Genomic DNA, 113146 nt, shown 5'->3' on the forward strand with positions numbered 1-113146 from the left:
GTTGGAGGCGCTCGACCTGCACCGGATGGCGCGGGACGCGGTGGAGCGGATGCCGAACGCCGAACTGGTCGAGATGGCCGGCGTCGGGCACATGGCCAGCATGGAGAACCCGCGGGAAGTCAACGAGTTGATCCGCCGCCACCTGGACGGATAGGAGTTCGCGGAGAGAATCCGTCGGGCGCGTCGATTTCCCGGGGAGCCCGTTCGATGCGTCGGTGGGCGGCCGACCGCTCACCGACGACGGGGTGATTCCTGGAAGCCGGCGTCCACCACCTGGTGTGCAGTTTCAATTGAAACTGCGGTACCGGGGCCGGTGTGGCGTTGGTCGCGGTGTTGGGTCGCGTCCGGCTACCGGTGGGTACGCTCGCCGTCCACGACAGCGGCGATCCGGGAGGACTCATGGCTCAGGCGACGGCTGATCTCGCGGACCGGGAAGGCCCGGAGGTGCGCAGCTGCGACGTGCAGTTCCGCAACCTCGGCGGGCGCGAGGCGTTCGAAGGCCGGATCCGCACGGTCACGTGCTTCCAGGACAACGCCCTGCTCAAGAAGGTCCTCTCCGAGCCAGGCGACGGCCAGGTGCTGGTCATCGACGGCCGCGGCTCGCTGCACACCGCGCTGATCGGCGACCTGATCGCCGAGATCGGCCGCTCGAACGGCTGGAGCGGGGTCATCATCAACGGCGCGGTGCGCGACTCGGCGGTGCTCGCCGGGATGGACTTCGGCGTCAAGGCGCTGGGCACCAATCCGCGAAAGAGCACCAAGACCGGCGAGGGAACCGTCGACGATGTCGTCGAGCTCGGCGGCATCCGGTTCGTGCCCGGCGAGCACGTGGTGTCCGACCAGGACGGCATCGTGGTGATCACCGAGCCGTAGTTTCGCCGGCCCGACGGCCGAGCGCACGCGCAGGCCGTCCCGATCGCGTTCCGGCGGTTGGCGGCGGTGCGCGAACGCCCGGCCGGGTCGGGCACTTCGCCGAACTCGCCTGATCGGGGCACCGGGCCGGAGCCCGGTCAGGCGCTCACGGCCGCTCAGCCCAGGCCCAGCACCACCAGCAGGAACCACGGCACCAGGGATCCGGAGACGAGCATGGCGCCGGCGTAGCTCAGCAGCTGGCGGAAGTAGACCTGCTTGTCGCGGTTGCGGACGTTGGCCATCAGCATCGCGCCGCTCGGGGAGGTGGGGCTGACGTCGACCACGCTGGCCGCCACGCCGAAACCGGCCACCGCGCCGGGGATGTGCGCGAAGTTCGCCGCCTGCAGCGGAGGGATCAGGATCGGGAAGGTCGCGCCCAGCGTCGCGGTGGTGGAGGCGAACGCCGACACGACACCACCGATCACAGACGCCAGCAGGGTGGTGATCAGCGGGTTGCCCAGGCTGCCGATGGCGTTGGAGGCGTAGGCGATCGCGCCGACCTCCTCGGCGACGCCGACGAAGACGAACAATCCCGAGGTCAGCAGGATGACGCTCCACGAGATGCCCTTGACCGCGCCGTCGGCGCGCTTCGGGAAGAACAGCGTGAGCAGCGCGCCGAGCCCGAACGCGGTGATGCCCACGTCCAGCCCGAAGCCCAGCGCCAGCACCATCAGCGCCGCGATGGCCAGCAGCGTGACCTTCTGCTCGCCGGCGATCTTCGCCCGCTCCACGGTGGTGTCGACGCCGTCGACCGCGGGCTCCTTGCCGTGGCCGTGCCGGATCAGGTGCATCCCGCCGAAGGCGAAGTACACCACCGCCATCAGCAGCACGTACATCGCCAGGAACAGCGTGAACACGCTCCAGATCGACACGTCGGCCAGACCGGACTTCTCCAGCACGCTCTTGGTCACCGCGCCGTAGGAGTTCATCGGCGACATGGCGGTGGCGTTGACGCCGTGCAGGATGATCAGGCCCATCAGCAGCGGGCTGACCCGGTACTGCGCGGCGAAGGTCATCGCCAGCGGCGCCAGCAGCGCCAGCGCCGCGGAGGGGAAGACGCCGAAGGAGACCAGGACCGCGGCGATCATGCCGAACACCACCGGGATCAGCGCCACCTTGCCGGCGACCAGCCGGACGCCGGTCCGGACCATCAGCTCGACGGTGCCGTTCTCGCGGGCGATCGCGAACAGGTACGTGACCCCGGCGATCAGCACGAAGATGTCGGCGGGGAAGGACTCCAGCACCTGGTCCACGGACAGCCCGCCGATGCCGGCGACCACCAGCGCGCCGACGAAGCCGAGCACGCCGATGTTGACGTCGAAGGCGATCGCCAGGGCGAACATCAGGACCAGGCAACCCACGCTGGCCGCGATCGCAGCGGACATCGTTGTTCCTCTCTGCGGGGTTGGGGCGACGAAAGAATTCAGTTGAATGCCACAGTGCGCAACTGTATGCAGCAGAATACGGACACGCGACGTGAGGTCAAGAGCTTCTTTGTCGTCGACTCGACTCCGTTGGGGCGCAAGGGTTCGGGCTTGACACGCCGCGCCAGAGCGTGAGTATGCTTCTGTATACAACGGCGTACCGGGGTTCGCGGGGCCTGTGGAGGCACCTGCCCCCGGCGCGATGACGTCGACCGACCATGGAGTGCGTCTCATGACCAACCCCAGTGACCGGATGCTCATCGGCGGGCAGCGGGTGCGGGCGTCCACCGGGCAGGAGCTGCCCGCGATCAACCCCTTCACCGCGGCGGAGTTCGCCACCATTCCGGACGCGAGCCCGCAAGACGTCGACGCCGCCGTCTCCGCGGCCCGCGCCGCCTTCGACGGCGGCTGGTCGACGACGCCTGGCGTGCGCCGCGCCGAGCTGATGAACCGGCTGGCCGCGCTGGTGGACGAGCACGCCGAGGAACTGGGACGGCTGGAGTCCACCGACAACGGCAAGCTGGTCCGCGAGACCACCGGCCAGGCCCGCTTCGCCGCCCGCAACTACCGGTTCTTCGCCGGTTACGCCGACAAGCTCTACGGGCGCACCATCCCGCTGGACAACCCGGACACCCTGGACTACACGCTCGCCGAGCCGATCGGCGTCGCCGCGCTGATCACCGCGTGGAACTCGCCGATGCAGCTGCTGGCCAACAAGCTCGCCCCGGCGCTGGCGGCGGGGTGCACCGCGGTCGTCAAGCCCTCCGAGCACGCTTCGGCGACGACGCTGCGGATGGCGGATCTGGTGGCGGAGGCCGGTTTTCCGCCGGGCGTGATCAACATCGTCACGGGCGGGCCGCAGGCCGGGATCGCGCTGACCGAGCACCCGGGCCTGGACCGGATCAGCTTCACCGGCAGCGTGCCCACCGGCCGGGCCATCGCGGCGGCCGCGGCGAAGAACCTGATCCCGGTCACGCTGGAGCTGGGCGGCAAGTCCCCGAACATCGTCTTCGCCGACGCCGACCTGGACCGCGCGGTCACCGGCGCGGTCGCCGGGATCTTCGCCGCGGGCGGCCAGACCTGCATCGCCGGAAGCCGGCTGCTGGTGCAGGAATCGGTCTACGAGCAGGTGGTGCAGGCGGTCGCGGCGCGAGCCGCGGAGATCCGGCTTGGCGACCCGATGGATTCGCGGACGCAGATGGGTCCGGTGGCCAACGAGCCGCAGCGCGACCGCATCCAGCGCGCCATCGACTCCGGTGTCGAAGCCGGCGCCCGCGCGGTGGCCGGCGCCGAGCCGGTCGATGACCCGGCGCTGGGCGAGGGGCTGTTCGTGCGGCCCACGGTGTTCGCCGACGTCGCCAACGACTCGAAGCTGGCCCGCGAGGAGATCTTCGGCCCGGTGCTGAGCGCGATCCCGTTCGCCGACGACGACGAAGCCGTCAAGATCGCCAACGACAGCGATTTCGGCCTGGCGTCCGGGATCTGGACCAACGACCTGACCCGCGCCCACCTGGTCGCCAAGCGGCTGCGAGCGGGCACGGTGTGGGTCAACACCTACCGGGCCGGCGCCGCGCAGGCGCCCTTCGGCGGCACCCGGAAGTCCGGCTACGGCCGCGAACGCGGCGAAGAAGCCCTCCGCGAATACCTCAACACCAAGAACGTGATGGTCGACCTCACCGGCCAGACCCCCGACCCCTTCTCGATCCGCCTCTGAGAAACCGCGAACGCCGATTTGGCCGCAACTGATTAGGAGAACGCCGGTGAGTGACACCGTTTCGTTGTGCGGGCTGGGGAACATGGGTGGTGCGGTCGCCGGTCGCCTCGCCGCGCACGGCCCGCTGCGGGTGTTCGACCTCGACGCCGAGCGCGTTGCCGAGGTCGCGAAGGCCCCTCAGGTGGACGCGGTTGCCGAGGTGGCCGAGCTGGCCAGGTCCGGCGTCGTGGTGCTTTCCCTGCCCGCGCCGAAGGTTTCGCTGCAGGTGATCGCCGAGCTGGCGCCGCGGATGCAGGCCGGCAGCGTGATCGTGGAGACCAGCACGGTCAATCCCGCGGACATGGCCGAGGAGCTGAAGATCTGCGCTGCGCACGGCATCGGCGTCGTGGACGCCGCGATCCTGTCCGGGGTGTCGCAGATGGCCGGGGGCACCGCGACGCTGCTGGTCGGCGGCGAGGAGTCCGATGTGGACAAGGTGTCCGACGTGCTGGCGGCGATCAGTGCGACCATCACCAGGTTCGGGCCGGTGGGCAGCGGGATGGCCGCGAAGGTGATCAACAACGCGGTGGCGCACGCGGTGATGGTGGTGCTCGCCGAGGCCGGTGCGCTGGGCGCGGCCACCGGCGTGTCCGGCTCGGCGCTGGCCGCGCTGCTGTCCGGCCCCGAGGCCGGGCTGACCCGCCCGCTCACGCACCGCTTCGTGGAGCGGATCCTGCGGGGCGAGTACGACGGCGGAATGCCCACCGAGGCCGCCCGCAAGGACTCCACCCTGGCGTTGGCCATGGCCCAGGACACCGGAGTGCCGCTGTTCGGCATCCAGGGCGCGCACACCGTCTACGAGCTCGGCGTCTCGGAAGGGCTCGGCCGGCTCGACTACGCCTCGATCGCCACGCTCTGGGAGCGCTGGACCGGGCGCCCCATGGCCGAAACCTCGAACGACAAGGGAGACGAAGAATGAGCAAGCCGGAGACCGACCGGTTCGACGTCGTGGTGGTCGGTGGCGGCAACGCCGGGTTCTCCGCCGCGCACTCGGCCGTGGAGCAGGGCGCGAAGGTGCTGCTGCTGGAGAAGGCGCAGGAAGACGCCGCCGGCGGCAACTCCTTCTACACCGCCGGCGCGTTCCGGTTCGCCTTCGACGGCCTCGACGACGTCGCCGACCTGCTCGAACCCGACGAGCGGCACGCCGATTCCGTGGTGCCCGCCTACCCGGAGAGCGCCTTCACCGACGACATGCGCCGGGTCACCGACGGCAAGTGCGACCCGGTGCTGACCAAGATCCTGGTCTCCCGCTCCGCCGATGCCGTGCGCTGGCTGGCGGGCAAGGGCATCCGGTGGCGGCTGATGTACGAGCGCCAGGCCTACCTGTCCGACGGCAAGTGGGTGTTCTCCGGCGGCCTGTTCGTCGGCACCGTCGACGGGGGCAAGGGGCTCATCGCCCAGCACACCCGGGCCGCGCTGGAAGAGGGCGTGGAGATCCGCTACGGCGCCGAGGTCACGGCGCTGCACCTCGCCGACGCGGCCGGTCGAGGCGTCACCTATCGCGATTCCAACGGCGTCGGGCACCGGATCAGGGCCGGTGCGGTGGTGTTGTCGGCCGGTGGCTTCGAATCCGACCCCGAGCGCCGCGCCGAGCACCTCGGCGAGGGCTGGGATCGCGCGCTGGTGCGCGGCACGCCGACCAACACCGGTGACGTGCTCGACCTCGCGCTGGCCGCCGGCGCCGCCCCGCACGGCGACTGGGGTTCCTGCCACAGCGTGGCGTGGGACGCCGACGGCAGCCCGACCGGCGGCAACCGGGAGCTGACCAACCAGCTGACCCGGCAGAGCTATCCGATCGGCATCGTGGTCAACGTCGAGGGCGAGCGGTTCGTCGACGAGGGCGCGGACTTCCGCAACTACACCTACGCCAAGTACGGGCGGGAGATCCTGCGCCAGCCGCAGGGCCGGGCGTTCCAGCTGTTCGACGCCAAGACCCGCCCGCTGCTGCGCAAGGAGGAGTACGACTCGCGGCCCATCGCCGGTGCGCGGGCCGACACCCTGGCCGAGCTCGCCGACGAGCTCGGCATCGACGCTGCGGGCCTGGAGCGCACCGTCACCGCGTTCAACGAGTCCATCGTGGACGAACCGTTCGACCCGGCGGTCAAGGACGGGCGCGCCGCGCAGGTCCGGCCGCCGAAGTCCAACTGGGCGCAGGCCCTGGACACCGCCCCGTACTACGGCTACGCCGTGGGCTGCGGGATCACCTTCACCTTCGGCGGGGTGCACGTCGACGAATCCGCCCAGGTGCTCGACACCGACGGGCAGCCGATCGACGGGCTCTACGCCGCGGGCGAGATGGTCGGCGGTTTGTTCTCCGGCAACTACCCGGGCGGCAGCGGCCTGACCTCGGGTGCGGTGTTCGGCCGGTTGGCCGGGGCCAGCGCCGGGAAGGCGGGGCGCCATGGCTGAGGAATTCCAGGTCTACGCGATCCGGTTCGCCCACCGCGAAGCATCGGTGCGCGGCGAGCACTTCTACGGCCACGACCCGTGCGCCCTGGACGCCTGGCCGATCTCCTACTACGTGTGGCTGGCGGCCTCCGACTCGCACACCGTGCTCGTCGACGCCGGGTTCACCCCGGAAACGGCGGCGCGGCGCGGGAATCGCGACTACCTGCAAACCCCGATGGACACCATCCGCGCGCTCGGCGTGGACCCGGACCGCATCGAGCACCTGGTGATCAGCCACCTGCACTACGACCACTCCGGGCACGTGGCGGACTTCCCGCAGGCCGAGATCGTGCTGCAGGAAGCCGAGATGGCGTTCTGGACCTCCCGGCACGCCGGACGCGGGCGGCTGGCGCACTTCGTGGAGCCGTCCGACGTCGCGTACCTGGTGGAGCAGAACTTCACCGGCCGGGTGCGCCTGGTCGGCGGGGTGCACGAGGTGGTGCCGGGCATCACCGCGCACCGCGTCGGCGGGCACACCCCGGGCCTGCAGGTGGTGCGGGTCCGCACTGCTGCCGGGAACGTCGTGCTGGCGGCCGATGCGTCGCACTTCTACGAGAACGTCGAGCATGAGAAGCCGTACGGGATCGTGACCCACCTGCCGTCGATGTACGACGCGTTCGACACCTTGCACGCGTTGGCATCCGGCCAGGAGCTGATCGTGCCCGGTCACGATCCGCAGGTGCTGCAACGGTTCCCGGCGGTGCCCGGCCTGGAAGGACTCGCCGTCCGCATCGCCTAGGGGCGCAATGCATACCGAGGTATACTTTGCGTTCGGTGCTCGGGCGTGGCGCCTTCGACCGGGTCGCCCGGCGCGAAGGCGCCACGCACCGGACCGAACGTAGGCGTGAGTGGTCGTGCCGGTAAGAGCCGGGGCCGGCGCTCACGAGGTGATTTCGCGGCAGAAGGAGTGACGACGCTGTCCGAGGTGTACGACCGGCTGCGCGGCGAGATCGTCGACGGCACCTTCGAGACCGGTGCCCAGCTGGTGGAGCTGGCCCTGGCGGAGCGGTACGGCACCAGCCGCACGCCGGTGCGCGAGGCGCTGCGCCGCCTGGAACAGGACGGACTGGTCGAGCGGGGCGACCGCGGCATGCGGGTCCGCACCCGAAGCCCGGAGGAGATCCTCGAGATCTACGAGGTCCGGATCTCCCTGGAGGCCACCGCGGCATCAGCGGCCGCCCAGCGGCACAGCGAGTTCGACCTGATCCGCATCCGCCGCGCCCAGGCGGCGATGGACGGCACCTCGACCGACGACCCGGCGGCGATGGCGGCGGCCAACCGGGCGGTGCACGAAGCGATCTGGGTGGCCAGTCACAACGGCACCATCGTCGATCTGCTGACCCGCCTGAACAACCACCTGACCCGCTACCCGGCGACCACCCTCAAGGTCCAGGGCCGCTGGGCGGAAGCCCTCGACGAACACCGGGCCCTGATCGACGCGATCGAACAACGCGATGCGGCTCGGGCCCACGACCTGGCCCGGGACCACATGACCAAGGCGCGCGATCTCCGCCTCCAGATCTACCGCGACGACCCCACCGCCTGACCCGGTGCCCGCCGCGGTTCCGGCGGGGATGGCGGCTCAGCGGTCCGAGTAGTGCTCCTCGACGACGCGGGCCATGGCTTCGGCGGCGTTGGTGGTCAGCGACTTCGCGCTGAAGTAGATGTCGCCCTTGACGCCGCGGTAGCCGCTGTTGAGCGCCAGGTGGGCGGAGAGCTCGCCGGGGTCGGTCCAGCCCTCCTTGCCGACCCGGTAGGCTGCCTGGCCGATGTAGAGGTCCACGCCGGTGCCCGAGACCGTCTTGGACCACCACGGGATCAGGGCGGCGTAGTCGGCGGCCGGGTGGCCGATCTGCCAGTAGACCTGCGGGGCGATGTAGTCGACCCAGCCCTCCCGCACCCACTTGCGGGTGTCGGCGTAGATCGCCGAGTACGACTCCAGGCCCTTGGTGTCCGAGCCGGCCGGGTCGCTGGACGCGTTGCGCCAGATGCCGAACGGGCTGACGCCGAACTTCGCGTCCGGCTTGGCCCGGTGCACCCGGGCGTCGAGGTCCGCCACCAGCTGGTCGACGTTGTGCCGGCGCCAGTCCTCGATGTTGTCGAAGTCCTTGCCGTGCTCGGCGAAGGTCTTCTCGTCCGGGATCTTCTGGCCCTCGACGGGGTAGGGGTAGAAGTAGTCGTCCAGGTGCACGCCGTCGACGTCGTAGTTCTCGACCGCGTGCATGATCGCGCGGGTCACGAACTCGCGGGCCGCAGGCACGCCCGGGTCGTAGTAGAGCTTGCCGCCGTAGGCGAAGGTCCACTCCGGGTGCTTGCGGGCCGGGTGCTCCGGGACGAGCGCCTGCGGGTCGTCGGTCATGCTGATCCGGTACGGGTTGAACCAGGCGTGGAACTGCAGGCCGCGCTGGTGCGCCTCGTCGACCATGAACCGCAGCGGGTCGTAGCCGGGATCGCGGCCCTGCTGCCCGGTCAACCAGTGCGACCACGGTTCGTGCGGCGACGGCCAGAACGCGTCGGCGGTCGGCCGCACCTGGACGAACACGGCGTTCAGCTTGTTCGCGACGGCCTGGTCGAGCAGCTTCCGGTACTCGTCCTGCTGCTGCGCGGCGGAAAGCCCCGGCCGGCTCGGCCAGTCGATGTTCTGCACCCCGGCGATCCACATCCCGCGCATCGCGGTGGTCGGCTCCTTCGCCGCCGCCCCGGTGGTCCCGAAGAGCCCGAGCAGGATCGCCACCAACCCCAGCGCCAGCCCCATCACGTCCGCCCGGATCCGACGCAACCCCTGCGTGCGGGTCATCTCAGCTCACCTCGCCGCTGATCGACAACTGCGCGCCACAGCGTACGACCAGAACCCGGCCCCGCGCGCCAATGGCGAGGAATTACCACGTCACCTGATCCGGGCGGTCCAGACAGGACGAAGTCCGAATCCCGCCGGAACCGACGGCTCCGCAGCGGTTACATCGACCTAACGCAACGGATCTTCGCCCAGCCGATGCAGCTCAGCCGGCGAAGTCAGGACTGGAGGAGAAGGTGGCAGCACACGCGTCGGACGCGCAGACCGCGTCGTCGGCGTCCGAAGTGCTTGCGGGGGAGGAGCATTCGGGGCGGGCGCTGTTCTTGCTCGGCTCGGTGTTGGCGCTCGGCGGGGTCCTGGCACTGCTGAGCACGACGCTGGTTTCGGTGGGCATCGGCCGACTGGCCGAGACGTTCGAGGTCCCGCTGTCCACCGTCCAGTGGGTGAGCACGGCGTACCTGCTGGCGATCGCGGTCGTCATTCCGGTCGCCGGCTGGGCGATGGACCGCTTCGGGGAGAAAGCGCTGTGGCAGGCATCGCTGGCGGTTTTCCTGGCCGGTTGCGTGCTGACCGCTGTTGCCCCGTCGGTGGGCGTGCTGATCGGTGCGCGGGTCCTGCAAGGCCTCGGTGGCGGCTTGTTCGAGCCGATCATGCTGACCGTGCTGGCTCGGGCGGCGGGTCCGCGGCGGGCCACGATCGTGATGAGCCTGGTCCAGATCCCGATCACCCTGGCCCCGGTCTTCGGGCCGATGGCAGGTGGGGTGCTCATCGACCGGCTTGGCTGGGAGTGGCTGTTCTGGATCAACGTGCCGTTCGTCCTGCTGTGCGCGGTGCTGGCGCAACTGATCCTGCCTGCCGACCCGTCTCGGCACGACCGCGCCGCCTCCCGGCTGGACCTGACCGGCACGGTGCTGCTGCCGACCTCGCTCGCGGGACTGCTGCTGGGGCTGTCCCAGATGACCAGCGACGGCGGGATCGCCTCGCCGGTCGTGCTGGTTTCGTTCGGCGTCGGCACGGTGCTGCTGCTCGCGTACGTGGTTCATGCGCTGCGGATGCCCGGTGTGCCGCTGGTCGACGTGCGGCTGTTCGCCAGCGGTCGGTTCGCCGCATCCGCCGTCACCGCGTTCCTGTTCGGGGCCTCGGTGTACGGCGTCATGTTCGTGCTGCCGCTGTTCTTCCAGCAGGCCGGCGGGTTCGACGCCTGGACATCCGGCCTGCTGCTGGCGCCGCAGGGCGTGGGCACGGTGCTGATCCTGCCGGTGGTCTCCCGGCTCGTCGCCCGATTCGGCCCGCGCGCGGTGGTTCTGGCCGGGATGGTCCTCGCGGCCGTGGGCACCATCGCCTTCACCCAGCTCGACCCGCGTGAGGGCACCGCGCTGCTCGTCTGCTCGCTCCTGGTGCGCGGGATTGGCCTGGGTACCACGCTCGCGCCCGCCCTGTCTTCCGGATTCGCAAGCATCGCCCCGGAAGACACCGGCCGGGCGAGCAGCGCGCTGATCGCTTCCATCCAGTTGGGCGGATCGGTCTCGACAGCGGTGCTGGCCGTCGTGGTGCAGCAGCGGCTCGCGGGTCACGCCGCGATCCCCCAGGCCTATGGCGGGGCCTTCTGGTGGTCTTTGGGGATTTGCGCGCTCGGCGCCGCAGTAGCCGTTCGCCTGCCGGGCAGGGAGACCCAGGCGGGCTGATTCGTCTTCCCGCTTCGCGCGGGTGATTTCAACAACGATCGGAGAGAAGTGGACAACTCCTTCAAGGGCAAGACGGCCGTCGTTTCGGGCGCCAGCCGGGGCATCGGCCTCGCCATCGTTCGTGAACTGGCCGACCGGGGCGCCAACGTCGTGGGCGGTGCCCGCACCACCAGCCCGGAACTGGCCGAGGCCACCCCGCACGTCTGCACCGTGGACCTCGGCGACCCCGCCGGGCCGGAGCGGCTGGTAGACCACGCGCTGGACCTGTTCGGCCGCGTGGACATCCTGGTGAACAACGTCTCCAGCACTGCCGCCCAAGCGGGCGGTTTCCTGTCGGTCGACGACCAGGCCTGGGACGACGTGCTCGGGATCGCCTTCCTCAGCGCCGTGCGGGCGACCCGGGCCGCGATGCCCAGCCTGCTGGAACACCGCGGGGCAGTGATCAACATCGGCTCCGTCAACGCCCGCCTCGCGCTGCCCCACCTGGTGGCCTACTCGGCGGCGAAAGCCGCGCTGACCAACCTCGGGAAGGCCCTGGCCGAGGAATTCGGTCCGCAGGGCGTGCGCGTCAACACGATTTCCCCCGGGCCGGTCCTCACCGGCGTCTGGACCGATCCGGGCAGCACCGGAGAAGCGCTGGCCCAGCAGGCGGGCGTGCCGTTGGCGGACTTCCTCGAACAGATTCCCGCGAACCTCGGCGTCTCCACGGGCAGCTTCACCGCGCCGGAAGAGGTGGCTGCCCTGGTGGCGTTCCTGGCATCCGGGGAGGTGCCGAACATCAGCGGCTCGGACCTCGTCATCGACGGCGGAATGCTCAAGACCGCCTAACCCGCCGCGGCCAGGGCGGTGGGTCTTGTGGGCTGCCGTGGCGACCCGGAAGACCCACGGCCCGGCTCGGGCGGCTCGCACTCGCTATCGACCTCGTGCACGGCGCATAACGCGGAAGATTACCCAGCGCCCACAGCGGATTGTTCCCGCTCACGCGGATTGAAGCGGTGCGTTCAGGGCTGGCAGCGCAGCCGGCCGCCGGTGAAGTCGGCGAATGCCCGGTCGATCTGTTCGAGGGGCTGCCGGAGCGGGCGGACTCCGAACCACAGGCCGCGGACGCCGAACGTCTTCGTGCGCAGTGCGCGCTGGACGTCGGGATGGTCCAACCCCACAACGCCCGGCGTCGCGGCTGCGCCGGGCGCGAGTTCCAGCGCGAGCAGCGGTTGGCCGAGCCGTCGTTTGAGGTGGATCCCGGCGATCGCGGGCCAGGGGAGGAAGACGGCCGGTGCCGCCTCGTTGCTGCAGTGCAGTCCCGCGGCCGAGAACCGCATCGCCACCGCGGGAATCCCGGCTCGCTGCCACGTCTCCCGCAGTCGTCGCACCGCGGTGAACTGGCGTCCGGCGTCGAGCGCGAGGAACAGGCCGGGCAACGCGATCAGCAGCATCATCGGCCAGTTGCCGGGAAGCACCAGCGCGCTGCCACCGCCGAGCCCGATGATGAGCCCGGCGGCGATCGACGAAATCCAAGCGGAGGTGCGCCGCGACCGCAGGATGAACCTGCGTCCCTGGGCGACCATCCGGGCATCGATCTCGACGACGAACTCTCGTTCCTGGTGCACCGGCCCAGTCTGAACCAGCGGGACCGCCCGCGGAACCGGAACGATCAACGTCCCGCCACCAGATGTGCGACCTGCGGAACGAGTGACGGGCACCTCCGAGCAACTCGTGCTCGGAGGTGCCCGTCGCCTCGGGTGATCAGCCTCCGGTGGGGACGGCCGATGCCGCGGCCGGGTCCAGCAGCCACAGGGTCCGGTCCCGGCCGCGGGCTCCCGCCGCCGGGATATCGACCGGCTTCGCCCCGCCCAGCGCCGCCGCCACCGGCTCGGCCTTCGCCTCGCCCGTGGTCATCAGCCAGACTTCCGAAGCCGCCCGGATCGCCGGGAGCGTCAGGGAGATCCGGGTCGGCGGCGGCTTCGGGCAGTCGTGCACGCCCACCACCGTCCGCTCGGCCTCCCGCACGTACGGGGTGTCCGGGAACAGCGACGCCGTGTGCCCCTCCTCGCCGACACCCAGCAGCAGGACGTCGAAGTGCGGCACCGCGATGTCGGTCGCCCGCGACGCCGTGGTCGCGAGCACCTCCGCGTAGTGCGCCGCCGCCGCATCGGCGTCCGGGCCGAACTTGCCGTCCGACGGCGCCATCGCGTGCACCCGCTCCGGGGCGACCGGGACGTGGTCGAGCAGGGCGTGGCGGGCCTGGGTTTCGTTGCGGTCCGGGTCGCCGTCCGGCAGGAACCGCTCGTCGCCCCAGTACACGTCCACGTTCGCCCAGTCCACCGCGTCCCGGGCGGGGGAGCGGTTGACCTGTTCGAGCACGCCGATGCCCGTCCGGCCACCGGTGAGCACCACCGACGCCACGCCGTGCGCGGCCTGCGCGTCGACGATCCTGGTGATCAGCCGGGCCGCCGCCGCGGCGGCCAGCAGTTCGCCGGTTGCGTGCACGACCACTTCCGGTCGGCTCATGAACCGGCCTCTGCCGACTCGGCGACCTCCGCTGCCGGTTCGTCCCCGCCGCGCACGATCTTGTCCAGGCCCTGCAGGGTGGCCTCGTAGATCTCGTCCGGGTCGAGGCGGCGCAGCTCCTCGGTGAGGCAGTCGCGCACCTCGCGGCGGTGCAGCGACACCCGCCGGTCCGGCTGGCCGGGCTGGGTCAGCGTCCCGACCTTGCCGTCCGGGCGGACGATCTCCACGTTGCCCGACGGGCGCTCCAGCACCGCCGAGACGATGCCCGGCCCGCGCGGGTGCTCCACCCGGCGGACCGGGATGCCCAGGTAACTGGCCAGCCACGCGGCCAGCAGGTCGGTCGACGGCGAGTCCGCCGCGCCGGTGACCGTGGCGGCCGTGACCGCGTCGTGCGGCGGCAGGTCCAGCGCCGCCGCCAGCACCGCGCGCCACGAGGTCAGCCGGGTCCAGGCCAGATCCGTGTCACCGTCCGCGTAGGACTCGACGCGCTTCTGCAGCGAGGCGATCGGGTCGCCGTCGGCCGCCGCGTCGGTGATCCGCCGGTGCGACAGCGCGCCGATCGGGTCCTTCGCGGGGCTTTCCGGCGCGTCCGTGGGCCACCAGGCGACCACCGGGGCGTCCGGCAGCAGCAGCGGCACCACCGAGCCCGCGCCCTCGTCGGCCAGCGGCCCGTACAGCCGCAGCACGATGACCTCCGACGCGCCCGCGTCGCCGCCGACGCGGATCTGGGCGTCCAGCCGCGGCGCGGCCTGCCGCGCCCCGCTGGCCACCACGATCACCCGGCACGGGTGCTCCCGGCTGGCGTCGTTGGCGGCCTGGATGGCCTTCTCCACCTCGGTGCCGTCGCCGGTGACGATCACCAGCGTCAGCACCCGGCCCAGCGCGACCGCACCACCGGACTCGCGCAGTTCGACCAGCTTCTTGTTGACCTGCGAAGTGGTGGTGGACGGCAGATCGATGATCACGGTCGCCTCCAGACGCGTCCGGTTCGGGCCAGCATCGCGTCCGCCGACGGCGGACCCCACGTCCCGGCCTTGTACGGCTGGGGCTTGCCGCGGGCGGCCCAGTGCTCCAGCACCGGGTCCAGGATCTGCCAGGACAGTTCGACTTCCTCGTTCACCGGGAACAGCGACGGCTCGCCGAGCAGCACGTCCAGGATCAGCCGCTCGTAGGCCTCCGGCGAGGACTCGGTGAACGCGTGCCCGTAACCGAAGTCCATGGTCACGTCGCGCACCTCCATCGAGGTGCCCGGCACCTTCGCACCGAAGCGCATCGTGATGCCCTCGTCCGGCTGCACCCGGATCACCAGGGCGTTCTGCCCGAGCTCCTCGGTCATCGTGCTGTCGAACGGCAGGTGCGGGGCGCGCTTGAAGACCACCGCGATCTCGGTGACCCGGCGGCCCAGCCGCTTGCCGGTGCGCAGGTAGAACGGCACCCCGGCCCACCGCCGGCTCTCCACCTCCAGGGTGATCGCCGCGTAGGTCTCGGTGATCGAGTCGGACGCGAAACCGCCCTCCTCGTGCAGGCCCGGCACCAGCGAACCGCCCTGCCAGCCGCCGGTGTACTGGCCGCGGGCGGTGGTCTCGTCGAACGGCCCGACCGGCTTGGTCGCCGACAGCACCTTGACCTTCTCCGCGCGCAGGTCCTGCGGCGAGAAGGAGACCGGCTCCTCCATCGCGGTGAACGCCAGCAGCTGCAGCAGGTGGTTCTGGATCACGTCGCGCGCCGCGCCGATGCCGTCGTAGTAGCCCGCGCGCCCGCCCAGGCCGATGTCCTCGGCCATGGTGATCTGCACGTGGTCCACGTAGTGCGCGTTCCAGATCGGCTCGAACAGCTGGTTCGCGAAGCGCAGCGCCAGGATGTTCTGCACCGTCTCCTTGCCGAGGTAGTGGTCGATGCGGAACACCGACTCCTCGGGGAACACCTCGTTGACGATGCCGTTGAGGTGCCGCGCGCTCTCCAGGTCGTGGCCGAACGGCTTCTCGATGACCACCCGCCGCCAGCTCTCGTCGGTCGGCTCGGTCAGCCCGGACCGCGACAGCTGCTTGAGCACCGTCGGGAACGCCGACGGCGGCACCGACAGGTAGAACGCGTGGTTGCCGCCGGTGCCCCGGTCGGCGTCGAGTTCCTTGACCGTGGCGGCGAGCCGGTCGAACGCGGCGTCGTCGTCGAACGAGCCGGGCACGAACCGGATGCCCTCCGCCAGCCGGTCCCAGACGTTCTGGTGGAACGGGGTCCGCGCGTGCTCCTTGACCGCGTCGTAGACGACCTGGCCGAAGTCCTGGTCGGCCCAGTCGCGGCGGGCGAAGCCGGTCAGCGCGAAGCCCGGCGGCAGCAGGCCGCGGTTGGCGAGGTCGTAGATCGCCGGCATCAGCTTCTTGCGGGAGAGGTCACCGGTCACGCCGAAGATCGTCAGCCCGCACGGGCCGGCGATCCTGGGCAGCCGCTTGTCCCGCGGGTCGCGCAGCGGGTTGTGCCACTGTTCGCTTTGAGTCACGCCCGGTCCTCCAAGGAGCGCAGGTCCTGCACGGCCTTGACCAGCTCGACGAGCCCGGCCGCCCGGTCGGTGAGGTGCAGGCGCAGCACCGGCCGGCCCCGGTCGGCGAGCACCTGCCCGTCGCCGAGCGCCTGGGCGCGCTGCAGCCCGGCCAGGGTGTACGGCCGGTCCGGCACCTCCAGGTCCTCTTCGGCGGAACCGGTGATCTGCAGGAACACGCCGTTCTGGTGGCCGCCCTTGTGGTACTGGCCGGTGGAGTGCAGGAACCGCGGGCCCCAGCCGAACGTCGTCTGCATCCCGGTGCGGCGCGCCAGCTCCGGCCGCAGCACCGCGGTCGAGGCGTCGTCGAGCCGGTCCAGGTACGCCTGCACCGAAAGGTAGCCGCGCTCCGGCGCGGTGGCCAGGAACGCCCGCAGCGCCTCGGCCACGGTGCCGACGCCCGCGGTCAGCCAGTCGCCGGAGGCGTGCACCTCGACCGAGCCGTCGACCAGCGCCGGGGTCGCGGCCGGGCCACCGGCCGGGCCGTCCAGCAGCGCCCGCGCGGCCTTCTTCGCGGCCTCCACGTCCGGCTGGTCGAACGGGTCGATGCCCAGCAGCCGGCCGGCCACCGCGGTCGCGAACTCCCACAGCAGGAACATGCCGCCCAGCGGGCCGGTGGTGCTGATCCGGGCGCCGTCGACGGCCGGCCCGACGGCCACGGTCGTCGCGTCCGGACCGGCGTCGGCGAAGCCGGGGGCCTCGGTGTTCTCCACGACCACGGGCAGCAGCCCGGTGCCGTTCTTGCCGGTCGACTCGGCGATCAGCTGCTCGACCCAGTCGCCGAAGCCCTTGATGCCCGAGCCGGTGTCGGCGAACACGACCTTCTCGGCGCCCTTGGCGTGCGCGGCGCTCAGCGCCGCGGCCAGCTGCAACGCCGGGTTGCCGGTGTCATCGGCGCTCAGCCGCCCGAACGCGGCGGCCGCGTCGTCCAGCAGCGCGGCGACGTCGGCACCGGCCAGTCCGGCGGGCACCAGGCCGAAGGCGGTCAGCGCCGAGTAGCGGCCGCCCACGTGCGGGTCGGCGGTGAAGACCTTGCGGTAGCCCGCCTCGCGCGCCGCCGACTCCATCGGCGAACCGGGGTCGGTGACCACGATGATGCGGGTCACAGGATCGATTCCGTTTTGCGTGAAAGCCCGCTCGAAGATCCGGCGGTGGCTGTCGGTCTCGACGGTCGTGCCCGACTTCGAGGAGACCACCAGCACGGTCCGGTCGAGATCACCGGACAGCGCGTCGGCGACCTGCCCGGGGTCGGTGGTGTCCAGCACGACCAGCGGCACGCCGGCGGTCGCGGTGATCACCTCCGGAGCCAGCGACGAGCCACCCATCCCGGCCAGCACGATGCGGTCCAGGCCCTCGGCGTGCAGTTCGGCGCGCAACGCGTCGATCTCGGCGAGCAGCGGACGCGAGCTCTCGTGCAGCGTCGTCCAGGACAGCCGGATGGATGCCTCGCTCTCCGCGTCCGGGCCCCACAGCGTGGCGTCCTGGGCGGCGAGCTTGCCGGCAACCGCATCGGCGGCCAACTGCTCGACCAGCGGTCGGGCCTCGGCCGCTAGCGCCACATCGCGAATGTCGACGGAGGTTTCGGTTGCCATGTAGTTCCTTCAGCGCTCGATTTAGTTGGACTCGAACCCCAGTTCGACCTGCGTTCTCCGGAGTTCGATCTTGGAAGCCAACTTCGTGCGACCACAGTGTCGCCGATCCGGGCCGGTGCGGCAGATGCGCACCGGCCCGGAATTCCCGGAGACTTCGGCTGTTCGTTACTCGGACTGGGCCAGCTGCTGGCTGACGGTCTCCAGCAGTTCGGTCCAGGACTTCTCGAACTTCTCGACGCCCTCGCTCTCCAGCACCGCGAAGACGTCGTCGAGGTCGATGCCGATCTTCGCGAGGTCGTCGAAGACCTGCTGCGAGGCGGCGGCCGTGCCGGTGACCAGGTCGCCGCGCACGTCGGCGTGGTCGGCGGTGGCCTTCAGGGTCGCCTCCGGCATGGTGTTCACCGTGTTCGGCGCGACCAGCTCGTCCACGTAGCGCGTGTCGGAGTAGGACGGGTCCTTCACACCGGTGGACGCCCACAGCGGACGCTGCGCCTTGGCGCCGTCGGCCTCCAGCGCCTTCCAGCGCTCGGAGGAGAAGACCTCCAGGTAGGCCGCGTAGGCCAGCCGGGCGTTGGCGATCGCCGCCTTGCCGCGCAGCTCCTCGCCGCCCTCGATCTTCGCCAGCCGCTTGTCGATCTCGGTGTCCACCCGGGACACGAAGAACGACGCGACGGAGGAGATCTGGCCGAGTTCGTGGCCGTTGGCCTTGGCCTGCTCCAGACCGGCCAGGAAGGCGTCCATCACGTCGCGGTAGCGCTGCACCGAGAAGATCAGCGTGACGTTGACGCTGATGCCCTCGGCGAGCACGCGGGTGATCGCGGGCAGGCCCGCCAGGGTGGCCGGGATCTTGACCATCAGGTTCGGCCGGTCCACGGCCTTCCACAGGTCGATGGCCTCGGCCACGGTGCGGTCGGTGTCGTGCGCCAGCCGCGGGTCGACCTCCAGGGAGACCCGGCCGTCGACGCGGCCGGTCGACTCGTAGACGTTGCGGAAGATGTCCGCCGCGTCCCGGACGTCGGCGGTGGTCAGCTCGCGCACCGCGTCGTCGACGCTCGCGCCGCGGGCCGCCAGCTCGCGCACCTTCTCGTTGTAGTCGGCGGCGTTGGACAGCGCGTTGGCGAAGATCGTCGGGTTGCTCGTGACGCCGACGACCGCCTGGTCGGTGATGAGCTCCGCCAGGTTGCCCGAGGAGATCCGCTGGCGCGACAGGTCGTCCAGCCAGATCGAGACCCCGGCCTCGCTGAGCGCCTTGAGGTTCGGGTTGGTGGTCACAGGAATTCCTCCGCTCACGCCTGCTCGGCGTTGCTCAGGCTGCGCCGGGCCGCCGCGACAACGGCGTCGACGGTGATGCCGAACTCGTTGTAAAGGGTCTTGTAGTCGGCCGAGGCGCCGAAGTGCTCGATGGACACCGACTCGCCGGCGTCCTTGACGAACCGGTACCACGGCAGCGCGATGCCGGCCTCGACCGAGACGCGGGCCTTGACCGCCTTCGGCAGGACCTGCTCGCGGTAGGCCTCGTCCTGCGCGTCGAACCACTCGATGCACGGCATGGACACCACGCGGGTGGCAACGCCCTCGGCCTCCAGGATCTTCCTGGCCTCGACGGCCAGCTGGACCTCGGAGCCGGTGCCGATCAGGACCAGCTCGGGCTTGCCGTTGCCGGCCTCGGCCAGCACGTAGCCGCCCTTGGCGACGCCGTCGGCGTCCACGCCCTCCAGCGTCGGCACGCCCTGGCGGGTCAGCGCCAGCCCGGCCGGGCCGCTCGGGTCCTCCAGGATCGCCTTCCACGAGGCCGCGGTCTCGTTGGCGTCCGCCGGGCGGACCAGCGAGAAGCCGGGGATCGCGCGCAGCGAGGCGACGTGCTCGATCGGCTGGTGCGTCGGGCCGTCCTCGCCGAGGCCGATCGAGTCGTGCGTCCACACGAAGATGACCGGGGTCTTCATCAGCGCGGCCAGCCGGACCGCCGGGCGCATGTAGTCGCTGAACACCAGGAAGGTGCCGCCGTAGGGGCGGGTGCCGCCGTGCAGCGCGATGCCGTTGAGGATCGCGCCCATCGCGTGCTCGCGGATGCCGAAGTGCAGCGTCCGGCCGTACGGGTTGGCGTTCCAGGTGCTGGTGGAGATCGACTCCGGGCCGAACGAGGCGGCGCCCTTCATCGTGGTGTTGTTGCTCTCCGCCAGGTCGGCCGAGCCGCCCCACAGCTCCGGCAGCACGTCGGCCAGCGCGTTGAGGACCTCACCGGAGGCCTTGCGGGTGGCGACGCCCTTGCCGTCGGCCTCCCAGGTCGGCAGCTTCTCCTGCCAGCCGGCGGGCAGCTCGCGGGTGCTCAGCCGGTCCAGCAGCGCCTTGCGCTCCGGGTTGGCCGAGGCCCACTTGTCGAAGGCGACCTGCCACTCGGCGCGGGCGGCCTTGCCGCGGGCCACGACCTCGCGGGCGTGGGTCAGCACCTCGGCGTCGACCTGGAACGACTGCTCCGGGTCGAAGCCCAGCGCCTGCTTGACCCCGGCGACCTCGTCGGCACCCAGCGCGGCGCCGTGCGCCTTGCCGGTGTTCATCTTGGTCGGGGCCGGGTAGCCGATCACCGTGCGCAGCACGATCAGCGTCGGGCGGGAGGTCTCGGCCTTGGCCGACTCGATGGCCTCCAGCAGGCCCTTGACGTCCTCGCCGCCGTGCACCACCAGGACCTGCCAGCCGTAGGACTCGTACCGCTTGGCGGTGTCCTCGGACAGCGCGATGCGGGTGTCGTCCTCGATGGAGATCTCGTTGGCGTCGTAGATCACCGTGAGGTTGCCCAGCTGCTGGGTACCGGCCAGCGACGACGCCTCGGAGGTGATGCCCTCCTCGATGTCGCCGTCGGAGGCGATCACGTAGACGTGGTGGTCGAACGGGCTCTCACCCGCGGCGGCCTCCGGGTCGTACAGGCCGCGCTCGCGGCGGGCGGCCATCGCCATGCCGACCGCGGTGGCCAGGCCCTGGCCCAGCGGACCGGTGGTGGTCTCGACGCCGTCGGTGTGCCCGTACTCGGGGTGGCCCGGGGTCTTCGAACCCCACTTGCGCAGCGCCTTCAGGTCGTCCAGCTCCAGGCCGTAGCCGGCCAGGAACAGCTGCACGTACAGCGTCAGGCTCGAGTGTCCGGCCGACAGCACGAACCGGTCGCGGCCGATCCAGTTCGGGTCGGTGGGGTCGTGGCGCATGACGCGCTGGAACAGCGCGTAGGCGGCGGGCGCCAGGCTCATCGCGGTGCCGGGGTGGCCGCTGCCGCAGTTCTCCACCGCGTCGGCGGCCAGCACGCGGGCGGTGTCCACCGCGCGCTGGTCCAGCTCGGTCCAGTCTTCGGGCAGGTGCTTGGTGGTCAAGCGGGCAAGGTCGTCGGTGACGGACACGGACGCAGCTCCAAGTTTCCTTCGGCGGTTTTCGTATGTGACGGCGAATGCGGTGCTGGACCGATTCGAACCGCGGTTATCCCTCGTCCGACGGGCAGCCTAGTCGTGTCCGATCAGCCACGTGCCGACCCGTCTGGATTGATGCCCACTGCTCGCGGGGAGCGGCGGCGGTCGGCGCCCGGCACTGCGCCTGGGAGACCACGGTTGCGCCATCCGGGTGATGTCGGAGACTCGGCTGCCGCCTGCCCGTGCCCTGCTGTTCTGCGCTGAGGGGCGACCCGTTCCCGATCGCGGCGGGAACACGGCCAGGATACCGGGGAAGGGGCGTGACCAGGGCCACCGGTTCGTTCGCGGCCCCTCGGGCGCGACCCGCGCGAGGGCGGCTTCAGTAGCGCGCCTACTATTCGTGGTGGTCCATTTCCGGGGTGTCCGGGTTGGTCCAGGTCGTCCGAATCGCCTTAGGAGTGCCATGTCGTCGGTGAGCGCAGCGTCGTGACCACCGTCGTCGACGCCCCCCGGACGCAGCGCGCTCGGCGGCCCGCTGAGCTGCTGAAAGCCTATGCCGGGCTGATCAAGCCGCGGGTCATCGAGCTGCTGCTGGTGACCACCATCCCGGCGATGCTGCTGGCCGCGCGGGGCATCCCGTCGCCCTGGCTGGTGATCGCCACGCTGATCGGCGGCACCATGGCGGCGGGCAGCGCGAACGCGCTGAACTGCGTCGCCGACGCCGATATCGACCAGGTGATGAAGCGCACGCGGGCGCGCCCGCTGGTGCGGCACACGGTGTCCAACCGGCACGCGCTGATCTTCGGGATCGTGCTCGGCGTCGCGTCCTTCGGCTGGCTGTGGGCGACGACGAACCTGCTGGCCGCGTCGATGGCCGTCGGCACCATCCTGTTCTACGTCTTCGTCTACACGCTGGTGCTCAAGCGGCGCACCGCGCAGAACATCGTCTGGGGCGGCGCCGCGGGCTGCATGCCGGTGGTGATCGGCTGGGCCGGGGTGACCGGCCGGGTGGACTGGCCGGCGCTGGTGATGTTCGGCGTGATCTTCTTCTGGACGCCGCCGCACACCTGGTCGCTGGCGATGAAGTACAAGGACGACTACGAGCGCGCAGGCGTCCCGATGCTGCCGGTGGTGGCCGAGCCGACGTACGTGTCGCGGCAGATCGTGATCTACACCTGGCTGATGGTGGCCTGGACGCTGCTGCTGGTCCCGGCGACCGGCTGGCTCTACGCGGCGTTCGCGGCCCTGGCGGGCGCGTGGTTCATCCTCCTGGCGCACCGGCTGCACGCCGCGACCAAGCGCGGCGAGAAGACCAAGCCGATGAAGCTGTTCCACATGTCGAACACGTACCTGATGATCGTGTGCGTGGCCCTCGCGGTGGACTCGGCGCTGAGCCTCCCGGTCCTCGGCTGGCCCTTCTGATCCCCTCCCCGCACTCACCCCGACGTCCGGTCGTCCGGTCGTCCGCAATTTCAATGGAAATCGGACCTTCGATTTCCATTGAAATTGCGTGAGTTGTCCACAGCCTCCGGCATGTCGGGATGCGACACGCCGGAGGCGGGCCGGCGGTCAGGGCAGGAGGAGGAGCTTTCCGGTGGTTCGGCGGCCTTCCAGGTCTTCGTGCGCCCGGCGGGCGTCCGGCAGCGGGTAGGTGCCGCCGATGCGGATCTTCAGGGTGCCTGCGGCGATCCAGGCGAACAGCTCCTCGGCCCGCCAGTCCAGCTCCTCGCGGGTCAGGATGTGGTGCGCCAGGCTCGGGCGGGTCAGGAACACCGAGCCCGCCGCGTTCAGCCGCTGCGGGTCCACCGGCGGCACCGGACCGCTGGACGCGCCGAACAGCGCCAGCATGCCGCGCGGCCGCAGGCTGGCCAGGCTCGCGTCGAAGGTGGTCTTGCCGACGCCGTCGTAGACCACGTCCACGCCGCGCCCGTCGGTGAGGTCCGCGACCTCCTCGGCCACGTCCGCCTCGGTGTAGCGGATGATCTCGTCGGCGCCCGCTTCCCGCGCCAGCTCCTCCTTCTCCGCCGTGGACACGGTGCCGATCACGTTGGCGCCGCGCGACTTGATCAGCTGCGTCAGCAGCAGGCCCATGCCGCCGGCCGCGGCGTGCACCAGGGCGGTCTCGCCGGTGCCCACCGGGTAGGTGGAGGTGATCAGGTAGTGCGCGGTCAACCCCTGCAGGAGGGCCGCGGCCGCGGTCCGGTCGTCCACCCCGTCCGGCACCCGCACCGCCTTGTCGGCGGGCACCAGCGCCCGCTCGGCGTAGCTGCCCGGCGCCATCGCCCAGGCGACCCGGTCGCCGACGCCGAAGCCGGTCACGTCGGGGCCCACCGCGACGACTTTGCCCGCGCCCTCCGAGCCGGGCGTGAACGGCAGCTGCATCGAGTAGATCCCGCTGCGCTGGTAGGTGTCGATGAAGTTGACCCCGGCCGCCGCCACCTCGACCAGCAGCTGGCCGGACTGCGGGTCGGACAGCTCGGCTTCGCCGTACTCCAGGACCTCCGGTCCGCCGTTGGCCGCCACCCGAATCGCACGCATGCTCGCTCCTTCGCCTGTTGTCGTTCGACGGGTGCAACTCCGCACGCCGACTCGATCTTCCCCGGAGGAAGGTTTCCAACCTCATCTTGCACGGCGGTGCTGGCTGCGTGGGTGGGCCGAGCGGCTGCGCCGCTTCGTCGAAATCATCCCCGGCGGGCCCGTTGATCGCGCGGGTGTCGTGCGCAACGTGGTGGCCTCCAACGGGTGAAACGTGTTTAGGATTCCGGGCATGACGGCTGCTGAGAAGGACACCGAACAGACCACCGCACCGTCGCCGAAGGCGATCGCCGCGGCCAAGGCGTTCGTCGCCGCGCACGGCGGGTCCGCGCGCGCGGTGGTGGAGAACCTGGGGCGGGCCGGTGCCCGGATCGTGCTGGTCGGCGAGGACGGGCTGCTCGGCGACGTGATGGTGCCCGACGTGGCGGCGGGGGAGGCCCTCGTCGAAGCCGTCGACGGGCTGTCGCCGCACGAGTGGGACGGCGAGACGGTCGCGGCGCTGAAGATCGGCCCCGCGCACCGGCGGAAGATGGCCGGTCCGCGCGCCCGGTGATGCCCGCCCGGCGCTAGGAGTGGTTCCGGACGCATCTTGCGTGGCGGTGCGGGTGGCGGCCCCCTGCGGGAGTTGCAGACGCCGTCTGGCAGGGACCACGGGGCTGTCCTCGCCAGACGACGCCTGAGAACCCGCGGCGGTGCGAGCTGAGTCCCCCACCGCATGCTGGAAGAACCGCTCCCGCGACACACCGGTGGTCGATGCTGGCCGAAATCTTCGCTGTGGTCTATTTTTTCAGCGATGACTAAAGTCGATCACTTGGAGTCGTCGTGTCCGACTACTTGCAGCGCACCGACCGGCCAGCCATGTCGGAGTGGATCGAGCAGATGGCCGCGCACTTCGAGGCCAGCGAGGGCATGCCGCTGATCGCCGGCCGCATCCTGGCGTTCCTGCTGGTCTGCGACCCGCCGGAGCGCACCGCCGCGGAGCTGTCCCACGCGCTGGCCGCGAGCACGGGTTCGATCAGCACCAACGTCCGGCTGCTGATGCGGCTCGGGGTGATCTCCAAGACCACGCGGCAGGGCCGCGAAGCGGCGCTGTACCAGGTGGAGGAGGACCGCTGGCCGGCGCTGGTGCGCCAGCGCATGGAGCGGGTGACCGCCCTCGAAGCGCTCACCGCGGAGGGGCTGCGGATGTTCAGCGGCCAGGGCGAGCGGGCCCGCCGCCTGCGCACGGTGAACGAGTTCTACCAGTGGCTGTCCGGCGAGATGCCGGAGCTCTGGCGCCGCTGGGAGCGCGAGGGCAAGCCCAGGCTGCGCTTCTGATCACCGCTCCGCCGATACCGGCATCGGCCGATCGGCTGATGCCGGTTCGAGCGGGCCGGGCGATGTCCGGCGGAGCGCCGTCCCGCGAGACTCGCGGCATGGCGATCATCGAAGTCGGCGGGCTGCGCAAGTCCTACGGCGGAAGACCCGTCGTGGACGGCGTGGACTTCACCGTCGAAGCGGGCGAGATCTTCGGGATCCTCGGTCCCAACGGCGCGGGCAAGACGACCACCGTCGAATGCATCGAAGGCCTGCGCACGCCCGATGCCGGGAAGGTGCGGGTCGCCGGTCTCGACCCGGCGGCCGACCGCGACCGGCTCACCCGGATCCTGGGCGCGCAGCTGCAGGAGTCCCAGCTGCAACCCAAGATCACCGTGCGCGAGGCGCTGGAGCTCTACGCCGCTTTCTACCCGCGACCCGCGGACTGGCGGGGCCTCGCGGAGCGGCTCGGGATCACCGCGCAGCTGAATACCCGCTTCGACGCGCTCTCCGGCGGCCAGCAGCAGCGGCTGTTCATCGCGCTGGCCCTGATCGGCAATCCCGAGATCGTGGTGCTCGACGAGCTCACCACCGGCCTGGACCCGCGGGCCCGCCGGGACACCTGGCGGCTGATCGAGGAGGTGCGCGCGGGCGGCGTGACGGTGGTGCTGGTCACCCACTTCATGGAGGAGGCCCAGCGGCTGTGCGACCGGGTCGCGGTGATCGACCGCGGCAGGGTGGTGGCCCTCGACGCCCCGGCCGGGCTCGTCGGCCGGGCCGCCGCGTCGACCATCATCTCCTTCGCGCCCTCGGGGCGGCTCGACGAGACCGAGCTGGCTTCGCTGCCGGACCTGGCGTCGGTGCGGCACGAGGGCGATCGGCTGGTCATCAGCGGCACCGACGAGACGGTCAACGCGGTGCTCACGCTGCTGGCCCGGCAGGGCGTCACCGCCCGCGAGCTGCGCGTCACCGACACGACGCTGGACGAGGCATTCCTCGACCTGACCGGGAAGGAGGCCTGACATGGCGGCATCGGCATCCGTCGCGGTGCTCAAGGCCGAGGCCCGGTTGTTCGCCCGCGAGCCGGGGAACCTGTTCTGGATCGTGCTGTCGCCCACCGTGCTGCTGACGATCCTCGGCCTGATCCCGGCGTTCCGGGAGGCCGATCCCGACCTCGGCGGCCGGCGCGTCATCGACCTCTACGTCCCGGTGGTGGTGCTGACGGCCATGATCATGGCCGGTGTCCAGGCCATGCCGCCGGTGCTTTCCGGCTACCGGGAGCGCGGCATCCTCCGCCGCATGTCGACCACGCCGGTGCGGCCGTACGCGCTGCTGGCCGCGCAGATCGGCCTGCACGGTGCCGGCGTGCTGTGCTCGGTGGTGCTGGCGATCACCGTCGGCCGCGTCGCCTTCGGCGTCGCGCTGCCCGACCGGTTCGCCGCCTACGCGTTGATCTTGTTCCTCGCCATGCTCAGCGCGCTTGCGCTGGGCGCGGCGTTGTCCGCCGTGGCGCGGAGTTCGAAGGCCGCGGCGGCGCTCGGTTCGATAGCGTTCTTCTCGATGATGTTCACCGCTGGGGTGTGGTTTCCGGTTCCGGTCATGCCGGAACTCCTGCAACGGATCGTCTCGTTCACGCCGCTGGGGGCGGCGTCGCTGGCGCTCGGCGAGGCGGCCGGGGGCAGCTGGCCGAACTGGCTGCACCTGGTGGTCCTGGTGGTGTGGATCAGGGTTCTCGCCGGTGCCGCCGTGCGCTGGTTCCGCTGGGAGCAGCCGGGACGGTGAAGCGGGGCATGACGACGGTCGAGAAGCGGGAGGATTGGTCCATCCGCTGGGGTCCTTACGCGCTGCTGGGTGTCGCCACGCTGGTTTCGGCGTTCGCGGCGGATGCGGTGATGACGAGTGCGGAGATGGAGGTCGCGGCCGCACTGGTCCTGGTGTCGCTCGTCTGGCAGCTGTGCTGGGAGCGCATCCGGCCGGGCGTGCCCGAGCACGGGGTGCACGGGCAGGTCTACTTCGCCGTGCGGTGGGCGCTCGCGTTCGTGCTCACCTGGCTCAACCCGTTCTTCGCGCTCTACGCGCTGCAAGGCTACTTCGACTCCAAGCGCCTGCTGCCGCGGCGCGCGGCGCACGCCGGGTTGGTGGCCACCGCGGTCACGATGGCCGGTTCGCAGTCCGGCGGGCTGCCGCCGCAGAGCTCGCTGAACTGGTTCGCGTTCGTCGCGTTGTTCGCGGTCAACGCCGGGTTGGTGCTCTTGTTCGTGCAGCTGGAAACGCAGCGGGACGAGAACGTCCGGGCCAGGGCGCTCACGATCGACGAGCTTCAGCGGGCCAACGCCCAGTTGCGGCAGGCGCACGAGGAGAACGCGGGTCTGCACGCGCAGCTCTTGGTGCAGGCGAGGGAAGCCGGTGTCAGCGACGAGCGCCGGCGGCTGGCGGCCGAGATCCACGACACCATCGCGCAGAGCCTGGCCGGGATCGTCACGCAGTTGCAGGCGGCCGCGGACAGCGAGGACCCGGCGGTGGCTCGCGGCCACGTCGAGCGGGCTGCACTCCTGGCGCGCCACGGTCTCGGCGAAGCTCGTCGGTCGGTGCAGGATCTCGGGCCCAGCGCGTTGGAGCACGACGCGCTGCCCGTGGCGCTGCACAAGACGGTCGAGGAATGGTCGGCCACCGCCGGTGTGCGGGCCGAGTTCACCGTGACCGGCGACGTCGAGGCCCTGCACGAGGAGATCGAGGCGACCTTGCTGCGCATCGCCCAGGAGGCGCTGGCCAACGCGGGGCGGCACGCCCGCGCGACCCGGGTCGGCGTGACCCTGTCGTACATGGACGACGAGGTGAGCGTCGACGTGCGTGATGACGGCCGGGGCTTCGAGCCGCACCGCGTCGATGCCCGGGAGCGCGCGGGCGGCTTCGGGCTGGGCGGGATGCGCGCCCGCGCGCAGCGGGTGGCGGGGACCTTCGAGATCGAGTCCGAGCCCGGCTGCGGGACGGCGGTTTCGGCGCGCGTACCTTTGGTGCGCCATGCCTGACCGCGCCATCACGCTGCTGATCGTCGACGACCATCCGGTCGTGCGCGACGGGTTGCGCGGGATGTTCGATTCGGTGGCCGACATGGATGTTCTCGGCGAGGCGTCGGACGGGCCGTCGGCCGTCGCACTGGCCGCGGAGCTGGATCCCGACGTGGTCCTGATGGATCTGCGGATGCCCGGTGGCGGCGGGGTGGCGGCGATCGCCGAGCTGGTCCGGCGCGGTCAGCGCTGCAAGGTGCTCGTGCTGACCACTTACGACACGGATTCCGACACCCTCGCGGCGATCGAGGCCGGCGCCACCGGTTACCTGCTCAAGGATGCGATGCGCGACGAGCTGTTCGCCGCGGTCCGGGCGGCGGCCGCGGGCCGGACGGTGCTCTCGCCGGCCGTGGCCTCGCGGCTGGTGTCGCGGGTGCGGTCGCCGGGCGAGCAGCCGTTGAGCGCGCGCGAGCGCGAGGTCCTGGGGCTGGTGGCCAAGGGGAGGTCGAATCGCGAGATCGCGGCGGACCTGTTCGTCAGCGAGGCGACGGTCAAGACCCACCTCACCCACCTCTACGGCAAGCTGGGGGTCAACGACCGGGCCGCCGCGGTAGCCGCGGCTTACGAGCGCGGCATCCTCGGCTGACCGGGGTCCGCCTGCCGCGCGCGGCTAGGTCGATTCCCGGATGACGAGTTCGGGAACCAGCTCGACGCTCGCCGCTTCCTCCTGCCGCGCGAGCAGGCGTTCCACCTCGTCGACCGCGAGGCTTCCCAGGCGCCGCTTGTCGATGTGCAGCGTGGTCAGGGGCGGCGTGATCAACTCGCCCAGCGCCAGGCCGTCGAAACCCAGCACCGCGCAGTCCTGCGGGACGCGCAGCCCTCGCGCGTGCAGGGCGCGCACGACCCCCACCGCGGTCAGGTCGTTGAACGCGAAGATCGCGGTCGTGCCGGGTCGGCGGTCCAGCAGCCGGTGCGTCGCCCGCTCGGCGTCCGGGATGGACTGCTCGGCCTGCTCGATCGCGTCGGCGGGGAGTTCGATCCCGCTCTCCCCGAGGGCCTGCACGAAGGATCGCCGCCGCTGGTGGCGGTCGCAGCTGGTGGCGCAGTCGATCATGCCGAGGTTGCGGTGCCCGCGGTCGAGCAGGTGCCGGACGCCGGCCCGCACGCCTGCGTCGACGTTCACCGCGACGGCTCCGCGGCGCGGCGCCTCGTCCTCGGCGTCGAGCAGCACGACGGGGATGTCCACGTCGAGCTCGGCGGGCGTCCGGTCGAGGTGGTTGAAGTAGCCGACCAGGGCGTCCACCTCGGCGGCGAACGACCTGAGCACGTCGGCCTCGGCGGCCGGTCCCGCGCTGCTGACGACGTTCACCTGCCAGCCGCGGGCCGCGGCCGAGTCGATCAGCCCGGCCATGACCTCGGGGAAGAAGGGGTTGGTCAGGTCCGGGATGACCAGGCCGATCGTGCTCGGGCGCGGCTTGACCAGGGCCCGCGCGTGCCTGCTCGGCCGGTATCCGAGCCGCTCGGCGGCCGCGAGCACCCGGCGCTTGGTCTCAGGGTCGATGTCGGGCTTGTCGTTGATCGCGCGGGAAACGGTCTGGTACGACACCTGGGCGGCGCGCGCGACGTCCTTGATCGTGGGTCTGCGCACCGGGGCCGCCATCGGTCCATCTCATCACACCGGCGTTCCGCCGGAGAAGCACGCGGCCTTGACGCGGGCGGGTCCTCTCGCCATGCTCGTGAACGTTCACGAGAACGTTCACGGGAGATGAGTGCGTTGAGCGATGCGAAGGCCGCCGCACCGCGGCTGTTCAGCGGCGTGGGAATCGTCGGGGCGTTCGCGGGTTTCGTCTTGATCGGTGCGCTCCAGGCGCTTTACGGCCCCGCGATCCCGGCGGTGCGCGCCGCGCACGGAGTTTCGCCGGCCGTGGCCGGGCTGGCGTTGAGCGCCCATTTCGTCGGCGGGCTGCTCGGCGTGATGGCGTTCCACCTGGCCTGCGGCCGGATCGGCAACCGCGCCCTCCTCGGCTGGTCCTACGTGGCGATGGCGGTGGGCGCCGCCGTGTTCGCGGCGGCGCCGCAGTGGCCGGTCCCGCTCCTGGGAGCGTTCGTCGCCGGGCTCGGGTACGGCGCGATCGACTACGGGCTCAACTACCTGTTCGCGATCGGGTTCGGCGCGCGCAGCCCGGCCATGCTGAACCTGCTCAACGCGTTCTTCGGGGTCGGGTCGATCCTCGCCCCGGCGGTGCTGGCGCAGCTGGGCCCGGACGGCTACACCCGGGTCTTCTTCGTCTTCGCGCTCGCGTCGGCAGCGGTCGTGGTTCTGGTCCGCGGCGTGCGCGAGCAACGGGGCACGGTCAAGGCCGTGGACCGGGGCGCGCACCTGCGCAGCCGTGGCATCGCCATCACCGGCGCGTTCATCGTTCTGTACGTGCTCAACATGGGCGTCGAATCCGGGGCCGGCGGGTGGGAGCCGACGCACCTGACGTCCGTCGGTTACACCGTTGGCGCGGCGACGACTGCTACCGCCGTGTACTGGCTCATGATGACGGTCGGCCGGTTCCTCGTGGCGCCGCTGACGCTCCGCTGGTCGGAGCAGACCATCCTCACCGGGAGCTGCGCGGGCATGGCGGTCTGCCTCGCGCTCGCGGTCGTCCCGCCGCTCGCCCCGTTCGCCTACGCCGGTCTCGGCCTGTTCATCGCGCCGGTCTTCCCGACCGGCCTGCCGTGGCTGCACCGGCTGGTGCCCGATGCGCGTCGTGCCGGGGCGTACGTGATCGCGGCTTCGATGCTGGGCGGCGTCGCGTTCCCGCCCTTGCTCGGCATCGGCATCGAACGCGCTTCCGCCACATCGGTTCCGATCGTCCTGTTCGGACTCAACGCCCTGTGCCTGGTGGCGATCTGGTGGGTGCTGCGCCGGTCCCGCTCGACGGCCGGCACGCAGGAGACCGTGGTCAGGCGGTGACGGGTTCCTTGGCGGTGGCCTCGGTCGCCGGCTGCGGCAGCGGGCCGCGGTAGCGGGCCTCGCACCAGAGCATGGCGGTCACGATGATCACCAGCGTCGCCGCCAGCATGTGCAGCACGACCATCGCCTCGGGCACGCCGAGGAAGTACTGCACGGAGCCGATCCCGCCCTGCACCAGGACGAGCACGCATGCAGTGCCGTAGGTCTTCAGCAGGGCCTTGGTCGGGCGGGCGCTGCGCAGCCACACGCCGAAGATCGCGAGCAGCAGCACGTAGGCCATCACCGCCAGGCCGTGGGCCTGGACCATCGTGTACACCGGGAGCCCGAGCCGCGGGGTGTCCGGATCGCCGGCGTGCGGGCCGGCGGCGGTGACCAGGGTGCCGAGGATCAGCACCGCCGCGGTGACCACGACGAGGGCGGCCAGCAGCTTGCGCATCGGCGGCGGCACCACGCCGACCGGCGGGCGGTCGCCCTCGGTGGTCGCCTTGACCAGGATCGCGGCCAGGAAGATGAGCACCGCCGAGGCCATGAAGTGGATCGACACGCTCCACCAGGCCAGGTTGACGCGCACCGTCATGCCGCCGATGACCGCCTGCGCTGCCACGCCCAGCGGCATGGTCAGCGCCAGCCGGACCAGCCGCTTCCGGTAGGGCAGGCAGCGCCACGCGGCGAGGAAGCAGGCCAGCGCGATGAATCCGATCACGCCGGTCAGCGTCCGGTTGCCGAACTCGATCACCTGGTGCAGCGTCGCGACCTCGGGGTGCTCGATGGGCACCATGCTGCCCGGGAAGCACTCCGGCCAGGTCGGGCAGCCGAGTCCGGAACCGGTGACCCGGACGATCACGCCGGTCACCGAGATCAGCGCCTGCATCACCAGCACGGTGATGGCCAGCGCGCGCACGGTGCGCGGCGACGGGCGGGAGATCCGGGAAGTCAGAGAGGCCGTGGGCACGACCTCGATGGTATGACGCCGCCGGGACTCGCCCGCCCGCAGGGGCTTGACAACGCGGTGCCGATGAACGTTCAGCGCGTGCGGCGGAGTCCCTGCGGCACTGCGCCCGCCTCCGCAAGCGCTTTGCTGAGCCTTCCGCCGCTGCCGATCAGCTCGGTCGTCCGGGCTTCGCCGAGCGCGGACCAGGGGGCCATCGACATCGCGTCGGTCGCGGCTTCGATCTCCTCGCGCAGCGCGTGACCGGCGTCGGTGATCTCGTGGTCGGCGCTGACCAGGCCGCGCTCGCGCAGCTGCTGGAAGGCGCGGTCCCACTGCTCGTCGGACCAGGCGCGGAGCTTCTTGGCCGCGTCCCCGTTGAAGCCGCCGGGCACGGTGCTGTGCAGCGCGAGCGCCTGGATGCCGCTCAGGTTGCCCTGCTGGAGCGCGGCGATGTGCGCGTCGCCGCGGAACTCGCGCAGCAGGGTGATCGCGTGCCAGAGGCTGAGGTGCGGCTCGTCGGGCCAGTCGAGGTCGGCGTGCGCGGCGTACAGCGGTTTGCCGTCCGGGGTGCAGGCCTGCGCGGCCTCGCGGGCCAGTTCGGCGGTTTTTGCCACGGCGTCGGAGGCGACGGTGTCGTCGCCGAGCAGCCGGCGCAGGGCCGCGTCGGCGGCCTTGAGCCGGGCGGTGAGGACGGCTTCCGGTGCGGCGATCGACCAGGCCCGGGGGATCACGGGGGCGATGGATTCGGGGTTGAAGTTGTAGAAGGTCGCCGCGACGACGCCGGCGCCGACGGGGCCCATCGCGGCGGACCGGCCGGCGTAGTAGGACATCAGGCCGCGTTCGAGGCCGAGCCCGGCGAAGCCGTCGGCGGCCTCGGGGGCGAAGTAGATCATGGCGTGGATGAGTTCCAGGGACTGCTTCGCTCGCCGCGCGATCTCCGTCATGCGCGCATCGTAGAACGTCGTTCCAGTATTTGTCTGCCCTCGCGAGGCTTCACCGGACTCAAGGCCCGTGCGCATTTTGTGCTGCCACAGCAACGCAAAGTGCACACGGTCACTTGTTTGCGGGAACAGATCAGGTCAGGCGGGTGGTGCGGATCGCCAGGGCGCCGCACACCGCGCCCCACGCCACCAGGACCGCCACCGGCTGGACGCCCGGCAGGGCGCCGTTGACCAGGGCCGCGTCGAGCGCTTCCGCGAGGGCGCCGGAGGGCAGGTATCCGGCGACCGCGGCGACCGGGCCCGGCAGGTCGCTCGCGGGCAGCGCCAGGCCGCCGGCGAGCAGCAGCACGAACCAGATCGCGTTGGCCAGCGCCAGCACGATCTCGGCTCGCAGCGCACCACCGGCCAGCACCCCGGCCGCGCCGAAGGCCAGCGTGCCGAGCACCAGCAGCGGGATCGCGGGCAGCAACCCGGAAAGCGCCGGTGACCAGCCCAGCAGCACTGCGGCGACGCTCAGCACGACCGCCTGCAGCGCGACGACCAGCAGGGTCGCCAGGACGCGCCCGGACACCAGCGTCCACCGCGGCAGCGCCGTCGCGGACAGCCGCTTGAGCACGCCGTAGCGGCGGTCGAAACCGAGCGCGATGGCCTGGCCGGTGAACGCCGTGGACATCACCGCCAGCGCCAGGATCCGCGGCATCACCGAATTCACCCGCGGCTCCGGCAGCGTGCCGATGTGCAGCGTGCTCAGCCCGATCAGCAGCGCCAGCGGGATGATCAGCGTCAGCAGGGCCTGCTCGCCGTGCCGGATGATCAGCAGGGCCTCGATCTTGGTCTGCGCGGCCAGCATCCGGCCCGCGCGGCCCCGGCCGGGCTTCGGCGTGAACGTGCCCGCCGGGAACTGGGCGCCGAGCTGGGCCGGCGCGTTGGTCTCGGCGTTCACGATCGCAGCTCCCGTCCGGTCAGTTCGAGGAACACGTCCTCCAGGCTGCGGCGGCTGACCCGGAGTTCCTGGGCGAGCACGCCGTGCTGCGCGCACCACGCGGTCACCGTCGACACCACCTGCGGGTCGACGGTGCCGCGCACCACGTAGTCGCCGGGGCGCAGCTCGGTGGCCTCGCAGTCCTCCGGCAGCGCCGCCAGCAGCAGCTTCAGGTCGAGCCCGGTCTGCGAGCGGAAGCGCAGTTCCTGCCTGCCGTCCGCGGGCTCGGTGAGTTCCTCGGCGGTGCCTTCGGCGACCGCGCGGCCGTGGTCGACGATCAGCACCCGGTCGGCCAGCGCCTCCGCCTCGTCCATCAGGTGGGTCGTCAGCAGCACGCTGACGCCGTCCCTGCGCAGCGCGCCGACCAGGTCCCAGACCAGCCGCCGCGCCTGCGGGTCGAGGCCCGCGGTGGGTTCGTCGAGGAACACCAGCTCGGGGCGGCCGACCAGGGCGCACGCCAGCGACAGGCGCTGCTGCTGGCCGCCGGAGAGCCGTTTGTAGGGCGTGCGGCGGGCGGCTTCAAGACCGAGCACGTCCAGCAGCCACGCCGGGTCCAGCGGGTTGGCGGCGCAGGCGGCGACCAGGTGCAGCATCTCGTCGGCGCGCACGCCCGGGTAGGCGCCGCCGCCCTGCGGCATCACGCCGATCCGCGGCCGCAGCGCCTCGGACTGGGTGTGCGGGTCGAGCCCGAGCACGCGCACTTCGCCTTCGTCCGGGCGCTGGAAGCCCTCGCAGATCTCGACGGTGGTGGTCTTGCCCGCGCCGTTGGGGCCGAGCAGCGCCAGGACGCTGCCGCGCGGCAAGCACAGGTCGAGTCCGGCAACGGCGACGGTGTCGCCGAAGCGCTTCTTCAGCCCCCGCAACCGGACGGCCGGGCTGTCGGCGTTGCTCACGACATCCAAGCCTATTGCGTGACCGGCCGAACACCGCCGCGGGTCGGCAGCAGGCCCGGCACCTTGCCGCGCACCAGCCAGAGCGTGATCGCGAAGGCGATCGCCGCGGCGATCACGGCGAACGGGATCTGGTAGGCGCGCAGCACGAATCCCGCGCCGGTCGGCGGCACCAGCAGCGAGACCGCTGCGCAGATCGCGGTCGCGGTGATCCGGAACCGGTTGCTGTTGGTGGACAACGCCAGTGGCACCACCGACCACAGCAGGTACCAGGGCCACAGCACCGGCACCGCAAGCGCGAGGGTGAGGAAGGTGATGCCCATCGCCGCCAGCGGTTCGATGCGGCCGCGGAAGGACAGCCACAGCATCCGCAGGCACATCGCGGCGACGATCAGATATCCGATGATCTTGGTGATGACCAGCATCGCGTCGGTCTGGTTGCCCAGCCCGAGCAGCGTGCTCAGGCCACCGCCGGTCATCCCGAACGCGGTCAGCGGCGCCATGAACGTCTTGACCCGGTTGGGCACGTCGAAGGTGTCGATCCAGCCGAGGCCCCAGCCGCTGGCCACCGTGATCACCGTCATCGTGGCCAGGAACACCGCGCCCAGCAGCGCCGCGATCCGCACCAGGTCGCGGAACCGGCCGCCGCGCCGCAGCACCAGGTAGATGCCGAAGAAGCCGAGCGCGATCCACCCCGGCGGCTTGATCGCCCCGGCGACGCTCAGCAGCACGCCGGCGGCGATGGTGCCCGGCACGGTCTGGTAGCGCAGGCCCAGCTCGATGGCGGCGAGCATGATGCCGACCATCAGCGCCTCGTTGTGCATGCCGCTGACCACGTGGAACAGCACGATGGGGTTGGCCGCGCCGAGCCACAGCGCGGCGGCCGGGTGCACCCCGCAGCGGCGGGCCAGCCGCGGGATCGCCCAGATCGCCAGCGCCAGCCCGCACAGCATCACCGCGCGCCACACCAGCACCCCGAACACCACGTTGTCGCCGACGATCCGGGAGATCACCTGGCCGAACATCAGGAACAGCGGCCCGTACGGCGACGGGGTGTCGCGCCAGATGTTGGGCACGTTGGCGGTGAACGGGTGGTCGACGCCCAGCGCGGCGGCGGAGCCCAGCACGTACGGGTTGAAGCCGCGCGCGGCCACCTCGCTCTGCGCGAGGTAGCTGTACATGTCGGTGCTGAACAGCGGCGGGGCCAGGGCCAGCGGCAGCGCCCACATCGCCAGCGTGCGGGCCAGCTGGGTGACCGACAGCATCCGGGCGCGGCCCGGCCAGCAGAGCTTGCCCAGCCACAGCCAGGCGATGACGATCATCAGCATGCCCAGCCAGCAGGAGGCCATCGCCACGGTCGGGATGCGGACGGGCAGGCCGATCAGGCGGGCTCCGGACAGCGGGTTGTCCACCGGGGCGGCGCCGGCGCCGATCGCGCCGACCGCGAGCACCAGCGACCCGGTGGTGCCGAACCGGCGCACGACGTCGAGCTGACGCCGCTCGGTGCGGTCCAGGGGCTGTTGCGCCGCGGGATCGACCGCCGCTGCGCCTTGGGATTCGACTGCCGCCACGACGACGAAGCGTAACCGCGTGAGTCAGCTCACGCGGCGACCCCGCACCCTGGTGCCTCGCGGCGAAATAGGTAACATTCGTGTTGTGAAAAACGTCGGGACGCCTCCGCCTGCCCCAGTTGTGGGCACCGCGGCCGCTGCTGAGGCCCAGTCGGCCCAGCAGGGTGCGGCCGCGCACGGCGACGGGCGCACCCGGCACACGGTCGCGCGGTTGCTGCTGGAACGGGGGCCGATCACCGCTGCCGCGGTGGCCGACGAACTCGGGCTCAGCCCCACCGCCGTGCGCCGGCACCTCGACGTGCTGGTCGCCGAAGGCGAGGCCTACACCCGGGAGGCCTCCTCGCGGGGCCGCCGGGGTCGCGGCCGGCCCGCGAAGCTGTTCCTGCTCACCGAGGTGGGCCGGGCGCGGTTCGGGCACGCCTACGACGACCTGGCGGTGGCCGCGCTGCGGTTCATCGCCGAACACGAAGGGGAGCAGGCGGTCCGCGAGTTCGCCGACCGGCGGATGGCCGCGCTGGTGGCCAACCACCGGGAGGTGCTGGCGGCCGCGGCCAGCCCGGCCGAGCGCGCGGAGGTCCTTGCCGACGCGCTCACCAGGGAGGGCTACGCTGCCTCGACGCGAAGCGTCGCCAGCGGCGAGCAGCTCTGCCAGCACCACTGCCCGGTCGCGCACGTCGCCGCGGACTTCCCGCAGCTGTGCGAGGCCGAGACGGCGGCGTTCGCCGAAGTGCTCGGCACCCATGTGCAGCGGCTGGCCACCATCGCGAACGGTGATGCGGCCTGCACCACGCACGTACCAACCGCGCGGTTCGCGGATCCGGGTGGCGACACCCGGGGCTCCGCCCAGACACCTGCCGGCCCGCTCCCGAAGGGCCAGCAGATCACCGCCCCGATTCCTGATGGAGGGGAGTCCGTATGACTGCCGCTGCGGAGCAGCGCACACCCACCACGCCGTCCGAAGGCAATGGCCAGCTCAGCCAGGACGAGATCCTGGCCAGCGTGGGCAGCTACGAGTACGGCTGGGCCGACTCGGACGCCGCCGGTGCCAGCGCCCGCCGTGGTCTCGACGAGGGCGTCGTCCGCGACATCTCGGCCAAGAAGGACGAGGCCGACTGGATGCTGGAAACCCGGCTCAAGGCGCTGCGGCTGTTCGACCGCAAGCCGATGCCGAACTGGGGCGCCGACCTCTCCGGGATCGACTTCGACAACATCAAGTACTTCGTCCGCTCCACCGAGCAGCAGGCCCAGACCTGGGAGGACCTGCCGGAGGACATCAAGAACACCTACGACAAGCTGGGCATCCCGGAGGCGGAGAAGCAGCGCCTCGTCGCGGGTGTGGCCGCCCAGTACGAGTCGGAGGTCGTCTACCACAAGATCCGCGAGGACCTTGAGGAGCAGGGCGTCATCTTCCTGGACACCGACACCGGCCTCAAGGAACACCCGGAGCTGTTCAAGGAGTACTTCGGCTCGGTCATCCCGGCCGGCGACAACAAGTTCTCCGCGCTGAACACCGCGGTGTGGTCGGGCGGTTCGTTCATCTACGTGCCGCCGGGCGTGCACGTCGACATCCCGCTGCAGGCCTACTTCCGGATCAACACCGAGAACATGGGCCAGTTCGAGCGGACCCTGATCATCGTCGACGAGGGTGCCTACGTGCACTACGTCGAGGGCTGCACGGCGCCGATCTACTCCAGCGACTCGCTGCACTCCGCGGTCGTGGAGATCGTCGTCAAGAAGGGCGGCCGCTGCCGCTACACGACGATCCAGAACTGGTCGACCAACGTCTACAACCTGGTCACCAAGCGCGCCAAGGCCGAAGAGGGCGCGACCATGGAGTGGGTCGACGGCAACCTCGGCTCCAAGGTGACCATGAAGTACCCGTCGGTGTTCCTGATGGGCGAGCACGCCAAGGGCGAGGTGCTCTCGGTGGCGTTCGCCGGCGAGGGCCAGCACCAGGACGCGGGCGCGAAGATGGAGCACCTGGCGCCGCACACCTCCTCGACGATCGTGTCGAAGTCGATCGCCCGGGGCGGCGGCCGCACCTCCTACCGCGGCCTGGTCAAGGTCGCGAAGCGGGCGCACCACTCGTCGTCCAACGTCAAGTGCGACGCGCTGCTGGTGGACACCATCAGCCGCTCCGACACCTACCCGTACGTGGACGTCCGGGTCGACGACGTGTCGATGGGCCACGAGGCGACCGTGTCCAAGGTCAGCGACGACCAGCTGTTCTACCTGATGCAGCGGGGCCTGACCGAGGACGAGGCGATGGCGGTGATCGTGCGCGGCTTCGTCGAGCCGATCGCCCGCGAGCTGCCGATGGAATACGCGCTGGAACTGAACCGCCTGATCGAGCTGCAGATGGAAGGGGCCGTCGGCTGAGATGAGCACCACCAAGACGGACTCGCAGCCCGTGGCTGCCCAAAACGGCCTGACCGAGCACTCCCACGGTGGCGGCTCGGGCATCCCCCAGTCGTCCCGCGGGGCGCGCTTCACGTCCTACGACGTGGAGGCCTTCGAGGTGCCCGGCGGCCGCGAGGAGGACTGGCGCTTCACGCCGATGAAGCGGCTCAAGGGCCTGCACAACGGCACCGCCACCGCCACCGGCAACATCAAGGTCGAGGTCACCGGTGACGGCGCGACCGTGGAGACCGTGGGCCGCGACGACGCGCGGATCGGCAACGGCGGCATCCCGTCCGACCGCATCGCCGCGCAGGCCTGGAGCTCCTTCACCGAGGCCACCGTCGTGACGGTCCCGAAGGACACCAAGCCCGAGGGCCCGATCACCATCACGGTGCACGGCCCGGGCGAGGGCCAGGTCGCCTTCGGGCACCTGCAGGTCCGCGCCGAGCAGTTCGCCGAGGCCGTCGTGGTGGTCGACTACCGCGGCTCCGGCACGCTGGGCGACAACGTCGAGTTCGTCGCCGGCGACGGCGCGCAGCTGCGCGTGGTGTCGGTGCACGACTGGGCCGACGACGCCACCCAGGTCAGCTCCGAGCACGCCTACCTGGGCCGCGACGCGGTGTTCCGGCACCTCGCCGTCACCCTCGGCGGCGACCTGGTGCGGGTCAACACGACCATCACCTACGGCGACAAGGGCGGCGACGCCGAGCTGCTCGGCCTGTACTTCGCCGACGCCGGTCAGCACCTGGAGCACCGGATGCTGGTGGACCACGCGGTGCCGAACTGCCGCAGCAACGTGCTCTACAAGGGCGCGCTGCAGGGCGACGCGGCGCACTCGGTGTGGATCGGCGACGTGCTGATCCGGGCCGCGGCCGAGGGAACCGACACCTACGAGCTCAACCGCAACCTGGTGCTGACCGAGGGTGCGCGGGCCGATTCGGTGCCGAACCTGGAGATCGAGACGGGCGAGATCGAGGGCGCCGGGCACGCCAGCGCCACCGGCCGCTTCGACGACGAGCAGCTGTTCTACCTGCAGGCCCGGGGCATCCCGCAGGACCAGGCTCGGCGCCTGGTGGTGCGCGGCTTCTTCGGCGAACTGCTCCAGAAGATCACCGTGCCCGAGGTCCGGGAGCGGCTCGAAGCGGCCATCGAGGCCGAACTCGCCGTCGTCGGCGCCTGACCCGCAAGCTTTTCGAACACACCAGGAGAACGAAGAAGAAATGGCCACCCTGGAGATCAAGGACCTGCACGGCTCGGTCCTCACCGAGGACGGCGCCAAGCCGATCCTCAACGGCGTCAACCTGACCGTCCGCTCGGGCGAGATCCACGCGATCATGGGCCCGAACGGCTCCGGCAAGTCGACGCTGGCCTACGCCATCGCCGGGCACCCGAAGTACCGGATCGACTCCGGCACGGTGCTGCTGGACGGCGAGGATGTGCTGGAGATGAGCGTCGACGAGCGGGCCCGCGCCGGTCTGTTCCTCGCGATGCAGTACCCGGTCGAGGTGCCGGGCGTGTCGATGTCGAACTTCCTGCGCACCGCCGCGACCGCGGTCCGCGGCGAGGCGCCGCAGATCCGCAAGTGGGTCAAGGAAGTCAAGCAGGCCATGTCGGACCTGGACATCGACCCGTCGTTCGCCGAGCGCAGCGTCAACGAGGGCTTCTCCGGTGGTGAGAAGAAGCGCCACGAGATCCTGCAGCTGGACCTGCTGGACCCGAAGTTCGCGATCCTCGACGAGACCGACTCCGGCCTCGACGTCGACGCGCTGCGGGTGGTTTCCGAGGGCGTGAACAAGTACCACGGCAAGGGCGGCAAGGGTGTTCTGCTGATCACCCACTACACCCGGATCCTCAAGCACATCACCCCGGACTACGTGCACGTGTTCGCCGAGGGCAAGGTCGTCGAGTCCGGTGGTGCCGAGCTTGCCGACGAGCTGGAGGAGAACGGCTACGTGCGCTTCACCGGCAAGAAGGAGGCGGCAGCCCAGTCATGACCGTTGAGCCTCCTCGCACGAGCACGCCGCTGGACGTGGCGGCGATCCGCGCGGACTTCCCGATCCTGGGTCGCACGATCCGCGACGGGCAGCGCCTGGTGTACCTGGACTCCGGGGCGACCTCGCAACGGCCGCGCCAGGTGCTCGACGCGGAGCGTTCCTTCCTGGAGCACTCCAACGCGGCAGTGCACCGCGGCGCGCACCAGCTCGCCGAGGAGGCCACGGACGCGTACGAGGGCGCCCGGGAGCGGATCGCCCGCTTCGTCGGCGTCGACGCCGACGAGGTGGTGTTCGCCAAGAACGCCACCGAGGGCGTCAACCTCGTCGCCTACGCCATGAGCAACGCCGCCACGTCCGGGGCGGAGGCCGAGCGCTTCCGCCTCGGGCCGGGCGACGAGGTCGTGGTGACCGAGATGGAGCACCACGCGAACCTGGTGCCGTGGCAGCAGTTGTGCGAGCGCACCGGCGCCACGCTGCGCTGGTTCGGGGTCACCGACGAGGGTCGCCTCGACCTGTCCGATGTGGACGGTGTGATCACCGAGCGCGCCAAGGTGGTCGCCTTCACCCACCAGTCCAACGTGCTGGGCACGGTCAACCCGACCGAGCAGATCGTCTCGCGGGCGCACCAGGTCGGTGCGCTGGTGGTGCTGGACGCCTGCCAGTCGGTGCCGCACAAGCCGGTGGACTTCAAGGCGCTGGGCGTGGACTTCGCCGTGTTCTCCGGGCACAAGATGCTCGGGCCCTCCGGGGTCGGCGTGCTCTACGGGCGCCGCGAGCTGCTGGCCGCGATGCCGCCGTTCATCAGCGGCGGCTCGATGATCGAGCTGGTGCACATGGAGCGCTCCACGTTCGCCGCGCCGCCGCAGCGGTTCGAGGCGGGCGTGCCGATGACCTCGCAGGCCGTCGGCCTGGGCGCGGCCGTCGACTACCTCACGGCGATCGGCATGGATCGCATCGCCGAGCACGAGCAGCAGCTCATCGAGGTCGCGCTGCGGGAGCTGTCGGCGATCGACGGGGTGCGCATCATCGGTCCTACCAACACCGAGCACCGCGGCGGTACCGTGTCGTTCGTGATCGACGGCGTGCACCCGCACGACGCCGGTCAGGTGCTGGACGACAAGGGCGTGGAGGTCCGCGTCGGACACCACTGCGCATGGCCGCTGCACCGCCGGATGGGAATTCCGGCGACCGTGCGGGCGTCCTTCTACCTGTACAACGAACTGGACGAGGTCAAGGCGTTGGTGGACGCGGTGCGCGAGGCGCAGCGCTTCTTCGGGGTGGCTTGATCGGGGACTGCCGGAGAACTCTTCATGCAGCTTGAGCAGATGTACCAGGAGATCATCCTGGACCACTACCGCAAACCGCACCGGCACGGCCTGCGGGAACCGTTCGACGCAGAGTCGTTCCAGGTGAACCCCACCTGCGGGGACGAGGTCACCCTCCGGGTCCGGTTGACGGGCACGGACACCGACGCGATCGTCGACGACGTGTCCTACGCGGGGCAGGGCTGTTCGATCAGCCAGGCGTCCGTGTCGGTGCTCACCGACCTGGTCGTCGGCAGGCCGCTGCGGGAGGCGCTGACCACCGAGGCCGCGTTCAGCGAGCTGATGCACGGCCGAGGGAAGGTCGAGCCGGACGAGGACGTGCTGGAGGACGGCGTCGCGTTCGCGGGAGTGGCGAAGTACCCGATGCGCGTGAAGTGCGCGCTGCTGGGTTGGATGGCTTTCAAGGACGCGGTTTCGCGGGTGGTCGTGGAGGCGTCATGAGCGACAATCTCTTCCGCGCTCGTGTGAGCCGACCGGGTGCGGGTGTCCCGCAGAACACCGTGGAGGCGTCATGAGGAGCCCTGTTTCAGTCCGAGTCCTCCCCAGTCGCGCCTCGGGGGAACGTGACGCAAACCAGCCACAGGGAACTGCGAAACGCGAGATCGAGCCGGGCGCAACCACAACTGTGAAACGCGGAGAGGCGGAACTGGCATGAGCGAGCAAGCCCCGGTGCAGGAGGAAACCGACGTGGCTCGCAGCGCTGAGGCGCTGCCCGAGCAGGCTGCGCCGGCCGCCGAGGTGGCCGCGCTGGAAGACGTCGAGGAGGCCCTGCGCGACGTCGTCGACCCCGAGCTGGGGATCAACGTCGTCGACCTCGGCCTGGTCTACGACATCCGGGTGGACCAGGACAACACGGCGACCGTCGACATGACGCTGACCTCGGCGGCCTGCCCGCTGACCGACGTCATCGAGGACCAGGCGCGTGCCGCGCTGACCACCGGCCCGGGCGGCGGGCTGGTCAACGACTTCCGCATCAACTGGGTGTGGATGCCGCCGTGGGGCCCGGAGAAGATCACCGAGGAAGGCCGCGAGCAGCTGCGCGCCCTCGGATTCACCGTCTGATCCTGGCTTTCACAACCATCGTGAGTGCGTAACCGGCCTCCAGGTCGGTTACGCACTCACGACGCCCGGAGCGGGGCGTCGCCGAGCGGCCCCCTGGTCGAGCAGCAGCTCCCGGTGGGTCCAGGCGAAGTGGAGGGCTGCTGCCGCTCCAGGGGACAGCCTCTTGGACTCTCGGAGCCTGGTCAGTGTGTTCTCTTCGAATGGGAAGGCCCGTGCTGGCACCGAGCCTTCCGAGTTGGCCTCGACGGCCTTTGCGAACACTTCGTCGTAGGTGTCCGGCGCGATGACGGCAACGGTGAGGATGTCTCCGGCCAGGGTGAGCGCATCGAGCGTGACACCCAGACAGAACAGGCGAATACGGCCATCTCGAACTGCGTTGTCCAATGCGGTGAACGGTTCCAGTTCGTGGTATCGGATCGGTCTGCCGGAGCCATCGTATTCGCCATGGTTCAGGAGTTCTTCGGCATACTCCCGCTGAATGTTGCGCCAGATCGAGAAGTCCGCCGTGATGGCTGCCGGTATGACCGACGAGGGTTGGAAGATGCCCGCAGGAAGCAGGTGCACCATTCCGCCACCGCCTGCGACGCGGGCGGAGTGGCGTTGGTGAAGAACAACGCTGGGACACTCGCCGCCCCGGATGGTAAGGGTGCCGATCGCGCCCATCAGCGGGCGGCGGCTGAAGTCGAACGGATCCGCGATCAGCTTTCGGAACGCCAGCCGTCGCTGGGATGCGCGAGGCAGGACGGTTACACCGCCGCTGCCGATGGCCAGGTGGTGAGCGGCGAATTCATGGGCAAGCGTCTCGTTGGTATCCATCGCGTCGAAGAAGCTCATCTGCCCGAAGCGCATGTGAGGCTTGGTCCAATCGAGACCGACTAGCCGGAAGCACAGCCGGTTCTCGAACAGGCGTGGTGCGGCGAGGTCGCGAATAGCGTCGTGGTAACAGCGGTACCGGGTGTCGATGCTGACCATTGGTCAGCTCGTCAGCCAGATCTTGCTGGGACAGCCCGGCGCGCTCGCGCAGGCCGATCAGCACGGTGTTTGGCATGCGGGCCTCGTTCCGGGACATGGGGCCAACGGTAGGGCCTGTGGTGCGTGCAGACCGGGAATGTCCCTCAAAAGTCCCCGATCTGGCCCAACTGCGGGCGCTTGGTGTGGTCGCTTTCGTCCTTGCTGGCTGGTGAACTCATCGCGGACACGTCCGAGCAGGGTTCCCATGACCGAACCAACCTCAGTTTCACGGCTTCGAGGAGGCAGGATGAGTGACACCGGACTCAACACCTGGGCGCCGGAGCCCGGCGAATACACATTGGTGCAAGACGAAATCCGCTGTGGGCCGAAGCTTTTCGCGTTGTGCGAGCTGGACCGTGACGAGACCGACTGGGAACTTACCGATGGTCGAGTGATTGCCTGGGGCCTGGCCTTTCCCGATCGTGCCGAACTGGTCAGTGCAGATGGCCGAGGCCGCGGCAGCTTCCAATCTCCCGGCAGCGCCGCCGAGATCTTCGCCCGCACCGCCGAAGTCAGGCTCGTATACCCCTGACTCGGACGCTCGTGGTCGTGAGTGCGTAATCGAGCTTCGCGAGTCCGGCGTTCGGGCCGCCCGAAGTCCCCACGAGGTTGCGCCGCGCTATGTTCGCTGCGGATCTTGGTGAGTGGGGAGCTGCGGTGGGATCGGTATCGTGGGATTTCGAACTCTCGCCCGTCGAGACGCGCCTGCGGGAGGCGTTCGAGCGGTGCGAACCCCTGGAGCTCGGCGGCGAAACCGTCCGCGCTGAGGTCCTCGCGCACCTGGTCACCGCGCCTCGTGAGGAGGGGCAGCGCCGTTCGCTGGAGCTGAGTGGGGCGTTGATCACTGGGGACCTAGATCTGTCCGACTGCACCGCGCCCGTCCCGGTCGTCCTGCGGGATTGTCGGTTCGACGGCGAGATCCTGCTCAACGACACCCGCTCCGCACGGATTCACCTGGAGGACTGCGAGGTCGGCGCGATCCACGCTGCCCGTCTCCGTTGCGAGGGACCCCTGTGGCTGTGTGGTTTGCGCGAAGTTGTGTTCGTCGACCTCGAAGACGCGCGGATCGCGGGTGATCTCATCATGGTGGGTAGTCGAATTCACAACGGCAACAACGCCGTGGATCTCATGGGCGCGCAGATCGACGGCGACTTCATCGCAACTGGGATCGACCTGGCGGGCACTCTCTTCATGGCGGGTGCTGTCGTGACGGGGTTCTTCGCCCTCGATGAGGCGAAGCTGAGCAACCCAGGTGGGATGACGGTCTTCGCCAAGGTCGCCAGCATTGGGCGTGACGTGGTCGCAGAGTCCATGCACAGCGACGGCGAACTCCACTTCTCCGGCGCGCGTGTCGGGGGCGACTTCCAACTCATGAAGGCGGAGATCAAGAAGTCCGGCGACCGCGCGCTCAGCCTGCTTTTAGCCGAGGTCCGCGGATCCGTGTACGCGTGGGACGGGTTCTGCTGTGAAGGGAGTCTGGACATCCGCCACGCCACGATCTCCGGGCAGCTGCGGTTCGACGAAGCCAATATCTCCCAGCCGTCGGAAATCGCGATCTTTCTCGACTGGTCGGAGGTTGCGGGTGGAGTCGAGGCGCTGGAGCGTGTCGAAGTCACGGGGGCGGTCAACCTCGTCGGTACCCGCATTGGTGGTGCCTTCCGGTTTTGCAACGCTGAACTTCACGGTCGAAGAGATTTCGCCATCAACGCTTTCGGCGCCTCGTTCGGCACCGGATTCCGGCTGGAGGGCGGAACCCGCGTTGCGGAGAAGGTGTCCCTGGCCAACTGCACCATCAGCGGTGACGTCATACTGGACAAAATCGACGCCGTCGCGGTCAACCTGGCCAACTGCACGGTCAGCGGCCACGTTTCGTTCACTGCGGGGAAGTTGACGAGCTCCGGCGCGAAGGTACTGAGCATCGGGAACTGCGACATCTCCGGTGATGTGTTCCTCGACGAGATGCACGTGGTCGGCGGGCTGCGGATGACCGGCAACAAGGTGGGCGGTGACCTGGACCTGCAGGGTTCGTCGCTGACCGGCCCGGGGCGGGGCGACCACGTCGCCTACCTCGCCGACACGACGATCGGGGGCGCCCTCTGGGCGAACAGGGGGTTCAAGTGCTCCGGTGCGCTGAGGATGGTCAACCTGGTCGCCCCGTTCGTCACCTTTCACGGTGCCGAGTTGACCGCACCTGGCGATGTCGCGCTGAACTGCTCGAACCTGAAACTGGATGACCTGGTGCTGACCGAGGTCACCGTTGACGGGGGCGTCGCGGTCGTGTCTTCCGCGATCGGCCACGTCCTGCGGCTCACGTCCGCCTCCGTGACCGGTGGTGCGCGGAAGGCCGATCCGGAGGAAGTCGGCTCGTTCGCTCTGGACCTGGTCGGGACGACGGTCGGCCGCCGGTTGAACCTGACCGGGAGCCGGTTCGATCACAAGGTCATCTTGACCGATGCCAGCGTTGGTCAGGACATCCGGCTCGACGACGCCGTTCTGGGAGGCACCGGTGGCTGCGCGCTGGACGGTGCGCGATTGACGGCCGCGGTGCTTCGGCTGCTGCCGGCAGCAGCTCCCAACGGTTCTGTGCACCTTGCCAACGCCCAGGTCGAGCTGCTTCTCGATCGCGCCGACGCGTGGCCGCGCGGCACCAAGATCGACCTCGCAGGGTTCGCCTACGCCCGCCTCGGGAGTGGAATGACGCTGCACGAACGGCTTGCCTGGTTGGAGGCTGCCACGCCGCAACTCGAGCCTGGCCCGTACGAGCAGTTGGCCACCTGCCTGACTGCCGCGGGCAACGACGACGACGCGCGGATGGTCCGTCTCGCCGCGATCCGCCGCTCGTACAAGGAGCGTGGGACCCGGAAGCCCGCTCAGCGCTTGCTGCCTCGGCTGCTGGACTGGCTCGGCTATCTGTCCCGCCGACTGTGGGGCGCGCTGCAAGATTCCGTCCTGGGCTACGGCTACCGGCCGATGCGAGCTGTGGTGTTATTCGTTGTCATGTGGTTGGCAGGTGGCGCTGCCTTCGCGTTGGGCAGTGGGCCATGCCTGCGCTCCGGAATTCCGGAACCGGGGCCGTGCCCGGTCAAGCTCGACGAGCATCCCACCTGGGATGCATTCCTCTACGCTCTGGATCTGTTGATTCCGCTGATCGACCTGGGACACGAGAAGGCTTGGGATGTCGTCGGGCCGTCCAAAGCCGTCATGTGGCTGTTGACCGTGTCCGGGTGGGTGCTGGCCACCGCGATCATCTCGGCGGCCAGTCGAACCCTCCGTCGGAACTGGTGATCAGTCCGCCGCGCAAGGAGAAGCGGGCACGGCATCCGGCCCGGTGGACCAGTCGGCGAGGCGGTGGTCGATCGTGCTGTCCGACCGCAGCCGTTCCAGGTCCACCGCCACCGGTGGGGCCCGGAGAAGATCACCGAAGAAGCCCGAGAGCAGTCGCGCGCCCTCGGTTTCATCGTCTGATCTTCGTCACCAGTGCCTGCCTGGTGCGCGACGTGTGCTCGCGTTCGAGGACGGCGAGCTGCGCAACCGTTCCCGCCAGGTGCACCACGACCAGATGAGCTGATCCGCCGGTTCGCTGACGAAGCCCCGGAAACCGTTGTGGTGGAACGGTTTCCGGGGCTTCGTGCGGTCCGGGGAAGGTGGTTTCCGGGGTGGCCCCGCCTTGCGGGCGTGGTAGGCCCCTGCTAATCTTTCGGCGCGCCCCGGATGGGCCTACGCGTGGAGGTAGCGGCTTCTAAGCCACCTTTTGAGTTGCGGCACGATTCTGCGTGTCTCGCACCTGGTCTCGTCTTATTGCGGTAATCCGCCTGCGGTACGACGTTTCCCTCCAGCGTTCCTGGCCTGCGGGGCTCTTTTCGTGTCCGCTCCTGGTGGTGTTCGTCCTCCGATCAACCGATCCATTGGGAAGGACTGCATGACCGACGGACAGACCGACGACTACGCCGACTTCGACGCCAACGCGTTCAACCGGCAGGTCGTCGAGGAATTCAGGCGGAACAACGGCAAGCTCAGCGGCTGGATGGAGGGCTGGTCGCTGGTCGTGCTGACCACGATCGGCGCCAGGTCCGGCCGGCGCCGCGAGGGCCCGCTGGGCTACTTCGAGATCGACGGGCAGCCGCTGGTCGTCGCGTCGGCGATGGGCGGCCCGAAGAATCCCGCCTGGTACCACAACATCGCGAAGAACCCGCAGGTGACGGTCGAAACCGGCACCGAGACCTACGAGGCGATCGCGACCATCACCACCGGCGCCGAGCGCGATGCGCTGTTCGCCGGGGTCGTCGCGCAGGCCCCGGGCATGGGCGAGTACCAGGAGAAGACCACCCGCGTGCTGCCGGTGATCACCCTGCGCCGGATCGACGCCGAGCCGATCGCCGGGGCGGAACCGGCGGCGGAGTCCACATCGGATTCCGGCGCCGAGCGGGTGCGCGGCTTGGGCGACTTCCTCGTGGCGGGCCACGATTGGCTCCGCAAGGAGCTCACCGAGCTCCGTGCCCAGGTGGACGAGATCATCGCCGGCGGTGCGGACGACGCCTCGCTGGAGCGGGCGAAGCCCGGGCTGGCGGAGCAGATGCGCGCGCACTGCATGGAGTTCTGCGCGGCCGTGAAGGAGCACCACACGGGCGAGGACATGGGTGCCTTCCCGATGCTGGCCCAGCAGTACCCCGAACTCGCCCCGGATCTGGAGAGGCTGGGCGAGGAGCACGAGGTGGTGGCGCGGCTGAAGGACGAAATCCGGCAGCTCGTGGAGGGCTACGTGCCGGGCGAGAGCGACACGGTGCAGCTGCGGGAGCGGCTGGAAGTCCTGGCGTCCGAACTCGAGGAGCACTTCGCCTACGAGGAGCGGACGGTCGTCGACGCCCTCAACAAGATGGGGCCGGCGCCGAACATCCCGTGAGCGCACGAGATCGCGGGTGGTTCCAGGTCTGGAACCATCCGCGATCGTCGTTCGTCAGCCGGCGAAGCCGGAGCGCTGGGCGAGCAACAAGCGGAGCGTGATCCCGCCCTTGCCCTCGGCGGCGAATTCGGGCCAGTGCTCGGCGATCGGCGCGTCGAGCTCCAGCAGCCCGCGCTCGACAGCACCACGCGCCGGCCCTTCCGGCACCGCGCCCAGCCTGCGCGGGATGGCTGCACCACGGCTCGAGGGCCGCTGTGGCGGAACCGGATCACGGTGCCGCGCAAGGAGAAGCGGGCGCGGCGTCCGGCCCGGTGGCCCAGTCGGTGGGCAGGTCGGCGAGGCGGTGCTCGATGGTGCCGCCCGACCGCAGCCGTTCCAGGTCCACCGACACCCGTTCCTGCGGGACACCGGAGATCCGCACCTCGTCGATGTACTGCAGCTTCGAACCGTCGGCCCCGGGTGCCTCGATCTTCAGCGGCGGACCGCCCGGCAGTTCCACGACGGCGCTGGCGAACCGCGGGGCGTTCAGCACGAACTCGCCGGTGCCCGGCGTCGTCGGGTACAGGCCCAGGGCGCTGAAGACGTACCAGGCCGACATGGTGCCCAGGTCGTCGTTGCCGGTCACGCCGTCCGCGGCGTTGGTGAACAGGGTCTGCTGCGCCCGCACCACCGCGGAGGTCTTCGCGGGCTGCCCGACCAGCGAGTACATCCACGGCGAGTGCAGGTCGGGTTCGTTGTTGGGGTTGTATCGAAATTGCCCGTAGTAGTCGTACGGGTCGATCACCCATTCCTCCCGCGCGGTCCGCGCCGGGTCCTGGACGAGCTGGTCGTAGGCGAAGAACACGTCCAGCCGCCGGCCGGCCTGCTCCGCGCCGCCCACGGCGTCGAGCAGCCCAGGCATGTCCTGCTGGGTCAGCCACTGGTACTGCCAGGCGGTGCCTTCGTGGAATCCCTTGTCGGAGACCGGTTCGTAGGGTTCGAACCAGCTGCCGTCGACGTTCTTCGGCCGGGGGAACCCGGTGAAGCCGCGTTCCGCGTCGTGCACCTGCGGGTCCCACACGTTGCGCCAGGACCGGCCGCGCTCGGCCAGCGCCGCCGCGTCGTCGGCCCGGCCCAGCGCCCCGGCCAGCAGCGACAGCGAGCAGTCGGCCAGCGCGTACTCCATCGTCGCCGAGCCGCCGTGCGCCGGGTCGACGTCCTGGCCCTTCTTCGGGAAGTCCGGGTCGTACTGCACGAAACCGCTTGCCAGGTAGGAGGGATTCCCGGCGCGGCCCTCGAACGGTGATTCCGCGGGCGGGACGCCGTTGGCGTTCTGCGACAGCGCCCGGTAGGCCTGCTCCTCGCTGCCGGCGAGGGCGCCGAAGCGCCACAGGTCCACCAGGAACGGGGTGACCGGGTCGCCGGTCATGGTGTTGGTCTCGAAGTTCGCGTACGCCCACCGCGGCAGCCAGCCGCCCTGCTCCTCGATGGCCAGCACGCTCCGCGCGATGTCGCGGGCCCGGTCCGGGACCAGCAGCGCCAGCAGCTGATTCTGCGTCCGGTAGGTGTCCCACAGCGAGAAGAACTGATAGTAGGTCCAGCCGTCGGCGCGGTGGATCCGGTCGTTGAACCCGCGGTAGCGGCCGTCGGCGTCGGTGGCGGTCGACGGCTGCAGCAGCACGTGGTACAGCGAGGTGTAGAAGACCGCCGTGTCGTCGGTGTTTCCGCCGGAGACCTTGATCCGGTCCAGCTCTCGCCGCCAGTTCTCCTGGGTGTGCCTGCGCACCTGGTCGAACCGGAGCTGCTGCTCGCCGTCGAAGCCCTCCGCCGCCAGGTTCGCATCCGCGCCGGCCTGGTCCACATAGGATATCGCTGTCGTCGCGGTGACCTGCCGGTCGGCGAAGGTCAACCACGCACCGCGCAGGCCCTCCCCGCCGGAGACCGCGGCGCGGTCGAACCGGCCGCCGTCCGGTTGCCAGGTGCCGAACGAGGTCACCGGCTTGTCGAAGCGCGTGGTGAACCAGAGCGTGTAGTCCCGGCCGCCGCAGAAACCCTTGCTGCGCACCCAGCCTCGCACCGTCTGGCCGTCGACGATCTCCAGGCCGCTCGCGTTGATCGGGTTCTTCGCGTTGGCCTGGCCGATGTTGAGGAACACGTGCGCCGGGGCATCGCTGTCGAAGGTGTACCGCTCGACGCCGACGCGGGTGTCGGCGGTGGCTTCGACGTCGACGCCGCCGTAGTCGGTCAGCCGGGTGCGGTAGTAGCCCGCGTCGCCGACCTCGCCGTCGTGCGTGGCCGCGGCCGCGTAGCGCTCATGGTCGAAAGTGGACGGTGCGGTGATGTCGAAGTCGTGCCCGGTGCCGGCGCCGATGCTGCCGGTGGTCGGCAGCGTCGAGACCAGCCCGCCCTGCTCCCAGCAGCCCGCACCGGAGAGGAAGAAGTGCCCGAACCCCTTGATCTTGGCGTCGTCGTACTGCCAGCCCGCGTAGTGCGATCCGATCGGGCTGACCTGCGTCATGCCGAACGGCGCGGCCGCGCCGGGGAAGGTGTTGCCCTCGTCCTTGGTGCCGATGAAGGTGTTCACCGCCTCGACGGGGTTGGCGGGCTGCGCGGCGGCGGGTAGTTGTGCTCCGGTCAGCCCGGCCAGGAGCAGTGCGGCGGTGGTCGCGATCCTGCGACGGCGGCGATGCGTTGGCACTCGGCCCTCCCACATTGGCGACAACGTTGTCATGTGGAGCTTGATCACCAGCCTAGGGCGATCCGGGGAGGGTTCGGCAATCCGCCGTGCGTGTTACGCGCCGCGGAGCACTTCGATGCGGTCCGAACCGGGCCGCGACATGACCCAGCTCGAACCGGACAGCGACTTGGCGCGCTGCTTCAGCGGCGCGAGCCGGCTGGAGGCCTCGTCGTAGCCGTGGACCGTGGTCGGCGTGCACACCAGCGTCGCCAGCGAGAGGGTCACGTCGAGATCGCCAGCCGAGCGCGACGGGTCGAGCACCAGGCTCGCCAGCCGCACCAGGTCGTCGAGATCGCTCACCAGCAAGAAGTCGTCGCCGCCGACGTGGCCGACCTGCACCGACCGCAGCGCCGTCGCCGCGTCGGTGAGGCCGCGGCCGATCGAGCGGATCAGGTCGTCGCCCGCGGAGAACCCGGCCGTGTCGTTGACCTTCTTGAAGCTGTCGATGTCCAGCCAGCTCACCGCGAAGATCTCGCCGGCGGCGATCCGGCGCGCCACGTCGCGGGCGATCGCGTCGCTGCCCGGCAGCCGCGTCAGCGGGTTGAGCGCCGCCGCCTCCTCCACCTTCAGCTCCGCCATGCCGCGGATCAGGTCGCCGGCCCGCACCGCGCCCAGGCAGCGGCCCGACTCGTCGACCACGATCGCGTCGTCGTACATCCGGTACTGGTCCGAGCGGGTCACCAGGCCCAGCGCTTCCATCGCCGTCGTCGCCGTGTTGACCACCCGCGGCTCGTCGGCCAGCCGCGACGCCGCGCGCTTGGCGTGCAGCGCGTGCCCGTAGGGGCCGGTCACCGCGAGCAGGAACCGGTTGCGGTCGATGGTCCACCGCGGCCGGTTCAGCTCGTCGACCAGCACCACGCCGCTGATCTCGGGGTGGTCGGCCAGCACGCCGCGCACCTTGTCGGCGGTCGCGTCGATCGGCAGCATCGTCGCGGGCGACAGGAACTCCGTCACCCGGGGTCCGGTCGCGAGGGTGCTGATCGACGGGCCGTGCGGATCGGTCACCTCCGCCGCCACGCCGGGCACGCTGCTCGCCGTCGGGGGCCGCCGGGCCGCCGGGGCGAGCAAGTTCCCCTGCACCAGGCGAATGCCGTTGCGGCGCAGCGCGGTCAGCTGGCGCTCGTTCTCCACGCCCTCGGCGACCAGCTGGCTCTCGGTCGATTCGCACAGGTGGCGGACCGCCTCCACCACCGCGACCCGGGCGGCGCTGTCCGGCAGCCCGGCGACCACGCCGCGGTCCAGCTTCACCACGGCGGGCCCGATGTCGGCGATCAGGGTCAGCGGCACGTCGCCCTCGCCCACGCCGTCCAGGGCGACCTGGAAGCCGTCGGCGCGCAGCTTCTCCACCCCGCTGAGCAGCGCGGCGGAGTCCAGCCGGGCGAACGGCGGGCCGATCTCCAGCGTCACCTCCTGCTCGCGGCGGCCGATCTCGCGGAGCTTCTCGCGCAGCAGGTCGAGCCGGGGGAGGTCGTGGGTGACGGTGCCGCCGAAGATGTTCAGGTGGAGGGGCAGCAGGGACTCGTGCTCCGCAGCCGAGGTCAACGCGGCCGTCGCGAGTTCCACGTCCAGCTCGGTCAGCCGCCGCTGCCGGGCGGCCTCCCGGAAGAGGTCCTGGACGTGCGCGCCCGCCGGCCGGGCCAACGCCTCGATCGCGACGATGGCACCGGTCTTGATGTTGATCAACGGCTGGAACGCGAAGCGCACTTCGTCAACCAACGCGAGCACGGAGTCGATGCTGCCCGGACTCATGCCGCTCCATCGACGGTGTTCACGACCTGTTCACCGACATCTCAGTTCCTCATCCCCGGCGGAGGACACCGCCTCTCCCCGCGGCCCAACCTAGCCTGTTTTGCCAGCGTGAAGCATCGGCCAGTCGGCGACCCTGTGGCCATCGACACAACGAAACGGAGCGGTTCCGCTGCGGGCGGTGTGCGGGTTTCAGCTGCCGCCGAGTCCGTGCCGGGCGGGCGGGTGGCCCACCGTGAGGCCGCCGAGCATCAATCTGCGCCGGATTCGCCACGGCGCGCTGCGGAAGAGGGCCGACATCGCGGCGGTCGTCCCGGCGGCGCTGCCCTCGGCCGCCAGGAACGCTGTCCGGTGCGGCTCGTCCAGGCGGAAGAACACCTCGAAGAACTCCGGCACCAGGTCCGGGGGGAGCGACAGCAGGGCCTGCAGGGCCCGGTGCCGCAGCGAGTGCGCGGCCACCACGCGCGGCGGCCACAAGATCGACCAGCTCGCCCTGGCGGCGGAGGCCGGGCCGGAGGGGCGCGCGGCGCTGATCGCCGCCGCCAGCCACGGCGCGCGTTGCAGGGAGCCCGCCACGCTGAACCCGGTCGCCGGGTGCACGAAGCCCGCCGCCGCGCCGAAGGGGATCACCCGCCCGGGCCGGGGCAGCGGATCGTCCACCGGGAACCTGACCCGCTCCTCGCCGATCCGCTCCTGCTCGGTCACCCCGGCGGCGGCGAGCCGTCCGGCGAGCCGCCTGCGCAGCAGGGCCAGCGGCAGCGCCGGGCGGCGCGCGAGCGAGGTCTCTTCGAGCAGCACCCGCTCCGGACCGAGGCGGACCGCGTAGAGGAACGTGGGCCAGCCGCCGCGGGTCTGCGGCGCGGGGTGCCAGTCCATGAACACGCCGGCGTCCGGATCGCAGAACGGTTCCGCGGCAGCGGCGTCGACCACCCAGCCCACCGCGGACTGCTGGGCCGCGGGGTGGGCCGGGCGCCCGCCGGAGAGGGCCCGCGCGGCGCCGGTCGCGTCGACCACGACAGCCGCGGCGATCCGCCGGCCGTCCTTGAGCACCACCGTCGAGCCCGTCGGCCCGTGCTCGGCGGCCGTCGCGCGCCCGGTCACCTCGACGATGTCGGGACGCCAGAGGTGCTTCCACAGCGCCGCGTTGTCCAGCACCGCGTACGGCCGCTGCCATTCGTGCCGCTCGGTGCCGCGCACCGCCATCCGCGGCATCACCGATGCCATCGCAGCTGGTGGCACCGACGGCGGCAGCTCGTCGCGCCAGGTCCCGTAGGTGTGCGGCCAGACGCGTCGCGGTGCGGGATCGACGAGCGTCACCTGCAGGCCGGTATCGCTGCAGGCAGCCGCCGCCGCACGACCCGCCGGGCCGCCGCCCACGACAACGACATCCACCGGAGCATCAGATCACGTCGGCCACCAATCGCGCCGCCAGGGCCGCTAACGTGAGCCCATGCAGGATGTGCAGCCAACCCGGACCGGTCGGCGCAGCAGCCGCGCCGGATCCGCCCACGGCCCAGGTGACCTGGCCGCCAGCCCGTTCCGCGCGGACCGCGACCGGGTGTCCAGCTCCGCGTTCTTCGCCCGCCTCGGCGGGGTGACGCAGGTGGTCAGCCCCAGCGGCTCCGGGCTGCTCCTGCACAACCGGCTCACCCACAGCCTGAAGGTCGCGCAGGTCGCCCGGGCCATCGCCGAGCGGCTGATGGCCGACCGGGAGAACGTGGCGCGCCTGGACCGCCTCGGCGGCTGCGACCTGGACGTGGTCGAGGCCGCCGGGCTCGGCCACGACCTCGGGCACCCGCCGTTCGGGCACCTCGGCGAGAGCGTGCTGGACAGGCTGGCGCGGCAGCGCTTCTCGCTGCCGGACGGGTTCGAGGGCAACGCCCAGACCTACCGCGTGGTCACCCGCATCGACGTGCGCGGCGTCGGCGGCGAGGGACTGGACCTGACCGCGGCGGTGCGGGCCGCGCTGCTGAAGTACCCGTGGACCCGGCTGTCCCGGCCGCAGCCGCACCCCCGGCACCTGGCCTCGCCGCCGCGCGGCGCATCCGAGCCGGAGGACCAGCCGGGCACCGGATCGGCGAAATTCTCCTGCTACAGCAGCGAAATCGATGATCTGATCGATGCCCGCGCGGCGTTCGGCGGCCGGATCGAGGACTGGCAGCAGACCGTCGAGGCGTCGATCATGGACACCGCCGACGACATCGCCTACGCGATCCACGACCTGGAGGACTTCCACCGAGTCGGGGTCCTGCAGCACACCAGCGTCTCGCACGAGCTGACCGAGTGGCTCGGGCACGTCGCGGAGTTCGCCGCCCGATCCGACGCCGAGCTCGCCGGCGACGGCATGCGCCCCGGCTGCTCGCTGGAGCGGCTGCGCCGCCGGCTGCACGCCAAGGACGACTGGATCGCCGACGACGAGGCGTTCGTCAGCGCGGTGAAGAAGGTCGTCGCGAACCTCGTCAACAAGCTGCTGGAGGTGCCCTTCGACCGGTCCCAGCTCGCCGAGCGGTCCATCGCGGCCTTCTCCGGGGAGTGGACGCAGCGCTTGGTCGAGGGCATCCAGGTCGACGAGCACCCGAACACGCGGTCCGGGCACGTGGCGCTCGCGGTGGAGCAGTGGCACGAGGTGCAGGTGCTGAAGTTCGTGCACCGCCGGTTCGTGCTGCAGCGCCCCGACCTCGCGCTGCACCAGCGCGGCCAGGACCGGCTGCTGAGCAAGCTCGTCGAGGCCCTGGACAACTGGCTGATCGACCGCAGCGAGGCCGCCCGGCTGCCGCGCCGCCTGCGCGACCTGTTCGACCGGGCCCGTGCCGAGTTCTCGCAGCTGCGCAGCGACGACCCGGAGCTGCTGCTGGCGCCGGGTGACGCGGAGCCGGTCGGCGCGGAGCGCCTGGAGCGGATGGCGCGCGGCCGAGCGGTGATCGACTTCGTCGCCTCGCTGACCGACGACCAGGCCGCCGCGTTGCTGGAGGCGCTGTCGGGCCGGACCACGCAGCTGTGGAACGACACGTTCGTGCTGTGAGCAGGAGCACCGCCGGTTGTGACCGACGTGATGAGGTCTGCGATCAAATCGGTGGACAACGCCCGATACACTGGGTTCGTGGTTAGCAAGCGCTACGTGGTTCGCGTTCCCCGCGCCACTCCATCGCTGATTCGCCCGGTCGTCGTTTAGCGACCGAGCCGCTCAGCAGTGCCCGCGCCCACCCGGCCCGGCCGGTGGGCGCGCTCATGGAATCGCTTGACCACCGACTTTCGGAGTTCCCCTTGATTTCTGCCACCGGCCTGGAACTGCGCGCCGGCTCCCGCATCCTGCTCTCCGACGCGACCCTGCGCGTCCAGCCCGGCGACCGGATCGGCCTGGTCGGCCGCAACGGCGCGGGCAAGACGACGACGCTGCGCGTGCTCGCCGGCGAGGGCCAGCCCTACGCAGGCGACGTGATCCGCCGCGGCGAGATCGGCTACCTGCCGCAGGACCCGCGCGAAGGCGACCTCACCGTCACGGCGAAGGACCGGGTGCTCTCCGCGCGCGGGCTGGACCAGCTGATCCGCGACATGGAGAAGGCCCAGACCGCGATGGCCGAGCTGGTCGACGACCGGGAGCGGGACAAGGCGATCGCCCGCTACGGCCGGCTGGAGGAGCGCTTCGCCGCGCGCGGCGGCTACGCCGCGGAGAGCGAGGCCGGGCGCATCTGCAGCAACCTCGGCCTGCCCGACCGGGTGCTCAACCAGCCGTTGCGCACGCTCTCCGGTGGTCAGCGCCGCCGCGTGGAGCTCGCCCGGATCCTGTTCGCCGCGTCGGAGGCCGGGCCCGGCGGCGGTTCGGCCAGCACGTTGCTGCTCGACGAGCCGACCAACCACCTCGACGCCGACTCGATCAACTGGCTGCGCGACTTCCTGAAGAACCACGACGGCGGCCTGGTGGTCATCAGCCACGACGTGGAGCTGCTGGCGGCCGTGGTCAACAAGGTGTGGTTCCTGGACGCCATCCGCGGCGAGGCGGATGTGTACAACATGGACTGGGACCGCTACCAGGACGCCCGCGCCGCGGACGAGAAGCGCCGCCGCCGCGAGCGCGCCAACGCCGAGAAGAAGGCGTCGGCCCTGATGGCGCAGGCGGACAAGATGCGGGCCAAGGCGACCAAGGCGGTCGCGGCCCAGAACATGGCCCGCCGGGCGGAGAAGCTGCTGGCCGAGGCGGAGACGGAGCAGGCCCAGGAGAAGGTCGCCAAGATCCGCTTCCCGGAGCCGGCCGCGTGCGGGCGCACCCCGCTGACCGCCGACGGGCTGTCCAAGTCCTACGGTTCGCTGGAGATCTTCAGCGGCGTCGACCTGGCGGTGGACCGCGGCGCCAAGGTCGTCATCCTCGGCCTCAACGGTGCGGGCAAGACCACCCTGCTGCGCCTGCTCGGCGGCATGGAGAAGCCCGATTCGGGTGAGATCGTGCCTGGTCACGGGCTTCGCGTCGGGTACTTCGCGCAGGAGCACGAAACGCTGGACCACGACGCGACGGTGTGGGAGAACGTCCGCAGCGCCGCGCCGGACACCCCGGAGCAGCAGCTGCGCACCCTGCTCGGCGCGTTCCTGTTCCAGGGCGAGCAGTTGAAGCAGCCAGCCGGCACCCTCTCCGGCGGCGAGAAGACCCGGCTCGCGCTCGCGGGCCTGGTCTCCAGCGCGGCGAACGTGCTGCTGCTGGACGAGCCGACCAACAACCTCGACCCGGCGAGCCGCGAGCAGGTGCTCGACGCGCTGCGCAGCTTCGCCGGCGCCGTCGTGCTGGTCACGCACGATCCCGGCGCGGTTCAGGCACTCGAACCGGAACGGGTCATCCTGCTGCCGGATGGGACCGAAGACCACTGGTCGGACGACTACTTGGACCTCGTCCAGTTGGCCTAGCCGAGGTTGCGCTCGCAGCGTCCGCTACTACGGATGGATTAGTGCATTCCGGTGATCGCCGCGCGGTCATCTCGACCGTTGGCCGATCTTTTTTCCATGATCGCCTGGCGTTCCCGCGTTTCCTGTTCGATCATTGCGCTGACAGGGGTCGCGAGGCCCGACCTGCTCAGAGGGAAGGCGGGGACACCGTGGCTGAGCTGAAGAAAGGCGCGCGCATCACGGGTAGCGCGCGGGACAAGCTTGCCAGTGACCTGAGAAAGAAGTACGAGAAGGGGGCGAGCATCCGCGCTCTGGCCGAGTCGACCGGCCGGTCCTACGGGTTCGTGCACCGCGTCCTGAGCGAATCAGGCGTGCAGTTGCGGGGCCGCGGGGGCGCGACGCGCTCGAAGAAGAAGTGAGCACGACGGCCACCGGCCGTCTGCACCTACGACATAGCACGACTCCAGAGATCTGCTCAGATCTGCAATGGAGGTCCGCTTGGCGGATTCGATAGTGGACGCCGGCCTGTTGGATCGTGGCGGTGTGGGGTTCACGATCCACGGGCGGCGGGCCACGATCACCTTGGACCGCCCGGACAAGCTGAATGCGCAGACACCGCACACCTGGCAGGCGCTGCGGGAGATCGGACGATCCCTGGGCCCGGAGGTCCGGGTAGTGGTGGTGCGCGGCGTGGGCCGGTCGTTCTCGGCCGGCCTGGACCGCCGGCTCTTCGGTTTCGCCGACGTCGACGGGGCGCCCGGGCTGGCGGCGCTGGCCCAGCGCCCCACCGAGCAGGCCGATGCCGAGATCGCCGGCTTCCAACAGGGGTTCAGCTGGCTGCGCGAACCCGATCGGGTGACCATCGCGGCCGTGCAGGGGCACGCCATCGGCGCTGGTTTCCAGCTCGCCCTGGCGTGCGACCTGCGCGTGCTCGCCACCGATGCCCGGCTGCGCATGGCGGAGACCGGCCTGGGGCTCGTGCCGGATCTTGGCGGCACGTTGCCCCTGGTCAGGACCGTTGGTTACGCAAGGGCAGTGGAAATCTGCCTGACCGGGCGGGAAATTCAGGCGGACGAGGCACTGCGGCTCGGTCTGGCCAACTCCGTCGTCGAACCCGACCTGCTCGACGACGCCGTGGATCAGCTCGCCGATGCCGTCGCCCAACCGCCGGACGGCGCGGTCCGCGAGACCTTGGCGCTGCTGGTCCAGGCCGACGAGGCAGTCGACCCGGAGCAGCAGCTCGCCGCCGAGCGCGCCGCCCAGCTGCGCCGCATCGCGGAACTGGCCGAGCAGTTCGGCTCGGACTAGTTCAGGCCGGGCACCCGCGCTCCGTAGTGCGCGAGGTTGGCGGCGTTGGCTTCGTCGCCGCCGACCGTGTTCGAGCTGCGCCAGACCGGCAGGTCGACGCCGGCCGCGCCGGCCAGGTCGTACATCTGCACCAGCAGCATGTTCCACAGGAACGCGTTCGCCATCGAGGACAGCGGTGCCGTCACCGGCTCCGCCGGCGGGTAGCTCGCGTCACCGCCCGGGACCAGGGTGTCCAGCACGATCTCGGCTTCTTCGGCCAGCGTCGTGCCCGCGCGCTTCGGGGCCTCGGCGCTGGCCGTCGGCGAGGTGATCGCCACGACCGTCGAGCCCGCCGCGTGGGCGAGCCTGGCAAGTTCCACCGGGTAGGGGTTCACCCCGGAGTTGGAGAACACCACCAGCGCGTCCGCGCCGCCCCGGAAACCGGCCGCGGTGAGCACCTCCTCGGCCAGGCCGGTGCGGCGTTCGGTCCTGGTGCTGGCCACCGCGCCGTGCAGGGGCAGCAGGTCCGGGTGGTACAGCGGCCGCACCGCGGCCAGGCCGCCCGCCCGGTAGTACGACTCCATCACGCCGGCCAGCGAGTGGCCCGCGCCCGCGGTGAACACGAGGCCGTCCGTCCGGACCGCTGCGAAGAGGCGGTCGGCGGCGGCCCGCAGGGCCTCGGCGTTGTGGGTGCCGATCTTTCGCAGGTGTTCCAGCGTCTGCTCGGCGTGAACCGGGCCTGTTTCCGACATCTTGCGCTCCCGTGGCGAGGTGATCGCGGACATGAGGTCTATACCAATCGCGGGGATGCCGGTCAAGGCGCGCGGCGTGCCCCTGCCCACCACTGGTGTGGTGCGCGGGCTACGCTGTTGATCAGCCTGCAAGATCGAACAGCCAGGGGATGCATGCCGCAACGAGGCAACCGCCGGGAACTGCTCGCCGACGCCGCCATCGAGGTGCTGGCGCGCGATGGAGGCCGCGGGCTGACGCACCGCGCCATCGATCGCGAGGCCGAGGTTCCAGAGGGCACGACCAAGAACTACTACCCGACGCGCAGCGCGGTGTTCCTGGCCGTTGCGCGCTACCTCGCCGCCCAGCACACCGAGGCGCTGCGCGGCCTGCGCAGCCAGGTTCCCGCCGACGTCACCGGCGAGGACATCACCGCGCTGTACGCGGCGATGCTGCGGCGGATGTCGACGAGTGCGCGCTCCCAGTTCCTGGCGCTGTTCGAGCTGCACTTGGAGGCGGTGCGCAATCCCGAAGTGCGCGAGGAGCTCGGGGACATCACCGAGGCCAATGTGGACACCGCGGTGCAGCTGCAGGCCGCGGTGGGGCGCCGGATGAGCCGCCGCGGCGCGGGATTGCTCGATGCGGGCATGCTCGGCGTCGCGCTGTCGATGCTCAGCCTGCCCGACGATCTGGTCGAGGAGCTCGGGTTCGACGACCCGGACGGGCTCGCGCGGGCGTTATTGTCCCTCGCCTCGGTGCGGGACGAACCGGCGATCAGCGTGCTGCGCGACCACGCCAGCTGATCGCCGGGCGACCGTGCGATGGCGCTGCGGGACCGCCGTATGACGCACGGTAGCCTTTGGGGGGAACGAGATCTGGGCAGGGCGTCCTGGGGGTCGCCCACGATCGAAGTGGATGCAGGGAACCCATGTCGAATCCAGCACCGGACGAGACCGGCCCGCTCGAACCGCCTGCGGTCGTGTTCGCCCGCCTCACGGACGTCCCGGTGGACGCCTTGGACAAGCTGATCGAGGCGACGCACGAGGTCTACGCCGACCTCAACAAGGTGCTCGGCCACCCGTACTGGGGAGACCTGGTGTTCCACCAGGGCGCGGCGATCAAGGCGCTGAAGGAGGCGCGGATCTGCCTGGAAGGCCTGCGTTCCGAGGCGATCGGGGCCCGCAACACCGAACTCGGGATCACGGTCGCGACCGTGGTGGCCGACGGCGAGCGGTACTACGCGCAGACCGAGGACGACAAGGCCGAGCTGGTGGACCGGGTGCTCCGGCCGCAGCAGCCCGGCGCCAGCCACCTCTACGTCTGGGACCGCCCGCACGAGGATCCGGACGCGGCCGGGCCGTACCAGCAGATCCGGATCGTCACCGACGCGGAGGCCGAGGTCGGCGTCCTGAACTTCACCGAGGAGTCCGAGGAAGGCGACCTCGACTCCTGGCACACGCTCAACCCGGAGCCGTCGGCGGACGCGCCCGCACTGCCGTTCGACGCGGGCAGCACGCTGAAGTTCCCGCGCAACGCGGTGCTGCCGTTCCGGGAACTCCGGGCGGCGCTGGACGAATTCACCCGAACCGGGCAGCGGCCGTCGGCCGTGCAGTGGCAGGCTGCGCGCTGGGGCGATCTGTAATCAGCCGTAGATGCCCTGGACGGCGCGCGCGGCGATGGTCGTCACGATCTTGAACGCCTTCATCGCCTCGGTCATGTCCGGCGCGTCGAACCCGACCCGCCGCACGCCCAGCTGCTCGACGGTCGGGATCACCGCGGCGGCCGCGGCGAGGTGCGCGGCGTCGAATTCCACCTCGATGCGGTGCGGGCGGGCCACGCCTCCGGTCCGCTCGGCCAGGCGCAGGCTTTCGCTTGCCGCGGCGCGGATGTCGGCCGCGGTGCGGGCCGGCGGGCGGCAGATCGCCGCGTAGCGGCTGACGCATTCCTTCACCACGACGGTCTTCGCCGCGGGCGCGTACCCGGCGGCCTCGGCGCAGGCCCGGTCGTCGCCGGTGACCAGCAGGACCGGCACCCCGTACTCGGCGGCGAGCGCCGCGTTGAGGCCGCCCTCGCCGGCGGGCGCGCCGTCGAGCCACACCCCGGTGATGGAGTTCTCCAGGTAGGTGTGGGAAAGGACGCCTTCCTCGCCGGCGCCCGCGTGGTAGCCGACGAACGCCACACCGTCCACATCGGACTCTATGCCCTGCATCATCGACAGCGGCTTGTGCCGCCCGGTCAGCAGCACCGCGCGCTCGTCGAGGTCCTCCAGCAGCAGGTTCCGCTGGGACGAATGCGCTTCGTTCACCAGCACGCCGGTGGCGCCCGCCGCGCAGAGCCCTTCGACGCACGCGTTGACATCTCCGGTGAACAGGCGCCGGAAGCGCTGCCACTGCTCGGTTCCAGGCACCACGTCGTCGGTCCAGGTGACGCCGGTGACGCCTTCCATGTCCGCTGAGAGCAAGATCCGCACGCCGCCCAATCTATGCCCCACGACCAGACATTCGAGGCGCGGCTCGCCGATCGGGTAACGGTTCGGTACCTGTGCGTGATGCCGCTCGGAGACAACCGCCGGTTAACCATTGACGAACAGCGCCTGAAGGTGGTTCCTTCTTCTCACTCGCCACGAAGGAGGGGTCGCCGTGGGCAGACGATTCGCCGTGCTCTGGACTGCGCTGCTGGTCGCCTTGTTGGTGCCGATGCCGGCAACCGCGCAGCAGGACGGCGCGCGCCAGGAGGGCGCGACGCTGCGGATCGGGCTGCAGCAGCAGATCGACTCGCTGAACCCCTTCCTGGGGTACACGTTGGCCTCCACCGACATCTTCCGCTCCATCTACCCGACGCTGACCACGTACAGCCCGGACGACTTCTCGGTGATGCCGGAGCTCGCCGAGAGTTGGGAGCCGTCCCCGGACAAGCTCACCTGGACCTTCCGGATCCGGGCCGGCGTCAAGTGGTCCGACGGGCAGCCGGTGACCGCCCGCGACGCCGCCTACACGTTCAACCGGATGATGACCGATCCGGCCGCGAGCACCGCCAACGGCAACTTCGTGGAGAACTTCGAGACCGTCACCGCACCGGACGACACCACGCTGGTCGTCCGCACCAAGACGCCGCAGGCCACGATGCTGGCGATCGACGCGCCGATCGTGCCCGAGCACGTGTGGTCGAAGGTCACCGACGTCGCGGGCTTCGCCAACGACCAGATGCCGGTGGTCGGCAGCGGGCCGTTCACGCTCACGGGCTACCGCGCGGAGCAGGACGTCACGCTGACCGCCAACCCCGATTTCTGGCGCGGCGCACCGAAGGTCGCGGGACTGCAGTTCGTCCAGTTCAAGAACAGCGACGCCGCGGTGCAGGCGCTGCGCAAGGGCGACGTCGACGTCGTCCAGAAGCTCACCCCGGCGCAGTTCGACGCGCTGGCCGGCGAGGCCGACATCGAGCAGGTCAAGGGCCAGGGGCGGCGGTTCTTCGAACTGTCGCTCAACCCGGGCGCGACCAACAGCGAGAACGAGCCGATCGGCAGCGGCCACCCGGCGCTGAAGGACGTGCGGGTGCGGCAGGCCATCGACCAGGCGATCGACCGGAAGGTCCTGGTGGACCGGGTGCTCGGCGGCTACGGCCAGGAGGGCGGCGGGTACCTGCCGCCGATCTTCTCCGACTACCAGTGGACGCCGCCGCAGCCGCGGACCTTCGACCCGGCCGCCGCCAACCGCAAGCTCGACGAGGCGGGCTACGCCCGCGGCGCCGACGGCATCCGCCGCACCCCGCAGGGCGAGCCGCTGGAGTTCAACCTCGTGCTGCACGGGTCCCGGTCGGAGGACACCCAGGTCGGCGAGTTCGTCAAGCGGTGGCTGGCCGATCTCGGCATCAACGTCGAACTCCAGCCGGTGTCGGACAACCAGCTCAACGACCGCACCACCAGCGCCGACTACGACATGGTGATCAGCGGCTGGTCGGCCAACCCGGACCCGGACTACGTGCTGCGGCTGCAGACCTGCGCGTCCCGGCCGACGCCCAGCGGCGGCGGCAACCCGGACACGTTCCTGTGCGACCAGCAGTACGACGACCTGTACAACCGGCAGCTCGGCGAGTTCGACAAGGACAAGCGCGTCGACCTGGTCCAGCAGGCGCAGGCCCGGTTCTACGACCAGGCCGCCGGGCTGATCCTGTGGTACCAGAACTCGCTGGAGGCCTACCGGTCCGACCGCTACAGCGGGTTCACCCTGCAACCGAAGGCCGATGGCGTGATCGTGGCGCAGCAGGGCTACTGGGGCTACTACGGCGCCCAGCCCACGGACAAGGCGCTGAGCGGCTCGGGCACCGACTACACCGGCGCCGCCTGGGTGCTCGGCGGGGTCGTGGTGCTGGTCGGCGTCGTCGTCGCGCTCGTGGTGGTCCGCCGCCGGGCGACCGCCGACACCCGGGAGTGAACCGTGTCCCAAGCACTCGCGACAGTCGCAGAACCGGCGCCGCCCACCGGCGGCGGCCGCCGGGCGGTCCGCTACGTGGCGGGCAAGCTGGGCGGCGGCCTGGTGAGCCTGTTCCTGGTGGCGGTGCTGGGCTTCTTCCTGTTCCGGGTGATGCCCGGCGACCCGGTGCGCACCATGACCCACGGCGCGCCGGTCACCGAGCAGCAGATCGCCGTGCTGCGCGAGCGGTTCGGCCTGGACCAGCCGCTGTGGAAGCAGTTCCTGGACTTCCTCGGCAACCTGCTGCGCGGTGACCTCGGCACCTCCTACACCTACAGCCGCCCGGTGGGCGAGCTGATCCTCGACCGCATCGGCCCGACCGTGCTGCTGGTGGGCACGGCGACCCTGATCGCCGTGCTGCTGGGGCTGTGGATGGGCTCGCGCGCGGCGTGGCAGCACGGCGGCGCCTTCGACAAGACCTCGACGTCGATCGCGCTGACGCTGTGGTCGGTGCCGACGTTCTGGCTCGGGTTGATCGTGCTGATGGCTTTCGGCGTCGGTGTCGGGCCGATCCCGGGCATGTTCCCGGTCGGCGGGATCTCCTCGCCGGACACGCCGCCGGAGCTGCTGCCGCAGGTCCTCGACGTCGCCCACCACCTCGTGCTGCCCGCGCTGACGATGGTCGCGGTGATCTACGCCGAGTACCTGATGGTGATGCGCTCGTCGCTGCTGGAGGAGATGGGCGAGGACTACCTGACCACCGCGCGCGCCAAGGGCCTGCGCGAGGACCTGGTGCGGCGGCGGCACGCGGTGCCCAACGCGCTGCTGCCCACCGTCACGCTGATCTTCCTGCGGCTCGGTCTGGTGGTCGGGGGCGCGATCACGGTGGAGACGGTGTTCTCCTGGCCGGGCCTGGGATTGCTCACCTACGAGGCGCTGCGGGTGCCGGACCTTCCGTTGCTGCAGGGCATTTTCATCGTGCTTGCGGGGAGCGTGGTGGTGATGAACGTGCTGGCCGATGTGCTCTACCGGGTGCTCGATCCGAGGGTGCGGGAATCATGACGGCCACCGCAGGGCAGATCATCCGGGCTCGCCGCCGGGCCAGGGCGGCCGAGGCGTGGCGCGTCTTCCGCGCCGACCGGGCCGGTTTGGTGGGGCTCGTGGTGCTGGTCGTGGTCGGTTTGCTGGCGTTGTTCGCGCCGCTGCTCACCGATGCCGGCGGCCTGGACGTCACGCGGGCGCCGGGCCGCCCGCTGCAGGCGCCGAGCGGCGAATTCTGGCTCGGCACCGACGAATCCGGGCGTTCGGTGCTGCTGCTGACCTGGTGGGGCGCGCGGGTTTCGCTGGTCGTCGGCCTGTCGGCGGCCGTGCTGTCGGTGCTGATCGGCACCGTGGTGGGGGTGCTCGCCGCGCACTTCGGCGGCTGGACCTCCCGGGTGCTGCTGCGCTTCACCGACTTCTTCCTGGTCCTGCCGTCGCTGGTGCTGGCCATCGCGCTGTCCACGGTGCTCGCCCGCGGGCTGTGGACGATCGTGCTGGCCATCGGGGTGACGGCGTGGCCGCCGACGGCGCGGATGGTGCGCGCGCAGACGCTGACGATCGAGGCCCGCCCCTACATCGAGCGGGCCCGGGCGCTGGGCGCGGGGCACGGCCACGTCATCGGCCGCCACGTGCTGCCCGCCGTGCTGCCGCTGGTGTTCGCCAACACGACGTTGTCGGTGGCCAGCGCGATCATCGCCGAGTCGACGCTGTCGTTCCTGGGCCTGGGCGATCCGAGCATGGTTTCGTGGGGCTCGATGCTGAAGTCCGCGATGGACACCGGTGCGGTGACCGGCGGCGCGTGGTGGTACCTGCTGCCGCCGGGCGTGGGAATCGTGGTGGTGGTGCTCGGTTTCACGCTCTGCGGACGGGCGCTGGAGGCCGTGTTCAATCCGAGGCTGCGGGGGCGGCGGTGACTCCGATTCTGGAATTCCGGGACGTGTCGGTGACCTATCGGGGCTCCGAGGAACCCGCGGTGCGCGGCGTGAGCCTGAGCCTCGGCGAGGGCGAAACCCTCGGCCTGGCAGGGGAATCCGGCTGCGGGAAGACGACGCTGGCGATGTCCGTGCTGCGACTGCTGCCGAGTTCGGCGCGCATCGACGGCGAGGTCCTGCTGGACGGTCAGGACGTGCGCGAGATGACGTTCGGGCAGCTGCGCGCGGTGCGCTGGGCGAGCGCTTCGGTGGTGTTCCAGGGCGCCATGCACGCGTTGAACCCGGTGCGCACCATCGGCGATCAGATCGCCGAGCCGATCAAGCTGCACGGCCGGGCGAACGGCGACCTGCGCAAGCGGGTCGCGGAGCTGCTCGCGCAGGTGGAGCTGCCCGCGGAGCGGGCCGACGCCTACCCGCACGAGCTGTCCGGCGGGCAGAAGCAACGGGTGATGATCGCGATGGCGCTGGCCTGCGAGCCGCGCCTGGTCATCGCCGACGAGCCGACCACGGCGCTGGACGTGGTGGTGCAGGCCCAGATCCTGGATCTGATGGGCCGGCTGGTCGCCGAGCGCGGCATCGCGCTGCTGATGATCAGCCACGACCTGTCGGTGCTGTCGGCCAGCTGCGAGCGGCTGGCGGTGATGTACCAGGGGCAGGTCGTCGAGCACGGTCCGTCGGGGCAGGTCATGACCGATCCGCAGCACGCCCACAGCCAGGCGCTGGCCAGTGCCTTCCCGACCGTCGGCGACCCGCGGTTCCGGCTCACCGAAGGGGCGCCGAGCGGGCCCGCGCTGCTGTCGGCGGAGGCGGTGTCGGTCGACTTCACCAGCCGTTCCGGGCAGACCGTGCGCGCCGTGCGCGGGGTGGACCTGGAGGTGGGCGAGAACGAGATCGTCGCGCTGGTCGGCCAGTCCGGCTCCGGCAAGACGACGCTGGCCCGGACGATGCTGGGGCTGCAGCAGCCGACGGGCGGTGCGGTGCGCTTCGACGGCGTGCCGCTGCCGACCGGCAGCGCCGGGCTGCGCGAGTACCGCAAGCAGGTGCAGCTGGTGCTGCAGGACCCGACCGGCGCGCTCAACCCCCGGCACACGGTTTACGAAGCGGTGGCGGAAGGTCTGCGGATCCACGGCATCACCGACGACGAGCGCGGTCGTGTCGCGGCGGCGCTGGAGGCGGCGGAGCTGCGGCCTGCGGAGAAGTTCTTCGGCCGCCTGCCGCAGGAGCTCTCGGGCGGCCAGCGGCAGCGCGTGGTGATCGCGGGAGCGCTGGTGCTGGAACCGCGGGTGCTGATCGCGGACGAGCCGGTGGCGTCGCTGGACGCGACGGTGCGCGGCGAGATCCTGGCGCTGCTGCTGCGCCTGCGGGTCGAACGCGGCCTGTCGACGCTGGTGATCACCCACGACCTCGGCCTGGCCTGGAACATCGCGGACCGGGTGGCGGTGATGTACCATGGCGATCTGGTGGAGGTCGGCCCGGTGGAGCAGGTCCTGCTCGACCCCAAGCACGACTACACGAAGACGCTCCTGGCCGCCGTCCCGTCCGTCGAGCGCCGCGTGGCGTAGCCGTTTCAGTCGAGGCTGTCGACGATGGCGGGGCGGCCTGGGCGGTCGACTCGGACCACGAGGTCCGCGAGGCGTTCCGGGGTGGCTTCTTCGGCGTAGCGCCGGAATGCGGGCAGCGTCCAGCGGTCCGGTTCCGGGGTTCGCCGCTGCAGGGCCGCTTCCGGGAGCCAGAGGTGGATCGCGAAGTCGAAGTCCAGGCCCGCGCCGAGCAGCAGCGGTCCGTCCACAATGGCCACCCCGCGGGGCGGGAGGGCGATGCGGGCGAGTCGGGGCGAGCGGTCCGCTTCGGCGTCCCAGAAGGCGGGTAGCACCTGGCCGTTTCCGCTCGCGGACAGCGGGGTCAGCACCTCGCGGGTCAGGGCTTTCAGGTCGAACCAGTTCTCGTAGAACGAGTCCGGGTCGTGGCGGCCGTGTTCCAGTCGCAGCGAGGCCGGGCGCAGGTAGTCCGCGGCGCGCACCCGGACCACCTCGCGCCCCAGCGCCCGCAGCGGTTCCACCAGCGCGGCGGCGAAATCGCCGGTGTCGGCGGCGGGTGCGCCGTCCACCGCCACCCGAGCCCAGCGGCCCCGCAGGGCATCGATGCGGTCCACCACCTCCGCGGCCAGCAGGTCGGGGGAGATGGGGCGGACGCGCATGGGCCCGAAGGTATCAAGCCGCCTTCAGGAACTCCCGCAGGTGCGCCAGCACCGCTTCCGGGCGTTCCTCGGGCAGGAAGTGGCCGCATTCCGGGATTTCGGCGCTGGTGAGGTCGTCGGCGTAGTCGAGCCAGATCTCGCGCATCGGCAGCCGGGCGGGCAGGCCGGCCGAGCCCCACAGCGCCAGCACCGGCATGGTCAGCTTCCGGCCCGCCGCCGCGTCGACGTCGTCGTGCTCGCTGTCGTGCGGGAACGACGCCCGGTAGTCGTCGAAACCGGCGCGCAGCGCGCCGGGCGCGGAGAAGGCGCGCACGTACTCGTCGATCGCCGCGGCTTCCAGGCCGTGCCGGTTGACCGTCCAGCGCTCGAAGAAATACCCGAGGTAGCCCGCGACGTCGGCGCCGGCCAGGCGTTCCGGCAGGTCCGGCTGCATGTGGAACAGCCAGTGCCAGTAGGCCATGCCGGCTTCGGTGTTCAGCCGCTTCCACATCTCGCGGGTCGGCACGACGTCCAGCAGCGCCAGCCGGTCGACCTGCGCCGGGCGGTCCAGGCCCCAGCGGTGCGCCACCCGCGCGCCCCGGTCGTGGCCGACGACGCTGACCGACTCGAAGCCCAGCGATTCGGCCAGCGCGGCCACGTCGGAGGCCATCGTGCGCTTGTCGTAGCCGGTGCGGGGCTTGTCGGTCCGGCCGTAGCCGCGCAGGTCCGGCGCGATCACGGTGTGGGTGCGGGCCAGCTCCGGGATCAGCTTCCGCCAGCAGTGGCTGGTCTGCGGCCAGCCGTGCAGCAGCACCAGGCCCGGGCCGCTGCCCGCCCGCGTGTAGTGCACGCGCAAACCGTTGATCAGGGCGACTTCTTCGGTCGGCATCCGGCGAACTCCGATTCTAACCGTCTTGAGGGGTTAGAACTTAGAATGCCATATCGACGGCCGGCGGAGGGGACGAGAATGGGTGATTGGATCTGGGACGGCGGTCGTCCCAGCCTCGATCTGGTCAACACGCTGCGCGACCGCTACTGCGGCGGCCGCGAACTGCTGGTGACGCCGGATCGCCTGGCCGAATGGCTGCGCGAGGCCGGGCTCCGAGCCGGCAGCGCGCCCGCGGACGCGCACGTCGAGTTCGCGCGCGAGCTGCGCGAGGCGATCGACCGGTCGCTGCAGGCCCGGGCCCAGGGGATCGGCATCGCGGAGTCCGATGTGGACCTGATCAACGAAGCCGCTCGCGCGGAGAACCGCGCCGCGGCCCAGCTGCTGGTGCGCCCGGACGGGTCGGTGGAAGCCCGGCGACCGCCGCCGGACGACCCGGTGCGGGCCGCGCTGGCGGCGGTCGCAGTCGACGCGATCGACCTGCTCGCCACCGAGCCGTTCCCGCGCGTCGCCGTCTGCGCCTTCCACCTCTGCGGGATCCGGTTCGTCGACGTCTCCCCGGCGCGAAACCGGCAGTGGTGCTCGATGGCTCGGTGCGGAAACCGCGCGAAGGCCCGCCAGCACTACGCGCGGAAGAAAGTGAACTAGAGGGGCTGTTTCCAAGTTGCGCAGGTGGGCTGAGCGGCTGCGCCGCTTCAAGAACAAGTGCCTGCGAACTAGAGCAGCGCGGGCTGCAGGATCGAGAGGCGCTGCGCGTCGGTGTCGAGTTCGGCGGCCACCCCGAGCGGGATGGTGCGCTGGGCCGTGCAATGGCCGAAGCCCAGCTCCCACAGGATCGGCACGCCCAGGCCGCCCAGGCGGTCCGACATCACCGCGCGCACCTCTTCCAGCGGTCCGCACTCCGTCCAGGAACCGAGCGCGATCCCGGCGGCGTGGTCGAACCAACCCGCGCGCAGCAGCTGCGTGACGAACCGGTCCAGCTGGTACGGGTCCTCCGTGACGTCTTCGAGCATGGCGATGCCGCGCTCCGGCGGCGTCGGTGCGTCCGGTGCGCCGAAGGAACCCGCGACGATGCTCAGGTTGCCGCCGTAGGTGATGCCCCGCGCCCGCCCGGGCACGAGCGCGTCCGCGGTGGAGCGCGTCAGGATGGTGACCGACTCGGGCTGGAACAGGGTGCGGCGCAGGTGCTCCCGCGCCGCCGCGTCTTCGGTGAACGCCTTCGTCGCGGCCATCGGCCCGAACACCGTGACCAGGCCGAGCTGGGTGGCGAACGCGTCGTGCAGGGCCGTGATGTCGCTGGAGCCGGTGAACAGCTTCGGCCCGGCCGCGGCCATCTCGGTCCAGTCCAGGAGGTCGAGGATCCGCATGCTGCCGTAGCCGCCGCGCACGCAGAACACCGCGCTGACGTCCGGATCGCACCACGCCTCCTGCAGGTCGGCGGCGCGGTCGGCGTCGGTGCCCGCGAGGTAGTCCAGGCGCGGGTGGCGATCCCGGACGTGTTTGCCGACCCTGGTGTTCAGGCCCCAGGAGCGCAATTGCTCCAGTCCGGTTTCGAGCAGGTCCTCCGGCACCGGTCCGGCGGGCGCGACGAGCGCCACGGTGTCCCCGCTGCGCAGCCGGTGCGGGCGACGTAGTTCGCGCATGGTCATGACTGGTCCGCCTCTCCGCGATCCACAGTGGTGGTTGTGGCCAGCCCAATCTCCCGTTGCGTGGTTTCTCGTGGCTGGCTTGCGTCACGGTCCCCTGAGGTGCGGTTGAGGAGGACTGAGGTTGACACAGGGCTGCTCATGCCTGCTCCATCCCCGCGATCTTGACCACCGTCGGTGAGGATATCGGCACCGGAGGGGGCGCGCCGCAGTTCGCCGTCGGCGAACAACGCTGAAACAGGTGGTCGACGAGCCCGTTCAGCGAGTAAACCGGCGGGTGACCCGGCGGAAGCCGGGCCGGTTCGCAACGGTGATGAAGGAAACGGGGGCCAGCCGCGCACGCACGGCGCGCGGTGGCCTAGGGTCGGAGGAGTCATGGCTCGTGTCATCCACGTCTTCCGTCAACCCGACCGATTCGTCGCCGGAACGGTCGGGGAACCCGGCGATCGCACCTTCTACCTGCAGGCGTCCGAGGACGTCCGCACGGTCAGCGTGCAGCTCGAGAAGCAGCAGGTGTCGGTGCTGGCCGAACGCATCGGCGCGCTGCTGGAAGAAGTGCAGCGCCGGTTCAACACCGATCTGCCCAGCCAGACCCCCGACGACCTCGTCGACACCGACCCGCTGGCGGTGCCGGTCGACGAGGAGTTCCGGGTCGGCACCATGGGTCTGGGCTGGGACGCCGAAACCGAGGCGGTGGTCGTAGAGCTCCTCGCGGTCACCGAGGAGGAGATCGACGAATCGGTGGTGCTCGACGACACCGAGGAAGGCCCCGACGCGCTGCGGGTGTTCCTCAGCCCCGCGCACGCGCGGGCGTTCGCCGAGCGCGCCGAGCGCGTCATCAACGCGGGCCGCAAGCCGTGCCCGCTGTGCGCCGAGCCGCTGGACCCCGCCGGGCACATCTGCCCGCGGCAGAACGGCTACCGCCGCTCGGAAGAGGTCTGACGGTCGTGCACGCGGGCGATCCCGCGCTCGCGGAGCTGCTCCAGCACGGCCGGCTGGACGTGCAGGGGCGGCTGGTGGAGGCGTCCAACGCGACGCTGTTCTGCGGGATCGAGGCCGACGGCGTGTCGGCCGAGTGCGTCTACAAGCCGGTGCGCGGCGAGCGGCCGTTATGGGACTTCCCGGACGGCACGCTGGCCGGTCGCGAGGTCGCGTCCTACCTGCTGTCCGAGGCCACCGGCTGGGGGCTGATCCCGCCGACGCTGCTGCGCGACGGCCCGTTCGGGCCGGGCATGGTGCAGCTGTGGGTGGACGTCGAGGAGGACTCGCAGCTGGTCGACATCGTCGCCCCTGGCGAGGTCCCGGACGGCTGGCTGGCCGTGCTGCGCGCCCAGGACCACCGCGGCGACCCGGTCGTGCTCGCGCACGCCGACCACGAGCAGCTGCGGCTGCTGGCGGTGCTCGACATCGTGATCAACAACGCCGACCGCAAGGGCGGGCACATCCTGCACGCCCCGGACGGCCGGGTGCTCGGCGTCGACCACGGCGTGAGCCTCAACACCGACGACAAGCTGCGCACCGTGCTGTGGGGCTGGATCGGGCAGCCGCTGCCGGGCGACGTCGTCGACCGGCTGGGCGAGCTGCGCGCCCTGATGGAGGGCGAGCTGGCCGCTGAGCTGGCCGAACACGTCACCCCGAAGGAAGTCCAGGCGGTCAACGCGCGCATCGAGCGGCTGCTGGTGGACGGCGTGTTCCCCGCGCCGTCCGGGGAATGGCCGGCCATCCCCTGGCCCGCCTTCTGACGCAGCGGGTGCGGACCCGCGGCCGCGCAGGGCAATCTGGTCGGGTGCGACCCGAGTACCAGCAGCCGATGATCCAGTCCTCCTACGCGGACCGCTTGCACGAGCCGCTGCCCAGCTTCCGGGCCGTGATGCGGCTGATGTGGACCGGCGGGTTCCGCGGCCGGGTGGAGGACGCCGACCGGATCCCGGTGCTGCGGACCGGACTGCCGCCGGTGACGGCGCGGGACACCTCGGTCACCTGGGTCGGGCACTCGACGTACGTGGTGCGGATGGCCGGGGCGACGGTGCTCACCGATCCGGTGTGGTCGTCGCGGATCCCCGGCGTGCCGCGACGGCTCACGCCGCCGGGCGTCGCCTTCGGCGAGCTGCCGCCCATCGACGCGGTCGTGATCAGCCACAACCACTACGACCACCTGGACGCGCCCACCGTGCTGCGGCTGCCCCGCGCCACCCCGGTGCTGGCGCCCGCGGGCCTGGGCCGCTGGTTCCGGCGCCGCGGCTTCACCGAGGTCGTCGAGCTGGACTGGTGGCAGTCGGCGGAGGTCGCCGGGCTGACGTTCGACTTCGCGCCCGCGCGGCACTGGAGCCGCCGCGGCCCGCGGGACACCTGCCGCAGCCTGTGGGGCAGCTGGGTGATCACCGGGCCGGAGCACCGGGTCTACCACGCCGGGGACAGCGGCTACGGGCCGCACTTCGCGGAGATCGCGCAGCGCTACCCGGGCATCGACGTGGCGATGGTGCCGATCGGCGCGTACGACCCGCGCTGGTTCATGAAACCGGTGCACATGGACCCGGAGGAGGCCGTGCAGGCGGTGGCCGACCTGGGCGCGGAGCACGCGGCGACCATGCACTGGGGAACGTTCGTGCTGACCCGCGAGCCGGTTACGGAGCCGCTGACCCGGATCCGCAAGGCCTGGCGCGACGCGGGCCGCGACCCGGAGCGGCTGTGGGACCTGGCGGTCGGCGAATCCCGCGTCCTGGAGTCGGGGGTCCGCAATTTCCATTGACCTTTTTTCATCCTCTGCGCGGATGGCCTGTGTCCTGGGTCGTGAGTGGTCATGGCTGCTGTGGCGACCATAGCCACTCACGACCGCGGGACGTCGGGTCGTGAGTGGCTATGGCCGCTATGACGACCATGGGCACTCACGACCCCTGCACACTCGGGACCTGGCCTGACGCCGCAGACCAGGATGAAAAAAGCTCATTGAAATCGAAGGTTCGATTTCAATGGAACTTGCGGCGTCGCGGGCACTTCAGCGGCGGATGAACAGCAGCAGGACGCCCGCGAGGATCGCCGCGATTCCCGCCGCCAGCCAGGCCCCCGCCAGGCCCGCCTGCTCCGCCAGGACGCCGAAGAGCAGCGGCCCGAGGCTGCCGCCGAGGTAGATACCGGTCTGGGTGAACGAGGTGGCGCTGGCGACCCGGTTCGGGGCGATCTTGGCGACCGCGAAGTTCAGCAGCCCGGGCCAGGCCCAGCCCGCGCCGAAGCCGATGGACACGCCGATCAGGAACGCCACCGGCGAGTTCACCGCCATCAGCCCGAAGCCGATCGAACCGATCAGCAGCATCGCGGTGATCATCCGCACCAGGTTCGGGTTCTTGCGGTCCGCGACGACCCCCGCGCACAACCGGATCGTCAGCCCGGTCGCCGATCCCAGCGACAGCACCAATCCCGCCGCGGACGGGCTGAACCCGACCTCGACGGCGGTGGTGGTGACGAACGCGCCGAGCGCGTTCGCCGCCGCGGAACCGAGGCCGCCGGAGATCGCCAGCAACAGCAGCGCGCCGCGGCCCGCGTCGCGCCCGCCGGAATCGGCACTGCGCGCGACGGACCGCTCGGCGTCCGGCAGCCGCGGCACCGCGACGGCGGCGACCAGGCCGACCACGCCGGCGATCACGAACACCCACCGCCAGCCGACGGTCAGCGCCACGGCGGGCACCGCGACCCCGGCCAGCAGCGTCGCGGCCGGGATGGAGGACTGCTTGACGCCGAAGCCCATGCCCCGGCGGTTGGCCGGGATGCCTTGCGCGATCAGCAGGTTGGAGGCCGGTTGGGCCAGCGAGTTCGGCAGTCCGGCCACCCACAGCAGGCCCAGCAGCCAGGGCACGCCGGGCGCCAGGGCCAGTCCGAACAGGCAGACCGAGCTGCCGAGCGCTCCCAACCGCATGCCCTTTCGGGCACCGATCCGCTCGACGACCCACCCCATCGTCCGGGACGACAGCGACGCGACGCCGAAGAAGCCGGCCGCGCCCACGCCCAGCAGCGCCGCGCCGAATCCGAGGTCCTGCTGGAGCTGCACGCCCATGCCGCCGACGAGGAACACCGGGAACACCCCGACCGTCACGACCGCAGCCACGGATGACAGCACCCGCGGGATCCCGATGGTCCGCGGAGCCTGCTCGGCGACGGCCACTGCGGGCATACGTCCTCCTCGCGGCACATTGCGGTGCGGTGGTCTTACCAGCGTGCGAAGCCGTCGGATTTTTAGCAACGCTAACGTGACGCACGCCTCCCTGACCGTCTGGTTGACGCGCCCCCGCCGAGGCGCAAAGGTCGACAGCGTGGGTCGACAACAGGAAGACAGCGTGGTCGTGGCGCCCGGTTCCCGACTACCCGCGCCGGAGGTCCCCGACCTGGTGCTGCTGGATGCGGTGGAGCTGTCCTGGCTGATCCGCCGCCGGGAGATCACCTGCGAAGAGGTGATGGAGACCTACCTCCGGCACATCGACCGGCTCAACCCGGCGGTGAACGCGATCGTGTCCCGCGCCGACGAAGCCGAGCTCGTCGAGCAGGCGCGGCAGCGCGACCAGGAACTCGACCGCGGCGACCCCACCGGCTGGATGCACGGCTTCCCGATCGCGGTGAAGGACCTCTCCCACGCGAACGGGTTCCCCACCACGATGGGCTCGCCGATCTTCGCCGACCAGGTCGCGACGACCGATGACCTGCACGTGCGGCGGATGCGGGAGGCCGGCGCGATCGTCGTCGGCAAGACCAACGTGCCCGAGTTCGGCCTGGGCTCGCACACCTTCAACCCGGTGTTCGACACGACGCTCAACGCCTACGACACCACGCGCAGCGCGGGCGGCAGCAGCGGCGGCGCCGGTGCCGCGCTGGCCCTGCGGATGCTGCCGGTCGCCGACGGCAGCGACTTCATGGGATCGCTGCGCAACCCCGCGGCGTGGGGAAACCTCGTGTCGCTGCGCCCCGGCTTCGGCCGCATCCCGAGCGAGGGATTCCTGAGCGAGCCCGCGGTGGTCGGCCCGATGGGGCGCACGGTCCGGGACATCGCGATGCTGCTGTCCACAATGGCCGGTCCGGACGAGCGCGCGCCGCTGAGCATCGAGCAGGACCCGGAGCTGTTCACCGGGAACCTGGAACACGACTTCACCGGGGCCCGGATCGGCTGGATCGGCGACTTCGACGGCTACCTGGCCACCGAGCCGGGCCTGCTCGACCTGTGCACGGCGTCCTTCGGCGCCTTCGCCGAGATCGGCTGCGAGGTGGAGCCGGTGTCGCGCCGGCTACCGGTCGAGCAGGCATGGGAGACGTTCCTGCTGTGGCGGGCCTGGACGGTCGGGCGCAAGAACGCCGAACTGCACGCCGACCCGGCCACCCGGGAGCTGCTCAAGCCGGAGCTGGTCTTCGAGATCGAGGGCTACCGGCGGCTGACGGTCGACGACATCGCGCGCGCCCTGACCGGCCGCGACGAGTGGTACGCCGCGGTGGCCGGACTGTTCGAGGACTACGACTTCCTGCTCGCGCCGAGCGCGCAGGTGTTCCCGTTCGAGGCCGGGCAGCGCTGGCCGCAGCAGATCGGCGACCGGTCGATGGACACCTACCACCGCTGGATGGAGACGGTCGCGCCGTGGACGCTGTCCGGGCTGCCGATCGTGAACCTGCCGGTCGGCTTCAGCGAGTCCGGGCTGCCGATGGGGGTCCAGCTAATCGGCCGGAACCACGCGGAGTGGCCGCTCCTGCAACTGGCGCACGCCTACGAGCAGGCCACCGACTGGACCCACCGCGTCCTACCCCCCATGCTCCGCTGACCCCGGGCCCGGACCGCAGTTTCAATGGAAACTGCGGTCCTCCGGCGTGTCGCCCGACGACACGCCGGAGGGTGTGGACAACCCATCGCAGTTTCAATTGAAACTGTCCGCCAGTTTCCATCGAAACCGTCCGTCAGTTTCAATTGAAACTGACGGGGAGGTCAGCCGCGGAAGGCGGCGAGGCCGGTCAGGGCCTGGCCGATGGTCAGGGCGTGCATCTCGCTGGTGCCCTCGTAGGTCAGCACCGACTCCAGGTTCGTCATGTGCCGGATCACCGGGTACTCCAGCGAAATCCCGTTCGCGCCCAGGATGGTCCGGGCCGTGCGGGCCACTTCCAGCGCACCGCGGACGTTGTCCAGCTTGCCGAAGCTCACCTGCTGCGGGATCAGCTCGCCGGCGTCCTTGCGCTTGCCGAGGTGCAGCGCCAGCAACCGTCCATTTTGGACGCGCACCGCCATGTCGGCGAGCTTGGCCTGGGTGAGCTGGAAGCCGCCGATCGGCCGGCCGAACTGCTCGCGGGTGGTCGCGTAGTCCAGCGCCGCCTCCAGGCAGCTGCGCCCGGCGCCGACCGCGCCCCACACGATGCCGTAGCGCGCCTCGTTCAGGCAGGACAGCGGCCCGCGCAGCCCGGTGACCTCCGGCAGCACCGCGTCGGCGGGCAGCCGGACGTCATCGAGCACCAGCTCGCTGGTCACCGACGCCCGCAGCGAAAGCTTGTGCTTGATCTCCGGCGCCGAGAAGCCCTGCGTGTCGGTCGGCACGACGAAGCCGCGCACGCCCTCATCGGTCTGCGCCCACACCACGGCGACCGAGGCGACCGTGCCGTTGGTGATCCACATCTTGCGGCCGTTGAGCACCCAGTCGGAGCCGTCGCGGCGCGCGGCGGTGCGCATCGAGGCCGGGTCGGAGCCGTGGTCGGGCTCGGTCAGGCCGAAGCAGCCGATCGCCTCGCCCGCGGCCATCTGCGGCAGCCAGCGCTGCTTCTGCTCCTCCGAGCCCCACCGCCAGATCGCGAACATCGCGAGCGAGCCCTGCACCGAAACCAGCGAGCGCAGCCCGGAATCGCAGGCCTCCAGCTCCTCGCAGGCGATGCCGTAGTCCACTGCGGACAGTCCGGCGCAACCGTAGCCTTCCAGGTGCATGCCCAGCACGCCGAGCTTGCCCAGTTCCCGGGCCAGTTCCCGGACCTGCGGGAGTTCGCCGCGCTCGAACCACTCCGCGACGTGCGGCTGCACGTGGTCCCGGCACAGCGCGCGCACGCTGTCGCGCATCGCGAGCTGCTCCGGGGTGAATTCGGCGTCGATCCCCAGCGGATCGCGCGGGTCGAACGCGGGACGTTTTCCACCGGCACTCATTGCGGGCTCCTCCTCGATACGAGCGGGGAAAGCTGTTGTTCGGAGTCCTCCAGCCAGGCGAGGACTTCCTCGGTGTGTTCGCCGAGCAGCGGCGGCGCCGCCACCTCGGCGGTGCCGTGGCCGGAGAAGTCGATGGGCGTGCGCACCTGCATCGCCGCGCCGCCACCGGGATCGACCATCGGCCGCAGTCCCAGCGATTCGGCGTAGTGCACGGCCCGCGACAGGTCGTTGACCTGACCGCACGCGATGCCCACACCCTGCAGGCGCCGCTGCCAGTCCGCGGCGGTCCGCGCGCCGAGCACGTTCTCCAGCTGCTTCGCCAGTTCCTCGCGGTTGGCCACCCGCTGCGCGTTGGTCGCGAACCTCGGGTCGTCGGGCAGCGCGACCAGGCCCAGCGCATCGCAGAGCTTGCGGAACTGCCCGTCGTTGCCGACCGCGACGGCCAGGAAGGCGTCCTCGCAGCGCAGCGCCTCGTACGGCGCGATGCTCGGGTGCCGGTTGCCCATCCGCTGCGGCGCGACCCCGGTGGTCAGCAGGTTGCTCATCTGGTTCGCCAGCGACGCCAGCAAGCTGGACAGCAGGTTCACCTCGACGTGCTGGCCGCGGCCGGTCAGCTCGCGGTGCCGCAGCGCCGCCATGATGCCCACCGCCGCGTCCTTGCCGGTGAGCACGTCCACCAGCGCCACGCCGACCTTCATCGGCGCGCCGTCTGCCTCGCCGGTGATGCTCATCAGGCCACCGAGCGCCTGCACCACGAAGTCGTAGCCGGGCAGGTGCGCGCCTTCCTTGCTGCCGAACCCGGAGATCGAGGCGTAGACCAGCCGCGGGTTGATGCCGAGCGCGCTCTCGTGGTCCAGGCCGTAGCGGGCCAGCGAGCCCGACTTGAAGTTCTCCACCAGGACGTCGGCGCGGCGGATGAGCCGGCGCGCGGCCTCCTGCCCGGCCGGGTCGGCGAGGTCGAGGGTGATGCTGCGCTTGCTGCGGTTGACCGACTCGAAGTAGGCGGAGCTGTGCTCGGTCCAGGGCGGTCCCCACGAACGCGTGTCGTCGCCGCCTTCGGGGCGTTCCACCTTGATCACCGTCGCGCCGAGGTCGGCCAGCAGCATGGTCGCGTACGGCCCGGCCAGCACTCGGCTGAAGTCCGCGACGACCACGCCCTCCAGCGGCAGCGTCTCCATGCACCCACCCCTCCGCCAGGCAGACCAGCGCGAATGGGCGCGGTGGTCCGAACAGCGGCTTGCCTCGCCGTAATTTTGGATCCAATATACAGTTGATCGGGCGGCGGTCAAGACGCCGGAGCACCGCGAAAACCGGAGAGCCGATGCAACGACCACCCACCACCCAGGAGTTCGTCCTCGGCGAGCTCCGCAGGGCCATCGTGTCCGGCGAGCTGGCGCCGGGCCAGCCGATCCGGCAGGACACCATCGCCCAGCGCCTCGGCGTGAGCCGGGTTCCGCTGCGCGAGGCGCTGAAGACGCTGGAGGCCGAGGGCCAGGTGATCTACCAGCCACACCGGGGGTATTCGGTGGCGGAGCTGTCGCTGAGCGACCTGCTGGAGGTCTACCGGATGCGCGAGCTGCTCGAATCGGAGGCCGCGGCGGTGGCCACCGAGCGGCTCACCGAGGCCGACCTGGCCCGCATCACCGACGCCCAGGTCGACGTCGAGAAGGCCGCCGACAGCGGTGACCTGGTCGCGATGATCGCGGCGAACCGGCGGTTCCACTTCGCGCTGCTGGAGCCCGCCGGGATGCCCCGCCTGCTGCGCGTCGTGCGCACGCTCTGGGACGCCACCGACGCCTACCGCGCGGTGTACTACAACTCCAGCACCAACCGCGAGCGCGTCCGCCACGAGCACGATTCGATCGTGGCGGCGGTCGCGGACCGACGGGCCGACGACCTCGTGCGCCTGCTCGACGAGCACCGCAGGCACGCGGTCGACGCGCTGCGCGCCACCATCGCGTCCGAAGTGGACTGATCAGGCCGGGGTTCAGGCCCGGAGCAGGATCTCCGCTGTCCGGCGCGCTTGGCGGACCGCGCCGTCGAAGCCCGCCGAGGCCGCGACCGTCGCGCCCTCGTAGAGCAGCAGGGCGCTGTCGGCGAAGTCCGCCGGATCCGCCAGCTCGGCCGCCGCGGCGAGCTTTTCGAAGTACTCGCGCATCCACCGCTTCTGGCCGATGATCACGGCGCGGGCCGGGCTCTCCGGATCGGGGATCTCCGCGAGGGCGTTGACGAATCCGCAGCCCCGGAAGTCCGCGCCGCCCATCCACGCGTCGAGCGCGTCGAAGACCGCCAGCAGCTCGTCCGCCGGCGTGGCCGCGTGCTCGGCGACCCACCGCTGGAGCCAGGCGCGCCAGCGCTGGTCCCGCTCGACCAGGTACGCCGTGACCAGCTGGTCCTTCGAGCCGAAGCACGCGTACAGGGTCTTCTTCGTGACGCCCGCTTCGGCGGCGATCGCCTCGACGCCGACGGCGTGGATGCCCTGCCGGTAGAACAGCTCGGCCGCCACGTCGAGAACCCGCCGCCCGGCCGGCGTCAGCCTCTCCAACAACTCCACGCCCCTACTATACCGACCGGTGTGTTGACACACCACCGCCGAACATGCCTATCCTGGTAACCACACCGGTCGGTATACCTGCTCTGACCGGCACCGAGACCCAGAACGGAGTGTTTCCCATGAGAGCAGTGCTGCTCACCGGCTTCGGCGGGCCGGAGAAGCTGGCGTACCGGGAAGACGTGCCCGAGCCGCAGGCCGGACCGGGCGAGGTGCGCATCCGGGTCGCCGCCACGGCGATCAACAACACCGACATCTGGACCCGCGAAGGCGCGTACGGCTCCCCCGACGATCCGGGGGCGAGCGCGGGCTGGCGGCGGGAGCCGCTGGAGTTCCCGCGCATCCAGGGCGCCGACGTGGTCGGCCGCATCGACCAGACCGGCGCGGGCGTGCCCGGATCGCGGCTGGGCGAGCGGGTGATCGTCGACCCGATGCTCTACACCGGCGGCGAACGAGAACTGGTCGACACCGCGTACCTGGGCAGCGAGCGCGACGGCGGATTCGCCGAATTCACCACCGTGCCCGCCCAGAACGCCCACCAGATCGACAGCGACCTCGGCGATGCGGAGCTGGCGACCTTCCCCACCGCGTACGCGACGGCGATGCGGATGCTGAACCGGGCGGCCGTCGGCGCCGGCGAGACCGTGGTGGTCACAGGCGCCTCCGGCGGGGTCGGCTCGGCGCTGATCCAGCTCGCGACACTGCGCGGAGCGCACGTAGTGGCGATCACTAGCGACGCGAAGCGGGAGCGCACGCTGCGCCTCGGAGCGCAAGCGACGGTGGACCGGCACGCCGACGACCTGGAGGCGGCGGTGCGCGCCGCGGTCGGCCCGGTCGACGTGGTCGCCGACGTCGTGGCCGGGCCGAGCTTCCCCGCGCTGCTGCGGATGCTCGGGCCGCTGGGCCGCTACGTCGTGGCCGGCGGGATCGCCGGCCCGCTGGTGGAGACGGACCTGCGCACGGTCTACCTCCGCCAGCTGCAGCTGATCGGCTCGTCGTTCGGCACCCACGAAGACTTCGCCCAGCTCCTGCAGCACATCGCCCGCGGCGAGCTGACGCCGCTGCTGGCCGGGGCGTACCCGCTGCACGAACTGCCCGAAGCGCAGGAAGCCTTCGCCGCCAAGGACTTCTTCGGCAAGCTCGTGATCACCCTGGACGGCGCGGCATGATCCTGGACCGCGATCTGATCGTCGACGGGGTCCGGCTGGCCTACCGGCGGACCGCCGGCAGCACCGGCGAAACGCTCGTGTTCCTGCACGGAACGCCGTCGCACTCCTACATCTGGCACAACGTGATCCCGCCCGTCGAAGCCGCGGGGCACGGCGTGCTGGCCTACGACCTGCTGGGCTACGGCGCCTCCGAACGCCCGCCGAACCGCGACACCTCGGTCGAGGCGCAGGCGGATCTGCTCGAAGAAGTCCTGGCGCAGCAGGAAATCCGGCGCTGCGTGCTGATCGCCCACGACATCGGCGGCGCGGTGGCGCAGATCTTCGCCACCCGCCACCCGGACCGCGTCGAACGCCTGGTGCTGATCGACTCGGTGAGCTACGACTCGTGGCCGTCGAGCACCTGGCGGGAGATCATCCGCGACCACCTGGCCGATCACGCCGCCATGCCCCAGGCTGAGTTCGAGGCGATGCTGACCCGCCAGTTGGCGATGACCGTGGCGGACCCGGCCCGGATGACCGGCGAAACCCTGGAGGCCTACCTCGCTCCGCACCGGACACCGATGGGCCGGGCGTCGTTCTTCGAGCACCAGGTCCGCCACTACGACTCGGCGCCGACGCAACGGGTGGCCCCGCTGCTGAAAACCCTTGCGGCACCGGTGAAGATCGTGTGGGGAGCCGGGGACCGCTGGCAACCGCTCGCCTACGCGCAACGCCTGGCCGAGGACATCCCGGGCGCGGAGCTGTCGATCATCCCCGGCGCGGGCCACTTCCCCATGGAGGACGCCCCGGCCCGGATCACCGAAGCGATCCTGACCTTCCTGACCAGCTCCTGAGTCGTGAGTGCGAAACCGGGCCGGAGCCCGGCTTCGCACTCACGACCGCGCGAGCGGTCAGTTGTCGTAGGTGTAGAAGCCCTTGCCGGTCTTCTTGCCCTTGAGGCCGGCGTCGAGCATCCGCTGCAGCAGCGGCGGGGCCGCGTAGGTGGGCTCGGCGTACTCCGCGTACATCGAGTCCGCGATGGCCTTCAGGGTGTCCAGGCCGACCAGGTCCGACAGGCGCAGCGGGCCCATCGGGTGGGCGCAGCCCAGCACCATGCCCTTGTCGATGTCCTCGGCGGTGGCGAAGCCGCCCTCCAGCATCCGGATCGCCGACAGCAGGTACGGCACCAGCAGCGCGTTGACGATGAACCCGGACCGGTCCTTGGCCCGGATGGTCTCCTTGCCCAGCTGCTCACCGGCGAACGCCGTGGCCCGCGCGACCGTGTCCTCGGCGGTCAGCAACGACGGCACGAGCTCGACGAGGTTGAGCACCGGCACCGGGTTGAAGAAGTGCACGCCGATGACCCGCTGCGGGCGCTTCGTGGCGCCGGCGAGCTTGGCGATCGGGATGGACGAGGTGTTCGACGCCAGGATCGCTTCCGGGTCGGACACCACCTTGTCCAGCTCGGCGAACAGCTTGAGCTTCAGCCCCTCGTCCTCGGCGATCGCCTCGATGACCATGTCCCGGTCTTCGAGGTCGGCGACCGTGGTGGTGAAGTGCAGCCGGGACTGCGCCTCGTCGCGCTCGGCCTCGGTGAGCTTGCCCTTCTCCACCCCGCGGTTGAGCGACTTCCACAGCCTGGACCGGCCGGCGCGCGCGACCTCGGCGTTGACCTCGCACACGATCACGTCGATGCCTGCTCGGGCGCTGACCTCGGCGATGCCGCCGCCCATCTGCCCGCCACCGACGACTCCCAGGCGTTCGATCTTCGTCACCACACCGATCCTTCCGCTTCCGGCTGCGCTGCCGCTGCAGGGCCTTCGTCGGCCAGATCATGCCAAAAACAGCGATTGCCGACCGGTGAACAGTGCGCTAGGCCACGTCGATCACACCACCGCGCGAGAAGGGGGGGCCGTACGGAGCCGGGCCGGATCCCCCCGGGCCCGGCTCCGCGCGGTCGGACCCCCCGATCCGACCCTGACCCCCTGAAGTTCTTTCAGGTTACAGCACGCTCTGCGCATGAATGCATGCACTCCGAGCATGGGTACGCGCTGGTCACCCCGGCTGGCACACCGGGCAGAAGAGGGTGCTGCGGCCGCCGATCCGCAAACGCCGCAAAGCCGACGAGCACCGCGGACACCTCCGGTCCGGCTCGTCGCGGTGCCCGGTCAGCCACGACGCGCCGTCCGGAACCCGGCCCGCGCGAACCGCCACCCGCAGCATCTCGCGCATCTCGCGGTGCAACCGGCCGAGATCGCCGTCGCTGAGCTCGGCGGTGGAGCGGTTCGGGTTGATCCTGGCCCGCCAGAGGATCTCGTCGGCGCAGATGTTGCCGAGCCCGGCGAGCACCGACTGATCCATCAGCGCCGGCTTGAGGCCGCGCCGGGTGCGGGTGAGCCGCGAGCCGAACTCGGCGGCGTCGATGCGCTGCGCGTCCGGGCCGAGATCGGCCAGCAGACCGTCCACTTCGTCCTGCTCCCGCGCGAGGTGGATGCCGGTCAGCTTCCGCATGTCCCGGTAGCGGAGTTCGCCGGCGGCGAAGTCGAACACGACCCGGTCGTGCGCGTGCAGTTCCTCGTCGTGGGCGCACCACTGGAGATTCCCGGTCATCCCGAAGTGCACCAGCAAGGTCGGCGGCGCCGCCGAGGCGTTCGCGGCGGGCGCCGTCGGGATCAGCAACCACTTGCCGTGCCGCCGGGGCTCGGCGAAGAACCTGCGCCGCAGCGCGCGCTGGAACGCGTCCGCGCCGATGCCGCGCAACACCTGCGCGTCGTGCACGCGCACGTCGCGCACCTGCTTGCCGGTCGCTTGCTCCGCGACCCGGCGAAATCCTGCTACGTCGGGCAATTCGGGCATGCCTCCCGGCTACCCGCCGGCGCGCCGTCCTAGCGGCCATTCCGGAAAGGCTCCGGGCAAGCTCGTCCCGAAGGTGCCCGGCACCGGTGGCGAACGGCGATTTCGCGCGAAATCGGCGCCCCGCGCTCCCTGACGGTCACGTGCCGCGCCCCGTTCCCGGAACGACCCCTTAGCGGGTTCCGCTCGGCTTGGAGAGAATCCGGGCCATGAACATCCCACCTCTGCGGCGCGCGATGGTCGCGCGCGACCCGGCAGAACAACACCGCGTGGCCACGCCCTTGGAGCTGCTGTTCGACCTTTGCTTCGTCGCGGCCGTCGGCCAGGCCGCCGTGCAGCTGCACCACGGGCTCGCCGAGGGGCACTTCGCCGAGTTCGGCATCGGCTACGCCATGGTGTTCTTCGCGATCTGGTGGGCCTGGATGAACTTCACCTGGTTCGCCTCCGCCTTCGACACCGACGACGCCCTCTACCGCGCGCTGACGCTGCTGCAGATGGGCGGGGTGCTGGTGCTCGCCGCCGGGGTGCCCGGCGCGTTCCACGACTACGACTTCACCATCGTGACCATCGGGTACGTGGTGATGCGCGTGGCGATGGTCGCCCAGTGGCTGCGCGCCGCGCGCGAGCATCCCGACAGCCGCGGTTGCTCGCTGCGGTACGCGGCAGGCATCTCGGTGGTGCAGATCGGCTGGCTCCTGCGGCTGGCGCTGCCGCACCCGTGGGCCGAGGTCGGCTTCGCGCTGCTGGTGCTGGCCGAACTCGCGGTTCCGGCGTTCGCCGAGCGGCGCGACCGGACCCCCTGGCACCCGCACCACATCGCGGAGCGCTACGGGCTGTTCACGATCATCGTGCTCGGCGAGGTGGTGCTGGCCGTGACCGCCGCGATCCAGGAGGACGTCTCCGACGGCGGATGGTCCCCGGAGCTGCTGGAGATCGGCATCGGCGGGCTGCTAATGATCTTCGCGATGTGGTGGATCTACTTCAAGCACTCCGCGGTCGAGCAGCTGCGCGACACGAAGCGAGCCCCGCTGGCCTGGGGATACGGCCACTACCTGGTGTTCGCCGCGGTCGCCGCGGTCGGCGCCGGGCTGGAGGTGGCCATCGACGTCAACGCCCACAAGGCGCACGTGAGCACCGTCGCCGGAGCGCTGACCGTCGCGATCCCGCTGATCGTCTACCTGGTGACGACGGCCGTCCTGCACTCCCGGATGGCCGACGCGGGCTCGCCGGTCCTGGTGCTGACGGGGGTGGGCTGCGCGCTGCTCGTGGTGGTGGCGCTGCTGGCGGACCGGCTCACCATCTCGGGTTCCGTGCTGACGATGGGAATCCTGATGGCCTTGGTGCTCGTCGCCGGGCTTTTCCTGCAGCAGCGCCGGATTTCGGCGGGATGACCGGCCGCCGTGGCCCCGTGCGCGCGGGGCCACGGCGCGAAGTCACCGCTGCAGAGCGGCCTCGGCGGCTTCGAGATCCTCGACGACGTCCAGGACGCCCCACCGCACCGGCCACGCGAAGCGCCGGTCGATGGTCCAGGCCAGCACCGCGTCGAGGTCGGCGTCCTCCGGGCCGATCACCAAGGACGCCGCCGGGCCGACGGCCGGTTTGGCGATGGTGCACCAGGTCGACTCGTCCAGCGGGAACGAATCCTCCTGGAACATGTCGCCGATGAAGTCGCCCTCCGCAACGGGGCGCAGTTCCTCGTCGGATTCCTGGCCGAACTCGAAGTCACCGACGACCTCGCCGGTCAGGGCGCGCACGAACCGCAGCGCGTACTCCCCCATCACGGCCAGCACCCCGGAGGCGCCCCACAGCACCGCCGTCGTCTCCGCAGGCACCTCGATCGACCGCACGCACGCCGGCTCGTCGCCCAGGGACCACACCTCGACCCGTCCGTCGGCCGTCAGGCACGCACCGCGCTCCCCCGACGGTTCCCACGCCCAGGGGCGCTCGGGTCCCGCATCGTGCATGCCGATCTTCTTGGTCGTGTCGATGTCGAGGTGGAAGCGGCGGCCGTCCTCGTCGCGGACGTCGACGCCGCCGCCGTCCGGCAGCACGATCGCCAGCCGCGCGTCCGCATCGCGCATGCCCCAGTGCAGCATTCCCGGGGTCTGCTCGACTGATTCGCCGACCTGGCTCCCGGTGCGGGCGTCGAGCACGGTCAGCATGCCGGGCTCACCGCTCGCGACGGCGGCGACCAACCGGTCGTCCGGGCTCCACCCGAGCGGGATGCTCAGGCCGTTCCAGCGGGCATCGCCGATGCGCGCCACCCAACGCATCCGCCCGCCCGGCACGTCGACGACGCAGGCCACCGGGCCGTCGTCGCCCAAGAGCCGGGTGCCATCGCGCGACCACCGCACCTGGCCGAAGAAGAACTCGTAGCGGTCCGGCTCGCCGTCACGGCCGATCTGCGACGGTCCGAGCAGCTGCCTGGCCTCCTCCGGGATCGGCTCGGGGAGCAGTTCGGGCTGCGGGCCTTCGAGGTGGTCGAACTGGTGGGCGTCGACGACCTCGCCCCGGTCCAGCGGCACGATGCAGCCCATCACCTCGTGGCTCGTGCGCATGCTGATGTAGGCGCGCCGGCCATCGGGTGCCAGCGCGAAGGTCGCGGACGAGTCGTTGCCGTCCGTCACGTCCGCGTAGCCGTGGGGATTGGCGCTCTGCCCGAAGGGATCCCAGACCCCGACCTGGTTGGTGCAGAACCCGACCGCGAGGCGCGTGCCGTCGGCCGACCACTGCACCGTGTCGCGGTCGCCCAGCCAGCCGACACCGCCGTCGATCACGATCTCGTTGACGGCGCGACCGGTGCTCATCTCCCAGATCTGCACCGTGCCCGCTTCCGCGTCTTCGCCCCACCGGCTGGTGGCGAGGTGCCGACCGCACGGGCTGAGCTCGAAGTCCAGCAGCCCGCCGCCGTCCTCGTAGGCGGGATGGGCGTGCGGTGGCGCAACCGAGCGCCGCGCGCCACCAACCGCTCGGTCGCCAGCCGGTGCGCCTGCGTGACGCCGTGCTCGCGTTCGAGCTCGGCCAGTTTCTCCCGCAGCGAAGGCAAATCCCGCTCCGGCGCGAACGCCGCCCAGTCCGCTTCCCGGAGCAGGCCGAGCAATTCCGCCGGGTCGTTCGCCGCCGCCAACGCGTCGTGATCGGCGAAGGAACCACCGGTCTGCTCGCCGCGGAGCAACAACTCGTACAACTCGGCTTCCGGCAGCATCGGCACGCCGAGCCCCTGCTCCGCCAAGTCCGGTAAGCGGACCGAGAACACGACTTCCCCGGACAGCACCACATCCGGCGCGGCATCCGGCTCGACCAACCGGGCGCCGAGCTCCGCCAACCGCCGCTCCAGCTCCTCCCGGCGAACCGGCGCTTCGGTGCCCGACAGGAATACCTTCTTGCCCTTCAAATCCATGATCGACCACAGTAGAGGTGGCCCCCGACGGCCGGTGGCGAATCGGCGCCGGGCTGGCCGTCCGGGTGTGCGGCGGTGCGCATACCCTGTGGATCCCGATCCCTTCGAGGAGGCGGCATGCGAGAAGGCGACGTGGTGGCGGACTTCGCGCTGACCGACCAGCGCGGCAACGAACGCAAGCTGTCCGACCTGCTGGTCGACGGCCCAGTGGTGCTGTTCTTCTACCCCGCGGCGATGACGACCGGCTGCACGGCGGAGACCTGCCACTTCCGCGACCTGTCCGCGGAGTTCGCCGAGCTCGGCGCCCAGCCGGTCGGGATCAGCGCGGATTCGGTCGCCAAGCAGCAGAAGTTCGCCGACGCGCACGGCTTCGGCTTCCCGCTGCTGTCCGACTTCGACGGCACCGTGGCCCGCCAGTTCGGCGTGAAGCGGCGGTTCGGCCCGATCCCGGTGAAGCGGCACACGTTCGTCATCGACGAGCAGCGGCGGGTGCTGGCGGTGATCCGCAACGAGTTCCGGATGGCCGCGCACGCCGACACCGCGCTGGAGGTGCTCCGGCGGGGTGCCTAGGCAGGCCCGGTTCCGCGGGCGAGCGGCGCCCGCCAGCCGTAGCGCAGGGCGAGCAGCCTGACGATGATCGCGAGCAGCGCCGCGAGCGAGCTGGTGACCGGCGTCAGCACGCCGGCCACGGCCAGGATCGACACCAGCGCGCTGCCGAGCAGGGCGGGCACCGCGTAGATCTCGCTCTTCGGGTGCAGCAGCGCCGGGATCTCGCCGGCGAGCAGGTCCCGGGCCACACCGCCGCCGATCGCCGTCGCCGCGCCGAGCGCGATCGCCGCCAGCGGATGCATGCCGTAGTTCAGCGCCTTGATGCTGCCCGCCACGCAGAACACGCCGAGGCCGACCGCGTCGAAGAACATCACGAACCGCCGGATCCGGGCCAGCCTCGGATGCCAGAAGAACACCACGACCGCCGCGACCAGCGGAGTGGTGAAGTAGGCGACGTTGGTGAACGCCACCGGCGGCACCGCGCCGATCACCAGGTCCCGGAACAGCCCGCCGCCCAGCGCGGTCACCTCGGCGAGCACCACGATGCCGACGGCGTCGAAGCGCTTCCGCACGGCGAGCAGCGCGCCGGAGAGCGCGAAGGCGAAGATCCCGACCAGGTCGAGGATCTCCTGCACCAGCGGATTCACGATCGCGGTATCCACCGAGACATTCTCACCGCCACCGCCGGAGCTCCCCCAACCGGCCGCAGGCTGGTAGCGCATTCGACCGGTTCAGGCGGCCGAACGCGCCCGCGTTCTCAGCGGTTCTTTCGGAATGCGGCGTCGGCCGCATGCGGTGGGGGACTCAGCTCGCACCGCCGCGGGTTCTCAGACGTCGTCTGGCGAGGACAGCCCCAGCGCCGCGTAATTGGACATACACAAGTCGGGGATCCCGGAGTCCAGACGGCGTCTGAGGTTCCGCCACCCGCACCGCCACGCAGGGCGAGTTCGGAAACCATCTTTCAGCCGATCGGGCGACGAGAAATCGCTCAGGCGGGCGGGTTCTCGCAAGTGGGGTTGAGGAGCTTCTGGACGTCGGGACCGTCGACGTTCTGCTTGGTGATCAGCACCGCGCCGGTGTCCGGGTCCGGCAGCGGGTCCGCCGAGCCGCGGATCTTGGCGACCGCCGCGTTCACCGACGCGTAGCCCATCTTGAACGGGTTCTGCGCGATCAGGCCGGTGATCACGCCGTCCCGCAGGCCCTGGATCTCGCCCTCCGAGGTGTCCCAGCCGATGACCTTCACCTGGCCGGCCTTGCCCGCCTGCCGCACCGCCTCGGCCGCGCCGAGCACGCTGGGCTCGTTGGCCGCGTAGATGGCGTTGAGGTCCGGGTTGGCGGTGAGGATGTCCTGGGTGACCTGCAGCGCCCGGTTGTAGTCGCTGCCGCTGGACTGCTGCGCGACCAGCTGCAGCCCGGGGTGCTTGGCCAGGCCCTTCTTGAAGCCCTCGGCGCGCGTCTCGTTGGTGCTCGTGCCGGGCTGGAACTCGATGAACGCCACCTTGCCGCGGCCGCCGAGCTGCTCGGCGAGCGCGTCGGTGGCCTGTTCGGCGGCGGCGACGTTGTTCGTCGCGAACACCGGCACGTCCGGCGGCTGCGGCGTGGTGCCGGAATCCATGTTGACCACCGTGGTGCCCTGGCCCTGCGCGGACTTGGTGATGTCGGCCAGCGCCTTGGCGTCCGTCGCCGCGTACACCAGGCCCTTGACGTCGCCCTGCGAGAGCAGGTCCTGCAGCAGGCTCTGCTGGCCGCTGACGTCGCTCTCGGCGTGCACCCCGTCCCAGTGGATCGTCACGTCCGGGTGCTTGGACCCGGCGCACTCGGCGCCGACCCGCACCTTCTCCCAGAAGTCGAACCCGATCGCCTTCGGCACCACGGCCAGCTTGATCGGCCCACCCTGCTGGACGCCGCCGCCGGTCTGCTCGCGCACCCCGACGCTGCACCCGGCGGCAGCAACCGAAAGCAGCACGCACGTCGCGGTCAGTACCTTCTTCATCGGCCGAGCTCCCTTGCTCATCGCGGCTTGCTGAGTTGGTGTTCGGGTCTTGTCTCGAAGCGGCGAAGCCGCTTGGCGCACTCCCGCAGGGGGCCGCTACCCGCACCGCTGCGCAAAGCGAGTTCTGCAGCAGATTCCTCATGTGGCGTCGCCGCCGAGCTTGCGCCGTTGGTACCGGTCCCACCAGACCGCCAGCCAGATGATCACGCCGATCAGCACGTTCTGGTAGAAGGTGCTGATGTTGAGCTGGACCGCCCCGTTGCGGATGACCGCGACCAGGAAGGCCCCGATCAGCGACCCCCACACGGTGCCGCGACCGCCGAACAGGCTCGCCCCGCCGATGACGACCGCGGCGATGACGTCGAGTTCCAGGCCCTCGCCGAAGTTCGGCTGGCCCGAGTGGATCCGGGACGCCGCGATCATGCCGCCGAGCCCGGCCAGCGCGCCGGAGAGCACGTAGACGGACGTGGTGTAGCGCCGCACCGGCACGCCCGACAGCCGCGCGGCCTCCATGTTGGAGCCCATCACGTACGCGTAGCGGCCGAGGCGGGTGCGGGTGAGCACCACGTGCCCGGCCACCGCGACGAGCGCGATGAGCAGCACCGGGATCGGGATGCTGTTGATGACGCCCTGCCCGAGCAGCCGGAACGACTCCGGCGCGCCGAACACCGCGACGGCGCCGGTGGCGATCAGCACCAGCCCGCGGGCGACGCTGAGCATGCCGAGGGTGGCGATGAACGGCGGCAGCCCGACCACCGACACCAGCAGGCCGTTGACCAGCCCGGCGACCGCGCCGACCAGGATGCCGCCGACGACGCCCACCAGCGGGTTGAAGCCGTACTCGGCCATCAGCAGCACGCCGAGCACCCCGGACAGCGCCGCCACCGAGCCCACCGACAGGTCGATGCCACCGGTGATGATCACCAGCGTCACGCCGACCGCCATCACCGCGTTCACCGAGGTCTGCGAGCCCAGGTTGAACAGGTTGTCCGCGGTGAGGAAGGCCGGCGCGATGACCGACAGCACGACGAACACGACGATCAGCGCGCCTGCCGCGGCGACCTGCGAGACCGCGCCGGAGAGCCGGTCGCCCAGCGCTCCCAGCGGGCCGCGGTCCCCAGTGGACGGTGACTTGGTCCGCTCAGTCATGAGTTGCCCCCGTTTTCGGCGTTGCGGGCTCCGGTCGCCAGCGCGACGACGCGTTCCTCGGAGAACTCCGCGCGGCGGACCTCCCCGGTGATCCGCCCGCCGCGCATGACCAGGATCCGATCGCACATGTTCAGCAGCTCCGGCAGGTAGCTGGAGATGAACACCACCGCTTTCCCGCGCGCGGCAAGGGAATCCATCTGCTGGAACATCTCCGACTTGGCCCCGACGTCCATGCCGCGGCCGGGTTCGTCGAAGAACAGCACCTCCGCGCCGGTCTCCAGCCACCGCGCCAGGATCACCTTCTGCTGGTTGCCGCCGGAGAGCAGCCGCACCGGACGCCCCACCCACGGCACCCGGATGCGCAAGCCGTCGCGCTCCCGCTCCGCGATCCGCCGCTCGCCGGCGAGGTCGATCAGGCCGGCGCGCATCGGCAGCTTCGCCATCGTGATGTTCTTGTCCACCCCCAGTTGGAGGGCAAGACCATCGGTCTTCCGGCTCTCGGTGAGGTATCCGATGCCGGCGGCGATCGCGTCGGACGGGCCGCGGATGCGCAACCGCTTGCCGTCCAAGGTGATCGTGCCCGCGTCCGGCAGCTCCGCGCCGAACACCGCGCGCGCCAGCTCGGTGCGCCCGGCCCCGACGAGCCCGGCCAGCCCGACGATCTCGCCGGCCCGGACCTCGAAGGAGACGTCGCGGACGACGTCGTCCCGGGTGAGCCCGTCGACCTGCAGCCGCACCTCGCCGGGCGGGTTGTGGTGGCGCGGGTACAGGTTCTCCACCTCGCGGCCGACCATGAGCTGCACCAGCCCGGCCTCGTCCAGCTCGGTCACCGGCCGGGTGGCGACGACCGCGCCGTCGCGCATCACGGTCACCCGGTCGCCGATCTCGAAGATCTCGTCCAGCCGGTGCGAGATGTAGAGCACCGCGATGCCCTTGGCGGTCAGCTCCCGGACGATGCCGAACAGCTCTTCCGCCTCCCGCTCGGTGAGGCTGGCCGTGGGCTCGTCCAGGATGAGCACTTTCGCCTGCACCGCAAGGGCTTTCGCCAGTTCGACGCGCTGCTGCTCCGCAGTGGACAGCAGCGCCACCCGGCGTCCCGGGTCGATGTCCAGGCCGACGTGGCCGAGCAGCTCCCGCGCGGCGCGGCGTTCCTCGGCCCGCGAGATCCACCCGCCGCGGCCGGGTTCGTGGCCGATGAACAGGTTCTCGGCCACCGACAGGTCCGGCGCCAGCGCGAACTCCTGGTGGACCATGGACACGCCGAGCCGCCGGGCCGTGCCGGGCCCCTGGTAGGCGACCGGGACGCCGTCCAGTTCGATGCGGCCGCTGCTGGGCTGCTCGATCTGGGCGATCAGCTTCATCAGCGTCGACTTGCCCGCGCCGTTCTCCCCGGCGAACACGTGCACCTCGCCGGGCGGGATGGCGAGCGTGACGTCGGAGACCGCGACCACCCCGGGAAACCGCTTGCCCACGCCGTGCAGCGCGACGGCGGGTCGGTCCTGCTCGGTGGACGTCACGAAGCGCCTCCCATCGGATCCGCGTGATCGTTCCTTCGGGCTCGCAGTGCGCCGGATCATACCCACAACGAACACCCGGGGAAAAGGTTGGAACGAAGCCAAGTATTCGATTACCAGTGCACCGCCGCCGTGACCAGTCGAGTGGACCGGCGTACGCCGGGGCCGCGGATCCGTAAGCTCATTGGGGACGAATCCACGATCTTCGAGGCAGGAGGCTGAGGTCCCGTGCAGCCGTTGCTGGCCAGCGACCCGACGCGAGTCGGCGACTACCGGCTGCTCGCCCGGCTGGGCCGCGGCGCCATGGGCGGTGTCTACCTCGGCCGCTCCCGCGGCGGCCGCGTGGTGGCCGTCAAGGTCGTCCGGGCCGACCTCGCCGAGGACCCGGAGTTCCGCGAGCGGTTCCGCCGCGAGGTGCACGCCGCCCGCTCGGTCGGCGGGTTCTGGACCGCGGCGGTCGTCAACGCCGACCCGACCGCCGAGCAGCCGTGGCTGGCCACCGAGTACGTGCCCGGGCCGACGCTGCACCAGGCCGTCGTGGACCACGGCCCGCTGCCGGAGGCCACGGTGCGCAGCCTGGCCGCCGGGCTGGCCGAGGCGCTCGGCGCGATCCACCGCGCGCACCTGGTGCACCGCGACCTGAAGCCGGCCAACGTGCTGCTCGGCCCGGACGGGCCGCGGGTGATCGACTTCGGCATCTCGCGGGCGATGGCCGGCAACGCCCTGACCGCGACCGGCATGTTCCTGGGCACGCCGGGCTTCTTCTCCCCGGAGCAGACCCTCGGCACCGAGGTCGGGCCGCCCAGCGACGTGTTCTCCCTCGGCGCGGTGCTGGTGTTCGCCGCGACCGGCACCGGTCCGTTCGGCGAGGAGAGCACGGCGGCGCTGCTGTACCGGGTGGTGCACGCCGAGGCCGACCTGGCCCAGGTGCCCGACGGGCTGCGGCCGCTGCTGGCGAGCTGCCTGGCGAAGGACCCGGCCGACCGGCCGACGCCCGGCGACCTGCTCGACCAGATCGGCGAGTCCAGCCCGCAGGGCAACTCCTGGCTGCCGCCCGCGATCAGCGACGTGATCGCCCAGCACGCCACCCAGCTGCAGCAGACGGCGAACGCGCCGCTGCCCGACACTCCCCCGCCGCAGCAGGTCCCGGCGACGCCGAGGCCCGCGACGCGCTCCTACACGCAGGCCCAGAACGCGGCACCGGTCGCACCGGCTCCCACCCCGCCCGCTCCCGTGGTTCCCGCGGCGGTGGCGCCCGAACGCATGCGGGACAAGATCGTCCCGGCGCGTCCGAAGCAGACCGCGCAGAACCAGCACCCGGTAGCGCGGGTGCGCAAGGACAACCCGGGCCCGGTGTTCGCCACCGGCGGCCGGTTCCGCGCCGCGATGTCGGCGCTGATCTGCGCGTTGATCATGTTCGGCGCCAACCGCGTGTTCCAGACCTACGGCGGGCTTTCGGCCGAGCACGTCGCGATCTTCCGGCTGGGCATGCTGCTGCTGGCCGTCAGCATGCTCTGGTCGATCGGGCGGGTGCTGCTGCCCAGCCTGCGCCTGAAGATCAACAGCGACGGGCTGCTGATCTCCCGCCTGGGCCTGACCCGGGAGATCCCGTGGAGCCAGGTGAACCGGGTCGACGTGGTCGACAACGGCAAGCGAGCGGCGCTGGTGGTGTGGCTGGCCAACGGTTCGAAGCCGCCGTCGAAGTGGTGGCACCGCGCCCCCGCGCACCGGGGCGGAGCCCGGGTCTTCCCGATCGGGGCCACGGGCGGCTGGCTGACCCGCCGCCAGGAAACGCGCAGGGCCCGAACGGCACTGAGCCAGTACGCCTTCGGCCGCTACAGCACGCGCCCCTGACCCCGAGCCGAAGCGCTCCCGATTTTGCCTGGAATCGGGCGCCTTCAGAGGCTCTTCGGGATGTCGTGGTGTGAGGTGTGCAGCGCGGGGTTTTGTCTTTGAAGCGGCGCAGCCGCTTAGCCCACCCTCGCAGCTCGCACCGCCGCGGGTTCTCAGGGGTCTTCTCGCGAGGACAGCCCCGACGTGGTGAATTGGCATTCATGAGTCGGGGACCCCACAGTGAGAAGACGCCTGAGGTTCCGCCACCCGCACCGCCACGCAAAGCAAGTTCTGAAGCAGGCTCTTCACCTCGCCGGGAGGACGCAGACCGGGGTCGGGGTCGGCACCGGTTCGCTCAGCGGCGTCAGGTCGCCGTTCTCCGCGATGCCGAACGCCTGCACGTCGTTGCTGCGCTGGCCCGCCACGAACAGCACCCGGCCGTCCGGCGACAGCGCCATGTGGCGGGGCTCCGCCACTCCCGCCGGCCGGATGTCGACCAGCCGGAACTCGCCGTCGCTGGAGTCCGCCCGGAACACCGCGATGCTGTCGTGGCCCCGGTTCGACCCGAGCACGAACCGGCCGTCCGGCGTCACCACGACCTCGGCGGCCAGGTTCGGCTGCCCGTAGCCCGGCGGCAGCATCGACAGCGTCCGCCCCGGCTCCAGCGCCCCGGTCGCCGGGTCGTAGCCGAACTCGGTGATCGAGGAAGCCAGCTCGTTGAGCACGTAGGCGCGTTCCCCGTCCGGGTGGAACGCCAGGTGCCGCGGACCGGCACCGGCCCGCACCGGGACCTCGTGCTTGAGCGCCAGGTGGCCGCTTTCCACGTCGAAGTCGTAGACGTAGACCGAGTCGGTGCCCAGGTCCACGGCGAGCACGTGGCGGCCGGCCGGATCGGACAGCACCTGGTGCGCGTGCGGGCCCTCCTGGCGCTGCGGGTTCGGCCCGCTGCCGCTGTGCTGCACGACGTGGCACGGCTCGCGCAGCACGCCGCCCTCGGCGATCGGGTGCACCACGAGGTTCCCCGACTCGTAGTTGGCGGTCAGCAGGTACTTGCCGGACGGGTGCACGCTCAGGTGGCAGGGCGCGGCGCCCAGCGTCGGCTGGGAGTTGATCTCGCCGAGCGTGCCGTCGGCGCGCACCTCGAAGGCGATGACCCGGCCCTCCCGCAGCTCGCTGACCGCGAACAGCGTCGCCCCATCAGGTGCCATCGCGAGGAAGGACGGATCGAACGCCTCGGCCACGCTCTCGGTGCACCGCAGCACCCCACCGGGATCGGCGATCGCCAGCCGGATCCCGTCGGCCGCCGATTCCGCTCCCGTGTACGCCCCCAGGTAGATCCGGTACTCCCCGTTGTCCGGCATCAGCGCCTCGCCTTCCCGTCCGCGGAAACCTCACCGCACACATGATGTCAAGAGCCCGCCCCACTCCCCCGGCGAGACAACGAACCTCCGCATTCCGCTGACATCACGCAACAGATCGCTGCTCAAAGCAACGCCTTGCGGATGAAATCTGCACAGGCGTCGACATAACCTAATGGCCATGACTGTCGTTCCGTCGCACCTCGAAGCGTCGTCGCAAGCCGCGCGGTACCGCGCGCTCGACGAGCAGTACAGCGCGCACAACTACCACCCGCTGCCGGTCGTGATCGCCGAGGCGTCCGGCGCCTGGATGACCGATGTGGACGGACGGCAGTACCTGGACTTCCTGGCCGGGTACTCGGCGTTGAACTTCGGGCACCGCCACCCCGACCTGATCGCCGCCGCCACCGAGCAGCTCGGCCGCGTCACCCTCACCAGCCGCGCGTTCCACCACGACCAGCTCGGCCCGTTCTGCCGCGAGCTCGCCGAACTCACCGGCACCGACCGGGTGCTGCCGATGAACTCCGGCGCGGAGGCCGTCGAGTCCGCCATCAAGATCGCCCGGAAGTGGGCGTACCGGGTCAAGGGCGTGCCGGAGAACCGGGCCGAGATCATCGTGGCCGGATCCAACTTCCACGGCCGCACGACCACCATCGTGTCGTTCTCCACCGACCCGGTCGCGCACGACGAATTCGGCCCGTACACCCCGGGATTCATCGTCACCGAGTACGGCGACGCCGCGGCGGTCGAGGCAGCGATCACCGAACGCACCGCGGCCGTCCTGGTCGAGCCCATCCAGGGCGAAGCGGGCGTGATCGTGCCGCCGGCCGACTACCTGCCCCGGCTGCGCAGGCTCTGCGACGACAACGACGTGCTGCTGATCGCCGACGAGATCCAGTCCGGACTCGCCCGCACCGGCGAGCTGCTGGCCAGCGAGCACGACGGCATCCGCGCCGACCTCTACACCCTCGGCAAGGCGCTCGGCGGCGGCATCCTGCCGGTGTCCGCGGTGGTCGGCCGCGACGACGTCATCGGCGTCCTCGAACCCGGCCAGCACGGCTCCACCTTCGGCGGCAACCCGCTGGCCTGCGCGGTCGGCCGAGCCGTGGTGCGCATGCTGAGCACCGGCGAGTTCCAGGAGCGCTCGCGCGAGCTGGGAGCGCACCTGCACGCGCGGCTCGGCGAGCTCGTCGGTCGCGGAGCGGTCGAGGTGCGAGGCCGCGGCCTGTGGGCCGGCGTGGAGCTCGCCGCAGGCGGGCCGACGGGCCGCCAGGTCAGCGAGGCGCTGGCCGAGCGCGGCGTGCTGTGCAAGGAAACGCAGGACACGACGCTGCGAATCGCACCGCCGCTGGTGATCACCCGCGCCGAGCTCGACACCGGCCTCGACGCGATCGAAGCGGTCCTCACCAGCTGACCTGGGACCGAGACGTCCGAAGAGGAGTGAACGGTCCGTTCGCCGCGCCAGGCGGAGTGAACGGACCGTTCGCTCCGGGTCAGGACTTGGCGAGGTCCCGGGAGAGCGCGGTGAGGCGGCTGATCGCGCGGAGGTACTTCTTCCGGTAGCCGCCCTGCAGCATCTCGTCGGTGAACAGCGCCGACAGCGCTTCACCGGAGACCCGCACCGGGATCGCCCGGTCGTAGAGCCGGTCCGCGAGCGCGACCAGCCGCAGCGCGACGTCCTGGTCCGGCGCCGCGTGCACCCCGCTGAGGTGCACCGCGGTGATCCCGTCGACCAGGCGGCCGTACTTCGAGGCGTGCAGCCCGGCCAGGTAGTCGCACAGCTCGTCGAAGTCGTCCAGCGTCGAGCCGTCGGTGGCCTCCGCGAGCCGGGACAGCTCGTCCTCGCTCATCGGCGGCGGCGCGTCCGGCAGCCCGCGGTGCCGGTAGTCCGGGCCGTCGACCCGCACCACGCCGAAGCGCGCGGACATCGCGTGGATCTCGCGCAGGAAGTCCGCCGCGGCGAACCGGCCCTCGCCCAGCTTGTCGGGCAGCGTGTTGGAGGTCGCGGCGATGTGCACGCCCGCGTCGGTGAGCTTCGCGATCAGCTGGGTGACCAGCATCGTGTCGCCCGGGTCGTCCAGTTCGAACTCGTCGATGGCCAGCAGCCGGTGCTCCGAGAGCCGTTCGACGGTCTCGGCGAAGCCGAGCACCCCCACCAGGCTGGTGACCTCGACGAACGTGCCGTAGGACTTCTGCCCCTCGACGGCGTGCCACAGCGACGCGAGCAGGTGCGTCTTGCCGACGCCGAACCCGCCGTCCAGGTAGATCCCCCGCTTGCCGTCGTCGTTCTTCTTCCGGCCGAACACCCCGCGCAGCCAGGACCCGCCACCGGCGGCGGCGTTGATCCGGTCGGCGAACGCCGAGCAGTCCCGGACCGCCTGCTCCTGGCTCGGCTCGTCCGGGTTCGGGATGTAGGTGTCGAAGCGCACCGCGTCGAACATGGGCGGCGGCGTCATCGCCTGGACCAGCTCGTCCGGTGTCATCTCGGGACGGCGGTCGACCAGACGGGGAGAACTCATGCGCAGACCTTATAACCGAACGGGGCATTCCCGGCCGTGCGGGCGCGTGCTCCTGCTCACCCGCCGGACCGGCTCACGTGGTGGGATTGACCCGTGGTGGACAAGCTCTGGCCGGTCGACGGCGCGCAGCAGGTGGACGACCAACTCGAAGGGTTCTACGCCTACCCCGAGCGGCTGGAACGGCCCTGGGTGCGGGTGAACTTCGTCTCCAGCCTCGACGGCGCGGTGACCGTCCGGGGCAGCTCGCGCGGGTTGTCCGCGCCGATCGACCAGCGGGTCCTCGGGCTGATCCGCGACCTCTCCGACGTCGTGCTGGTGGGCGTCGGCACAGCGCTGGCCGAGGGCTACCGCGGCGTGAAGCGCAACGAGGTCCGCGCCGAGCGCCGGGAACGGCTCGGCCTGTCCGCCGTGCCGCCGATCGCGCTGGTCACCGCGCACGCTTCGCTGCCGCCGGAGTCGCCGCTGCTCACCGACACCCTGATGCCGCCGATCGTGCTCACCTGCGACGCCGCCCCGCAGTCGCGGCGCACCGCACTCGCCGACGCGGGCGCCGACGTCGTCGTCGCCGGCGACGAACGGGTGGATCTGCACGCGGCGCTGGACGCGCTGAACGCGCGGGGGCTGCGCCGCATCGGATGCGAAGGCGGCCCGACGCTGTTCGGCAACCTCGTCGACGAGGACCTCGTCGACGAGCTGTGCCTCACCCTGTCGCCGCTGCTGGCCAGCGGCGACGCGGGCCGGATCGCCGCTGGGGCCGGCGTCGAGGCGCCCCGGCGGATGCACCTGCAGTCCGTCCTGCACGCGGAATCGCTGCTCCTGCTGCGTTACGCGAGAATGCGTCCGTGACAGTTGGGGCGAGCGCGGACGAAGCCCTGGTGGCTGCCGCCCAGCGCGGCGACGCGACGGCGTTCGACGCGTTGGTCCGCCGCCACACCGCCAAGATGTACCGGGTCGCGTACCGCATCCTCGGGGACTCCGCCGAGGCCGAGGACGCCGTCCAAGAGGCGTGGGTGTCCGCTTGGCGGTCGCTGCAGCGCTTCCGCGGCGAATCGGCGCCGACCACCTGGCTGTACCGGGTGGTCACCAACGCGGCCCTGGCCACCCTGCGCCGCCGCAAGCCGACCGTCCCGCTGGGACCGACCGCCGATTTGATCTCCGACCGCATCGCGGTCGATCCTGAGGGCCACGTCGTCCGCACTGAGGACGCGGCCCGCGTGCACCGCGCGATCGCGACCCTCGAACCCTCCCAGCGCATCCCGCTGGTGCTCCGCGAGCTGGAGGGGCTGAGCTACGAGGAGATCGCCGAGATGCTCGACGTGCCGGCGGCCGCGCTGCGGTCCCGGCTGCACCGGGCGCGGGCAGTTCTGCTCGCCAGGCTGAAGGAGATGCGCGATGGATGACCGCTCCTTCGATCCGGACCGCGCGCTGCCGTGCGGCCGCACCGACGGCATGCTGCTGGACTTCCTCGCCGACAGCGCCCCGCCGGAACTCGCCAAGCACATCCCGGCCTGCCAGGACTGCCAGGCCAGGCTCGCCGAGCTGGACTCCGACTGGGCGCCGGTGCGGCGAACCGCGCACCTGCCGATCGAGCCGCCGCACGGGCTGGTGGAGCGCACGCTGATGGCGGTGCGCGGGGTGCGGGGCGGCCGCGGCGCGGCGCCGGTGGAGCTCGCCCAGGAGGGCGGCAAGCTGCGCGTCTCCCCGCAGGCGGTGGTGCTGCTGACGCGGCGGCTGTGCCTGGGCCTCCTCGCCGAGCGGCCGGGCGTGCACCTGCGCGGCTGCGTCGGCGACGTCGACGAGGTGCGGGTGGACCTCGCGGTCCGCTACCCGCTGCCCGCCCCGGAGCTGGCCGACGCGATCCACCGCGAGCTGACCGCCGCGCTGGACGAGGCACTCGGCGCGGGCGCGCCGCAGGTGTGGGTGCGGGTGGTCGACGTCGAGCCGCCGAGAGCCGGGTGACCGCATCGTCACAATGAGTGGTGTGGCTCACAGCCGCGAAAGATCACGCCGAGCGGATGCATCAGATCACCTACAAGCCCAGCCGAGCCCACGCGGCATCGGCGAAATCGGGAAGGAGCTGGATTTCCATGGCACAGAACAGCGGGAGCCCGCAGAACGCGCAGGCCAAGACCGAGCGCGGTGACGACAGCCGGCGAATCCCGGAGACGCGGTCCGGCACCGCGCCCGCCCGCCTGGCCGACGAGACCGCCCAGGGCAAGACCACCATCGCCGCGTCCGTGGTGCAGAAGATCGCCGGCATCGCGGCCCGCGAGATCTCCGGCGTCTACGCGATGGGCGGCGGCGTGTCCCGGGCGTTCGGCGCCATCCGGGACCGGATCCCGGGCGGCAGCGGGACCTCCTCCACCTCGGGCGTCCAGGTGGAGGTCGGCGAGAAGCAGGCCGCGGTGGACCTGGACATCGTCGTGGAGTACGGCGCGTCCATCGTGGACCTCGCGCGGGCGGTGCGGCGCAACGTGATCACCGCGGTGGAGCGGATGACCGGGCTGGAGGTCATCGAGGTCAACATCGCGGTCAACGACATCCACCTGCCCGACGAGGACGGCGAGGAAGCCGGCCAGCACACCACGTCCCGCGTCGAGTAGCACCCGAGAAAGCGGTGCGGGTAGCGGAACCTCAGAAGCCTTGGCGGTGCCCGTTGTGAAGGTGGGCTGAGCGGCTCCGCCGCTTCAAAGACAAAAACCCAGAAGACAGATCGCTTTCGTGGAGGACGACTTCGACATGCCGGAACAGGTTTCCGCCGGTGAGCTGGCCGATCGGGTGCTCGCCCACCCTTCGGTGGTCCGCCTGCACGGCGGGCAGTTCGGCGAGATCGCGTCGTACCTGCCCGGCCGCAAGGTCGTCGGGGTGCGGTTACCCGAGTCGGGCGCCGCGGAGATCGGCGTCGTGCTGCGCCTGGACCGGCCGCTGCCGGAGGTCCTCGGCGAGATCCGCGGCGCGCTGGCCGAAGCGCTCGGCGACGTCCCGGTGGACATCACCGTGGCCGACGTGATCACCGACGAGCCGCGGGGAGGCGCATGATGGTGCCTGTGCAGCACGAACCGGCCGCCACGAGGGCGGCGATCCGCGCTTTCGTCCGGGCCAACCACCCGGACGTCGGCGGTGACCCGGAGGTCTTCGCCGCCGGTCTCGCCGAACTCCGGTGCCACCGGCCGCGCGACCGCTACGACGCACCGATCGTCGTGGTGCACCGGCCGCGCGGGATTCGCGGGCTGCTGCACCGGATCAGCGCCCGCCGGGCCCGCCGCCACCGGCCACCACGAGTCCGGTGACCATCCAAGTCAGTTCCTCAGCAGGAGGGTTGCACCCATGAACGCGACGCAGACCGGCTTGCTCGCCGGCCTCATCCTCGGCACCGCCGCGGCGGTCGCCGGCTTCACCGGGTTCCTGATCGCGCTGGCGGTCGGCGCCGTCGGCCTGGTGATCGGCCGGGTCCTGGACGGGGAGCTGGAGATCGGCGACATCCTGGGCCGGGGCCGGGACCGATGACGGCCACCACCGGACCGGCCGCGGCCGGAGAACACGGCCGCGGCGACGATCCGGCCGAGCGGGGCCGGTTGCAGATCAGCCGCACGGTGCTGCGCAAGATCGCCGAGCACACCGCCGACCAGGACCCCGGCAGCGCCCGGCGGCGCCACCGCCTCGGCGGGGGCAGGCAGGGTGCCGCGGCGCAGGTGTCCGGTCCGGACGACGCGCTGCGGATCCGGCTCGACGTCGCTCTGCGCTACCCGTTGCCGGTGCGCGAAACCGTGGAGTCCATGCGGGAGCAGATCGGGTCGGAGCTCCAGCGCCTCACCGAGTTCCGGGTCCGCACCGTGGACGTGACCGTGTCCGCCCTCGTCCCCGCCGACGTGCCGCCGCGAGTGGAGTGAGCCATGCGCCTGTTGGTACGCCTGATCACCACGCTGCTGGGCCTGGCCGTCGCGGCCGGCGGCGCGCTCCTGGCGATCGAGGCGGTGTGGGTCCTGGCGCGGCCCGGCACCGGCGGCCTCATCGTGCCCTGGCAGCAGGTCCACATCGGACTGAGCTCGCTGTCCTGGCAGGACCCCCAGGTCCTCGCGACGGCGGCGGTGGTCGCGGTGGTGGGCGTGCTCCTGGTGCTCATCGCGATCAACGCCGGGGTCAAGGACATCCGGCTGCACGACCCGGCGCCGGAGGTCACCGTGACCACCGACCGGCGCTCGCTGGCCCGGCTGGTCGGGCACCAGGTGCGCGGCCAGGACGGCGTCGCGGTCGCCTCGGTCACCGCGGGCTCGAAGCGGGTCCAGGTGAAGGCGACCGCGCAGTTCCGGGAACCCGGTGACCTGCGCGCCCGGCTGACCGAGACCGCCGAGCACGCCGTGCAGGACCTGCCGCTGCGCAGCACCCCGAAGGTGCTGGTGTCGGTGACCGTGCCGAAGGAGCAGCGATGACGAAGCGGGAGATCAAACCGAGCACGACGCCGGTCGCGCGCGGGCTGTCCTTCGAGCGCGGCGTGGTCATCGCGCTCGGGTTGCTGGCGCTGGTCGCCGGCGTGATCGCGCTCCTCGTCGGCACCGGTTGGCTGGGCGTCTTCCGCGCGCAACGGCCGCTGGCCGACCCGATCCTGGTGCAGTGGCTGCGGGACAACTCGCAGGCGGCGATCGCGGTGGCGATCGTGCTCGGCATCGTGCTGTTCGTGCTCGGCCTGTGGTGGGTGGTGCGGGCCCTGCGCCCGGAGCCTCGGCCGTCCCTCGTCCTGGAGCGCGGCAACGGCAGCCTGGCGGTGACGAGCGCGGCGCTGACCGAAGCCGTGCGCGCCGACGCCGAGCGGGTCACCGGGGTCAAGCGGGCGCGGGTCCGGATGGCGGGCAGCGAGCAGCGCCCGGCGCTGCGGCTCACGCTGTCGTTGCAGGAAGGCACCAACGTGCGCCACGTTTGGGAAGAACTCGACGAGAAAGTGCTTTCCCGCGCTCGCGAATCGCTGGGAATGGATACGTTGCCAACGGCGATCCGGCTGCAGCTGGACCGCGCGCCTCGCCAACGCGTCCACTGACCGACCAGAGGAATACCTCAAAAGTGGTTTGCGTGACGGTGCGGGTAGCGGAACCTCAGAGGCCTTCTCGCTGTGGGATCCCCGACTCATGAATGCCAATTCACCACGTCGGGGCTGTCCTCGCGAGAAAACCTCTGAGAACCCGCGGCGGTGCAAGCTGAGCCCACACAGCAAGCGGCTACCGCCGCTTCTTAAACAGACCCGAGGAGGACCCGGTGCTCCCACTGCAACCGCCGGTGAAGCCGATGCTGGCCAGCCCGGTCGAGGGCATCTCCCGGCAGGGCGGCCTGCTGTTCGAACCGAAGTGGGACGGCTTCCGGTGCCTGGTGTTCGCCGATCCGCAGGCCGCGCAGCCGGTGCTGCTGCAGTCCCGCACCGGCCGCCCGCTCAACCGGTACTTCCCCGAGGTCCTGCGGACCGTCGCCGAACACCTCGACCGGCCCGCGGTGCTGGACGGCGAGCTCGTGGTGATCCGGCGCGACGAGGTCGGCGACCGGCTGGACTGGGACGCGCTGGGCGAGCGCATCCACCCGGCCGCCAGCCGGGTCAAGGTGCTCGCCGAGAAGACGCCGGCCACCTTCATCGCCTTCGACCTGCTGGCGCTGGACGACCGGGACCTCACGGCCGCGCCGCAGACCGAGCGCCGCGAGCTGCTCGCCGGTCTCGGCCTGGACCACGACGGGCTGCGCACCACGCCGGTCACCGACGATCCGGACACCGCGGCGGAGTGGTTCCGGGTGTTCGAGGGCGCGGGGCTGGACGGCGTGATCGCCAAGCCCACCAACGGCGAGTACGTGCCGGGCAAGCGGACCATGTTCAAGATCAAGCACTCCCGCACCGCGGACTGCGTCGTCGCAGGGCTGCGCTGGCACGCCAAGACCGAACCCGGCACCGCGGTGGGTTCCCTGCAGCTCGGGCTGTACGACGACCGGGGCGTGCTGCACCACGTCGGCGTCGTCGGCGCCTTCCCGGCCGCGCAGCGACGCGCGCTGGCCACCGAGCTCGCCGAGCTGATCACCGACGGGGAGCACCCGTGGCTGGGGCCCGACGCGGCGGACGGGCGGCGGCTGCCCGGGTCGGTGAACCGCTGGAGCAGCACCGAGCAGCCGTGGGTGCCGCTGCGCCCGGAACGCGTCGTCGAGGTCTCCTACGACCACACCGAAGGCGCCCACCCGGGCCGGTTCCGGCACACCACGCAGTTCGTGCGGTGGCGCCCCGACCGCGACCCCGGATCCTGCCGCTACGACCAGCTCGACGAGCCCACGCGGTACGACCTCGAAGCAGTGCTCGACGGCGATGTCGACCGGGGAGCCCGCGTCGACGGGTAATGTCACGACCCGTGGCAGCACAACGCATCGCGGTGATCGGTTCGGGCGGTATCGGTGGGGTTCTCGCGGAAGCTGCGCATTCCGCCGGGCACCAGGTGACGATGTGCGTCCGGACCCCGTTCGACCGGCTGACGCTGAAAACCCCGGGCCGCACCGGGGAGATCCCGGTCTCGGTGGTGACCGAGCCCGGCGCGCTCGGCGAGTACGACTGGGTCCTGCTGACGACGAAGGTCCAGGACGCGGCGAGCGCGGCCGGCTGGCTGCGGAAGCTGGACGACGGGCGCGCCCCGGTCGTGGTGGTGCAGAACGGCGTCGAGCACCGCGAATCGATCGCCGGGCTGGGCCTGCAGGCCCAGGTGCTGCCCGCGCTGATCTACGTGGCCGCCGAGCGGGTCCGGCCCGGGCACGTGGTCCGCCGCGGCCCCGCCACCATGCAGGTCGAGGCCGGCGAGATCGGCGAGCGCTTCGTCGAGCTGGTCTCCACCGACGACCTGAGCGCCCGGACCACGTCGGACTTCCGCACCGCGGCGTGGCGGAAGATGCTGACGAACCTGGCGCCGAACCCGATCACCGCGCTGACCCTGCGCCGCCTCGACGTGCTGCGCGAGCCCGACATCCTGGACCTGAGCAAGGGCGTGCTCGCCGAGGCCGTCGACGTCGCCCGCGCCGAAGGCGCCCGGCTGACCCAGGCCGACGCCGAGAAGGTGCTCTCGGACTACATCGAGAAGTTCCCGCCGACCAACGGCACGTCGATGCTCTACGACCGGCTGGCCGGCCTGCCGACCGAGCACGAGCACATCACCGGAGCGCTGGTGCGCGCGGCGGACGAGCACGACCTCCCCGTCCCGCTCAACCGGACCCTCCTGACCCTGATGCGCGCCCTCCGCCCCATGCGGATGCCGTCCATCTGACCTCGCCGGGCCGGGGTCAGTTGGCGCCGGTGTCCTTGGGGCCCGCCTCGTCGGGCTTCCCGTCGCGGTCCTTCGTCGTGCCGACCGAACCGACCGAGGCGACGACGACGCACCCGATGGCGACCCACTGCCAGCCGCCCAGCGTCTCGCCCAGCACCAGCAGCCCGGCCAGCGCCGCCACCGCGGGCTCCAGGCTCATCAGCACGCCGAACACCCGGGGCGGCATCCGGCGCAGCGCCTCCAGCTCCAGCGAGTACGGCACCACCGAGGACATCAGCGCGACCACCAGCCCGGCGATGAGCACCGCCGGGTGCAACAGCGCAGTCCCGGCCTCGGCGATGCCGAACGGCGCCGCCACCAGCGCGCCGAACGCCATGCCCAGGGCCAGCCCGGATCCGCCGCTGGTCCGGCTGCCGAGCTTCGCGCCGACCAGGATGTAGCTGGCCCACAGCGCGCCGGCCATCAGCGCGAAGGCGACCCCGACCCAGTCGAGCCCGCCCTCCACCCGGGCCAGCAGCACCACGCCGGTGCCGGCCAGCACCGCCCAGACGATGTCCAGCTTGCGGCGGGACCCGATCACCGCCACGGTCAGCGGGCCGAGGAACTCGATGGTGACCGCCGCGCCGAGCGGAATCCGTTCGAACGCCTGGTAGATGCAGACGTTCATGCCGGCGAGCACCGCGCCGTAGCCGGCCACCACCGCCAGCGTCTTGCGGTCCATGCGCAGCGACGGCCGCCACACCGCAAGCAGGATCACCGCGGCGAAGGTCAACCGCAGCGCCACCACGCCGGACGCCCCGGCCGTGGTGAACAGCTGCTTGGCGAACGCGGCGCCGACCTGCAGGCTGATCACGCCCAGCAGCACGAGCATCGGCGGCGGGATCGCCCCGAGTGCGCGCGCGGAGACCTGCTCCACGCTGAACAGCGACCGCCTGTTCGACGATGCCCCCGAGCCGACCTGCGCGACGTGCACGATGCTCCTCTGCCTCCGCCAACCGCTTACCGCCGCACGTTATCCCGCAACCGGCCGCGACCGTCACCCGATTGTCAGGGCCCTCACCGGGGCCTCACCCGGATCATGCGATGCTGACCCGGTCCAGCGACCACCGCGCCTGCCGACTAGGAGTACCCGTGCCGCGCACCACTCACCGGGTCGGGGCCGCACTACTGCCGTTGCTGCTGCTGGTGGTCGCCGCCTGTTCGGCCGGGCCGTCGAACCGGCCCGCGGTCGCCTACCACGACGGCGAGCAGCAGGTCGTCCCCGCGCCGCAGCCGCCGAAACCGGCTCCCGTCCCGCCGCTGGGCTCCCCCGGCGACGACGCGCAGAGCTGGGAGGACTGCACCGAGCAGACGCGCACGGAACTCGGTGGTCTGCCAGCGGGCATGACGTTCTCCTGCTCGCGGCTGATCAGCACGCTCGACGCCCCGGAATCCCCGGAACGCGGCACCGCGCGCATCTCGCTGATCCGCGCCGGTTCCGGCCACGTGCCGCTGGTGGTGCTGGGCGACGTCGGCGGCGAGCCGGGCACGACCTACGCGGCCCGGCTGGCGACGCAGCTGCCGGCGGAACTGCGCAACACCTTCGACATCATCGGGATGGACCGGCGCGGCACCGGCGAATCCGATCCGGCCGACTGCGTGCCGCCCGCGCAGCGCGATGCGATCGTCGGCTTCGACCCGCGCGCCACCGACCGCGCCGCGCTGGACCGGCTGCTCGAATCGGTGCTGTCGGCGAGCCAGGAATGCCTGCTCGACCTCGACGAGCGGCTGCAGGCCTACGACACCTGGCGAGCGGCTTCCGATCTGGAAGAACTCCGCCTGGAGCTGGGCGTGCCGCGGCTGCACGCGATCGGGCGCGGCGAAGCGGCGCGCCTGCTGACGACCTTCGCGGAACGCTTCCCCGGATCGGTCGGCCGGCTGGTGCTCGACGGCGCACCGGACCCGACCCGCGACGCCATCGGCCAAGCGGAATCGCAGGCGCAGAGCGCGGAGCAGGCCTTCGACGTGTTCGCCGCAGACTGCGTCAGCCGCGGCTGCCCGCTGGGCCCCGAGCCGCGCAAGGCGGTCGGCGATCTGGTCGAGAGGACCCGCGGCACGCCGCTACCGGCGCCGGGCACCTCGGTCGGCGCAGGCCGGGTGGTGCAGGCGATCCTGCTGGGTCTTTCCGATCGGGCCACCTGGCCCGCTCTCGCCGATGCGCTGGCCGCGGCCGGTCGCGGCGACGGCGCCGGTCTCGCCTCGATCAGCGCGCCGCTGGTCGCCGACCAGGGCGTCAACCCGCCGTGGCTGGACGGTGACCTGATCACCAGCTGCAACGACACGACGGTGCGCGTGCCGCCGCAACGCACCGGCGAGCTCGCGCTGGACTGGGTGAACCGGTTCCCGCTGTTCGGCGGTGCCGCCGCTCAGCGGCTGGTGTGGTGCGGGTCGTGGCCGGTCCCGCAGCAGCCGCTGCCCTCGCCGCGCCGCCCGGACCTGCCGCCGATCCCGGTGATCAGCACCGCGAACGACCCGCAGCTGCTGGGTCTGGGCACCGATCACATGGCCGAGCAGATGCCGACCGGGGTGCTGCTGCGCTGGCAGGGCGCCGGGCACGGGGCCATCGGCAAGTCGCCGTGCATCACCGAGGCGGTCAGCCGGTTCCTGGTGCAGGGCACCGTGCCGACGGAAGGCATGGCCTGCCCGGGGTGATCCCGCAGCACCCCGGACAGACCCCCCGCGGCTCAGCCGCAGCTGGAGCAGCAGCCGCAGGAAGGACCGCTGCAGCTGCCGCAACAGCTGCAGCCACCCTGGGCTTCCGGTGCACGTTCGGCTTCGGTGCGGACCATCTTGGCCTCCCGCGTCGTGACGAATACCAACGGTTGCGATGGTGCTCGCCGACGGAGCAACCGAGACACCGCCGGGCGAGGGAAACGCGTTGGGCCAACCCGCTGAACAGGACACATGAACGCATAGCGATCTGTAACCGGGTGCGAAATGCGCATGACGACTGCGCCGACCGGGTGAGAAGATCCACTCCTCGCACGAGGAGGAAACGTGTCCGACGAGCGCCACCAGGCCGTCCTGCTGATCACCGGCATCCAGGCCGCCGGGAAGTCCACCATCGCCCAGGGAGTCGCCGAAGAGCTCCCACGCTCGGTGCACCTGCGCGGCGACGCGTTCCGCCGGATGGTGGTCGGTGGTCGCGAGGAGATGTCCGCGCCGCCGTCCGACGAGGCGCTCCGCCAGTTGCGGTTGCGCCACCGGTTGACCGCGCAGGCCGCGGACTCGTACTTCGCGGCGGGGTTCACCGTCGTCGCGCAGGACGTGGTCCTGGGCGAGCACCTGGCGGAGATGGCCGAGAACATCGGCAGCCGGCCGCTGCTCGTGGTCGTCCTCGCGCCGTCGACCGCGGCGATCGCGGAGCGCGAGGCGGATCGCGGCAAGACCGCGTACGACAGCTGGGCGATCGCGGAGCTGAACGCCGTGCTGCACGAGCAGACGCCGCGCATCGGCCTGTGGCTGGACACCTCCGACCAGACCCCGGAGCAGACCGTCGCGGAGATCCTCGACCGGGCCTGGACCGAAGCCGCGATCTGATCCCACCCCACGTCGTCCCGCGGTTTCAATTGAAACTGCGGGACGTCATCGGCCGTAGTAGTAGTCCTGCTGCTCCGGAGGCTGGTACTGCGACTGCACGACGCCGTTGGTGACCGAACCGATCACGCCGAGCACGATGAACATGATCAGCAGGACCCGGCCGCCCTGGGACATCACCAGCGGGCGGGTGCCCGGCGACTGGCGCGGCGGGTTCTCCTCCGCGCGCGCGTCGCCGAACAGCTTCTTCGGGTAGGCGCCGGTCAGCAGGTAGAAGTAGGCGTTCGTGCGGTAGCTGTAGCGCAGCACCGCCGCGGAGGCGTCGAAGACCGGCCGCGGGTTGCGGCCCAGGACCAGCACGATCAGCCAGATGAAGAACGCCAGCATGCCGAAGCCCTGGGTGGCGATCGCGCTCACGATCGCGGCCGGGATCACCAGGATGATCCGGAAGAGCACCGCCCACCGGTTCAGCTCGCCGGGCCGGATGTCGGCCTGCACCGGGTAGTCCTGCTCGGGCACCAGGAACGGCGGGTACTCGTCGACGAGCAGCATGTTCGACGCCACCACCCTGGCCTGGTAGCCGACGAACAGGCTCAGGAACCCGGCGATCCAGTCCGGCAGCCGCCCCAGGAACAGCGCGGCGAACCAGCCGACGATCACCGCGACGGCGGCGGCGATGGACAGCAGCCAGAGCACGATGAAGTGCGGGATCAACAGCAGCAGTCGCAATAGGACGGTCCAGCGCCGCTGCCGTTCCGGGGCAACCACCTCCAGCTCGGGCAGGAATGGGCCGTTGGCCTCCGCGGGCTGGTCGCTCATCGTCGCCTCCCGAGTCCGGTTGGAGCGCGGCGAATGTAACCACCGCCCCTGGGCCGGGTCGGGATTCGGCCGGCGGCACGCGCTCTCCATCATCCGATCTGGTGAACGGCGGGCACCGCAGCTCACGTGCGGGCGCTCCACGGCGTTTTCCCGGCGAGCGATTGATTCCGCAAGCGGGGAGGAGCCTCCACGTGTACGAGACCGGATACCTGTCAGATCACGGTGCCCAGGGACGGATTCGCCGTGGTGCCACACCGGTGCCGGATCGCGAAGGCCTTGGCGAGCCCGGCCGACCAACGCATCGGCGCATGCATCGCGGACTGGATCATGTCCGGCGACGGGACGCGAAGCGGCCTCCTCGCTCGCCCGTCCGCCACGAGCGCGCGCCCCCTGCATCTGAAGAGAACCGACCACTGTGGACGATGTGGGCAGTGTGGCGGAGGGCTGGCTCGGTGGCCGACTCGTCCGAACGCGGCACGGATCGCGAACAGCCGCCCGACGGTGCCGTGGTGAGGCGCTACGGTGGGGCCGTGGAGCGCGGCGACCGGGATGAGGAGACCGAGCGCCTCGGTGATGACCTGCACGGGCTCGACCCGGAGGATCCCGAGGTGCAGGCCTTCGCTGAGCATCGCGACCGGATGCAGCGGCCGAACTCCGAGGCCACCGTGGAGGGCATGCTGCGCGGCGTGGACGACTTCGCGCAGAGCGTGAACCGGGCGAACGGTCACCGGAGGCTGATGGCCGTCGCGGTGGTCCTGCTGATCCTGTTCGGCGTGCTGTTCACGGTCTGGAACGCCGTCTCGTTCGTGTTCGGCACCTTCCTCGGCTGATCTGTCGGGGCCGTGGGGCATGCTCGACGCCTACCGTCGAATCGGAGTACCCGTGATCGAGACCGACCGCGAACGAGTCCTGGCCTACCGGCACGCCGTCCAGCAGTTGGACCGGTCCGCAGGCGCCGTCGAGAACCTCGGAGTGCTGCCGCTCGGCGTGCCGGACACCCCGGCGGGCTCGGCGCTGCAGTCGGTGCGCACGCGGATCCCCGGAGCGGAGCTCCCGGACTCGGTGGTCCTCGCCTGGTCGGTGCGCGGCAGCGCGCACCTGCACCGCGTCGCGGACCTCGCGGAGCTGGCCGGCCGGCTCTACCCGATGTCGGACGCGGACGTGGTGGCCCGGATGCCGGTCATGAAGTCGGTCGACGCCCCGCTCGCGGTGTTCGGCAAAACGGTCGCGGCGATGCGCGAGCACTCGCTCGAACCGACGGACCGGGGCACGCTGAGCGCGGCGGTCACCCGCGACGTCCCAGAAGCCTCGGCATGGTGCAAGGGATGCGAATCGACCCACGTCTTCTACTCGCTGTACCTGCAATCCGGGCTGGCGGCGGGCATCCGGCTCGTCCGCGCATCGGGGCGGCTGCGGATCACGGCGGCCCCGAAGTGGCACGTCCCGCAGCAGCCCGCCCGGACCGACGCCCTGATCAAAGACGTGCTGCGCCTGCTCGGCCCGGGCTCGGTCGCCGACGTCGCCGCGCTCCTCGGCACCAGCGCCACCGCGCTGCGGCCGGTCTGGCCGACGGACCTCGTCGAGGTCTCGGTCGCCGGGAAGCAGTCGTGGTTCGCGCCGGACGCGGTCGCGGCTCTCGACTCGCCGCCGTCACCACGGGGCGTGCGGCTGCTGCCGACCGGCGACCCGTACCTGCAAGCCCGGGATCGCGCGGAGCTGCTGCCGGATCCCGCGCACCGGAAAGTCCTCTGGCGGGCGATCGGCTCTCCCGGGGCCCTGCTCGCCGACGGCGAGATCATCGGCACCTGGCGAGCGAGGAAGGCCGGCAGCAAGCTCCAGGTGGACGCGACGGGCTTCCGCGCCCTGAGCGCCGCCGTCCGCGAGGAGGTGGAAACCGAGGCCCAGCAGTTGGCCGGGACCAGAGGGGCGAAGTCGGCCGTGGTGGCGTTCGACTCGATCTGAGACCGCGCCGATGCAGTTGATCTTCGCACGGATTAGCGTGGAGGCATGGATCCGGTCGCAGGAACCCCGAAGGTCACCAAATCCGATCAGGAGTGGCGGGAGCAGCTCAGCCCGAACGAGTACGCGGTGCTGCGCCAAGCCGCCACCGAGCCGGCCTGGCAGGGCGAGTACGTCGACACCAAGACGGTCGGGGTCTACGAGTGCCGCGGCTGCGG

Annotated in this window: 108 protein-coding genes (2 of these 108 running past the window's edge); 66 read left to right on the forward strand and 42 right to left on the reverse strand. The window is 71.1% G+C overall.

Annotated features, from left to right (window positions below):
* Together ACWEV3_RS05420 and rraA are read left to right on the forward strand one after the other, a co-directional pair.
* Positions 1 to 154, forward strand: the 3' end of a protein-coding gene (locus tag ACWEV3_RS05420) for an alpha/beta fold hydrolase (RefSeq protein ID WP_452612706.1). 650 nt of this gene lie to the left of the window's left edge; only the last 154 of its 804 coding nucleotides appear in the window; the start codon falls outside the window, past its left edge; the stop codon is at positions 152 to 154.
* Positions 155 to 399: 245 nt separating this feature from the next.
* Positions 400 to 873 carry a ribonuclease E activity regulator RraA gene (rraA, locus tag ACWEV3_RS05425; RefSeq protein WP_358570735.1) on the forward strand — a complete coding sequence of 158 codons (474 nt, stop codon included), beginning with the start codon at positions 400 to 402 and terminating at the stop codon, positions 871 to 873.
* A 155-nt stretch (positions 874 to 1028) separates the two neighbouring features.
* Here rraA and ACWEV3_RS05430 read toward each other — a convergent pair whose 3' ends face one another.
* Entirely contained in the window at positions 1029 to 2297 is a 1269-nt protein-coding gene (locus ACWEV3_RS05430) for an SLC13 family permease (RefSeq protein ID WP_452612707.1), read from the reverse strand.
* A 271-nt stretch (positions 2298 to 2568) separates the two neighbouring features.
* Between ACWEV3_RS05430 and ACWEV3_RS05435 the strand changes: the two genes are divergently transcribed.
* The 5 genes from ACWEV3_RS05435 (at position 2569) to ACWEV3_RS05455 (ending at position 8083) form a co-directional block, all read left to right on the forward strand.
* A complete protein-coding gene (locus ACWEV3_RS05435) occupies positions 2569 to 4050 on the forward strand; it encodes an aldehyde dehydrogenase (protein ID WP_452612708.1) in 1482 nt (493 codons plus the stop codon).
* Positions 4051 to 4096: 46 nt separating this feature from the next.
* Complete coding sequence (locus tag ACWEV3_RS05440; protein WP_452612709.1) at positions 4097 to 5008, forward strand: NAD(P)-dependent oxidoreductase; 912 nt, start codon at positions 4097 to 4099, stop codon at positions 5006 to 5008.
* On the forward strand, positions 5005 to 6498 hold the full coding sequence (gene tcuA / locus ACWEV3_RS05445; RefSeq protein ID WP_452612710.1) for an FAD-dependent tricarballylate dehydrogenase TcuA: 1494 nt from the start codon (positions 5005 to 5007) through the stop codon (positions 6496 to 6498). Before ACWEV3_RS05440 ends, tcuA begins: the two co-directional genes overlap by 4 nt.
* A complete protein-coding gene (locus tag ACWEV3_RS05450; RefSeq protein ID WP_452612711.1) occupies positions 6491 to 7276 on the forward strand; it encodes an N-acyl homoserine lactonase family protein in 786 nt (261 codons plus the stop codon). The genes tcuA and ACWEV3_RS05450 overlap by 8 nt, the downstream gene beginning before the upstream one ends.
* Before the next feature lie 168 nt (positions 7277 to 7444).
* Positions 7445 to 8083: a GntR family transcriptional regulator gene (locus ACWEV3_RS05455; RefSeq protein WP_452612712.1), complete on the forward strand. Its 639-nt coding sequence runs from the start codon at positions 7445 to 7447 to the stop codon at positions 8081 to 8083.
* A 36-nt stretch (positions 8084 to 8119) separates the two neighbouring features.
* On the opposite strand, the gene ACWEV3_RS05460 is transcribed toward ACWEV3_RS05455, so the two are convergent.
* Positions 8120 to 9334: a glycoside hydrolase family 10 protein gene (locus tag ACWEV3_RS05460; RefSeq protein WP_452612713.1), complete on the reverse strand. Its 1215-nt coding sequence runs from the start codon at positions 9332 to 9334 to the stop codon at positions 8120 to 8122.
* 233 nt (positions 9335 to 9567) lie between these two features.
* Between ACWEV3_RS05460 and ACWEV3_RS05465 the strand changes: the two genes are divergently transcribed.
* Positions 9568 to 11016, forward strand: a complete 1449-nt coding sequence (locus tag ACWEV3_RS05465) for an MDR family MFS transporter (RefSeq protein ID WP_452612714.1) — start codon at positions 9568 to 9570, stop codon at positions 11014 to 11016.
* Between the two features lie 48 nt (positions 11017 to 11064).
* Positions 11065 to 11844 carry an SDR family NAD(P)-dependent oxidoreductase gene (locus tag ACWEV3_RS05470; protein WP_452612715.1) on the forward strand — a complete coding sequence of 260 codons (780 nt, stop codon included), beginning with the start codon at positions 11065 to 11067 and terminating at the stop codon, positions 11842 to 11844.
* 173 nt (positions 11845 to 12017) lie between these two features.
* Here the strand turns inward: ACWEV3_RS05470 and ACWEV3_RS05475 are convergent, their stop codons facing one another.
* The 7 genes from ACWEV3_RS05475 to tkt all read right to left on the reverse strand — a co-directional run bounded on the left by ACWEV3_RS05475 (position 12018) and on the right by tkt (position 21035).
* The gene (locus tag ACWEV3_RS05475) at positions 12018 to 12623 is read right to left on the reverse strand and encodes a hypothetical protein (RefSeq protein ID WP_452612716.1); all 606 of its coding nucleotides are present in this window, start codon (positions 12621 to 12623) and stop codon (positions 12018 to 12020) included.
* Positions 12624 to 12759: 136 nt separating this feature from the next.
* Entirely contained in the window at positions 12760 to 13524 is a 765-nt protein-coding gene (pgl, locus tag ACWEV3_RS05480) for a 6-phosphogluconolactonase (protein ID WP_452612717.1), read from the reverse strand.
* Positions 13521 to 14489 (reverse strand): glucose-6-phosphate dehydrogenase assembly protein OpcA, encoded by a 969-nt coding sequence (gene opcA, locus ACWEV3_RS05485; protein ID WP_452612718.1) that lies wholly within the window; start codon positions 14487 to 14489, stop codon positions 13521 to 13523. Before opcA ends, pgl begins: the two co-directional genes overlap by 4 nt.
* A complete protein-coding gene (zwf, locus tag ACWEV3_RS05490; RefSeq protein ID WP_397527156.1) occupies positions 14486 to 16021 on the reverse strand; it encodes a glucose-6-phosphate dehydrogenase in 1536 nt (511 codons plus the stop codon). Before zwf ends, opcA begins: the two co-directional genes overlap by 4 nt.
* Positions 16018 to 17652, reverse strand: coding sequence for a glucose-6-phosphate isomerase (locus ACWEV3_RS05495; RefSeq protein ID WP_452612719.1), 1635 nt, complete (start codon positions 17650 to 17652; stop codon positions 16018 to 16020). Before ACWEV3_RS05495 ends, zwf begins: the two co-directional genes overlap by 4 nt.
* A gap of 165 nt (positions 17653 to 17817) precedes the next feature.
* Entirely contained in the window at positions 17818 to 18924 is a 1107-nt protein-coding gene (tal, locus tag ACWEV3_RS05500) for a transaldolase (RefSeq protein ID WP_452612720.1), read from the reverse strand.
* 14 nt (positions 18925 to 18938) lie between these two features.
* Positions 18939 to 21035 carry a transketolase gene (tkt, locus tag ACWEV3_RS05505; protein ID WP_452612721.1) on the reverse strand — a complete coding sequence of 699 codons (2097 nt, stop codon included), beginning with the start codon at positions 21033 to 21035 and terminating at the stop codon, positions 18939 to 18941.
* A gap of 492 nt (positions 21036 to 21527) precedes the next feature.
* On the opposite strand from tkt, the gene ACWEV3_RS05510 reads away from it, so the two are divergent.
* Positions 21528 to 22463, forward strand: a complete 936-nt coding sequence (locus ACWEV3_RS05510; protein WP_452612722.1) for a heme o synthase — start codon at positions 21528 to 21530, stop codon at positions 22461 to 22463.
* 147 nt (positions 22464 to 22610) lie between these two features.
* Here ACWEV3_RS05510 and ACWEV3_RS05515 read toward each other — a convergent pair whose 3' ends face one another.
* On the reverse strand, positions 22611 to 23579 hold the full coding sequence (locus ACWEV3_RS05515; RefSeq protein ID WP_363810220.1) for a quinone oxidoreductase family protein: 969 nt from the start codon (positions 23577 to 23579) through the stop codon (positions 22611 to 22613).
* 229 nt (positions 23580 to 23808) lie between these two features.
* On the opposite strand from ACWEV3_RS05515, the gene ACWEV3_RS05520 reads away from it, so the two are divergent.
* The 6 genes from ACWEV3_RS05520 to ACWEV3_RS05545 all read left to right on the forward strand — a co-directional run bounded on the left by ACWEV3_RS05520 (position 23809) and on the right by ACWEV3_RS05545 (position 28526).
* Entirely contained in the window at positions 23809 to 24129 is a 321-nt protein-coding gene (locus tag ACWEV3_RS05520; protein WP_452612723.1) for a hypothetical protein, read from the forward strand.
* Between the two features lie 269 nt (positions 24130 to 24398).
* Positions 24399 to 24893: a GbsR/MarR family transcriptional regulator gene (locus ACWEV3_RS05525; RefSeq protein ID WP_452612724.1), complete on the forward strand. Its 495-nt coding sequence runs from the start codon at positions 24399 to 24401 to the stop codon at positions 24891 to 24893.
* Between the two features lie 98 nt (positions 24894 to 24991).
* A complete protein-coding gene (locus ACWEV3_RS05530) occupies positions 24992 to 25894 on the forward strand; it encodes an ABC transporter ATP-binding protein (protein WP_452612725.1) in 903 nt (300 codons plus the stop codon).
* A 1-nt stretch (position 25895) separates the two neighbouring features.
* Positions 25896 to 26654 carry an ABC transporter permease gene (locus tag ACWEV3_RS05535; RefSeq protein WP_452612726.1) on the forward strand — a complete coding sequence of 253 codons (759 nt, stop codon included), beginning with the start codon at positions 25896 to 25898 and terminating at the stop codon, positions 26652 to 26654.
* An 8-nt stretch (positions 26655 to 26662) separates the two neighbouring features.
* A complete protein-coding gene (locus ACWEV3_RS05540) occupies positions 26663 to 27901 on the forward strand; it encodes a sensor histidine kinase (RefSeq protein WP_452612727.1) in 1239 nt (412 codons plus the stop codon).
* Complete coding sequence (locus tag ACWEV3_RS05545) at positions 27894 to 28526, forward strand: response regulator (protein WP_452612728.1); 633 nt, start codon at positions 27894 to 27896, stop codon at positions 28524 to 28526. The genes ACWEV3_RS05540 and ACWEV3_RS05545 overlap by 8 nt, the downstream gene beginning before the upstream one ends.
* Positions 28527 to 28550: 24 nt before the next feature.
* Here the strand turns inward: ACWEV3_RS05545 and ACWEV3_RS05550 are convergent, their stop codons facing one another.
* On the reverse strand, positions 28551 to 29528 hold the full coding sequence (locus tag ACWEV3_RS05550; RefSeq protein WP_452612729.1) for a LacI family DNA-binding transcriptional regulator: 978 nt from the start codon (positions 29526 to 29528) through the stop codon (positions 28551 to 28553).
* A 126-nt stretch (positions 29529 to 29654) separates the two neighbouring features.
* Here ACWEV3_RS05550 and ACWEV3_RS05555 point away from each other — a divergent pair, with 126 nt between their 5' ends.
* The gene (locus ACWEV3_RS05555; RefSeq protein WP_452612730.1) at positions 29655 to 30842 is read left to right on the forward strand and encodes an MFS transporter; all 1188 of its coding nucleotides are present in this window, start codon (positions 29655 to 29657) and stop codon (positions 30840 to 30842) included.
* Here the strand turns inward: ACWEV3_RS05555 and ACWEV3_RS05560 are convergent.
* From ACWEV3_RS05560 to mptB, 5 genes are all read right to left on the reverse strand, one after another.
* On the reverse strand, positions 30832 to 31794 hold the full coding sequence (locus tag ACWEV3_RS05560) for a COX15/CtaA family protein (protein WP_452612731.1): 963 nt from the start codon (positions 31792 to 31794) through the stop codon (positions 30832 to 30834). The two genes, ACWEV3_RS05555 and ACWEV3_RS05560, sit on opposite strands and share 11 nt — an antisense overlap.
* Positions 31795 to 31865: 71 nt before the next feature.
* Positions 31866 to 32717: an SCO6745 family protein gene (locus tag ACWEV3_RS05565; protein WP_452612732.1), complete on the reverse strand. Its 852-nt coding sequence runs from the start codon at positions 32715 to 32717 to the stop codon at positions 31866 to 31868.
* A 130-nt stretch (positions 32718 to 32847) separates the two neighbouring features.
* Complete coding sequence (locus tag ACWEV3_RS05570; protein ID WP_452612974.1) at positions 32848 to 33564, reverse strand: ABC transporter permease; 717 nt, start codon at positions 33562 to 33564, stop codon at positions 32848 to 32850.
* Positions 33565 to 33653: 89 nt separating this feature from the next.
* Entirely contained in the window at positions 33654 to 34589 is a 936-nt protein-coding gene (locus ACWEV3_RS05575) for an ABC transporter ATP-binding protein (RefSeq protein WP_452612733.1), read from the reverse strand.
* An 11-nt stretch (positions 34590 to 34600) separates the two neighbouring features.
* Positions 34601 to 36157: a polyprenol phosphomannose-dependent alpha 1,6 mannosyltransferase MptB gene (gene mptB / locus ACWEV3_RS05580; protein WP_452612734.1), complete on the reverse strand. Its 1557-nt coding sequence runs from the start codon at positions 36155 to 36157 to the stop codon at positions 34601 to 34603.
* A gap of 85 nt (positions 36158 to 36242) precedes the next feature.
* Between mptB and ACWEV3_RS05585 the strand changes: the two genes are divergently transcribed.
* The 7 genes from ACWEV3_RS05585 to ACWEV3_RS05615 all read left to right on the forward strand — a co-directional run bounded on the left by ACWEV3_RS05585 (position 36243) and on the right by ACWEV3_RS05615 (position 42938).
* A complete protein-coding gene (locus tag ACWEV3_RS05585) occupies positions 36243 to 37076 on the forward strand; it encodes a helix-turn-helix transcriptional regulator (protein ID WP_452612735.1) in 834 nt (277 codons plus the stop codon).
* The gene (gene sufB, locus ACWEV3_RS05590) at positions 37073 to 38536 is read left to right on the forward strand and encodes a Fe-S cluster assembly protein SufB (protein ID WP_452612736.1); all 1464 of its coding nucleotides are present in this window, start codon (positions 37073 to 37075) and stop codon (positions 38534 to 38536) included. Before ACWEV3_RS05585 ends, sufB begins: the two co-directional genes overlap by 4 nt.
* A 1-nt stretch (position 38537) precedes the next feature.
* The gene (sufD, locus tag ACWEV3_RS05595; RefSeq protein WP_452612737.1) at positions 38538 to 39737 is read left to right on the forward strand and encodes a Fe-S cluster assembly protein SufD; all 1200 of its coding nucleotides are present in this window, start codon (positions 38538 to 38540) and stop codon (positions 39735 to 39737) included.
* A 40-nt stretch (positions 39738 to 39777) separates the two neighbouring features.
* A complete protein-coding gene (sufC, locus tag ACWEV3_RS05600; protein ID WP_452612738.1) occupies positions 39778 to 40551 on the forward strand; it encodes a Fe-S cluster assembly ATPase SufC in 774 nt (257 codons plus the stop codon).
* Complete coding sequence (locus ACWEV3_RS05605; RefSeq protein WP_452612739.1) at positions 40548 to 41837, forward strand: cysteine desulfurase; 1290 nt, start codon at positions 40548 to 40550, stop codon at positions 41835 to 41837. Before sufC ends, ACWEV3_RS05605 begins: the two co-directional genes overlap by 4 nt.
* A 24-nt stretch (positions 41838 to 41861) precedes the next feature.
* On the forward strand, positions 41862 to 42317 hold the full coding sequence (gene sufU, locus ACWEV3_RS05610) for a Fe-S cluster assembly sulfur transfer protein SufU (protein ID WP_132491500.1): 456 nt from the start codon (positions 41862 to 41864) through the stop codon (positions 42315 to 42317).
* A 210-nt stretch (positions 42318 to 42527) separates the two neighbouring features.
* A complete protein-coding gene (locus ACWEV3_RS05615) occupies positions 42528 to 42938 on the forward strand; it encodes a metal-sulfur cluster assembly factor (RefSeq protein ID WP_358307410.1) in 411 nt (136 codons plus the stop codon).
* Positions 42939 to 42986: 48 nt separating this feature from the next.
* Here ACWEV3_RS05615 and ACWEV3_RS05620 read toward each other — a convergent pair whose 3' ends face one another.
* Positions 42987 to 43910, reverse strand: a complete 924-nt coding sequence (locus ACWEV3_RS05620) for a hypothetical protein (protein WP_452612740.1) — start codon at positions 43908 to 43910, stop codon at positions 42987 to 42989.
* A gap of 286 nt (positions 43911 to 44196) precedes the next feature.
* Between ACWEV3_RS05620 and ACWEV3_RS05625 the strand changes: the two genes are divergently transcribed.
* From ACWEV3_RS05625 to ACWEV3_RS05635, 3 genes are all read left to right on the forward strand, one after another.
* A complete protein-coding gene (locus ACWEV3_RS05625) occupies positions 44197 to 44481 on the forward strand; it encodes a hypothetical protein (RefSeq protein ID WP_452612741.1) in 285 nt (94 codons plus the stop codon).
* Positions 44482 to 44570: 89 nt separating this feature from the next.
* Entirely contained in the window at positions 44571 to 47234 is a 2664-nt protein-coding gene (locus ACWEV3_RS05630; RefSeq protein WP_452612742.1) for a hypothetical protein, read from the forward strand.
* Positions 47235 to 47868: 634 nt separating this feature from the next.
* Entirely contained in the window at positions 47869 to 48849 is a 981-nt protein-coding gene (locus tag ACWEV3_RS05635) for a nitroreductase/quinone reductase family protein (RefSeq protein WP_452612743.1), read from the forward strand.
* A 54-nt stretch (positions 48850 to 48903) separates the two neighbouring features.
* On the opposite strand, the gene ACWEV3_RS05640 is transcribed toward ACWEV3_RS05635, so the two are convergent.
* The 4 genes from ACWEV3_RS05640 to ACWEV3_RS05655 form a co-directional block, all read right to left on the reverse strand.
* Positions 48904 to 49056: a serine hydrolase domain-containing protein gene (locus ACWEV3_RS05640; RefSeq protein WP_452612744.1), complete on the reverse strand. Its 153-nt coding sequence runs from the start codon at positions 49054 to 49056 to the stop codon at positions 48904 to 48906.
* A gap of 61 nt (positions 49057 to 49117) precedes the next feature.
* Positions 49118 to 51526 (reverse strand): GH92 family glycosyl hydrolase, encoded by a 2409-nt coding sequence (locus ACWEV3_RS05645; RefSeq protein WP_452612745.1) that lies wholly within the window; start codon positions 51524 to 51526, stop codon positions 49118 to 49120.
* Between the two features lie 93 nt (positions 51527 to 51619).
* Positions 51620 to 53314: an EAL domain-containing protein gene (locus ACWEV3_RS05650; RefSeq protein ID WP_452612746.1), complete on the reverse strand. Its 1695-nt coding sequence runs from the start codon at positions 53312 to 53314 to the stop codon at positions 51620 to 51622.
* Positions 53315 to 53503: 189 nt separating this feature from the next.
* Complete coding sequence (locus ACWEV3_RS05655) at positions 53504 to 54703, reverse strand: lycopene cyclase family protein (RefSeq protein ID WP_452612747.1); 1200 nt, start codon at positions 54701 to 54703, stop codon at positions 53504 to 53506.
* Positions 54704 to 54761: 58 nt separating this feature from the next.
* On the opposite strand from ACWEV3_RS05655, the gene ACWEV3_RS05660 reads away from it, so the two are divergent.
* The 4 genes from ACWEV3_RS05660 to ACWEV3_RS05675 all read left to right on the forward strand — a co-directional run bounded on the left by ACWEV3_RS05660 (position 54762) and on the right by ACWEV3_RS05675 (position 59491).
* A complete protein-coding gene (locus tag ACWEV3_RS05660; RefSeq protein ID WP_452612748.1) occupies positions 54762 to 56333 on the forward strand; it encodes a deoxyguanosinetriphosphate triphosphohydrolase family protein in 1572 nt (523 codons plus the stop codon).
* A gap of 242 nt (positions 56334 to 56575) precedes the next feature.
* Positions 56576 to 58204 (forward strand): ABC-F family ATP-binding cassette domain-containing protein, encoded by a 1629-nt coding sequence (locus ACWEV3_RS05665; protein ID WP_358570939.1) that lies wholly within the window; start codon positions 56576 to 56578, stop codon positions 58202 to 58204.
* 188 nt (positions 58205 to 58392) lie between these two features.
* The gene (locus ACWEV3_RS05670) at positions 58393 to 58602 is read left to right on the forward strand and encodes a helix-turn-helix domain-containing protein (protein ID WP_093260265.1); all 210 of its coding nucleotides are present in this window, start codon (positions 58393 to 58395) and stop codon (positions 58600 to 58602) included.
* Positions 58603 to 58669: 67 nt separating this feature from the next.
* The gene (locus tag ACWEV3_RS05675) at positions 58670 to 59491 is read left to right on the forward strand and encodes an enoyl-CoA hydratase/isomerase family protein (RefSeq protein WP_452612749.1); all 822 of its coding nucleotides are present in this window, start codon (positions 58670 to 58672) and stop codon (positions 59489 to 59491) included.
* Here the strand turns inward: ACWEV3_RS05675 and ACWEV3_RS05680 are convergent.
* On the reverse strand, positions 59488 to 60222 hold the full coding sequence (locus ACWEV3_RS05680) for a sugar isomerase domain-containing protein (protein ID WP_452612750.1): 735 nt from the start codon (positions 60220 to 60222) through the stop codon (positions 59488 to 59490). The genes ACWEV3_RS05675 and ACWEV3_RS05680 overlap by 4 nt on opposite strands.
* Before the next feature lie 153 nt (positions 60223 to 60375).
* Between ACWEV3_RS05680 and ACWEV3_RS05685 the strand changes: the two genes are divergently transcribed.
* Together ACWEV3_RS05685 and ACWEV3_RS05690 are read left to right on the forward strand one after the other, a co-directional pair.
* A complete protein-coding gene (locus ACWEV3_RS05685; RefSeq protein ID WP_358570947.1) occupies positions 60376 to 61002 on the forward strand; it encodes a TetR/AcrR family transcriptional regulator in 627 nt (208 codons plus the stop codon).
* Positions 61003 to 61127: 125 nt separating this feature from the next.
* On the forward strand, positions 61128 to 61841 hold the full coding sequence (locus ACWEV3_RS05690; RefSeq protein ID WP_452612751.1) for an Imm1 family immunity protein: 714 nt from the start codon (positions 61128 to 61130) through the stop codon (positions 61839 to 61841).
* Here ACWEV3_RS05690 and ACWEV3_RS05695 read toward each other — a convergent pair whose 3' ends face one another.
* Positions 61842 to 62669, reverse strand: coding sequence for a M55 family metallopeptidase (locus tag ACWEV3_RS05695; RefSeq protein WP_452612752.1), 828 nt, complete (start codon positions 62667 to 62669; stop codon positions 61842 to 61844).
* Positions 62670 to 62838: 169 nt separating this feature from the next.
* On the opposite strand from ACWEV3_RS05695, the gene ACWEV3_RS05700 reads away from it, so the two are divergent.
* From ACWEV3_RS05700 to ACWEV3_RS05715, 4 genes are read left to right on the forward strand one after another with little or no spacing between them, the layout of a single operon-like run.
* Positions 62839 to 64629 (forward strand): ABC transporter substrate-binding protein, encoded by a 1791-nt coding sequence (locus ACWEV3_RS05700; protein WP_452612753.1) that lies wholly within the window; start codon positions 62839 to 62841, stop codon positions 64627 to 64629.
* A 3-nt stretch (positions 64630 to 64632) separates the two neighbouring features.
* Complete coding sequence (locus ACWEV3_RS05705) at positions 64633 to 65670, forward strand: ABC transporter permease (RefSeq protein WP_452612754.1); 1038 nt, start codon at positions 64633 to 64635, stop codon at positions 65668 to 65670.
* Positions 65667 to 66563 carry an ABC transporter permease gene (locus ACWEV3_RS05710; RefSeq protein ID WP_452612755.1) on the forward strand — a complete coding sequence of 299 codons (897 nt, stop codon included), beginning with the start codon at positions 65667 to 65669 and terminating at the stop codon, positions 66561 to 66563. The genes ACWEV3_RS05705 and ACWEV3_RS05710 overlap by 4 nt, the downstream gene beginning before the upstream one ends.
* Positions 66560 to 68143, forward strand: a complete 1584-nt coding sequence (locus ACWEV3_RS05715; protein ID WP_452612756.1) for a dipeptide ABC transporter ATP-binding protein — start codon at positions 66560 to 66562, stop codon at positions 68141 to 68143. Before ACWEV3_RS05710 ends, ACWEV3_RS05715 begins: the two co-directional genes overlap by 4 nt.
* A 5-nt stretch (positions 68144 to 68148) precedes the next feature.
* Here the strand turns inward: ACWEV3_RS05715 and ACWEV3_RS05720 are convergent, their stop codons facing one another.
* The gene (locus ACWEV3_RS05720; RefSeq protein WP_452612757.1) at positions 68149 to 68778 is read right to left on the reverse strand and encodes a uridine kinase; all 630 of its coding nucleotides are present in this window, start codon (positions 68776 to 68778) and stop codon (positions 68149 to 68151) included.
* A gap of 13 nt (positions 68779 to 68791) precedes the next feature.
* Positions 68792 to 69646: an alpha/beta fold hydrolase gene (locus tag ACWEV3_RS05725; RefSeq protein ID WP_452612758.1), complete on the reverse strand. Its 855-nt coding sequence runs from the start codon at positions 69644 to 69646 to the stop codon at positions 68792 to 68794.
* Between the two features lie 78 nt (positions 69647 to 69724).
* Between ACWEV3_RS05725 and ACWEV3_RS05730 the strand changes: the two genes are divergently transcribed.
* Positions 69725 to 70291: a CGNR zinc finger domain-containing protein gene (locus ACWEV3_RS05730; protein WP_452612759.1), complete on the forward strand. Its 567-nt coding sequence runs from the start codon at positions 69725 to 69727 to the stop codon at positions 70289 to 70291.
* A gap of 68 nt (positions 70292 to 70359) precedes the next feature.
* On the opposite strand, the gene ACWEV3_RS05735 is transcribed toward ACWEV3_RS05730, so the two are convergent.
* Positions 70360 to 71292: a S66 peptidase family protein gene (locus tag ACWEV3_RS05735; RefSeq protein ID WP_132480433.1), complete on the reverse strand. Its 933-nt coding sequence runs from the start codon at positions 71290 to 71292 to the stop codon at positions 70360 to 70362.
* A gap of 372 nt (positions 71293 to 71664) precedes the next feature.
* Here ACWEV3_RS05735 and ACWEV3_RS05740 point away from each other — a divergent pair, with 372 nt between their 5' ends.
* From ACWEV3_RS05740 to ACWEV3_RS05750, 3 genes are read left to right on the forward strand one after another with little or no spacing between them, the layout of a single operon-like run.
* Positions 71665 to 72231 carry a DUF3090 domain-containing protein gene (locus tag ACWEV3_RS05740; protein WP_132480436.1) on the forward strand — a complete coding sequence of 189 codons (567 nt, stop codon included), beginning with the start codon at positions 71665 to 71667 and terminating at the stop codon, positions 72229 to 72231.
* A 5-nt stretch (positions 72232 to 72236) separates the two neighbouring features.
* A complete protein-coding gene (locus tag ACWEV3_RS05745) occupies positions 72237 to 73031 on the forward strand; it encodes an SCO1664 family protein (protein ID WP_452612760.1) in 795 nt (264 codons plus the stop codon).
* A gap of 44 nt (positions 73032 to 73075) precedes the next feature.
* Complete coding sequence (locus ACWEV3_RS05750) at positions 73076 to 74038, forward strand: MBL fold metallo-hydrolase (protein WP_452612761.1); 963 nt, start codon at positions 73076 to 73078, stop codon at positions 74036 to 74038.
* 246 nt (positions 74039 to 74284) lie between these two features.
* On the opposite strand, the gene ACWEV3_RS05755 is transcribed toward ACWEV3_RS05750, so the two are convergent.
* Positions 74285 to 75454: an MFS transporter gene (locus tag ACWEV3_RS05755; RefSeq protein ID WP_452612762.1), complete on the reverse strand. Its 1170-nt coding sequence runs from the start codon at positions 75452 to 75454 to the stop codon at positions 74285 to 74287.
* Positions 75455 to 75593: 139 nt separating this feature from the next.
* On the opposite strand from ACWEV3_RS05755, the gene ACWEV3_RS05760 reads away from it, so the two are divergent.
* Entirely contained in the window at positions 75594 to 77081 is a 1488-nt protein-coding gene (locus ACWEV3_RS05760) for an amidase (protein ID WP_452612763.1), read from the forward strand.
* Between the two features lie 161 nt (positions 77082 to 77242).
* Here ACWEV3_RS05760 and ACWEV3_RS05765 read toward each other — a convergent pair whose 3' ends face one another.
* Both ACWEV3_RS05765 and ACWEV3_RS05770 read right to left on the reverse strand, forming a co-directional pair.
* Positions 77243 to 78436: an acyl-CoA dehydrogenase family protein gene (locus ACWEV3_RS05765; RefSeq protein ID WP_452612764.1), complete on the reverse strand. Its 1194-nt coding sequence runs from the start codon at positions 78434 to 78436 to the stop codon at positions 77243 to 77245.
* Positions 78433 to 79614 (reverse strand): CaiB/BaiF CoA transferase family protein, encoded by a 1182-nt coding sequence (locus ACWEV3_RS05770; RefSeq protein WP_452612765.1) that lies wholly within the window; start codon positions 79612 to 79614, stop codon positions 78433 to 78435. Before ACWEV3_RS05770 ends, ACWEV3_RS05765 begins: the two co-directional genes overlap by 4 nt.
* A gap of 143 nt (positions 79615 to 79757) precedes the next feature.
* On the opposite strand from ACWEV3_RS05770, the gene ACWEV3_RS05775 reads away from it, so the two are divergent.
* Positions 79758 to 80411 (forward strand): GntR family transcriptional regulator, encoded by a 654-nt coding sequence (locus ACWEV3_RS05775; RefSeq protein ID WP_452612766.1) that lies wholly within the window; start codon positions 79758 to 79760, stop codon positions 80409 to 80411.
* Between the two features lie 12 nt (positions 80412 to 80423).
* On the opposite strand, the gene ACWEV3_RS05780 is transcribed toward ACWEV3_RS05775, so the two are convergent.
* Positions 80424 to 80984 carry a TetR/AcrR family transcriptional regulator gene (locus ACWEV3_RS05780; protein ID WP_452612975.1) on the reverse strand — a complete coding sequence of 187 codons (561 nt, stop codon included), beginning with the start codon at positions 80982 to 80984 and terminating at the stop codon, positions 80424 to 80426.
* Positions 80985 to 81109: 125 nt separating this feature from the next.
* Between ACWEV3_RS05780 and ACWEV3_RS05785 the strand changes: the two genes are divergently transcribed.
* Both ACWEV3_RS05785 and ACWEV3_RS05790 read left to right on the forward strand, forming a co-directional pair.
* A complete protein-coding gene (locus ACWEV3_RS05785) occupies positions 81110 to 82156 on the forward strand; it encodes an alcohol dehydrogenase family protein (protein WP_452612767.1) in 1047 nt (348 codons plus the stop codon).
* Positions 82153 to 82989, forward strand: a complete 837-nt coding sequence (locus ACWEV3_RS05790; RefSeq protein ID WP_452612768.1) for an alpha/beta fold hydrolase — start codon at positions 82153 to 82155, stop codon at positions 82987 to 82989. The genes ACWEV3_RS05785 and ACWEV3_RS05790 overlap by 4 nt, the downstream gene beginning before the upstream one ends.
* Before the next feature lie 57 nt (positions 82990 to 83046).
* Here ACWEV3_RS05790 and ACWEV3_RS05795 read toward each other — a convergent pair whose 3' ends face one another.
* Both ACWEV3_RS05795 and ACWEV3_RS05800 read right to left on the reverse strand, forming a co-directional pair.
* Positions 83047 to 83910 carry a 3-hydroxybutyryl-CoA dehydrogenase gene (locus ACWEV3_RS05795; protein WP_452612769.1) on the reverse strand — a complete coding sequence of 288 codons (864 nt, stop codon included), beginning with the start codon at positions 83908 to 83910 and terminating at the stop codon, positions 83047 to 83049.
* 280 nt (positions 83911 to 84190) lie between these two features.
* Complete coding sequence (locus tag ACWEV3_RS05800; RefSeq protein WP_452612770.1) at positions 84191 to 84991, reverse strand: Fpg/Nei family DNA glycosylase; 801 nt, start codon at positions 84989 to 84991, stop codon at positions 84191 to 84193.
* Positions 84992 to 85197: 206 nt separating this feature from the next.
* Here ACWEV3_RS05800 and ACWEV3_RS05805 point away from each other — a divergent pair, with 206 nt between their 5' ends.
* On the forward strand, positions 85198 to 86379 hold the full coding sequence (locus tag ACWEV3_RS05805; protein WP_452612771.1) for a low temperature requirement protein A: 1182 nt from the start codon (positions 85198 to 85200) through the stop codon (positions 86377 to 86379).
* A gap of 42 nt (positions 86380 to 86421) precedes the next feature.
* On the opposite strand, the gene ACWEV3_RS05810 is transcribed toward ACWEV3_RS05805, so the two are convergent.
* Both ACWEV3_RS05810 and ACWEV3_RS05815 read right to left on the reverse strand, forming a co-directional pair.
* On the reverse strand, positions 86422 to 87795 hold the full coding sequence (locus ACWEV3_RS05810; protein ID WP_452612772.1) for a hypothetical protein: 1374 nt from the start codon (positions 87793 to 87795) through the stop codon (positions 86422 to 86424).
* Positions 87792 to 88388, reverse strand: a complete 597-nt coding sequence (locus ACWEV3_RS05815) for a hypothetical protein (RefSeq protein ID WP_452612773.1) — start codon at positions 88386 to 88388, stop codon at positions 87792 to 87794. The genes ACWEV3_RS05810 and ACWEV3_RS05815 overlap by 4 nt, the downstream gene beginning before the upstream one ends.
* 117 nt (positions 88389 to 88505) lie before the next feature.
* Here ACWEV3_RS05815 and ACWEV3_RS05820 point away from each other — a divergent pair, with 117 nt between their 5' ends.
* Positions 88506 to 88958, forward strand: coding sequence for a peroxiredoxin (locus tag ACWEV3_RS05820; RefSeq protein WP_452612774.1), 453 nt, complete (start codon positions 88506 to 88508; stop codon positions 88956 to 88958).
* Here ACWEV3_RS05820 and ACWEV3_RS05825 read toward each other — a convergent pair.
* From ACWEV3_RS05825 to ACWEV3_RS05840, 4 genes are all read right to left on the reverse strand, one after another.
* A complete protein-coding gene (locus tag ACWEV3_RS05825) occupies positions 88955 to 89599 on the reverse strand; it encodes a trimeric intracellular cation channel family protein (protein WP_452612775.1) in 645 nt (214 codons plus the stop codon). The genes ACWEV3_RS05820 and ACWEV3_RS05825 overlap by 4 nt on opposite strands.
* Before the next feature lie 326 nt (positions 89600 to 89925).
* Positions 89926 to 90930 carry a substrate-binding domain-containing protein gene (locus tag ACWEV3_RS05830; protein WP_452612776.1) on the reverse strand — a complete coding sequence of 335 codons (1005 nt, stop codon included), beginning with the start codon at positions 90928 to 90930 and terminating at the stop codon, positions 89926 to 89928.
* 138 nt (positions 90931 to 91068) lie between these two features.
* Entirely contained in the window at positions 91069 to 92079 is a 1011-nt protein-coding gene (locus ACWEV3_RS05835) for an ABC transporter permease (RefSeq protein WP_452612777.1), read from the reverse strand.
* The gene (locus ACWEV3_RS05840) at positions 92076 to 93596 is read right to left on the reverse strand and encodes a sugar ABC transporter ATP-binding protein (RefSeq protein WP_452612778.1); all 1521 of its coding nucleotides are present in this window, start codon (positions 93594 to 93596) and stop codon (positions 92076 to 92078) included. Before ACWEV3_RS05840 ends, ACWEV3_RS05835 begins: the two co-directional genes overlap by 4 nt.
* A 225-nt stretch (positions 93597 to 93821) precedes the next feature.
* On the opposite strand from ACWEV3_RS05840, the gene ACWEV3_RS05845 reads away from it, so the two are divergent.
* Complete coding sequence (locus ACWEV3_RS05845) at positions 93822 to 95447, forward strand: serine/threonine-protein kinase (protein WP_452612779.1); 1626 nt, start codon at positions 93822 to 93824, stop codon at positions 95445 to 95447.
* Between the two features lie 284 nt (positions 95448 to 95731).
* On the opposite strand, the gene ACWEV3_RS05850 is transcribed toward ACWEV3_RS05845, so the two are convergent.
* Positions 95732 to 96787: a lactonase family protein gene (locus ACWEV3_RS05850; protein ID WP_452612780.1), complete on the reverse strand. Its 1056-nt coding sequence runs from the start codon at positions 96785 to 96787 to the stop codon at positions 95732 to 95734.
* A gap of 178 nt (positions 96788 to 96965) precedes the next feature.
* Between ACWEV3_RS05850 and rocD the strand changes: the two genes are divergently transcribed.
* A complete protein-coding gene (rocD, locus tag ACWEV3_RS05855; protein WP_452612781.1) occupies positions 96966 to 98198 on the forward strand; it encodes an ornithine--oxo-acid transaminase in 1233 nt (410 codons plus the stop codon).
* Between the two features lie 79 nt (positions 98199 to 98277).
* On the opposite strand, the gene zapE is transcribed toward rocD, so the two are convergent.
* Positions 98278 to 99303 carry a cell division protein ZapE gene (zapE, locus tag ACWEV3_RS05860; RefSeq protein WP_452612782.1) on the reverse strand — a complete coding sequence of 342 codons (1026 nt, stop codon included), beginning with the start codon at positions 99301 to 99303 and terminating at the stop codon, positions 98278 to 98280.
* 96 nt (positions 99304 to 99399) lie between these two features.
* Between zapE and ACWEV3_RS05865 the strand changes: the two genes are divergently transcribed.
* The 12 genes from ACWEV3_RS05865 to ACWEV3_RS05920 all read left to right on the forward strand — a co-directional run bounded on the left by ACWEV3_RS05865 (position 99400) and on the right by ACWEV3_RS05920 (position 106574).
* Entirely contained in the window at positions 99400 to 100149 is a 750-nt protein-coding gene (locus tag ACWEV3_RS05865; RefSeq protein ID WP_452612976.1) for a pyrimidine reductase family protein, read from the forward strand.
* Entirely contained in the window at positions 100146 to 100703 is a 558-nt protein-coding gene (locus ACWEV3_RS05870; RefSeq protein ID WP_452612783.1) for an RNA polymerase sigma factor, read from the forward strand. The genes ACWEV3_RS05865 and ACWEV3_RS05870 overlap by 4 nt, the downstream gene beginning before the upstream one ends.
* Positions 100696 to 101262, forward strand: coding sequence for a hypothetical protein (locus ACWEV3_RS05875; RefSeq protein WP_452612784.1), 567 nt, complete (start codon positions 100696 to 100698; stop codon positions 101260 to 101262). The genes ACWEV3_RS05870 and ACWEV3_RS05875 overlap by 8 nt, the downstream gene beginning before the upstream one ends.
* 128 nt (positions 101263 to 101390) lie before the next feature.
* Positions 101391 to 101906 (forward strand): Asp23/Gls24 family envelope stress response protein, encoded by a 516-nt coding sequence (locus ACWEV3_RS05880; protein ID WP_452612785.1) that lies wholly within the window; start codon positions 101391 to 101393, stop codon positions 101904 to 101906.
* 118 nt (positions 101907 to 102024) lie between these two features.
* Positions 102025 to 102342, forward strand: coding sequence for a hypothetical protein (locus ACWEV3_RS05885; RefSeq protein WP_452612786.1), 318 nt, complete (start codon positions 102025 to 102027; stop codon positions 102340 to 102342).
* A complete protein-coding gene (locus tag ACWEV3_RS05890; protein ID WP_452612787.1) occupies positions 102339 to 102593 on the forward strand; it encodes a hypothetical protein in 255 nt (84 codons plus the stop codon). Before ACWEV3_RS05885 ends, ACWEV3_RS05890 begins: the two co-directional genes overlap by 4 nt.
* Before the next feature lie 37 nt (positions 102594 to 102630).
* Entirely contained in the window at positions 102631 to 102810 is a 180-nt protein-coding gene (locus tag ACWEV3_RS05895) for a hypothetical protein (RefSeq protein WP_093264953.1), read from the forward strand.
* Positions 102807 to 103193 (forward strand): Asp23/Gls24 family envelope stress response protein, encoded by a 387-nt coding sequence (locus tag ACWEV3_RS05900; protein ID WP_452612788.1) that lies wholly within the window; start codon positions 102807 to 102809, stop codon positions 103191 to 103193. Before ACWEV3_RS05895 ends, ACWEV3_RS05900 begins: the two co-directional genes overlap by 4 nt.
* 3 nt (positions 103194 to 103196) lie before the next feature.
* Entirely contained in the window at positions 103197 to 103733 is a 537-nt protein-coding gene (locus ACWEV3_RS05905; protein WP_452612789.1) for a DUF6286 domain-containing protein, read from the forward strand.
* A complete protein-coding gene (gene amaP, locus ACWEV3_RS05910; protein ID WP_452612790.1) occupies positions 103730 to 104335 on the forward strand; it encodes an alkaline shock response membrane anchor protein AmaP in 606 nt (201 codons plus the stop codon). The genes ACWEV3_RS05905 and amaP overlap by 4 nt, the downstream gene beginning before the upstream one ends.
* 215 nt (positions 104336 to 104550) lie before the next feature.
* Entirely contained in the window at positions 104551 to 105663 is a 1113-nt protein-coding gene (locus tag ACWEV3_RS05915; protein WP_452612791.1) for an ATP-dependent DNA ligase, read from the forward strand.
* 11 nt (positions 105664 to 105674) lie between these two features.
* On the forward strand, positions 105675 to 106574 hold the full coding sequence (locus ACWEV3_RS05920; RefSeq protein WP_452612792.1) for a 2-dehydropantoate 2-reductase: 900 nt from the start codon (positions 105675 to 105677) through the stop codon (positions 106572 to 106574).
* Between the two features lie 16 nt (positions 106575 to 106590).
* Here the strand turns inward: ACWEV3_RS05920 and ACWEV3_RS05925 are convergent, their stop codons facing one another.
* Positions 106591 to 107547 (reverse strand): EamA family transporter, encoded by a 957-nt coding sequence (locus tag ACWEV3_RS05925; RefSeq protein ID WP_452612793.1) that lies wholly within the window; start codon positions 107545 to 107547, stop codon positions 106591 to 106593.
* Between the two features lie 158 nt (positions 107548 to 107705).
* On the opposite strand from ACWEV3_RS05925, the gene ACWEV3_RS05930 reads away from it, so the two are divergent.
* Both ACWEV3_RS05930 and ACWEV3_RS05935 read left to right on the forward strand, forming a co-directional pair.
* The gene (locus ACWEV3_RS05930; protein WP_452612794.1) at positions 107706 to 109265 is read left to right on the forward strand and encodes an alpha/beta hydrolase; all 1560 of its coding nucleotides are present in this window, start codon (positions 107706 to 107708) and stop codon (positions 109263 to 109265) included.
* Between the two features lie 345 nt (positions 109266 to 109610).
* Positions 109611 to 110153, forward strand: a complete 543-nt coding sequence (locus ACWEV3_RS05935; protein ID WP_452612795.1) for an AAA family ATPase — start codon at positions 109611 to 109613, stop codon at positions 110151 to 110153.
* A 45-nt stretch (positions 110154 to 110198) separates the two neighbouring features.
* Here the strand turns inward: ACWEV3_RS05935 and ACWEV3_RS05940 are convergent, their stop codons facing one another.
* The gene (locus ACWEV3_RS05940) at positions 110199 to 110969 is read right to left on the reverse strand and encodes a DUF4389 domain-containing protein (protein WP_452612796.1); all 771 of its coding nucleotides are present in this window, start codon (positions 110967 to 110969) and stop codon (positions 110199 to 110201) included.
* Between the two features lie 191 nt (positions 110970 to 111160).
* Between ACWEV3_RS05940 and ACWEV3_RS05945 the strand changes: the two genes are divergently transcribed.
* The 3 genes in view from ACWEV3_RS05945 to msrB are tightly spaced (at most 52 nt apart) and all read left to right on the forward strand, a layout consistent with a single transcriptional unit that may run on beyond the window.
* A complete protein-coding gene (locus ACWEV3_RS05945; protein WP_452612797.1) occupies positions 111161 to 111799 on the forward strand; it encodes a hypothetical protein in 639 nt (212 codons plus the stop codon).
* Positions 111800 to 111851: 52 nt separating this feature from the next.
* A complete protein-coding gene (locus tag ACWEV3_RS05950) occupies positions 111852 to 112931 on the forward strand; it encodes a DNA glycosylase AlkZ-like family protein (protein ID WP_452612798.1) in 1080 nt (359 codons plus the stop codon).
* Positions 112932 to 112976: 45 nt separating this feature from the next.
* A protein-coding gene (msrB, locus tag ACWEV3_RS05955) for a peptide-methionine (R)-S-oxide reductase MsrB (RefSeq protein ID WP_452612799.1) crosses the window boundary here: on the forward strand, positions 112977 to 113146 show its 5' portion. It continues 250 nt past the right edge of the window; 170 of the gene's 420 nt are visible here — the first part of the coding sequence; it begins with the start codon at positions 112977 to 112979; its stop codon lies beyond the right edge, outside the window.

It is taken from the genome of Saccharopolyspora sp. NPDC003752 (assembly GCF_053605825.1).

Bases quoted from the DNA above. Each gene is read 5' to 3' on its own strand.
- ACWEV3_RS05755 (WP_452612762.1), bottom strand. From the start codon at position 75,454: ATGCCCGCAGTGGCCGTCGCCGAGCAGGCTCCGCGGACCATCGGGATC.
- ACWEV3_RS05770 (WP_452612765.1), bottom strand. From the start codon at position 79,614: ATGGAGACGCTGCCGCTGGAGGGCGTGGTCGTCGCGGACTTCAGCCGA.
- ACWEV3_RS05895 (WP_093264953.1), top strand. From the start codon at position 102,631: ATGAACGCGACGCAGACCGGCTTGCTCGCCGGCCTCATCCTCGGCACC.
- ACWEV3_RS05520 (WP_452612723.1), top strand. From the start codon at position 23,809: ATGACGGCTGCTGAGAAGGACACCGAACAGACCACCGCACCGTCGCCG.
- ACWEV3_RS05875 (WP_452612784.1), top strand. From the start codon at position 100,696: ATGGATGACCGCTCCTTCGATCCGGACCGCGCGCTGCCGTGCGGCCGC.
- ACWEV3_RS05620 (WP_452612740.1), bottom strand. From the start codon at position 43,910: ATGGTCAGCATCGACACCCGGTACCGCTGTTACCACGACGCTATTCGC.
- ACWEV3_RS05720 (WP_452612757.1), bottom strand. From the start codon at position 68,778: ATGCGCGTCCGCCCCATCTCCCCCGACCTGCTGGCCGCGGAGGTGGTG.
- ACWEV3_RS05540 (WP_452612727.1), top strand. From the start codon at position 26,663: ATGACGACGGTCGAGAAGCGGGAGGATTGGTCCATCCGCTGGGGTCCT.
- ACWEV3_RS05775 (WP_452612766.1), top strand. From the start codon at position 79,758: ATGCAACGACCACCCACCACCCAGGAGTTCGTCCTCGGCGAGCTCCGC.
- ACWEV3_RS05635 (WP_452612743.1), top strand. From the start codon at position 47,869: ATGACCGACGGACAGACCGACGACTACGCCGACTTCGACGCCAACGCG.
- ACWEV3_RS05495 (WP_452612719.1), bottom strand. From the start codon at position 17,652: ATGGCAACCGAAACCTCCGTCGACATTCGCGATGTGGCGCTAGCGGCC.
- sufD (WP_452612737.1), top strand. From the start codon at position 38,538: ATGAGCACCACCAAGACGGACTCGCAGCCCGTGGCTGCCCAAAACGGC.
- ACWEV3_RS05660 (WP_452612748.1), top strand. From the start codon at position 54,762: ATGCAGGATGTGCAGCCAACCCGGACCGGTCGGCGCAGCAGCCGCGCC.
- ACWEV3_RS05785 (WP_452612767.1), top strand. From the start codon at position 81,110: ATGAGAGCAGTGCTGCTCACCGGCTTCGGCGGGCCGGAGAAGCTGGCG.
- ACWEV3_RS05690 (WP_452612751.1), top strand. From the start codon at position 61,128: ATGTCGAATCCAGCACCGGACGAGACCGGCCCGCTCGAACCGCCTGCG.
- ACWEV3_RS05765 (WP_452612764.1), bottom strand. From the start codon at position 78,436: ATGAGTGCCGGTGGAAAACGTCCCGCGTTCGACCCGCGCGATCCGCTG.
- ACWEV3_RS05800 (WP_452612770.1), bottom strand. From the start codon at position 84,991: ATGCCCGAATTGCCCGACGTAGCAGGATTTCGCCGGGTCGCGGAGCAA.
- ACWEV3_RS05535 (WP_452612726.1), top strand. From the start codon at position 25,896: ATGGCGGCATCGGCATCCGTCGCGGTGCTCAAGGCCGAGGCCCGGTTG.
- ACWEV3_RS05460 (WP_452612713.1), bottom strand. From the start codon at position 9,334: ATGACCCGCACGCAGGGGTTGCGTCGGATCCGGGCGGACGTGATGGGG.
- ACWEV3_RS05450 (WP_452612711.1), top strand. From the start codon at position 6,491: ATGGCTGAGGAATTCCAGGTCTACGCGATCCGGTTCGCCCACCGCGAA.
- sufB (WP_452612736.1), top strand. From the start codon at position 37,073: ATGACTGCCGCTGCGGAGCAGCGCACACCCACCACGCCGTCCGAAGGC.
- ACWEV3_RS05435 (WP_452612708.1), top strand. From the start codon at position 2,569: ATGACCAACCCCAGTGACCGGATGCTCATCGGCGGGCAGCGGGTGCGG.
- ACWEV3_RS05900 (WP_452612788.1), top strand. From the start codon at position 102,807: ATGACGGCCACCACCGGACCGGCCGCGGCCGGAGAACACGGCCGCGGC.
- ACWEV3_RS05830 (WP_452612776.1), bottom strand. From the start codon at position 90,930: ATGAAGAAGGTACTGACCGCGACGTGCGTGCTGCTTTCGGTTGCTGCC.
- ACWEV3_RS05790 (WP_452612768.1), top strand. From the start codon at position 82,153: ATGATCCTGGACCGCGATCTGATCGTCGACGGGGTCCGGCTGGCCTAC.
- ACWEV3_RS05565 (WP_452612732.1), bottom strand. From the start codon at position 32,717: ATGACGGAGATCGCGCGGCGAGCGAAGCAGTCCCTGGAACTCATCCAC.
- ACWEV3_RS05625 (WP_452612741.1), top strand. From the start codon at position 44,197: ATGAGTGACACCGGACTCAACACCTGGGCGCCGGAGCCCGGCGAATAC.
- ACWEV3_RS05685 (WP_358570947.1), top strand. From the start codon at position 60,376: ATGCCGCAACGAGGCAACCGCCGGGAACTGCTCGCCGACGCCGCCATC.
- ACWEV3_RS05605 (WP_452612739.1), top strand. From the start codon at position 40,548: ATGACCGTTGAGCCTCCTCGCACGAGCACGCCGCTGGACGTGGCGGCG.
- tcuA (WP_452612710.1), top strand. From the start codon at position 5,005: ATGAGCAAGCCGGAGACCGACCGGTTCGACGTCGTGGTGGTCGGTGGC.
- ACWEV3_RS05850 (WP_452612780.1), bottom strand. From the start codon at position 96,787: ATGCCGGACAACGGGGAGTACCGGATCTACCTGGGGGCGTACACGGGA.
- rocD (WP_452612781.1), top strand. From the start codon at position 96,966: ATGACTGTCGTTCCGTCGCACCTCGAAGCGTCGTCGCAAGCCGCGCGG.
- ACWEV3_RS05530 (WP_452612725.1), top strand. From the start codon at position 24,992: ATGGCGATCATCGAAGTCGGCGGGCTGCGCAAGTCCTACGGCGGAAGA.
- sufC (WP_452612738.1), top strand. From the start codon at position 39,778: ATGGCCACCCTGGAGATCAAGGACCTGCACGGCTCGGTCCTCACCGAG.
- pgl (WP_452612717.1), bottom strand. From the start codon at position 13,524: ATGAGCCGACCGGAAGTGGTCGTGCACGCAACCGGCGAACTGCTGGCC.
- ACWEV3_RS05675 (WP_452612749.1), top strand. From the start codon at position 58,670: ATGGAGGTCCGCTTGGCGGATTCGATAGTGGACGCCGGCCTGTTGGAT.
- ACWEV3_RS05835 (WP_452612777.1), bottom strand. From the start codon at position 92,079: ATGACTGAGCGGACCAAGTCACCGTCCACTGGGGACCGCGGCCCGCTG.
- rraA (WP_358570735.1), top strand. From the start codon at position 400: ATGGCTCAGGCGACGGCTGATCTCGCGGACCGGGAAGGCCCGGAGGTG.
- ACWEV3_RS05740 (WP_132480436.1), top strand. From the start codon at position 71,665: ATGGCTCGTGTCATCCACGTCTTCCGTCAACCCGACCGATTCGTCGCC.
- ACWEV3_RS05820 (WP_452612774.1), top strand. From the start codon at position 88,506: ATGCGAGAAGGCGACGTGGTGGCGGACTTCGCGCTGACCGACCAGCGC.
- ACWEV3_RS05890 (WP_452612787.1), top strand. From the start codon at position 102,339: ATGATGGTGCCTGTGCAGCACGAACCGGCCGCCACGAGGGCGGCGATC.
- ACWEV3_RS05725 (WP_452612758.1), bottom strand. From the start codon at position 69,646: ATGCCGACCGAAGAAGTCGCCCTGATCAACGGTTTGCGCGTGCACTAC.
- ACWEV3_RS05570 (WP_452612974.1), bottom strand. From the start codon at position 33,564: ATGCTGGCCGCGCAGACCAAGATCGAGGCCCTGCTGATCATCCGGCAC.
- ACWEV3_RS05515 (WP_363810220.1), bottom strand. From the start codon at position 23,579: ATGCGTGCGATTCGGGTGGCGGCCAACGGCGGACCGGAGGTCCTGGAG.
- ACWEV3_RS05940 (WP_452612796.1), bottom strand. From the start codon at position 110,969: ATGAGCGACCAGCCCGCGGAGGCCAACGGCCCATTCCTGCCCGAGCTG.
- ACWEV3_RS05810 (WP_452612772.1), bottom strand. From the start codon at position 87,795: ATGAGCACCGGTCGCGCCGTCAACGAGATCGTGATCGACGGCGGTGTC.
- ACWEV3_RS05815 (WP_452612773.1), bottom strand. From the start codon at position 88,388: ATGGATTTGAAGGGCAAGAAGGTATTCCTGTCGGGCACCGAAGCGCCG.
- ACWEV3_RS05880 (WP_452612785.1), top strand. From the start codon at position 101,391: ATGGCACAGAACAGCGGGAGCCCGCAGAACGCGCAGGCCAAGACCGAG.
- zapE (WP_452612782.1), bottom strand. From the start codon at position 99,303: ATGAGTTCTCCCCGTCTGGTCGACCGCCGTCCCGAGATGACACCGGAC.
- ACWEV3_RS05545 (WP_452612728.1), top strand. From the start codon at position 27,894: ATGCCTGACCGCGCCATCACGCTGCTGATCGTCGACGACCATCCGGTC.
- ACWEV3_RS05615 (WP_358307410.1), top strand. From the start codon at position 42,528: ATGAGCGAGCAAGCCCCGGTGCAGGAGGAAACCGACGTGGCTCGCAGC.
- amaP (WP_452612790.1), top strand. From the start codon at position 103,730: ATGACGAAGCGGGAGATCAAACCGAGCACGACGCCGGTCGCGCGCGGG.
- ACWEV3_RS05805 (WP_452612771.1), top strand. From the start codon at position 85,198: ATGAACATCCCACCTCTGCGGCGCGCGATGGTCGCGCGCGACCCGGCA.
- ACWEV3_RS05430 (WP_452612707.1), bottom strand. From the start codon at position 2,297: ATGTCCGCTGCGATCGCGGCCAGCGTGGGTTGCCTGGTCCTGATGTTC.
- ACWEV3_RS05905 (WP_452612789.1), top strand. From the start codon at position 103,197: ATGCGCCTGTTGGTACGCCTGATCACCACGCTGCTGGGCCTGGCCGTC.
- ACWEV3_RS05630 (WP_452612742.1), top strand. From the start codon at position 44,571: ATGTTCGCTGCGGATCTTGGTGAGTGGGGAGCTGCGGTGGGATCGGTA.
- ACWEV3_RS05680 (WP_452612750.1), bottom strand. From the start codon at position 60,222: ATGTCGGAAACAGGCCCGGTTCACGCCGAGCAGACGCTGGAACACCTG.
- ACWEV3_RS05730 (WP_452612759.1), top strand. From the start codon at position 69,725: ATGGGTGATTGGATCTGGGACGGCGGTCGTCCCAGCCTCGATCTGGTC.
- ACWEV3_RS05650 (WP_452612746.1), bottom strand. From the start codon at position 53,314: ATGAGTCCGGGCAGCATCGACTCCGTGCTCGCGTTGGTTGACGAAGTG.
- sufU (WP_132491500.1), top strand. From the start codon at position 41,862: ATGCAGCTTGAGCAGATGTACCAGGAGATCATCCTGGACCACTACCGC.
- ACWEV3_RS05710 (WP_452612755.1), top strand. From the start codon at position 65,667: ATGACGGCCACCGCAGGGCAGATCATCCGGGCTCGCCGCCGGGCCAGG.
- ACWEV3_RS05735 (WP_132480433.1), bottom strand. From the start codon at position 71,292: ATGACCATGCGCGAACTACGTCGCCCGCACCGGCTGCGCAGCGGGGAC.